103 protein-coding genes and 6 pseudogenes (1 of these 109 cut by a window edge) are annotated in these 113,782 nt (G+C 69.5%); 38 read left to right on the forward strand and 71 right to left on the reverse strand.

Annotation, left to right across the window (positions count from 1 at the left end):
• Positions 1-262: 262 nt before the first annotated feature.
• Together AC5P09_RS22920 and AC5P09_RS22925 are read right to left on the reverse strand one after the other, a co-directional pair.
• Complete coding sequence (locus AC5P09_RS22920) at positions 263-973, reverse strand: TylF/MycF/NovP-related O-methyltransferase (protein WP_386310441.1); 711 nt, start codon at positions 971-973, stop codon at positions 263-265.
• 256 nt (positions 974-1,229) lie between these two features.
• A complete protein-coding gene (locus tag AC5P09_RS22925) occupies positions 1,230-2,111 on the reverse strand; it encodes a class I SAM-dependent methyltransferase (RefSeq protein WP_249954483.1) in 882 nt (293 codons plus the stop codon).
• A 250-nt stretch (positions 2,112-2,361) separates the two neighbouring features.
• Between AC5P09_RS22925 and AC5P09_RS22930 the strand changes: the two genes are divergently transcribed.
• The 10 genes and pseudogenes from AC5P09_RS22930 (at position 2,362) to AC5P09_RS22975 (ending at position 14,389) form a co-directional block, all read left to right on the forward strand.
• Complete coding sequence (locus AC5P09_RS22930) at positions 2,362-2,514, forward strand: hypothetical protein (protein WP_332425640.1); 153 nt, start codon at positions 2,362-2,364, stop codon at positions 2,512-2,514.
• Between the two features lie 57 nt (positions 2,515-2,571).
• Positions 2,572-3,786 (forward strand): cytochrome P450, encoded by a 1,215-nt coding sequence (locus AC5P09_RS22935; RefSeq protein ID WP_332425642.1) that lies wholly within the window; start codon positions 2,572-2,574, stop codon positions 3,784-3,786.
• A 47-nt stretch (positions 3,787-3,833) separates the two neighbouring features.
• The gene (locus AC5P09_RS22940) at positions 3,834-5,243 is read left to right on the forward strand and encodes a serine hydrolase domain-containing protein (protein ID WP_099970843.1); all 1,410 of its coding nucleotides are present in this window, start codon (positions 3,834-3,836) and stop codon (positions 5,241-5,243) included.
• 7 nt (positions 5,244-5,250) lie between these two features.
• Positions 5,251-8,484, forward strand: coding sequence for a non-ribosomal peptide synthetase (locus AC5P09_RS22945; protein ID WP_249954486.1), 3,234 nt, complete (start codon positions 5,251-5,253; stop codon positions 8,482-8,484).
• A gap of 41 nt (positions 8,485-8,525) precedes the next feature.
• Positions 8,526-9,347, forward strand: coding sequence for a tryptophan 2,3-dioxygenase (locus AC5P09_RS22950; RefSeq protein WP_249954487.1), 822 nt, complete (start codon positions 8,526-8,528; stop codon positions 9,345-9,347).
• A gap of 403 nt (positions 9,348-9,750) precedes the next feature.
• Entirely contained in the window at positions 9,751-10,092 is a 342-nt protein-coding gene (locus AC5P09_RS22955) for a transposase (RefSeq protein WP_493875775.1), read from the forward strand.
• Between the two features lie 305 nt (positions 10,093-10,397).
• Positions 10,398-11,816, forward strand: a complete 1,419-nt coding sequence (gene istA, locus AC5P09_RS22960) for an IS21 family transposase (RefSeq protein ID WP_493875683.1) — start codon at positions 10,398-10,400, stop codon at positions 11,814-11,816.
• On the forward strand, positions 11,813-12,583 hold the full coding sequence (istB, locus tag AC5P09_RS22965; protein WP_493875684.1) for an IS21-like element helper ATPase IstB: 771 nt from the start codon (positions 11,813-11,815) through the stop codon (positions 12,581-12,583). Before istA ends, istB begins: the two co-directional genes overlap by 4 nt.
• 81 nt (positions 12,584-12,664) lie before the next feature.
• Entirely contained in the window at positions 12,665-13,159 is a 495-nt protein-coding gene (locus AC5P09_RS22970; RefSeq protein WP_493875685.1) for a hypothetical protein, read from the forward strand.
• 175 nt (positions 13,160-13,334) lie between these two features.
• Positions 13,335-14,389, forward strand: a pseudogene (locus AC5P09_RS22975) (IS701 family transposase).
• Between the two features lie 267 nt (positions 14,390-14,656).
• Here the strand turns inward: AC5P09_RS22975 and AC5P09_RS22980 are convergent.
• On the reverse strand, positions 14,657-15,598 hold the full coding sequence (locus tag AC5P09_RS22980) for a beta-ketoacyl-[acyl-carrier-protein] synthase family protein (protein WP_493875686.1): 942 nt from the start codon (positions 15,596-15,598) through the stop codon (positions 14,657-14,659).
• Positions 15,595-17,310 carry a non-ribosomal peptide synthetase gene (locus AC5P09_RS22985; protein WP_099965363.1) on the reverse strand — a complete coding sequence of 572 codons (1,716 nt, stop codon included), beginning with the start codon at positions 17,308-17,310 and terminating at the stop codon, positions 15,595-15,597. Before AC5P09_RS22985 ends, AC5P09_RS22980 begins: the two co-directional genes overlap by 4 nt.
• A gap of 1,127 nt (positions 17,311-18,437) precedes the next feature.
• Here AC5P09_RS22985 and AC5P09_RS22990 point away from each other — a divergent pair.
• The 4 genes from AC5P09_RS22990 to AC5P09_RS23005 all read left to right on the forward strand — a co-directional run bounded on the left by AC5P09_RS22990 (position 18,438) and on the right by AC5P09_RS23005 (position 22,113).
• Positions 18,438-18,707, forward strand: coding sequence for an acyl carrier protein (locus AC5P09_RS22990; RefSeq protein ID WP_249954491.1), 270 nt, complete (start codon positions 18,438-18,440; stop codon positions 18,705-18,707).
• On the forward strand, positions 18,704-19,858 hold the full coding sequence (locus tag AC5P09_RS22995) for an acyl-CoA dehydrogenase family protein (RefSeq protein WP_099965361.1): 1,155 nt from the start codon (positions 18,704-18,706) through the stop codon (positions 19,856-19,858). The genes AC5P09_RS22990 and AC5P09_RS22995 overlap by 4 nt, the downstream gene beginning before the upstream one ends.
• Positions 19,858-21,330, forward strand: coding sequence for an AMP-binding protein (locus AC5P09_RS23000; RefSeq protein ID WP_493875687.1), 1,473 nt, complete (start codon positions 19,858-19,860; stop codon positions 21,328-21,330). Before AC5P09_RS22995 ends, AC5P09_RS23000 begins: the two co-directional genes overlap by 1 nt.
• A gap of 81 nt (positions 21,331-21,411) precedes the next feature.
• On the forward strand, positions 21,412-22,113 hold the full coding sequence (locus tag AC5P09_RS23005; RefSeq protein WP_099965359.1) for a methyltransferase: 702 nt from the start codon (positions 21,412-21,414) through the stop codon (positions 22,111-22,113).
• 62 nt (positions 22,114-22,175) lie between these two features.
• On the opposite strand, the gene AC5P09_RS23010 is transcribed toward AC5P09_RS23005, so the two are convergent.
• Positions 22,176-22,319, reverse strand: coding sequence for a hypothetical protein (locus tag AC5P09_RS23010; protein WP_493875688.1), 144 nt, complete (start codon positions 22,317-22,319; stop codon positions 22,176-22,178).
• 799 nt (positions 22,320-23,118) lie between these two features.
• Between AC5P09_RS23010 and AC5P09_RS23015 the strand changes: the two genes are divergently transcribed.
• The gene (locus AC5P09_RS23015; RefSeq protein WP_468405266.1) at positions 23,119-23,607 is read left to right on the forward strand and encodes a hypothetical protein; all 489 of its coding nucleotides are present in this window, start codon (positions 23,119-23,121) and stop codon (positions 23,605-23,607) included.
• A gap of 4 nt (positions 23,608-23,611) precedes the next feature.
• Here AC5P09_RS23015 and AC5P09_RS23020 read toward each other — a convergent pair whose 3' ends face one another.
• Complete coding sequence (locus AC5P09_RS23020; protein WP_386310428.1) at positions 23,612-23,875, reverse strand: hypothetical protein; 264 nt, start codon at positions 23,873-23,875, stop codon at positions 23,612-23,614.
• A gap of 218 nt (positions 23,876-24,093) precedes the next feature.
• On the opposite strand from AC5P09_RS23020, the gene AC5P09_RS23025 reads away from it, so the two are divergent.
• The 7 genes from AC5P09_RS23025 (at position 24,094) to AC5P09_RS23055 (ending at position 26,280) form a co-directional block, all read left to right on the forward strand.
• A complete protein-coding gene (locus tag AC5P09_RS23025) occupies positions 24,094-24,306 on the forward strand; it encodes a hypothetical protein (RefSeq protein WP_493875689.1) in 213 nt (70 codons plus the stop codon).
• A 27-nt stretch (positions 24,307-24,333) separates the two neighbouring features.
• Positions 24,334-24,441 (forward strand): DUF317 domain-containing protein, encoded by a 108-nt coding sequence (locus tag AC5P09_RS23030; protein WP_493875690.1) that lies wholly within the window; start codon positions 24,334-24,336, stop codon positions 24,439-24,441.
• A gap of 125 nt (positions 24,442-24,566) precedes the next feature.
• A complete protein-coding gene (locus AC5P09_RS23035; RefSeq protein WP_386310427.1) occupies positions 24,567-24,908 on the forward strand; it encodes a MarR family transcriptional regulator in 342 nt (113 codons plus the stop codon).
• A 137-nt stretch (positions 24,909-25,045) separates the two neighbouring features.
• On the forward strand, positions 25,046-25,258 hold the full coding sequence (locus AC5P09_RS23040; protein ID WP_093761009.1) for a hypothetical protein: 213 nt from the start codon (positions 25,046-25,048) through the stop codon (positions 25,256-25,258).
• An 88-nt stretch (positions 25,259-25,346) separates the two neighbouring features.
• Entirely contained in the window at positions 25,347-25,676 is a 330-nt protein-coding gene (locus AC5P09_RS23045; protein WP_376482673.1) for an esterase, read from the forward strand.
• Between the two features lie 102 nt (positions 25,677-25,778).
• A complete protein-coding gene (locus tag AC5P09_RS23050) occupies positions 25,779-26,015 on the forward strand; it encodes a MarR family transcriptional regulator (RefSeq protein WP_493875691.1) in 237 nt (78 codons plus the stop codon).
• 31 nt (positions 26,016-26,046) lie between these two features.
• Positions 26,047-26,280: a hypothetical protein gene (locus AC5P09_RS23055; RefSeq protein WP_056704973.1), complete on the forward strand. Its 234-nt coding sequence runs from the start codon at positions 26,047-26,049 to the stop codon at positions 26,278-26,280.
• A gap of 71 nt (positions 26,281-26,351) precedes the next feature.
• On the opposite strand, the gene AC5P09_RS23060 is transcribed toward AC5P09_RS23055, so the two are convergent.
• From AC5P09_RS23060 to AC5P09_RS23100, 9 genes are all read right to left on the reverse strand, one after another.
• Entirely contained in the window at positions 26,352-26,756 is a 405-nt protein-coding gene (locus tag AC5P09_RS23060) for a hypothetical protein (protein ID WP_493875692.1), read from the reverse strand.
• Between the two features lie 106 nt (positions 26,757-26,862).
• Positions 26,863-28,635, reverse strand: coding sequence for a relaxase/mobilization nuclease domain-containing protein (locus AC5P09_RS23065; protein ID WP_493875693.1), 1,773 nt, complete (start codon positions 28,633-28,635; stop codon positions 26,863-26,865).
• Positions 28,635-29,300, reverse strand: a complete 666-nt coding sequence (locus tag AC5P09_RS23070) for a MobC family plasmid mobilization relaxosome protein (RefSeq protein WP_493875694.1) — start codon at positions 29,298-29,300, stop codon at positions 28,635-28,637. Before AC5P09_RS23070 ends, AC5P09_RS23065 begins: the two co-directional genes overlap by 1 nt.
• Positions 29,297-29,521, reverse strand: a complete 225-nt coding sequence (locus AC5P09_RS23075) for a hypothetical protein (protein WP_003972986.1) — start codon at positions 29,519-29,521, stop codon at positions 29,297-29,299. The genes AC5P09_RS23070 and AC5P09_RS23075 overlap by 4 nt, the downstream gene beginning before the upstream one ends.
• Positions 29,522-29,623: 102 nt before the next feature.
• Positions 29,624-30,691, reverse strand: coding sequence for a DUF2637 domain-containing protein (locus AC5P09_RS23080; protein ID WP_468405258.1), 1,068 nt, complete (start codon positions 30,689-30,691; stop codon positions 29,624-29,626).
• Positions 30,688-31,254 (reverse strand): WhiB family transcriptional regulator, encoded by a 567-nt coding sequence (locus AC5P09_RS23085; protein ID WP_468405256.1) that lies wholly within the window; start codon positions 31,252-31,254, stop codon positions 30,688-30,690. Before AC5P09_RS23085 ends, AC5P09_RS23080 begins: the two co-directional genes overlap by 4 nt.
• 117 nt (positions 31,255-31,371) lie before the next feature.
• Positions 31,372-32,076, reverse strand: a complete 705-nt coding sequence (locus tag AC5P09_RS23090; protein WP_468405254.1) for an ATP-binding protein — start codon at positions 32,074-32,076, stop codon at positions 31,372-31,374.
• Positions 32,076-33,095, reverse strand: a complete 1,020-nt coding sequence (locus AC5P09_RS23095; RefSeq protein ID WP_493875695.1) for a hypothetical protein — start codon at positions 33,093-33,095, stop codon at positions 32,076-32,078. The genes AC5P09_RS23090 and AC5P09_RS23095 overlap by 1 nt, the downstream gene beginning before the upstream one ends.
• Position 33,096: 1 nt before the next feature.
• Positions 33,097-33,423 carry a transcriptional regulator gene (locus AC5P09_RS23100; protein ID WP_386413453.1) on the reverse strand — a complete coding sequence of 109 codons (327 nt, stop codon included), beginning with the start codon at positions 33,421-33,423 and terminating at the stop codon, positions 33,097-33,099.
• Between the two features lie 585 nt (positions 33,424-34,008).
• On the opposite strand from AC5P09_RS23100, the gene AC5P09_RS23105 reads away from it, so the two are divergent.
• A complete protein-coding gene (locus AC5P09_RS23105) occupies positions 34,009-34,860 on the forward strand; it encodes a helix-turn-helix domain-containing protein (RefSeq protein WP_493875776.1) in 852 nt (283 codons plus the stop codon).
• Between the two features lie 190 nt (positions 34,861-35,050).
• On the opposite strand, the gene AC5P09_RS23110 is transcribed toward AC5P09_RS23105, so the two are convergent.
• The 5 genes from AC5P09_RS23110 to AC5P09_RS23130 all read right to left on the reverse strand — a co-directional run bounded on the left by AC5P09_RS23110 (position 35,051) and on the right by AC5P09_RS23130 (position 39,222).
• Complete coding sequence (locus AC5P09_RS23110; RefSeq protein ID WP_096624707.1) at positions 35,051-35,680, reverse strand: HAD-IA family hydrolase; 630 nt, start codon at positions 35,678-35,680, stop codon at positions 35,051-35,053.
• 282 nt (positions 35,681-35,962) lie between these two features.
• Positions 35,963-37,198 (reverse strand): MAB_1171c family putative transporter, encoded by a 1,236-nt coding sequence (locus tag AC5P09_RS23115; RefSeq protein ID WP_493875696.1) that lies wholly within the window; start codon positions 37,196-37,198, stop codon positions 35,963-35,965.
• A gap of 94 nt (positions 37,199-37,292) precedes the next feature.
• Positions 37,293-37,652: a hypothetical protein gene (locus AC5P09_RS23120; protein ID WP_493875697.1), complete on the reverse strand. Its 360-nt coding sequence runs from the start codon at positions 37,650-37,652 to the stop codon at positions 37,293-37,295.
• A gap of 550 nt (positions 37,653-38,202) precedes the next feature.
• The gene (locus AC5P09_RS23125) at positions 38,203-38,967 is read right to left on the reverse strand and encodes a 3-deoxy-manno-octulosonate cytidylyltransferase (RefSeq protein WP_493875698.1); all 765 of its coding nucleotides are present in this window, start codon (positions 38,965-38,967) and stop codon (positions 38,203-38,205) included.
• A gap of 33 nt (positions 38,968-39,000) precedes the next feature.
• Positions 39,001-39,222 carry an NUDIX hydrolase gene (locus AC5P09_RS23130; RefSeq protein WP_493875699.1) on the reverse strand — a complete coding sequence of 74 codons (222 nt, stop codon included), beginning with the start codon at positions 39,220-39,222 and terminating at the stop codon, positions 39,001-39,003.
• Positions 39,223-39,453: 231 nt separating this feature from the next.
• Here AC5P09_RS23130 and AC5P09_RS23135 point away from each other — a divergent pair, with 231 nt between their 5' ends.
• From AC5P09_RS23135 to AC5P09_RS23145, 3 genes are all read left to right on the forward strand, one after another.
• Positions 39,454-40,482, forward strand: coding sequence for a tyrosine-type recombinase/integrase (locus AC5P09_RS23135; RefSeq protein ID WP_493875777.1), 1,029 nt, complete (start codon positions 39,454-39,456; stop codon positions 40,480-40,482).
• Positions 40,479-40,805: a helix-turn-helix domain-containing protein gene (locus AC5P09_RS23140; protein ID WP_302000680.1), complete on the forward strand. Its 327-nt coding sequence runs from the start codon at positions 40,479-40,481 to the stop codon at positions 40,803-40,805. Before AC5P09_RS23135 ends, AC5P09_RS23140 begins: the two co-directional genes overlap by 4 nt.
• Before the next feature lie 1,235 nt (positions 40,806-42,040).
• Entirely contained in the window at positions 42,041-43,105 is a 1,065-nt protein-coding gene (locus AC5P09_RS23145; protein WP_493875700.1) for a hypothetical protein, read from the forward strand.
• A 102-nt stretch (positions 43,106-43,207) separates the two neighbouring features.
• On the opposite strand, the gene AC5P09_RS23150 is transcribed toward AC5P09_RS23145, so the two are convergent.
• The 18 genes from AC5P09_RS23150 to AC5P09_RS23235 form a co-directional block, all read right to left on the reverse strand.
• A complete protein-coding gene (locus AC5P09_RS23150; protein WP_493875701.1) occupies positions 43,208-45,709 on the reverse strand; it encodes an AAA family ATPase in 2,502 nt (833 codons plus the stop codon).
• Between the two features lie 148 nt (positions 45,710-45,857).
• Positions 45,858-46,355, reverse strand: coding sequence for an NUDIX domain-containing protein (locus AC5P09_RS23155; RefSeq protein ID WP_493875702.1), 498 nt, complete (start codon positions 46,353-46,355; stop codon positions 45,858-45,860).
• Positions 46,352-47,473, reverse strand: a complete 1,122-nt coding sequence (locus AC5P09_RS23160) for an adenosylhomocysteinase (protein ID WP_493875703.1) — start codon at positions 47,471-47,473, stop codon at positions 46,352-46,354. Before AC5P09_RS23160 ends, AC5P09_RS23155 begins: the two co-directional genes overlap by 4 nt.
• 31 nt (positions 47,474-47,504) lie before the next feature.
• Positions 47,505-48,503: an NAD-dependent epimerase/dehydratase family protein gene (locus AC5P09_RS23165; RefSeq protein WP_493875704.1), complete on the reverse strand. Its 999-nt coding sequence runs from the start codon at positions 48,501-48,503 to the stop codon at positions 47,505-47,507.
• A 35-nt stretch (positions 48,504-48,538) separates the two neighbouring features.
• On the reverse strand, positions 48,539-49,375 hold the full coding sequence (locus AC5P09_RS23170; protein ID WP_493875705.1) for an aminoglycoside phosphotransferase/kinase family protein: 837 nt from the start codon (positions 49,373-49,375) through the stop codon (positions 48,539-48,541).
• Positions 49,372-50,028: a histidine phosphatase family protein gene (locus tag AC5P09_RS23175; RefSeq protein ID WP_493875706.1), complete on the reverse strand. Its 657-nt coding sequence runs from the start codon at positions 50,026-50,028 to the stop codon at positions 49,372-49,374. The genes AC5P09_RS23170 and AC5P09_RS23175 overlap by 4 nt, the downstream gene beginning before the upstream one ends.
• Positions 50,025-50,783 carry a phosphotransferase gene (locus tag AC5P09_RS23180; RefSeq protein WP_493875707.1) on the reverse strand — a complete coding sequence of 253 codons (759 nt, stop codon included), beginning with the start codon at positions 50,781-50,783 and terminating at the stop codon, positions 50,025-50,027. The genes AC5P09_RS23175 and AC5P09_RS23180 overlap by 4 nt, the downstream gene beginning before the upstream one ends.
• Complete coding sequence (locus AC5P09_RS23185; protein ID WP_493875708.1) at positions 50,780-51,631, reverse strand: class I SAM-dependent methyltransferase; 852 nt, start codon at positions 51,629-51,631, stop codon at positions 50,780-50,782. Before AC5P09_RS23185 ends, AC5P09_RS23180 begins: the two co-directional genes overlap by 4 nt.
• A gap of 31 nt (positions 51,632-51,662) precedes the next feature.
• Positions 51,663-52,172 (reverse strand): P-loop NTPase family protein, encoded by a 510-nt coding sequence (locus tag AC5P09_RS23190; RefSeq protein WP_493875709.1) that lies wholly within the window; start codon positions 52,170-52,172, stop codon positions 51,663-51,665.
• A 96-nt stretch (positions 52,173-52,268) separates the two neighbouring features.
• Complete coding sequence (locus AC5P09_RS23195; RefSeq protein WP_493875710.1) at positions 52,269-53,321, reverse strand: glycosyltransferase family protein; 1,053 nt, start codon at positions 53,319-53,321, stop codon at positions 52,269-52,271.
• Positions 53,318-55,036, reverse strand: coding sequence for a carbamoyltransferase family protein (locus AC5P09_RS23200; protein WP_493875711.1), 1,719 nt, complete (start codon positions 55,034-55,036; stop codon positions 53,318-53,320). Before AC5P09_RS23200 ends, AC5P09_RS23195 begins: the two co-directional genes overlap by 4 nt.
• An 8-nt stretch (positions 55,037-55,044) precedes the next feature.
• Complete coding sequence (locus AC5P09_RS23205; RefSeq protein WP_493875712.1) at positions 55,045-55,995, reverse strand: thymidylate synthase; 951 nt, start codon at positions 55,993-55,995, stop codon at positions 55,045-55,047.
• Positions 55,992-57,839 carry a hypothetical protein gene (locus tag AC5P09_RS23210; protein ID WP_493875713.1) on the reverse strand — a complete coding sequence of 616 codons (1,848 nt, stop codon included), beginning with the start codon at positions 57,837-57,839 and terminating at the stop codon, positions 55,992-55,994. Before AC5P09_RS23210 ends, AC5P09_RS23205 begins: the two co-directional genes overlap by 4 nt.
• The gene (locus AC5P09_RS23215) at positions 57,836-58,528 is read right to left on the reverse strand and encodes an HAD family hydrolase (protein WP_493875714.1); all 693 of its coding nucleotides are present in this window, start codon (positions 58,526-58,528) and stop codon (positions 57,836-57,838) included. Before AC5P09_RS23215 ends, AC5P09_RS23210 begins: the two co-directional genes overlap by 4 nt.
• Positions 58,529-58,559: 31 nt before the next feature.
• On the reverse strand, positions 58,560-59,042 hold the full coding sequence (locus AC5P09_RS23220) for a DUF6082 family protein (protein ID WP_156207608.1): 483 nt from the start codon (positions 59,040-59,042) through the stop codon (positions 58,560-58,562).
• A gap of 94 nt (positions 59,043-59,136) precedes the next feature.
• Positions 59,137-59,391, reverse strand: a complete 255-nt coding sequence (locus tag AC5P09_RS23225; protein WP_493875715.1) for a hypothetical protein — start codon at positions 59,389-59,391, stop codon at positions 59,137-59,139.
• Between the two features lie 130 nt (positions 59,392-59,521).
• Complete coding sequence (locus AC5P09_RS23230; RefSeq protein WP_493875716.1) at positions 59,522-59,896, reverse strand: hypothetical protein; 375 nt, start codon at positions 59,894-59,896, stop codon at positions 59,522-59,524.
• Positions 59,897-60,087: 191 nt separating this feature from the next.
• Complete coding sequence (locus AC5P09_RS23235; protein WP_478533269.1) at positions 60,088-60,606, reverse strand: ATP-binding protein; 519 nt, start codon at positions 60,604-60,606, stop codon at positions 60,088-60,090.
• 131 nt (positions 60,607-60,737) lie between these two features.
• On the opposite strand from AC5P09_RS23235, the gene AC5P09_RS23240 reads away from it, so the two are divergent.
• The gene (locus tag AC5P09_RS23240) at positions 60,738-61,985 is read left to right on the forward strand and encodes a helix-turn-helix domain-containing protein (protein WP_493875717.1); all 1,248 of its coding nucleotides are present in this window, start codon (positions 60,738-60,740) and stop codon (positions 61,983-61,985) included.
• A 51-nt stretch (positions 61,986-62,036) separates the two neighbouring features.
• Here the strand turns inward: AC5P09_RS23240 and cutA are convergent, their stop codons facing one another.
• From cutA to AC5P09_RS23280, 8 genes are all read right to left on the reverse strand, one after another.
• Positions 62,037-62,363, reverse strand: coding sequence for a divalent-cation tolerance protein CutA (gene cutA, locus AC5P09_RS23245; RefSeq protein WP_386310422.1), 327 nt, complete (start codon positions 62,361-62,363; stop codon positions 62,037-62,039).
• A gap of 222 nt (positions 62,364-62,585) precedes the next feature.
• Complete coding sequence (locus AC5P09_RS23250) at positions 62,586-63,110, reverse strand: hypothetical protein (RefSeq protein WP_386310421.1); 525 nt, start codon at positions 63,108-63,110, stop codon at positions 62,586-62,588.
• Positions 63,107-63,652: a hypothetical protein gene (locus tag AC5P09_RS23255; protein ID WP_382681695.1), complete on the reverse strand. Its 546-nt coding sequence runs from the start codon at positions 63,650-63,652 to the stop codon at positions 63,107-63,109. The genes AC5P09_RS23250 and AC5P09_RS23255 overlap by 4 nt, the downstream gene beginning before the upstream one ends.
• Positions 63,637-64,641 carry an SMODS domain-containing nucleotidyltransferase gene (locus AC5P09_RS23260; protein WP_386310419.1) on the reverse strand — a complete coding sequence of 335 codons (1,005 nt, stop codon included), beginning with the start codon at positions 64,639-64,641 and terminating at the stop codon, positions 63,637-63,639. The genes AC5P09_RS23255 and AC5P09_RS23260 overlap by 16 nt, the downstream gene beginning before the upstream one ends.
• A 151-nt stretch (positions 64,642-64,792) precedes the next feature.
• Positions 64,793-65,818, reverse strand: a complete 1,026-nt coding sequence (locus AC5P09_RS23265; RefSeq protein ID WP_493875718.1) for an ImmA/IrrE family metallo-endopeptidase — start codon at positions 65,816-65,818, stop codon at positions 64,793-64,795.
• Positions 65,818-66,732: a hypothetical protein gene (locus tag AC5P09_RS23270; protein WP_493875719.1), complete on the reverse strand. Its 915-nt coding sequence runs from the start codon at positions 66,730-66,732 to the stop codon at positions 65,818-65,820. Before AC5P09_RS23270 ends, AC5P09_RS23265 begins: the two co-directional genes overlap by 1 nt.
• A 66-nt stretch (positions 66,733-66,798) precedes the next feature.
• Positions 66,799-67,740: a hypothetical protein gene (locus AC5P09_RS23275; RefSeq protein WP_493875720.1), complete on the reverse strand. Its 942-nt coding sequence runs from the start codon at positions 67,738-67,740 to the stop codon at positions 66,799-66,801.
• A 391-nt stretch (positions 67,741-68,131) separates the two neighbouring features.
• Positions 68,132-68,668: a helix-turn-helix transcriptional regulator gene (locus AC5P09_RS23280; protein ID WP_493875778.1), complete on the reverse strand. Its 537-nt coding sequence runs from the start codon at positions 68,666-68,668 to the stop codon at positions 68,132-68,134.
• 114 nt (positions 68,669-68,782) lie between these two features.
• Between AC5P09_RS23280 and AC5P09_RS23285 the strand changes: the two genes are divergently transcribed.
• Positions 68,783-70,057 carry a tyrosine-type recombinase/integrase gene (locus AC5P09_RS23285; RefSeq protein ID WP_493875721.1) on the forward strand — a complete coding sequence of 425 codons (1,275 nt, stop codon included), beginning with the start codon at positions 68,783-68,785 and terminating at the stop codon, positions 70,055-70,057.
• A gap of 80 nt (positions 70,058-70,137) precedes the next feature.
• Here AC5P09_RS23285 and AC5P09_RS23290 read toward each other — a convergent pair whose 3' ends face one another.
• Positions 70,138-70,602 (reverse strand): AfsR/SARP family transcriptional regulator, encoded by a 465-nt coding sequence (locus AC5P09_RS23290; protein ID WP_493875722.1) that lies wholly within the window; start codon positions 70,600-70,602, stop codon positions 70,138-70,140.
• A 101-nt stretch (positions 70,603-70,703) separates the two neighbouring features.
• Between AC5P09_RS23290 and AC5P09_RS23295 the strand changes: the two are divergent.
• Together AC5P09_RS23295 and AC5P09_RS23300 are read left to right on the forward strand one after the other, a co-directional pair.
• Positions 70,704-70,994 (forward strand): annotated as a pseudogene (locus AC5P09_RS23295) (MFS transporter); the annotation flags it as partial.
• Between the two features lie 183 nt (positions 70,995-71,177).
• Positions 71,178-71,630 carry a flavodoxin family protein gene (locus AC5P09_RS23300; protein ID WP_493875723.1) on the forward strand — a complete coding sequence of 151 codons (453 nt, stop codon included), beginning with the start codon at positions 71,178-71,180 and terminating at the stop codon, positions 71,628-71,630.
• A gap of 14 nt (positions 71,631-71,644) precedes the next feature.
• Here the strand turns inward: AC5P09_RS23300 and AC5P09_RS23305 are convergent.
• The 4 genes and pseudogenes from AC5P09_RS23305 to AC5P09_RS23320 all read right to left on the reverse strand — a co-directional run.
• Positions 71,645-72,009: pseudogene (locus AC5P09_RS23305) on the reverse strand (DUF6299 family protein); the annotation flags it as partial.
• A 26-nt stretch (positions 72,010-72,035) separates the two neighbouring features.
• Positions 72,036-72,537, reverse strand: a pseudogene (locus AC5P09_RS23310) (zinc ribbon domain-containing protein); the annotation flags it as partial.
• 86 nt (positions 72,538-72,623) lie between these two features.
• Complete coding sequence (ltrA, locus tag AC5P09_RS23315; protein ID WP_493875724.1) at positions 72,624-74,393, reverse strand: group II intron reverse transcriptase/maturase; 1,770 nt, start codon at positions 74,391-74,393, stop codon at positions 72,624-72,626.
• 644 nt (positions 74,394-75,037) lie between these two features.
• Positions 75,038-75,826 (reverse strand): annotated as a pseudogene (locus tag AC5P09_RS23320) (transposase); the annotation flags it as partial.
• A 472-nt stretch (positions 75,827-76,298) separates the two neighbouring features.
• On the opposite strand from AC5P09_RS23320, the gene AC5P09_RS23325 reads away from it, so the two are divergent.
• Positions 76,299-76,493 (forward strand): DUF5999 family protein, encoded by a 195-nt coding sequence (locus AC5P09_RS23325; protein WP_493875725.1) that lies wholly within the window; start codon positions 76,299-76,301, stop codon positions 76,491-76,493.
• A 114-nt stretch (positions 76,494-76,607) separates the two neighbouring features.
• On the opposite strand, the gene AC5P09_RS23330 is transcribed toward AC5P09_RS23325, so the two are convergent.
• Together AC5P09_RS23330 and AC5P09_RS23335 are read right to left on the reverse strand one after the other, a co-directional pair.
• Complete coding sequence (locus tag AC5P09_RS23330; protein WP_493875726.1) at positions 76,608-77,006, reverse strand: RidA family protein; 399 nt, start codon at positions 77,004-77,006, stop codon at positions 76,608-76,610.
• Positions 77,003-78,181, reverse strand: coding sequence for an acyl-CoA dehydrogenase family protein (locus AC5P09_RS23335; RefSeq protein ID WP_493875727.1), 1,179 nt, complete (start codon positions 78,179-78,181; stop codon positions 77,003-77,005). Before AC5P09_RS23335 ends, AC5P09_RS23330 begins: the two co-directional genes overlap by 4 nt.
• A 183-nt stretch (positions 78,182-78,364) precedes the next feature.
• On the opposite strand from AC5P09_RS23335, the gene AC5P09_RS23340 reads away from it, so the two are divergent.
• From AC5P09_RS23340 to AC5P09_RS23350, 3 genes and pseudogenes are all read left to right on the forward strand, one after another.
• Positions 78,365-79,981 carry an AMP-binding protein gene (locus AC5P09_RS23340; RefSeq protein WP_493875728.1) on the forward strand — a complete coding sequence of 539 codons (1,617 nt, stop codon included), beginning with the start codon at positions 78,365-78,367 and terminating at the stop codon, positions 79,979-79,981.
• A gap of 15 nt (positions 79,982-79,996) precedes the next feature.
• The gene (locus tag AC5P09_RS23345; RefSeq protein ID WP_493875729.1) at positions 79,997-80,815 is read left to right on the forward strand and encodes a PaaX family transcriptional regulator; all 819 of its coding nucleotides are present in this window, start codon (positions 79,997-79,999) and stop codon (positions 80,813-80,815) included.
• A gap of 114 nt (positions 80,816-80,929) precedes the next feature.
• Positions 80,930-81,229: pseudogene (locus tag AC5P09_RS23350) on the forward strand (adenylyl-sulfate kinase); the annotation flags it as partial.
• A gap of 102 nt (positions 81,230-81,331) precedes the next feature.
• Here AC5P09_RS23350 and AC5P09_RS23355 read toward each other — a convergent pair.
• Both AC5P09_RS23355 and AC5P09_RS23360 read right to left on the reverse strand, forming a co-directional pair.
• On the reverse strand, positions 81,332-83,749 hold the full coding sequence (locus AC5P09_RS23355; RefSeq protein ID WP_493875730.1) for a bifunctional salicylyl-CoA 5-hydroxylase/oxidoreductase: 2,418 nt from the start codon (positions 83,747-83,749) through the stop codon (positions 81,332-81,334).
• Positions 83,734-84,561, reverse strand: a complete 828-nt coding sequence (locus AC5P09_RS23360) for an enoyl-CoA hydratase family protein (RefSeq protein WP_493875731.1) — start codon at positions 84,559-84,561, stop codon at positions 83,734-83,736. The genes AC5P09_RS23355 and AC5P09_RS23360 overlap by 16 nt, the downstream gene beginning before the upstream one ends.
• Positions 84,562-84,911: 350 nt before the next feature.
• On the opposite strand from AC5P09_RS23360, the gene AC5P09_RS23365 reads away from it, so the two are divergent.
• Positions 84,912-85,364, forward strand: a complete 453-nt coding sequence (locus tag AC5P09_RS23365; protein WP_307677846.1) for an ATP-binding protein — start codon at positions 84,912-84,914, stop codon at positions 85,362-85,364.
• A 44-nt stretch (positions 85,365-85,408) separates the two neighbouring features.
• On the opposite strand, the gene argF is transcribed toward AC5P09_RS23365, so the two are convergent.
• A complete protein-coding gene (gene argF / locus AC5P09_RS23370) occupies positions 85,409-86,422 on the reverse strand; it encodes an ornithine carbamoyltransferase (RefSeq protein WP_493875732.1) in 1,014 nt (337 codons plus the stop codon).
• A gap of 113 nt (positions 86,423-86,535) precedes the next feature.
• The gene (locus tag AC5P09_RS23375) at positions 86,536-87,759 is read right to left on the reverse strand and encodes an arginine deiminase (protein WP_493875733.1); all 1,224 of its coding nucleotides are present in this window, start codon (positions 87,757-87,759) and stop codon (positions 86,536-86,538) included.
• A 132-nt stretch (positions 87,760-87,891) separates the two neighbouring features.
• Here AC5P09_RS23375 and AC5P09_RS23380 point away from each other — a divergent pair, with 132 nt between their 5' ends.
• Complete coding sequence (locus AC5P09_RS23380; RefSeq protein ID WP_493875734.1) at positions 87,892-88,929, forward strand: SPFH domain-containing protein; 1,038 nt, start codon at positions 87,892-87,894, stop codon at positions 88,927-88,929.
• Positions 88,926-89,825 carry a hypothetical protein gene (locus AC5P09_RS23385; RefSeq protein WP_493875735.1) on the forward strand — a complete coding sequence of 300 codons (900 nt, stop codon included), beginning with the start codon at positions 88,926-88,928 and terminating at the stop codon, positions 89,823-89,825. Before AC5P09_RS23380 ends, AC5P09_RS23385 begins: the two co-directional genes overlap by 4 nt.
• 19 nt (positions 89,826-89,844) lie before the next feature.
• On the opposite strand, the gene AC5P09_RS23390 is transcribed toward AC5P09_RS23385, so the two are convergent.
• From AC5P09_RS23390 to AC5P09_RS23440, 11 genes are all read right to left on the reverse strand, one after another.
• Positions 89,845-91,632 carry an HEXXH motif domain-containing protein gene (locus AC5P09_RS23390; protein WP_493875736.1) on the reverse strand — a complete coding sequence of 596 codons (1,788 nt, stop codon included), beginning with the start codon at positions 91,630-91,632 and terminating at the stop codon, positions 89,845-89,847.
• A gap of 91 nt (positions 91,633-91,723) precedes the next feature.
• On the reverse strand, positions 91,724-91,957 hold the full coding sequence (locus AC5P09_RS23395; RefSeq protein ID WP_493875737.1) for a hypothetical protein: 234 nt from the start codon (positions 91,955-91,957) through the stop codon (positions 91,724-91,726).
• A gap of 74 nt (positions 91,958-92,031) precedes the next feature.
• Positions 92,032-93,186, reverse strand: a complete 1,155-nt coding sequence (locus tag AC5P09_RS23400) for an effector-associated domain 2-containing protein (protein WP_493875738.1) — start codon at positions 93,184-93,186, stop codon at positions 92,032-92,034.
• Positions 93,183-94,370, reverse strand: coding sequence for an alpha/beta fold hydrolase (locus AC5P09_RS23405; RefSeq protein WP_493875739.1), 1,188 nt, complete (start codon positions 94,368-94,370; stop codon positions 93,183-93,185). Before AC5P09_RS23405 ends, AC5P09_RS23400 begins: the two co-directional genes overlap by 4 nt.
• 105 nt (positions 94,371-94,475) lie before the next feature.
• Complete coding sequence (fxsT, locus tag AC5P09_RS23410; protein WP_493875740.1) at positions 94,476-98,768, reverse strand: FxSxx-COOH system tetratricopeptide repeat protein; 4,293 nt, start codon at positions 98,766-98,768, stop codon at positions 94,476-94,478.
• Positions 98,769-99,830, reverse strand: a complete 1,062-nt coding sequence (locus AC5P09_RS23415; protein ID WP_493875741.1) for an AAA family ATPase — start codon at positions 99,828-99,830, stop codon at positions 98,769-98,771.
• Positions 99,827-101,413, reverse strand: coding sequence for a VMAP-C domain-containing protein (locus AC5P09_RS23420; RefSeq protein ID WP_493875742.1), 1,587 nt, complete (start codon positions 101,411-101,413; stop codon positions 99,827-99,829). Before AC5P09_RS23420 ends, AC5P09_RS23415 begins: the two co-directional genes overlap by 4 nt.
• Positions 101,414-101,611: 198 nt before the next feature.
• Positions 101,612-104,179: a polynucleotide kinase-phosphatase gene (locus tag AC5P09_RS23425; RefSeq protein WP_493875743.1), complete on the reverse strand. Its 2,568-nt coding sequence runs from the start codon at positions 104,177-104,179 to the stop codon at positions 101,612-101,614.
• Positions 104,176-105,705, reverse strand: a complete 1,530-nt coding sequence (locus AC5P09_RS23430) for a 3' terminal RNA ribose 2'-O-methyltransferase Hen1 (RefSeq protein ID WP_493875744.1) — start codon at positions 105,703-105,705, stop codon at positions 104,176-104,178. Before AC5P09_RS23430 ends, AC5P09_RS23425 begins: the two co-directional genes overlap by 4 nt.
• A 128-nt stretch (positions 105,706-105,833) precedes the next feature.
• Positions 105,834-107,054 carry an MFS transporter gene (locus AC5P09_RS23435; RefSeq protein ID WP_493875745.1) on the reverse strand — a complete coding sequence of 407 codons (1,221 nt, stop codon included), beginning with the start codon at positions 107,052-107,054 and terminating at the stop codon, positions 105,834-105,836.
• A gap of 7 nt (positions 107,055-107,061) precedes the next feature.
• Positions 107,062-108,420, reverse strand: coding sequence for an NAD(P)-binding domain-containing protein (locus AC5P09_RS23440; RefSeq protein WP_493875746.1), 1,359 nt, complete (start codon positions 108,418-108,420; stop codon positions 107,062-107,064).
• Between the two features lie 92 nt (positions 108,421-108,512).
• Here AC5P09_RS23440 and AC5P09_RS23445 point away from each other — a divergent pair, with 92 nt between their 5' ends.
• Complete coding sequence (locus AC5P09_RS23445) at positions 108,513-108,887, forward strand: ArsR/SmtB family transcription factor (protein ID WP_493875747.1); 375 nt, start codon at positions 108,513-108,515, stop codon at positions 108,885-108,887.
• A 15-nt stretch (positions 108,888-108,902) separates the two neighbouring features.
• Here AC5P09_RS23445 and AC5P09_RS23450 read toward each other — a convergent pair whose 3' ends face one another.
• The 3 genes in view from AC5P09_RS23450 to AC5P09_RS23460 are tightly spaced (at most 34 nt apart) and all read right to left on the reverse strand, a layout consistent with a single transcriptional unit that may run on beyond the window.
• Positions 108,903-110,423: an FAD-dependent monooxygenase gene (locus tag AC5P09_RS23450; protein WP_493875748.1), complete on the reverse strand. Its 1,521-nt coding sequence runs from the start codon at positions 110,421-110,423 to the stop codon at positions 108,903-108,905.
• Positions 110,424-110,457: 34 nt separating this feature from the next.
• Positions 110,458-112,116, reverse strand: coding sequence for a hypothetical protein (locus tag AC5P09_RS23455; protein ID WP_493875749.1), 1,659 nt, complete (start codon positions 112,114-112,116; stop codon positions 110,458-110,460).
• A protein-coding gene (locus AC5P09_RS23460; RefSeq protein WP_493875750.1) for a flavin-containing monooxygenase crosses the window boundary here: on the reverse strand, positions 112,113-113,782 show its 3' portion. It continues 163 nt past the right edge of the window; the window shows 1,670 of its 1,833 coding nt (coding positions 164-1,833); its start codon lies off the right edge, out of view; the stop codon is at positions 112,113-112,115. The genes AC5P09_RS23455 and AC5P09_RS23460 overlap by 4 nt, the downstream gene beginning before the upstream one ends.

Here is a 113,782-nt window from a genome sequence, read left to right on the forward strand (position 1 = left end):
TGACCATGTGCGGTCGGCCCAGAGCGCGGTGAACGGCATTGCTGCCGTTCCGTTTCTCTGGGCCGCCGACCCGAACCGGACGTGCGTGTTGGCCACGCATCCGGCTCTCCACGTGGCTTGGCCAGTGGTCAGCCGTTGTTGGCTGCCGGTTCGATGGTCCACGGAGTCGGGATCCGAGCTCCGCGGTAGCGGTAGCGTTCGATCATGACGCTGGATGCGCCGAGGTGGCAGCCCGCTCAGCGCGGTGATCGCCTGCTACGGATTACGGATCGATCTTGTGGAGGAAGGCTATGGAACTGTCCCCCGTACGTCGGATCCGGGCGGTCGAACCGGTTTCCGCCAGGAAGTCGTGAACAGCCCTGCTGCACCCGTCCCAGAAGTCGTAGTCGTCGAGGATGACCACACCGTCGACCTCGACGTGCTGGAACATGACGTCGAGGCACAGCTTGGTGGATCGGTACCAGTCCCCGTCGATGCGCAGGACCGCGATCGGATCACCGCAGTAGTTCGGGACGGTGTCGTCGAACCACCCCTTCTCGACAGAGACGTGGTCAGCGTGATCGCCCGAGGAACGGATGAGGGAGAGGAACTCGTCGTAATCCGCGTGGAGGTTGTCGAGGTAGAACGGATCGTCGGAGTCGGACTGCCAGGCGACAGCGTCGGGTCCATCGATGGTGGCCGCCGGAGGAAGGCCTTCGAACGAGTCGTAGAAGTGGTACTTGCGCCCGGGACCGCCGATCTGCATCATCGCCGCGGCCATCCCGCCCTTCCAGGTACCGCATTCGACGAACGCGCCTCGGAGTGCGCGCGATCGCTCATGGATCAGGGCGAGGTTGTCGCAGAAGGAGTCTTCGGGTATAAGCGTGTAGTTCGCAAAACGGTCGTAGATCTCTTCGTAATGGGTCTGGTGCTCTTCTTGGGACGACCGGGTGACAAATTGCCGGAACCACTTCCTCTTGATTCGTTCGGACATATCATCCGCGTCTCGCCACGACCCCATCTTCACAACGTATCAGCAAGGACAGATGGGGGAAGGTGGCGTGAGCCGACGATATGTTGGACGCGGGTTGCCGGGGCGCGGGATGTCCGCTGCTCCACGGCTCCGAGCGGACGGGCCGTGGTCGTGGTTCTTGCGGCCTTCCCGCCGGTCAGGCCCTCGCCGGCGCGATCTGCACGGCGACCCCACCGCCCGTGCCCGTGTTCTCCCCCGAGCCGTGGCGGGCGCGCGTTCAGCTCTTGGCTGCCCGCACCAGGACGTAGTCGAGGCCGTCGATCTGCGCGTGCAGCGCCGCCTGGTCGCTGAGGTTCTCCCGGACGAGGTCGGCGAGCTCGGTACCGACGCGCTCGACGTACTCCGGGTCGTCGACGGTCCGGAGCGCAGCGCGCAGGTAGGGTGCGAACACGTCGCCGTGGATCGACCTGATCTCGACGTCGTCGAACCCGGCCGTGGCCAACCGGTCACGGTAGGTGTCGACGCCGTACCAGTTCGCCTCCGGTGCCATACCCGCGAACATCGACGTGCGCAGCGGGTCGTCGGTGCCGGTCGCCTGCGGATGCCGGGGCACGATGTCGGTCACGGCGAGCACCCCACCCGGGCGCAGCAGGGTGTGGGCCTGGCGGAAGAACTCCGCGCGCGTGTCGAAGTGGAAAGCCGCCTCCAGCGCCAGCACCCGGTCGAAGGATCCGGCGATGAAGGCCTGTTCGATCGCGGTCGCCGAGCACCGGTGGAAGGTGATCCGCTCGGTGAGGCCCTCGCGTTCCGCGCGCGATCTGGCGTGCGCGAGGTGGCTCGCGGTGATCGTCACGGCGTCGATGGTGCTGTGCGGGTACGTCGTGAGCCATCGGAAGTCCTGCGCGCCGAAACCGAAGCCCACGTCGAGGACACGGTCCCCGGGTGCGAGCCCTGCCGTGCGGGCGAGCGCGTCGGTGAGCGCTTCGCTGGCCCCGGTGAACGTGGTGGCCTCCGCCCAGTACCCGAAGTTGATGTAGGTGCTGTCGTGGGCGAACAGCTTCCCCGGGTCATAGAGCTCGTAGCGCCCGAGGGCCAGCTCCTCGGGCGCGGGCTCGGTCGTGTCGTCGACCAGTGGCGCGGCGCCGTCGGCGGTCGTCATGGTGCTGTCTCCTTCGCCTGGTGGGTGTCGCCTCGGCGGCCCGGTGGGCGGCCCGTGGCGGTACCGGGTCGGGGTCGATCACGATCTGCGCGACCGACCCTACCGACCCTACGTGCTCGGGCGTCGGCGTCCCGGGAATCTGCCAAAACAACGTGCCGCGGCAGGTGTTGCTCGCCGTGCACATCGGCGTCACCAGCACGTTCGGAGTTGGTCCGGCAGTTGTTCCGCAGCAGGTCAGACAACGGCCCGAATGGAATCCGCAGCAGCAACGGTGACCCTCGACGCGGGCGATCCGCCCGCCATCGGACCGAGCTGTCCGTCCTCGATCGACCGTCGGAGCACGAGCCTGCTCGTGGGCCCGGGGCAGATGCGCACGTTGACGATCCCGATGTTCATCAAGTAGACCATTGCGTGTGAACAGCCACGCACTCGAACGCCGGCACGGTACGAGGAGATACTGATGGTGTCAGCGGACGGCGTGTGGCCCATCGAGCAGGATCTGGCGGACCCCTCTTTCATGGGCGGCACCGGAGCTGGCGACGATTTCTGGGCGGAGTCCCGCCGTCGGGGCGTCACCTGGCACGAGCCGAGGAGCGATCGTCCCGGATTCTGGGTCGTATCGCGCTACCGGGACGTTCGTGATGCGTACGTGAATGTCGACGGTCTGTCCTCGTCCCGGGGGACCGTGTTGGACGTGCTCCTCCGGGGCCCTGATTCTGCGGGCGGGAAGATGCTCGCGGTGACCGATCCGCCGCGGCACCGCGAGCTGCGCATCCTCATGGCCCGTGCCTTGTCGCCGGAGTACGTCCGCCGCATGGAGCCGACGTTGCTCAGACGCAGTCGTCAACTGGTGCGGCGATGGACCGGGAGCGGTGAGTTCGACTTCGTCGAGTCGATAGCGGACCGTATGCCGATCGAGACCATCTGTGATGTGCTGCAGGTGCCGGGCAGTGATCGTACGATGCTGATGGAGTGGAACAAGCAGACGCTGTCGTCCACGAGCCTGGATGATACCCTGCTCGACGCCCTGAACGCCCGGAACGAGATCATCCTCTACTTCATCGATCTGGTGGAGGAGAGACGGGCGGCACCCGGAGATGACCCGATCAGCGCTCTGGCGCACGGGCGCGTACAGGGTGAACAGCTCAGCACAGAAGACGTCGCACTCAACTGCTACAGCCTCATACTGGGTGGTGACGAATCGTCTCGCATGTCCGCGACCTCGGCCGTGAGAGCGCTGCACGGCCACCCTGACCAGTGGCGGTCGTTGAAGAGCGGGTCGGTCGACTACGACACCGCCGTCGAAGAGCTCATCCGTTGGGCCACGCCGGCGATGCACTTCGCCCGCACCGCGGAGAAGGATGTCACCGTCGGTGGGACCCGGATCGCTCGCGGCGACGTCGTGAGCCTGTGGAACGTCTCGGCGAACCGCGACGAGGAGGCGTTCGACGATCCCGGCTCGTTGAACCTGTCCCGGCGTCCCAACAAGCACCTCGGCTTCGGCTGGGGTCCCCACTTCTGCCTGGGTGCCGCCCTGGGCCGGGCAAGTCTCACGTACCTGCTGCAGGCGCTCGCCGAGTCCGTTACGTCGATCGAGACCGAGGAACATCCGCAGCGCGTGTACTCGAACTTCCTGTACGGCTACAGGTCCCTCAGGACGACGCTCGTCCCCTAGGCGCCCCCACTCCACCTCCACCGTCACTGCGAAAGGAGCCGGCGGCGATGACCAGCAACACGTCGAACGAGGTTGCCGTGGAAACCGAAGAGAGGTTGCGCCGCGTCCGGGCTGCGCTCGACGATGTCGTCGACGCGGAGGGCCTGCCGGGTGGGGCTGTTGCACTCCTCGACGGCGACAGCACGTACTACACGTTCTCGGGCCACGGCGACCTCGACACCGCGCGGGACTGGTCCGACGAGTCCCGGCAGCCCATCGGTTGCCTCTCCAAGGTCCTCATCGCGTACGTGGCCATGATGCTCGTCGACCGGGGCGTCGTCTCGCTGGACGAACCGTTGTGCGACCGCGTTCCCGGGGCGTGCTTACGACGGGACGGCGTGAGCGCACCGATCACGCTGCGATCCGCGCTCAGTCATTCAACGGGGGTGGACCAGGCGTTCGAGGTCTGGAACCAGGTGAATCCCCGAACTCCTGCAGAGTACGTGGAGGGTCTCCAGGGTTATCGGCAGATCGCTGAACCCGGCCAGGTCTTCGCCTACAACAACATCGGTACGGCCGTGGCTGCCGTGCTGATCGAGAACATCCTGCAGGAGAGTTGGCAGCGCGCCGTCAACACGATGCTGCTCACGCCGCTCGGGATATCGGCGATCGCGGAGCCGGAGGACGGAGGCGGGCTCTCCGGACTCGACGAGACCGTGGTTACGGGGTACTCGGCGCGTGCGGGAGGCCAGGGATACCAACCCGTGGCGCCGGCTGATCTCGAACGGGTGGCCGACTGCTTCGGATCGACCACCATCTACATGACGCCGCACGAGATCAGCCTCTTGGCGCGGTGCGCGATGTCCGACGGTGTCGGCGGGAACGGCGTCCGGGTGCTGTCGGAGACCCTCGCTCGCGAGATGCGCTCGCCGCAGATCGGTATCCCCGGCCATCCGATGTACGACTCATGGGGACTCGGGTGGCTACTCTTCGACGACGAGTCCTTCGGCTTCGAAGCTGCGACCGAGGGGCAGCACATCTTCCTGAGGATGTTCAAGGAAGAGGACCGTGGATTCCTGGTCATGACCAATTCGTTCCCGTCTTTCCCCCTGTACTCCGAGATCCTGCTGGCCGCGACCGATCGGCAGTGGCCGGCCGACGGAGCTGCCGCCAACACGTTGCAGGAATCCCACTGCGTGGGAACGTACGAGGCGGACGGCCACAAGCTGGAGATCCGGGCGGCGAGCGACGGCATGGAGTTCAAGCTGTTCCTGGGCGGCGGTTCCGAGAACTGGTACCTGCTGCACCAGGGTCAGTCGGCGTTCGCAGGAGGTGGGGCGCTCGTGCTGTCGTCGGTGAACAGGGGGTTCCAGAGCGCGGCGGTTCCGATCTGGGTGGACGATCGGGCGGAGCCATCCTTCCTCAGATTCGGGATGATCGTCCTCGAGAAGGTCTCCTCGACCGATCCTGGGAAATGAGGGCACGATGAACGCGCACGCGAACCCGCCGTCGACCACGATCAACGATCTCCTCAGGGACCAGGCCGAACGAACCCCGGATGCTGTCGCGATCGTCTACGGCGACGACACGAGGCTCACCTACGCCGAACTCGACGCCGTCATCGTCCGACGGTCACGTGCGCTCGTCGACCGTGGGGTCGGGCGGGAGTCCGTCGTCGCTCTGGCGGTGCGGAACCCCCTGAGCTTCTGGACCACCGTGCTGTCCGTGCTCCGCGCGGGAGGTGCGTACCTGCCGATCGATCCCGACAGCCCGGGGAAGCGGATCGAGTTCATGATCGGCGATGCCTCGCCGTTCCTGATCGTCGCCGACGAGAGCGTCCGGTCGGCTCTGCCGCAGCGGAGCGGCATCGTGACGGTCGAGGCCCTCGACGCCGAGCGTCGTCCTCCCGACCCGGAGCGCGAGGCGGAGCAGCGTCATGCGCCCGCGACGCGCGACGATCTGGCGTACGTCATGTACACCTCGGGGTCGACCGGCAACCCGAAGGGTGTTTTGGTCTCGCACGCGGGGATTCCCGGCCTCGTTTCCACGCTGGCGACATCGATGGACATCACGTCGCGGAGCAGGGTCCTCCAGTTCGCCTTCCCGACCTTCGACGCGTCGCTGTCCGAGGTGTGCGTCGCTCTCGCCTCCGGGAGCACCCTGGTGCTCGCCGACCGAGCTGACCTGTCTCCTGGGAAGTCGCTCTCCGACACCATCGCCCGTCACGGGGTCACCGCGGTGATGCTGACACCGCAGGTGCTCGCGGCGGCCGGCGACGGAACCCTGTCGACCGTCGAGTCGCTCCTCACCACCGGGGACAAGGTCTCGCTCGGCCTCATCCGGACGTGGTCCGCGCGGCGCCGGATGGTGAACGGGTACGGGCCGACCGAGACGACGGTCTGCGCCACCGTGAGCCGTGCACTGTCGGCGGACGAGGTCGAGATCCCGATCGGGCCGGCGATGGCGGGCACCGACGCGTACGTCCTCGACGGCCGGCTGGAGCCGCTCCCAACGGGCGAGCCGGGCGAGCTCTACCTGCACGGCCCGCACCTCGCGCGGGGGTACCTGGGGCAGCCGGGCCTGACCGCGTCCCGGTTCGTGGCATGCCCCTTCGCCGAGCCCGGGGACCGCATGTACCGGACCGGCGACCTGGTCTCCTGGAACGAGGCTGGCGAACTGGTGTTCCGCGGCCGGGTGGACGGGCAGGTGAAGATCAACGGCGTCCGCATCGAGCCCGGCGAGATCGAGGAGGTCCTCGTCCAACACCCTGATGTCGACCAGGCGGTCGTCCGCGCCGCGGGTGGTCGGTTCGAGGACGACGGGCGCCGGTTGATCGCGTATGCGGTGCCGGCGGGCAGCGCCGGGACGTGGTCGGGGACCAGCGGGAGCGACCCGGGTGCGTGGCGGGACGAGCTGGCAGCGCGGTGCCGGACGTGGCTCGTCGACAGGCTGCCCGCGAGCATGATTCCCGCCGTCCTCGTGGTCCTCGAGCGCTTGCCCCTGATGCCCAACGGCAAGCTCGACGCGGCCGCGTTGCCGGTGCCGGAGTTCACGTCCGAGGCCTCCGCGTCGCCGTCCAGTCCGGCGGAACGCAGCGTGGCCGACATCTTCTGCGAGGTCCTCGGACGCGAGACCATCGGTGTCGACGATGATTTCTACACGGTGGGCGGGGACAGCGTCCGCGCGATGCGCGTCGTCTCGTTGGCTCGCGCCCGTGGCCTGCGGTTCAGTGTTCGACAGATGATCGAGCTCCGGACCGTGGCCAAACTGGCCGCTGTCGCCCGGACGACCGCCGTGAAGGTGCCGTCGTCCGACCGGGCGACCGGGCCGGCGCAGGAGAAGCGCATTCCGCTCCTCCCGGTCACGCAGTGGAACCGGGACGCCGGACCCGGGTTCGAGCGGTCCGCGCAGGCGGCCCTCTTCGAGGCTCCGGACGGCTTCCTCCGGACCGACCTGGTCCCTTTGCTGGAGAAGGTGGTTGAGCGGCACGAGCTGCTCCGATGCCGTCTGGATCGCGACGGCTGCCTGGTCGTCGGCCCACGCGCGAACGTCCCCGTGGCGACATCGATCACAGTGGTCGACGTGCCTGACGGTGTCGAGGGCGCGGCATGGCAGTCGCTCGTGGTCGCGGAACGCGACTCGGCAGTGCAGAGGTTGGATCCCGCAGGGGGCGTGATCGGCCAGTTCGTCTGGTTCGAGTCTGCGACGACGCAGGCACGTCGGCTCCTGGCGGTGGTCCACCACGCGGTGGTGGACGGGGTGTCGTGGCGTGTCCTGCTGGATGATCTGGCCGCTCTCTCGGCGCCCGCAGCGGTGGCCGGCAGCCGAGAGGTCCCGCCGTTGCCGGCGACCGGGATGGGGGAGTGGGTCGACATCCTCACCAGGGAAGCTGCTGCGCGCACGCGCGTCCAGGAACTCGAGTACTGGCGGTCGGTCGTCGACGGGCCCGACGAGCCCGTGGGGCGCAACCGCCTGGACCCCACGGTCGACCTGACGGACACGCTCGTCCACGCACGTCTCGTACTCCCTCCCGACCACACCGCATCGTTGCTGGCGGCCGCGGAACGGGGTGCGGGCGGCATGGACGGTCTGCTGGTGGCGAGCGTCGCGGTGGCGGTGGCCGAGTTCCGTCGGACCGATGCGACCGTGGGCTCGTCCGTGCTCCTGTGGCTGGAGGGGCACGGGAGGGAGGAGTCCGTCTTCCCGGGCGTGGACCTGACGAGGACGTTTGGGTGCTTCACCACCGCCTATCCCGTGCGTGTCGCCGTGCCGGGGTCCCCCTCCGTCTCGGCCCGCGCAGCTCACGCCAGTGCGGTCGACGCGCTGTCGGGTCTTCCCGACAAGGGCATCGGTTACGGGCTCCTGCGACACCTCAACCCCGAGACGAGGGCCGTTCTCGAGAAGCATCCCATCGGGCAGATCGGCGTGAACTACCTCGGGAGGTTCGGATCGAGATCGGGTTCGAGCTCGGGCTGGGACTTCTGCTCGGAGGTCCCGGAGCTGGGGGCACTCGATGTGCCGGAGCCGCCCGGCCGTTCGGCGTTGACGGAGCTGAACATCGACGCATGGGTGTTCGACACCCCGGGGCAGTCGACGTTCGGTGTCTCTCTCACGGCTCCGCGACGTGTGCTGTCGTCGGGCGACCTGGAGGTATTGGGGGGCCTCTTGGAGCACGCCCTCGCCGACGTGGCCCGAGCAGCACTCGACGACGAGGCGTGAAGCCCGACCAGGACGAGCCCCTCTCACGTCAGGTGGACGGCATGACTTCTCCGCACGGAACTGGTGCCCCTGCTCGGGATCACGGTTCGTACGCGCAGTACCTCCAGTTGGACAAGCTCCTGTCCTTGCAGGCGTGCATCACGAACGGCGCCGGCGAACCCCTGTTCCTCATCATGCACCAGGTCGCCGAGCTGACGTTGAAGCTCCTGGTGGGGGAGATCGACCGCCTGCAGCGCCACGTCGAGCAGGGAGACCTGCTCGACGCCATCACCCAGGTGGGGCGCGCGCAACGCGTCCACGGAGTGCTGAGGGAGACGTGGGAAGTCCTCGGCACCCTGAGCCCGGCGGAGTTCGGGGCGTTCCGCGGTGCGCTCGGTTCGGCCTCGGGTGCCCAGTCCGTCACCTATCGGGAGCTGATGACGCGCCTCGGGGAACGGGATCACACGTTCCTCCTCCGCGGCGGCGTGCCGGCCGCGGAGGCCCGACGTCTGCGTGAGCTGCTGTCCCGGCCCAGCCTCTACGACGCCGTCCTCGAGCAGCTGCACAAGGGAGGCGTTCCCCTGCCGGACCGGTGCCTCGACCGCGACTGGAGTGAGCCCTACGAGGAGCACCCGGACGTGGTCGACGCCTGGCGGGAGGTCTACCAGAACCGCCGCGAGCACCAGTCCCTCTTCGACCTGGCGGAAGCGCTCATCGAGCTGTCCTACGGATTCTGCCGGTGGCGGGCGGTTCATGCGCTCGTCGCGGAGCGGCTGATCGGCGCCAAGGTCGGCACCGGAGGCACGTCAGGCGTGAGTTGGCTGCAGCGGCGGGTCCAGCGCCGGGAGTTCCCGGAGTTGTGGACGGTCCGGACGCTGCTCTAGTACTGCAGTCGTAGTTCGTGATCTTCTCGGCGTGGCGGTCCCGGACACAGCGCGGCCACCGCGTGATCCTCATCCGTTGTGTCGACATCCGATGATCAAGCAGTGGCCGCAGGTCTCAGCGTAGAACCCGATCGATGGCGGGCTGAGGCCGACAGGCTGCTCGATCGGATGGCAGGCCGGTTCGCCCGTGTGGAGGCCCGCCGCCGTGCCGGGAAGTTCGTGTTCGCGCTGCTCGCGGACCTGCCGCGGAAGAGCTGCTGGAGCATCGCTGAACACGCGGGTGACGCCGATCCGCACGGCATGCAGCACCTGCTCAACCGGGCGGTGTGGGACACAGACGGCGTCCCCCGACGACCTGCGCGAGCACGTCATCGGCGCGCTCGGCGACACCGACGCGGTGCTGGTGGTCGACGAGACCGGCGATCTGAAAAAAGGGCACCGCGACCGTCGGGGGGCAGCGCCAGTACACCGGCACCGCAGATCGGATCAAGAACGCCCAGGTCGCGGTCTACCTCACCTACGCCGGCGCCCGCGGGCACGCGGGCACGCGGGCACGCGGGCACGCGGGCACGCGATGATCGACCGCGAGCTCTACCTGCCCCGCTCCTGGATCCAGGACCCCGAACGTCTCCAGCGAGCCGGGGTGCCCGCCGAGATCGAGTTCGCGACCAAGCCCGCGCTGGCGACCGGGATGCTGATCCGCGCTGGCCGCGGGTGTCCCGGCCCGCTGGGTGGCCGCCGATGAGGTCTACGGCGCCGACCCCAGCCTGCGCGTCGAGTTGGAACGCCACCAGCTCGGCTACGTCCTGGCCATCGGCTGCGATCGCCGCGTCCCAGCCGGAACTGGGCCGGTCCGTGCAGATGCCCTGACCGCCGACCTGCCGCGATGGGCATGGCAACGGCTGTCCGCCGGCGCCGGATCACACGGTGTCGGCGTACACGTGAACGTGCATAGCTGCGTACGGATGAACGTGCAGAGTTCTTGATGTGTTGAGGGACGATGCCCGGCACTCTGCTGCCTGTTGTTGGGGTTGCAGAGAGGGGTGGGCCGTGGTCCTGGATCCGCAACGCTGGCTGGAGTTGCGGCGCTTTCGCGGTCTGGTCGAGTCCGGTGCCATGAGCCTGTCGGAGGTCGCCAAGGAGACCGGGCTCAACTGGAGGACGGTCAGCAAGTACCTGTCTGCCGACGGGCCCGTGTCGCCGCCGCGCCGGTCACCGAGCGGACGGTCCCGGGCGAGAGTGCTCGACGAGTTCGCGCCGCTGGTCGACTCGATGCTGCGGGCGGAAATCCTGATGAAGGCCGCCGTCATCCACGAGCGTCTGGCCACGGAGTACGGGTTCACCGGCAACTACCAGCGGACCAAGCTCTACGTCCAGGAAGCCCGCCCCAGGATCGCCGAGGAGCTTGGCATCACACCAAAGGAGCTGGCGGGCATGCACCGCCGCTTTGAGGTGATCCCCGGGGCCCAGGCCCAGGTGGACTGGGGCGACGAGGGCAAGGTCCTCGCCCACGTGGGCATCGCGAAGGTCTACTCGTTCCACATGACGCTGTCGTACTCGCGCGACCCGTTCTGCTGCTTCACCACCAGTCAGGATCTGCAGACCTTCTTCGACTGCCACCGCCGGGCGTTTGCCCACTTCAGCGGGGTGCCAATGACGATCGTCTACGACCGCACCAAGACCGTCGTCCGCCGCCACGTCGCCCCCGGCGAGGCCGTCCCGCTGCACCCGGAAGCGGTCGGTTTCGCCGGACACTACGACTTCGACATCGACGTGCTGGCCGCCTACCGGCCCACCGGCAAGGGCCGCGTCGAACGGCAAGTGTTGATCGTCCGCGACCATGTGCTGGCAGGACGGGCCTTCTCCTCCCTCGAGGAGATGGACGCCGCCTTCCTGTCCTGGGTGCCGCAGCGGCGAGCCCAGATCCACAAGACCCACCGGGAGGTCATCGGCGAGCGGGCGGCCCGTGACCACGCGGCTCTCAAGCCGCTGCCGCCGACGCCTTATCTGGTGGCCGAGCGACACCTGCGGCCGGTCGGCAAGGACTGCCTGGTCGCCTTCGGCGGCAACCTCTACTCGGTGCCCGCCCGCCGTGTCCGCCCCCGTCAGCTGGTCGAGGTCCGGGCCACGAAGTCGCAGGTCATGCTCCACTCGACCGCTCCCGACGGCAGCGGCGAGACGCTGCTGGCGATGCACCCGCGGGCCATCGGCCGCGGGACGCGCGTCGTCGACGAGAGCCACTGGGACGGCCTGCCCACCGGAAAGGGCCGCCGGACCACCACGGGTGACGTCCCGCCGCGGCCCCGGCACGAAGCGGACCTTGGCGAGGCGGCCGGGCCGCTGCAGGCACTGCTGAACCGAGCCGCCGCCACCCAGATCGAGGTCGGCCGCCGACCGCTGTCGGTCTATGACGAGCTGACCGGGACCCGGCCCTTCACCACCAACCGACCGACGAAGGAATCCTCTTGAGCGAGCTGACCGGCAACCGCATCCGCACCACGGCCGGCAAGCTCGGCCTGCCTCACCTGGCGGAGACCATCAACGAGTACACCCGCCGGGCGGACGAAGCCAAGCTGGGCTACCTCGACTTCCTCGACCTGGTGCTGTCCGAGGAACTCGCCGTCCGTGACGACCGCCGCTTCCGCCAGGGCCTGCGACTATCCCGCCTGCCCCACCACAAGACGCTGGATGAGTACGACTTCTCCTTCCAGCCCGAACTCGACTCGCGCAAGGTCAAGGACCTCGCCACCCTCTCCTTCGTCGAGGCCAAGGCCAACGCGGCCCTGCTGGGTCCGCCCGGAGTCGGCAAGACGCACATCGCCGTCGCCCTCGCCGTCGCGGCCTGCCGGGCCGGCTACTCGATCTACTTCACCAGCCTCGACGACATGGTCCGCAACCTCAAAGCCGCCGAGGAGACCGGCCGGCTGGCCAGGAAACTCGGCACCTACCTGCGGCCCAGCGTCCTGGTGGTGGACGAGGTCGGCTATCAGCCACTGGAACGAGCCGAGGCGAATCTGGTCTTCCAGGTGATCTCCAAGCGCTACGAGAAGGGCTCGATCATCCTCACCTCGAACAAGACCTTCAGCGAATGGGGCCAGGTCTTCGGCGACGAGGTCCTCGCCACCGCCATCCTCGACCGCCTCCTGCACCACTGCGAAGTGATCTCGATCAACGGTCCCAGCTACCGCCTGAAGAATCGCCTCAAGGCCATCGAGCGAGAGACCGAAGTCGCCTGACACCTCTGCACGTTCATCCGTACGCGGCTCTGCACTTCAGCTCGTACGCCGACACACGGCCACTGCTTCTACGACTGGGCCATGATCACCCTGACCACATCGGCCCACGCATCGCAATCGGAGTGCTGGTGGCTGTTGGTGCGCCGCCACTGCGACACCGGCGAGCACGCCTACTACCGCTGCTACGCCCCACAGCCGGTGCCGTTACGCGAGCTGGTCCGGGTCGCCGGGCGGCGTTGGACCATCGAGGAATCCTTCCAAACCGCGAAAGGCCTGGCCAGGCTCGACGAGCACCAAGTCCGCCGCTGGACCTCCTGGCAACGCTGGACCCTACTAGCCATGCTCGCTCACGCCCTGCTCGCCGTCATCGCCGCGACCGAGCCCCCCACCGCCACTGCAACGGCCGGTCTGATCGCGTTGAACTGCAACGAGGTCCGCCGACTACTCCTCAGCTTCGCCCGACCCGCTCCCACCTTCGCCTGCCCACTGGCCTGGTCACGATGGCGACGCCACCACCAACACCACGCCCGCACCAGCCACTACCACCGCCGCGGCCACACCTACGAACCCGCATAACGATCTACGGCTGCAGTACTAGTACTCCAGCAGGATTTCGCTGTCTGACCTGGTCTTTCGCCGGGTGGCGGGAGTGTAGCGGGACTTCGGTCGTGCGGGGGCGGTCTCACGGAGACCGCCCCTCGATCGTGCGACAACGCCGCAGGTAGTGACAGCGGCGGGGCAGCCTCCGAGGGTGATCACCAAGTATGCCGCCGCGCAGTGGGACCTCGAACTGGACGATCTCTTCCTGACCATCGGGCACCGCTTCGGCCGAGTCGAGCTCCGCCGCCGCATGCGTGACTACGTACGCGGGCTGCTCGCCCCGGTAGCACGAAAGAACAGCTGGCAGCTGGCCGAACAGGCCGGCCACCGCACGCCCGACGGCCTGCAGCACCTCCTCGCCGGATCGAAGTGGGAGCCCGACGACATCCGCGACGACCTGCAGCAATACGTCGCCGACAAGCTCGGCGAGAACGACGGCGTACTGATCATCGACGACACCGGGTTCATCAAGAAGGGCACCACCTCCGCCGGGGTCCAGCGCCAGTACTCCGGAACCGCCGGCCGGACCGAGAACTGCCAGATCGGTGTCTTCGCCGCCTACGCCTCCGCCCGCGGCCGGGCTCTGGTCGACCGCGAGCTCTACCTCCCGAAGTCCTGGACCGAGGACCGGGAACGCTGCCGCACCGCAAGGGTCCCCGACGAGCGGGAGTTCGCCACCAAGGGCGAACTGGCCCGGCACATGGTGCTGCGGGCCCTCGCCTCGCCGCTGCCCATTACCTGTGCGGCGACGGCGCGAAGGGGCCCCGCGTCTACCACTGGGCGGCAGTGCGGCTGCCGGCCGTCGCCGAGTTCGACTACCAGGGCGAGGTCCCCCACCGGATGCGGTGGGCACTGGCCCGGCGCAGCATCAGCAAGCCCGACGAGATCGCCTACTACCTCGCCTACGCACCCCTTCAGACCACGGTCCAGGAGCTGGTGCGGGTCGCCGGGTCGCGCTGGGCGATCGAGGAGTGCTTCCAGGCCGCGAAGAACGAGTGCGGCCTGGACCAGTACGAAGTCCGCCGCTACGTGGGCTGGTATCGGCACATCACTTTGGCCATGCTCGCGCACGCCTTCCTGGCCGCCACGGCACACCAGCCCTGGGAAAAGGGGGCGCAACCGGTGGGACAGCCGGGGCCGTCGAGTTCACAGTGGCGGAGGTTCGGCGACTCCTGGCAGCTTGTCGTGCCCGGCCCCCGCACCTGAGCGGACACCGCGGACGACACCACGCGCTGAGCTGGTCGAACTGGCGCCGCCGACGCCAAGCAGTCGCCCGCCGCTGTCACTACCTGCGGCGTTGTCGCACGATCGAGGGGCGGTCTCCGTGAGACCGCCCCCGCACGACCGAAGTCCCGCTACACTCCCGCCACCCGGCGAAAGACCAGGTCAGACAGCGAAATCCTGCTGGAGTACTAGGCGGCATCGTCCGCTGTGCGCCGGGTCCCAGGACGATCAGGCGGCTGCACCCCCGCCTCAGACGACCGAGAAAGCCATGCATCCCCACGAGTTGTAGCCCGAAACGATGGCCAGGATCCGATCGCCCGGCTCGATGATGCTCTCCGACGCCATCGCGGACACGTTGATGAGAGCGTCTGCCGCGAAGCAGTGGGAGTAGCCCGCCACGGTGCCCCGGTAGGTCCGGTCGAACGGCACCTCCGCCGCGTTCGCGAAGGTCCTCAGCGTGGGCTCGAGGTAGTTGTTGGTGACGAGGTAGGAGAAGTCTGCCGGACCGAGCCCGGTCCTCTCGTAGAGCGCCGCGGCTGCCCGGCGCACTCCGCGGGCCGTCGCCATGGCCATCGCCATCGGCTCGGACTCCGACGTCAGAGCATGCAGTCCTGCCTCGACGGTCATGGTCGTGCCGAGCAGCTGCAGACCGTGCTCGGGGCGACGGGTACTGACGACGCAGGTGGCAGCGCCATCGCTGAGCACCCCGATGCCGCCACCGAGCAGGCGTTGCCCCGGTCGGCAGACATCGGTGGTGGCGACCAGCGCGGTGGTGGCGTCGCCGCCGCGCAAGCAGGCCACCGCGGTGCGCACGGCGACGGCCAGGTTCGCGCAGTTGGCCAGGCCGACGCCGATCAGCGGGGTGCGGTTCAGTCCCATGGCCTGAAGGAACCGCGCCGCGTCCAGCTCGGGGTCGGCGCTGTCCCAGAACGTGTTGGTCGCGTAGACGACCAGATCGACGGCTGCGGTCGAGGAGGACGGATCGAGCGTCGACGTCGCGCTGTCTGCTGCCAGCTGCCAGGCCTGCCGGTCGGACTGCCGGAAGTGCGCCAGCCCGCCTCGCGTCAGCTGCTCCAGCGCCTCCGACGACAAGATTTCGGGCAGCACCGCGATGTCGTTCGACTCTCCGACCGCGACGCCGATCCGGGTCAGGAAGATGTCGGGCCAGGCTTCACCCGCCCCCGTGGTCATCGTCGAGCGAGGTGGCGGCGGCAGGCGGAGGCGAGTTCTTCGATCGTCTCCGCTCCCTGGAACACCTCGAACGGCAGCTCGGTCGCCAGCAGGCTGTCCAACCTGCTGGCGACGTCGACCGCCTGCAACGAGTCACCACCGAGGTCCTTGGTGAAGGAGTCCTGGACGCTGATGTCGTCGAGGTCGAGCACCTGCTGCCAGATCCGGAGTATCTCCGCCTCCATGTCGTCACGCGGCGCGACGATCGGGCGGGTCCGCTCCACCGGTGATTCGCGGGGCTCGGGAAGTGCTCCCCGGTCGACCTTGCCGTTCGTCGAGAGCGGAATCTCGGGAAGGTTGATGAACCGGGCGGGAACCATGTACTCGGGGAGTCGGCTCGCGAGGTGCTCGCGCAGTTCTCGGCGCCCGGCCCGGCCCACGACGTAGGCCACCAGCTGGCTCTGGCCCTCGGATTCGCGCACCACCGCGACGGCTTGACGGACGTCCGGGTGCGTCCCGAGGCTGGCCTCCACCTCGCCGAGTTCGATGCGGAACCCCCTGACCTTGGCGAGGTGATCGGCTCGTCCTGCTGAGGTCAGGAGACCATCCGCGTCCTGACGGACCAGATCCCCCGTGCGGAAACCCACCTCGGAGAACTGGCCGGCATTGAGCTCGGCCTGGCCGAAGTAGCCCAGGGTGACACCGGGTCCGCTGACGTGCAGTTCGCCGATCTCGCCCGGAGCTGTCGGAGTGTGGTCGGGGTTCAGCACGCGCACGTCGACGATGTCCGTGACCGGGTAGCCCATCGGTGCGGGGCGCTCCTCGCCCGGCTTGCACCGCCAGTGCGAGACCACCGGCACCTCGCTGCTGCTGAACACGTTGTGCAGCGCAGTCTCCGGGAAGATCGCGAAGAACCGCTGCTGCAGGGCCGGGGGCAGGGGTTCGCCCGCACACAGGACATGGCGCACCGCGGTGCAGCTCGCGGCCTCGGGCTGTTCGAGGAACAAGCGCATGACCGACGGGATGAAGGTGGAGATGGTGATCTGCTTCCTGGCCGTCAACCTCGCCAGGTAGCCGAGGTCGGTCTGTCGGCCCGGAGGGACGACCACCGTGCTGCCGCCGGTCAGCAGCGGCCAGAGCAGGCCGTGCACGAGGGCCACGAAGTTCACCGACATCTTGAGCAGGTGGCGATCGCCGGGGCCGACGCCGAACGCGTCGACGATCCACGGGATCTGGACCGCGCAGTTCTCGTGGGACAGAGTCACCTGCTTCGGCCGGCCGGTCGAGCCCGAGGTGCTGAAAATGAAGGCTGCGTCGCCCGGCACCGTGACGACGGCCGGCGCGGTCGTCGACACGCGATCGGACACCTCGAAGTGCGGGTGCGCGAAGTCGAGCCGCTCGGCCGCGGCGCGGGGCGCGATGAGCGCTGCAGCGGCCCCGTTCCGCAGGATCTCCTGGTTGCGCTCGGACGGCTCGTCCGGGCTCAGCGGGAGGCAGACGGCTCCCGCCTTGAGGATACCGACCACGGCCGCGGCGTACTCGACCGAGCGGTCGAGGCAGACGGCCACCGAGTCACCGTGCTCGACACCGCGGTCGAGCAGTGCTTCCGCCACCGCGTTGGCACGGGCGTCGAACTCCGCGTAGGTGACGGAAGCATCGTTGACATGAATTGCATCGAGGTCCGCGTACTTCCTCGCTGCGACCGCGAACAGGTCTATCAGCGTTGCTGTCACAGGCGTACCTCTTAGAGTGTGGGACGAACGACGAGCACGGCGGCGACCGGACTGGGAGCTCGCACGAACCACGTGGGTCCGGGTGTGCCGAACAATCGAGTGCGGGATGTTGGGGAACGCGACGCGCCGCATATCTGGGTCAGTTCACGAAATCAAAAGCATTGTCATGACGTCAAGGTCTCGGGCGTCGCGCAATGTCGTTCGTGGTGCGTTCGTGACAGGCCGTCCCAGTTCGTCGCCCACCCGTTCTCGGGCTGCGCGAAGAGCCGTCGATCACCGCGTCGATGCTCGACAGTGGGCCGGGGAACGATGCGTGGAGAGCGGTTTCCCGGTAGGGGCGAGGATGCACGGGCCGGACGAGAGCGGGGTGTCGCCAGGCGCCGCCGACCGGACGTCCGTCGAGCCGTGTTCCGGGGACCGGGACGCGGTGCGGCGCGGCGGGAGCGGAGATCGACGGCGGATCCCGGTGCGTGTTCGCCGGTGCGCCGAGGAGGCCGAAGGCTCCGCCGGATCGCGGTCGCGACCACCGGTGAGCTGGTGCTGGGCGCCGGATCGGGCGGCACGGACGGCCGGGGTGACGGAGCCCTCCACGTCGTCGCCCTCGCCGGTCAGGAGCTCGGTCCGGGCCGCCGGCGCGACCGGCAGGACTTGACCGGGCGCCGCGGACGCGCCGATGCTGCGTCCCACCGCGGGTCGACGTGTCCTGGTGGGCCCACCGACGGCACGTCACCGCCTGCGTCGACCAGGACCGCGCCGAGCTGGTCGGTTCCGAACACCCACAATCAGCGGAACGGCCGCGAAGGCCAATAGATGCACGGCAGGATCACAGCGGACTCGGTGCGACAGATCGAGGGTGGACCCGTCGACGAGGCTTCCCGCCGGCGTCGATCGCGGCGTGCGAACCTGCATCATCGGTCACTGGTGGCGCGCCTCATCACGCCGACCCGGTTCCCTCGCGCCGGGCTGGCCCGGGCCTGCGTGCACCCCATTTCCCGAAGACCCGTAATGCTGTAGCCTGCAGCCCGGAAGGCAGGGAATCTGCGCGATTAGCCGCTGGTGGCTCTTCGGCCAGCCACCTCGACGAGTATCGGTGACGGCGTCCTGCGGCCATGGGAGGGATGTAGTCCTTGTCCAACGAATCTATCGCATCAATCCTGGATCGACTGCTCCGCGCGCACCTGCCGAATATCGGGGACGACATGGTCATCGGTCAGCACGAACCTCTTTCGAGGTTGGGTCTGGACTCCTTGGGCATGGTCCGGCTGGCGATGCGGATGGAGCGAGAGTTCCAGGTGGACCTCCCGGACGGGTTCCTGGTTCCCGAGACCTTCGAGACCCCCGCCTCCATCGCCGCTGCCGTCGCGGCCCTGCGCCCGGATCTGGACATCGCGTCATGAACACCGTCGCGGCGCAGGCGACCTCCGAGGCCGTCACCGCGGTCGCGGACGTCGCCGCGGCGCACGCGGAGCAGGTCGACCGTGAGTCGCGGTTCCCGGTCGAGGCGGTGGAGGCGCTGCGGAGCGGTCGCCTGCTGTCCATGGGTGTCCCGGCCGGGTTCGGCGGCGGCGACCAGGGCATCGGCACGGTGGCGCGGACGACCACTGCGCTCGCCCGGAAGTGCGGATCCACCGGCCTGATCTTCGCGATGCACCAGAGCCAGATCGCGTCCTTGGTCCGGCACTCTGAGGACGAGGCGGTCCAGCGTGCTCTGCGGCGCATCGCCGCCGAGGAACTGCTGGTCGCGTCGGCCACGACGGAGGCGAGCGTCGGGGGTGACGTGCGCACGAGTTCCTGCTTCGTCGAGCGGGTCGGCACCCGCTTCCGGCTGGCGAAGCAGGCGTCCGTGATCTCGTACGGTGGACACGCCGACATCATCCTGGTGACCGCCCGGCGGGACGCGGCCAGCGATCCGCAGGACCAGGTCCTGGTCCTCTGCGACCGGGACGGCGTCACCCTGGAGCAGAACGTCGTCTGGGACGTGCTCGGCATGCGCGGCACGTGCAGCCACGGCTACGCGCTGCTGGCCGAAGGCGACGGGGACGCCGTCATGACCACCCCGTACGCCGTCATCAGCGCCCAGACGATGTTGCCGGTGTCCCACGTCCTCTGGGCGGCGGCGTGGCTGGGGCTGGCCGAGGAAGCCGTCGAGAGGGCCCGGCTGTTCGTCCAGGCGTCCGCCCGGAAGAAGCCGGAGGTGGTGCCGCTCGGCACGGTGCGGCTCGCCGAGGCGACAGCTCGGCTGCACCAGATGCGGGCACTCGTGGGCGCCGGGGTCGGCCGCTTCAAGGAACTCGCCGCCGTCCCCCACGAGCTCTCGCGCATGTCGACGGTGGTCGAGTTCAACAGCCTCAAGGTCTCCGCCTCGACGCTGGTGGTGGAGATCGCGGCAGCGGCCATGTCGATCTGCGGCATCGCCGGCTACCGCTGCGACGGCCCCTACAGCGTGGCCCGGATCCTGCGCGATGCGTACGGCGCTGCTCTCATGGTCAACAACGATCGGATCAACGGCAACAACGGGCAGCTCATGCTCGTGGGGAAGTCGTTCTGATGCGGTTGGAGGACCGGTTCCTGGCTGTGCTGGCCGACCACCGGGACGAACCCGCCATCGTGGAACCGCATCGTTCGTGGACGTTCGCCGAGGTCGACGCGCTCGCCCGGCACTGGGCCGCAGGGCTGCGCTCCCGAGACGGCAGCCGTCCCGCTGCGGTCGCCGTGCTCGCAGGACGCAGCGCGACCGGCTGCATCGGCGTGCTCGCGGCGTTGTACGCCGATGCCGCGTTCGTGCCGGTCAATCCGGCGTTCCCGGCCGTGCGCAGTGCGGGCGCGATGGCCGTGACCGGGGTGGGCGTGCTCATCGCCGATGTGACCGCCGACCAGGAGCTGGTCGCTGCGATCCTCGCCGCCCATCCGGTTCCGGTGCTGTGGGCGGATCCCAACGCCCCGGTGCCGGTCAGCGACGCCGGACTCGGCCGGCGATTTTCCGAGATCGCGTACGTGCTCTTCACGTCCGGTTCGTCGGGGAGCCCGAAGGGCGTGCCGATCTCCCACGCCAACGTCGACGCGTTCCTCGACGCCGCTGTCGCCCGCTATCCGATGGGTCCCCCGGACCGGTCGGCTCTGACCTGCGACCTGACCTTCGACCTCGCTCTGGCGTCGCTGTTCCTGGCCTGGTCGCAGGGATGCGCGATCGTGCCGGCCTCCGTGTTCGCCATGGGGGATCCGGCGCGGTTCGCGGCCCGCTACGGGATCACCGTGTGGACGTCGGTGCCGTCGGCCATCGGCCTGGCGAGGGATGCCGGGTCGCTGGTCCCGGGTTGCCTGCCCGGCCTGCGGATCAGCATGTTCTGCGGTGAGGCCCTGACGGTCGACGCGGCCACCGCCTGGTCGCGGGCCGCACCCGGCTCCGCCGTCGTCAACAACTACGGTCCGACCGAGGTGACGATGTTCTGCACCGCGTTCGAGTTCCGCTCCGACCCACCGCTGGACGGCCCCACCGTTCCCATCGGACACCCCTTCGAGGGCGTCAAGATCGCTGTCGTCGACGCCGACGGCCGTCCGGCTGAGGCCGGTGAGCTCCTGCTGCGAGGACCTCAGATGTTCGGCGGCTACGTGGACCCCGGCCAGGACGACGGAGCGTTCACGGAGACGGACGCGCCGGGCGGTCGCTGGTACCGGACCGGCGACGTGGTCCGGTCGGGCGTCGACGGTCTCACCTACATCGGCCGACGCGACGATCAGCTGCAGGTCGGCGGCTTCAGGGTGGAGCCGGCCGAGCTGGAACAGGCGATCCGTGCCCTGCTCGGAGTGGCCACCGCGGTCGCGGTCCAGCGGAGGAACACGATCGTCGCGTTCGTGTCGCCGGCGCCGGCGGCCAGGGATCCGCTCCTCCTGATCGAGGAGGTGCTGCCGCCCTACATGTGTCCGAAGCACCTGGTCGTCGTCGACGAGCCGCGGCTCAACGCCAACGGCAAGATCGACCGCCGCTACTACCGGGACCGTGCCACCGAGCTCGCGGTCTGAACCGGATCCCCAGGCATCGCGGCCGCTCCCAGGTCCCCGGCTCGCTGCAACCCGTAGCTCCGACCTCGCTAGGAGATTCCAATGAACACATCGGCCGAGTCGGTACCCGACGATGCGCTCGGCGTCAGCTCGTGGGAGGTGACCCAGGAGACCGAGGTCGAGTTCGGTGGCCTCGGCTGGACCGTGCTCCCCAGCGTGTATCCCATGCACCTGGTCCGATCGAGCGAGTTCTTCCGGCGGCAGCTGAGCGCTCTTCCGCCGGTCCACTCCTTCCTGGAGGTCGGCTGCGGCGCCGGCGCGCTGTCGGTGCTCGCCGTCAAGAACGGTCTCTGCCAGGAGGCCACGGGCGTCGACATCAATCCCAACGCACTGGCCGCGTCGCAGATGAACGCTCGTCGGCACGGCGTCGAGGACGCGACGACGTTCGTCTACAGCGATGTGTTCGACGGGGTCTCGGACTCGCAGTTCGATCTCATCTTCTGGAACTCGAACGGCGCCCTTCCGGATTCCGGGGAGATCCTCGACGAGGATGCGGCCATCTCGCACCACGAGAGAGCCATCTTCGATCCCGGCTACGCCAGTCACCTGCGGTACCTCGAACTGGGCCGGAACCATCTCCGACCCGGAGGTCGGCTCCTGATCGGGTTCTGCGGTAACGGGGATCTCGAGTTCATCAAGGAGAAGGCAGCGGGCCTCGGCCTGAGCCTGGAACTCCTGGCCACCGACGATGAAGGAAGTCACCCGCACTACCTCCTGGAGATCCGGGAGACCTCTCCCGCCTAGGGTGCTCGGTGCTCGACCTGCGCCGGCGGGGCGGCGACCATCGTGCTGGTCGCGGCGCGCGATCACGCGGAGAGGAGCTGCGCGGCGGGGACGTCGCGGTCGGCCGCCGTCGGGTCCGCGGTCGGCCTGACGACGACGGTCGGTGAGCGCTGGCCGACACGGAGTTCGCCGCGATGATCTCCCCTTCGCGCCTGGTCCGTCGCCATGCCGCGGAGGTCCTCGGGCCCACGAGCTCAACGCTGCCGCGGCCACCGGTGCCGATCCGCGGATCGCGGACGTCGCCCGACGGTGCCTCGACGGGTCCTGGGCCGGCGGCGCCGGGCGACCCGAGCCCACCGGCTCGCCTCGGCCGCCGGCAGCGGAACTCGACGGATCCCCCATCCGGACGACCGTGCCTGCCTCCGCCATTCGCCGTGATCTTGAAGGTGGCGTGCCGGAACAAGGAAAAGTGCCCCTGAGCTGGGGTAATGCGGTCTGCTGAGACTGCAGGACACCCAGGACGAGGAGCACTTTTCAGGTGCACGACAGCGCGTGGTCGAAAGATCTGACGGTCGACGTCGATGGGCACGGGGTCGCACACCGGGTCGGCGGTGCTGCGCCTGATCGCGGACAACACCGGGCTGACCGCCGGGTTGTCCCGGGCGGTGACCCGCCGCGGGTTCACCCCGGTCCACGACCGCGGCCGGGTCGATGACCCCTGTCGCTTCGGCCACGCCGATCGCCGAGGCTCAGGTTTCGCGCGCTCCGACTCCGCTGGACGTACGCCGCACCGCGGTGACCCAGGCCGTACACCGTGCCGCGCGGGCACCACGCACAGCAGCCGACCTCCGGGTGATGGCCGCGCAGAGCCGCTCCACGGGGGCGGCGCAGAAACGGACGGGACACCCCGCGCCCGCGACCTCTGCCCGGCTGCCGGCCAGCTCGCCGACGCCCCGGCGCGGACGCTGACTCCCACCCCAGGCCGCACTCCACTCGCGACCGTCCCCGCCCAACAGGAGTTCCACCATGCCCACCACCACCATGCTCGACCAGGCCACGGCCATGATCGAGAACACCTGGGGCCAGCCCATCGAAGCTCTTGAGGTCCTAGGGGTCCGCCGCCCCAGCGAGGACCCGCTCCTGCGCTGCGCCATGCACACCCGCGCGGCCCTGGCCATCACGGACAGCGCGGTAACCGTTCACCAGGACCGCCTTCACGCCCTGTCGCGGCATGGGTACGTGCCTGACTTCTACGAACTCGACCGGATCACCGAAACGGCGGTCAAGCTCCGCGTCGCCCACGCGGAGAGCCGTGCGTACCTCCAGGCGATCCGGCGCGTGGTGGAGGCTCGGGAGGCCGCCGGACCCGAGGTTGCGGCATCGGCGGTTCGGCTGGCTCAGGCCGCTGTCGCCCGCTCCGGGCAGACGCGGCACGCCCCGGGGGCCGTGCCCGAACCGTCCTCTCCGGCGGCGGTCGTAGGTCCGTCAGCGCCCACAACGGGGCCCCGACGTTGAAGGCTTAGCTCCGATTCTCGTCGCGGGGGCCCTCTTCGGCCCGGGGGCCCACCGCGCGGGCTAGCTCCTCCACCGTCAGCTCCACGCGCCGGCCTTCGGCGACCCGGCGCTCCACCGTCTCCTCGTCCGGCCACCGGTCGGGCTGTGCGCCGACTCCCCACTGGCCGTCGGCGACCATCGCGATGTCGCCCACGGTCCAGGCCCGTCCGGCGGCGCGGATCTTGCGTTCCAGTCCGGCGCCGTCCCAGTGTCTGCTCGCCTCGGCCATCCCCTGCTCCCCTTCACCGACGTGCGGTCCCTCACCGCAACCCAGGTACGACAACCGCGGTCGCAGATCCATTCCCGGCCAGCCGACCGCTCGGCTGTGGTCTCCAGTTCGCCCACGGCAGACGGCATCCCCGGGGAAACGACTACGCACTTCGGCATGCTGCATGCCAACGTACGGGTGTCGGGAAACCCGCAGGTCAACGAATGGATCGTCCAACCGTGAACGCCTCTGCCACCCTCCTGCCCGCCGTCGTCCGCCCCGCCGTGGAAGACCGCCACTGGCTCTCCTCCGACCACTGCGCCGCTCCGGTGCTCGACCTCCTGAACGCTCTCGGCTGGACGATCGCCGAGACCCCGGAGGCCAACGTCCACGCGACCAGCCCGGACGGCGGCGTCTACGTCGGCTGGCTCCCCGAAGACCCCTCCGCCTAGGCGCGCGAGATCGTCTGGCGCGTCCAGGTGCTGCCCGCCGACGGCGAGGTGTGGGTGCAGGAGTTCGGCATCCACACCCCCTCCGAGGCCGTCGCCGGATTCCTCGCCGCCCTCGTCACTCACTCCTCGCGCTGACCGCCGAACTACGGGGGCGGGCCGACGACGGCCCGTCCCGTTCACCGCGCCCGTCCCGGCGGACCGACCGCTCCTGTTCTTCCTGACCGAGAGGCATTGAAATGACCATCTACTCCGATGACCTCGTGAGAATCGCGAACCACGTCGTCGGCTCCGGCACCGCCGTGTTCGCGGCCTACGACGCCATCACGGGTTCCGGCATGGCCTCGCGCGGCATCCCCCAGGTCTGCTGCGGGGTGCTGCTGCTGTACACCGCCGGGATCTTCCAGGACCACCTCCGCCGCCGCGACACCCGTGTCGTCGCCTACCTGTCCGGCAACCCCGACGCGCCCCTCTCCAAGATCAGCGCCGCCACGGTGCTGAACCAGGAACGGGTAGCCAGCTCACTGCAGCGTCTGCACGCCGACGGCCTGGTCGTCTCGGAGGAAGGCGCGGTTCCCCTCCCACCTCGCTACCGGCTGACCTAGTGGCTCCACTGTCGGCAGCATCTCGCAGACCACACCAAGGGCCCGAAGGCCCTACGCGACCTGCTCCGCCTCGACGCCCCCTGACGATGTCCCCGCCAGTCCTGCCCCGTCCGCCCATACCGCTCTCGGAGGTTTCCGTGCCCCAGTATCTGACCGTCGGCCACCTGCTTCGCCAGCTCCTGGAACTCGACCCCAACCTGCCGGTCCGTCTCGCCGTCAACCCGGACTTTCCCTTCGCCCACTTCGTGGGGGCCGAGGTCGTCGTCCGCGACGGCAAGGCGTACATCGCCGATGACGGTCAGGAGGACTACCTCCCGGTAGGGGCGCGCGATGCCCTCACCTGGGCTTGATCGCTTCCCTACCACCACGGAGGCTTCCATCTCGTCCCTCTCGCGACCCGCGCCTCGTCTCGCGCTGCACGATGTCGCCGTGCTCCCCATGCCGTTCGGCGTGCACAGCGCGCTTCTCCAGCGCATCTCCGCCCGCCCCGACGGCCCCCTCGACATCACCTGGCTCGCTGCCGAAACCCCCCAACTTCCCCTCGGGCGCATCCGGCTGCGCTGGGAGCCCGCCTCGCGCAGCGGCTGGGACGTCACGGCGTACCTGGGGCTGACCACGGCCGAGGTGTTCCTCGGTTCCTGGCCCGCCGCCCCGGACGACTGGCCGCGCCTGGTCCGTCCGACCCTGTACGAGGTGACCGGCCTGTGCGCCGCCCTCTCATTCGCGACCGACGCACTCGACCTCTCCAACCGGCTCTCCGGAGTCTGACCGAGGACCGCCGAAGGCCGCCCCATGCCGCTCAGGCAGGGGCGGCCTCGTCGTGCGTCCACCCGTTCGTTGCGTACGCTCGACCTGACGAAGGAGAACACTATGGCCGACGACCAGTGGCTCTGGGGATACCCGGAGGTCGCCGCTCACCTGGGTATCAGCGTCGGCGCGACCCGCAGCCGCAAGAGCCGGGGCAGCCTGCCCTCGCCCGACGACGACAGCGTTCCGGACCGTCCCCGCTGGAAGCCGTCCACGTTCCAGAACTGGAGGCCGGTCGGCCGGGGATTTCGCAGCGACCTGCACAGCTCCCCCCGACAGGAGACCACCTCGACCGACTGACCGAGCGGGTGCTCGCCCGTAGGCTGCGGGAATGACACCCGACTCGCAGATGCCCTCGCCCCCGTTCCCCTCGACCGACAACGCCGTACTCGGGTTGATCGTCGGCGGAGCCATCGAGTCAGTCCGTAGCGGCGAGGCCACCGTGGAGGAGGCCATCCTGCATGCGGCGGTCCACGGCTGGTACGAGGGACACGTCCAGGGTGAAGACGAGTGCCCGGGGTGCGACTTCCGGGGTGGGCTGGCGAAGGACAGCGCACGCGGCTGAACCTCACCTGCACGCCAAGGGGCGCCACCGACATGCCGGTGGCGCCCTTCGGCGTTCCGTCTGGTGCTCGCCTACTCCAGGTAGATGCCGGCGAATACGCCGTCGAACCCGAGCGCGGTCAAGCCCGCCTCGACACTCGGGTAGGTCGTCCCGTGCGGGCCGCCGACCAGGGCATCGAAGTCGGCGCGACTGATCTCGGGCTCGAGCCACTGGTTGCCGCACCGGCAGCGGACCCAGACGTTGCGCCCGTGGTTGATGAGCAGCCAGTCGCGTCGGGCACAGCAGGCGGAGCACATCACGGGGATGCCCCCGGAAGCGAGTTCGCGTGAGTGGCCGACGCAGCGAATTGTCCCGGGGCCGTCGGCCGACCGAGTCTCGGCCTGGAGCTGCAGCAGGGGGTCGGTACCAGTGGGGACGACGGGCAGGACGGGTGCCGGCTCCGTGATGCGGGTGGTGGTTCTGAGCACGAGCGTCATCTCCCGGTTGTCGGTCCTGTCTTCATTCGTAACAGCCGGTGGAACCGGCTGTCCATACATTTCGCGGCGTCCGCTCGGACGGTGGTCTACGTCCGGTTCGACGTGGTCAGCGACGTGGCGAGCGGCGATTGGGGTCTTGAGCAGTCCCGAGCGGTACGGCTGCCGTCGCGTTTCGTTCACTGGTGCGGCCGCTCGGCGTGGTGGCCTGGCGGGTGGCGGCCTGCGGACGACGGGCACCGTCACCCGGGTGTGCCGGGAGCTGGGCGATGCGCCGCAGGCGCCAGACCAGGACGTCGTTCACGTCGTCGGCGCTGTCGAGTTCGCGCATGTCGATGGCCTGGCGCAGGAGGGCTTCGGAGTCATGGCCTGCCCGCTCTGCCTGGGCGAGGGTGGCGACCAAGGCGTCGGTCCTCGCTTCCGTGCCTCCTGCCCGTACGACCTTCTCGGGCAGGACGGCGCGAAGGGTGGCCTCGTGCATGAGGCGCTGGGCGTCAGGAAGGGCGCGGCCTTGGTCGTGCAGCATGCGCATCGGGGTGGCGGCGGCCTGGCGGTAGGCGGTGCGCAGGTGCGCGGCGGCTTGTCGGGAGGCGTGGGCCTGCTGGGCGTGTCCGCGGGCGGAGTGCCAGCGGGCGGCGGCGAGGGTGACGAGGACGAGGGTGGAGACGAGCATGGCGGTGGTGCCGCCGTCCTCGCCTCGGCCGAGCGCCCCGCCGGCCTGGACAATGCCTCGGGCGGCCGAGCGGAGGGCCCGGGTGTCGGCGCGTTCGGCGCGGACATGACTGCGGGTCGCCCGCTCGAAGGCGCGAGCTGCGGCGGCCAGCTCGGTGCGGGTGGTGGCCGGTGAGGTCTGGGCCACTGCGTCGAGGAGTTCTCCGACGCCGACGAGCTGGGGGGCGGCCTCGCCGTCCTCGTCGCGTTCCAGGAGCGTGGCCGAGCGCTCTGCGATGAGGGTGGCGTTGCGTCGTTGACGAGCGGGCGGTGACCAGTTCGTCCGGTCAGCGCCGACCGCGGGCGCGCTCGGCTCGGCGGCCCCGTCGGTGAGGCGTAGTCGGATCTTCGGAAGGGAGAGGTCGGGGGCCAGTTTGGAGCCGGGGTACCAGACCGGGTCTCCGTCGCGGTTGCGGTCGCCGGGCAGGGCCACGTTGTATCCGAGCGCGTCACCGGACGGTGCGTGCCGCAGCTTCACCCGTACCCCCGCTTCTCGGAGCCGCGTGAAGAACTCCTCTTCCGAATCCGCTCCCGCCACGGCTCGACGAACGGCCTCGCGGAGCGTCTCCCGCGAGGTCTCCGGGCGGCCGGTGCGCTCGGCCTTGAACTTCTCGGCGCTGCTGGGGTTCTTCGCTGCGGTTCCGTCGCCCGCGTTCAGGCGCCGCAGGCCCATCTCCTTCTCTATGCGACGGCACTCGGCCTGGGCCTTGTTGAAGTCGTAGTTCAGGCGCGGGTTGCGCAGGTCGCCGCGTACGAGGGTGGCGACGATGTGGATGTGGTCTTCCGCGTGGCGGACGGCGATCCACCGGCAGCCGTCGGGGTCTCCATCCGGGGCGATGCCGGTGGCGTGGACGATGCGCTGGGCGACGGCGTTCCACTCCTCGTCGTCCAGCCGCCGGTCCCCGGGGGCGGTGCGGACCGAGCAGTGCCAGACGTGCTTGGCGGGTGCGCGGTCGCCGGCCTGCTTGACCCGCAAATCCAGGGCGGCGGTCAGCCGGGCGAGGGTGACCTTCGGGTCGGGGTCGAGGCCGGTGTCACGGCCGGGGTCGGGAGCGAAGCCGTCCCAGGAGCCGACGAGGTGTGCGTCGGTGTGCTCCTCGCGCCGTCCGGGGCCGTACAGGTAGACGAGGAGGCCGTGGGTACGGGAGCCGCGTCCGATGTCGGGAACCATCACAGCCGCCGGGTCACCAGGTCGTTCGCCGCGTCATCGACGCGGGCGAGAAGTCCGGTCAGCGCGCCCAGCGCGTGTTCGAGTTCACCGGCGCGCGGCTGGCCACCGCTGTTGAGGACGAAGGCGATCTGGTTGATGTTGTTGCCGATGCGGGCCAGCGCGGTGCGCAGAGCGGCGAGTTCGTCGATGGCGGTGTCGAGCTGGTCGTTGCTGTGCACGGCGGCGCATCCGCGGGCGGCGCTCAGGCCGGAGACGGCGAGGAAGCGGGCGACGGTGACGCCGCGCTTGGTGGCGGCCTCGGCGATCTCGGTCTTCTCGGTGTCGGAGAGGCGGGTGGTCGTCTTGCGGGTGCGCTCGCTGGGGTTGCGGGTGCGGCGGCGCGGTTTGCGGTCGGCGTAGGCGGGCGTGCTCGGGCGCGGCTGCTCGCGGTGGTCGTCGCGGTCGGCTTCTCCCCCGGTGACCGGCGCCCCCTGGTGCCGGTTGCCCGGCTGGTCCCCGTGCGCCCTCGCTCGGGGACCAGCCGGGCTTCCCCCGCCCTCCTGGGCGGGGGCAAGTGCGTACGTCGGGCCGTAGGACCGTCGTACGCGATAGCTTGCTCCGCCAGGAGTCGTGGTGGGGTCACGCTGCTGTCCAGCGGAGGTGGCCACCGGGTCGTTGGTGTTCACCGGCTCGTCTCCGGGTCCTGCTGCTGGATTTCGCGGACGAGTTCCTCGATCCAGTCCATGGCCAGGACGGGGTGGTGCAGGGTCCAGGGCCGGTCATGCTGCTCGCGTTGCACGATCCAGGTGGTGTCGGGGCCGGACTGGGCGCGGTGGAGGTGTCCGTGCTGGTGCAGGACGGTCAGCCAGGAGTCGACTTCGGCGGGCGTGGCCGGGTGAGTGCGCATCGGGTGCTCTCCGCTTCTGCTGTGGCGGGGTGTGTCGGTGACATGCGGAGTGGGTGACCGGCCGGGTTGACCGGTTCGGTCACCCACCCCGTGGAGGTTCGGTCAGGGCCGGGAGGAAGTGACCGGCTGGCGGTGCTGCTCGCGCAGCTGAGCCATCAGCGCGGTCAGGGTGTCGCTGGACAGCGGGATCTGCTGACCTCGGATCGCCTGGGCGACCACCTTGCGGGTCAGTTTGTCCTCGGCCCTGACCGCCGACCGGGCGATCGCCAGCAGCTCCTCGGTGTCCGGGTCAGGACGCCGGTCACCAGTCGACCGAGCGGCCCGGTCAGTGACCGGCGGCGAGGTGACCGGCCGGGCACTGACCGCCGCCGGGCTGTCCTGGTCATCACCGACCGGGGCCGTACTGCTGGGGCGGTCAGTGACCCTCCGGCCCTTGTCCGCCTGTCCCGGCAGGTCAGGGGCACCGTGGCTGCGGTTGTGGTGGTCGGTGACCGACTGGCCGCTGGTCGCCGGGGTCGAGTCTCCGGTCACTGACCGGGCGGCGGTGTCCTCGTCGGCCGGGGACAGCGGCAGCCGGTCGGTCAGAGCGGTGACCGCCTGACCGGACTTGACCTGACCGGCCGCTGACCGCTGCTGACCGGCTCGGTCGGTCCGGGTGACCTCGATAGCGTCGCTGCGGTCGGTCTCACCGAGGTGACCGGGCTGACCGAGGTTCTGCCGACCAGAGTCCTCGACCGGGCCCCGGGCAATGAGGATGTAGAGGTGGACCGCTCCGGCCAGTGCGAGCGGGGCGATGGTGGAGAGCACCGCGACCACCGCGTCCCCGAGCCGGAGACCGGTGCCGGCGACCGCGTCCTGGTTGATCCGCACCGCGTGGAGTGCGTTGGCCCAGATGCTGGCGGCGGTGGCCGTGCCGAAGAGCGTCCAGACGTAGAGCCGGGCGCGCAGTGGTGCGTTGCGCAGGACCAGGAGGGCTCGGATGCCGTAGGCGATGAACCCGTCGATCACCAGGGGGAACAGGTAGGTAAGGAAGCCTCGGATGTGGATGGCCACGGCCATCTGCTGCAGGGCGTCGTACGACAGCGCGCACCCCGCGCCCCCGAGCGCCACGACAGCCGCGCGGTCCCACCCGGATATGTGCGCCGTCTTCGACGCGCTTGCGATGTTCATGCCGCCGTCCCGAAGTCGTCGCGGATCAGGCGCTCGCCGCTGGCTTCGGGGGGCGTGGTGTTCGTGGTGGGCTGGTTCAGGGTTCGGTTGCGCTCGGCCCGGCGGATCTCGCGGTACCGCTTCTTGGCGTGCTCCTCGGTGACCTTCAGAAGCCAGGCCAGGCGCTGCTCGCTCACCCCGTGGCGGTAGGCCGCGTACTCGACCGCGCGGCGCTCCGTATGGGTGAGGTGCACGTCGCGTCCGGCGATGGTGGCATTGACGCGGCTGTAGTCGAGGCGGCTGGCGAGCTTGTCGTGCAGCGGCCCGCGCTCCTCTTCCGTCAGGCCGCCACGGATCCCGTCGGTGTCACCCCCTTCGAGAGCGGCGTCCAGGCAGGTGCGGCGGACCGGGCACTGGCCGCACAGGGCCTTGGCCGTGGCGATCTTGGCGGTCTCGTCGGGTTCGGGGAAGAAGACTTCGGGGTCCACCGGGTTGTACTCGGTGCTCTGGCAGACGGCGTCGGCCTGCCAGGTCTGGTCGCCGAGCTGACGGTGCTGGGCGGGGCCGTTCATCGTGCTGGTCATGCGGGGTGCTCCGATCGCTCTCCGCGCGCAGGGGCGTCGGCGGAGAGGTGCGCTGGCGGTAGGTGCCCGGGGGACGGCGCTGCGAGGGCGCGGTCCGGCGGGGTGGCCCGTGGAGGGTCAGGCGGCGGCGCTGTGGCGTCTGCGGTCGACGGCCTCGAACTCGACTCGGGTGGTCATCTGCGCGAGCCTGCTGGCGACTCGGTCCCCGAGGTAGGAACGCAGGTCCTTGATCGCCAGGTTGGTCGTGATCAGCGTGGGGAGTTCGTAGTTGTACCGCCGGTTGATCAGCCGGTACGTGATCTCCTCGACCCACTCGCTCGCCTTGGCTGCGCCGAGGTCGTCGATGATCAGCAGCGGGCACCGGCTGACGGCCGCCAGCTCCCGCTCACTGTCCGCCCCGGGCCGGGGGCGGAGATCGGCGTAGAGGTCGGCGGCGGTGGTCGCCCGCCAGCGCGCGCCGACCCCGCTCTGCACCAGCGCTCGGACCGCGCCGTACGCCTGGTGTGTCTTGCCCGCGCCGACGACCCCGGCCATCAGCAAGCTAGGGCCGGTGGTGACCTGTCGTCGGGCTCCTCGGCTGGGGGCGACGGCCGCGTCGGTGACCTTCCGGACCCACTCCAGGACCGTGGGGTGGTCGGCGACAGCCGCTTGATAGCGCGGGGGCATCCCGGCGAGGAGAGCGTCCAGCGGTGAGAAGGGCTCGGCGTCGTCCGGCAGCGCGGCGTCGGCCGGGTCGATGTTGCGGGCGGCCAGGATCCGGGCCATGCGCTCCAGTGTGGCTTCGTTGCCGAGGAGCTGGGGTTCGCGGTGAGGGGTGTGCATCACAGCTCCTCGGCGTAGGCGGCGGAAGCGTTGGCCGGGTTGGTCCACGCCTGGTGGGCGGGCACGTTAGGCCGGATTCCCGGCCGCGCCAAACCGCTGGGGCGAGCGTTCATCGCCTCGTTGACCATGCTGGTCAGCACGCTCGGGTGCTTGGGGTTGGCCGTGAAGTTCGCCAGCCCGGCTCGGATGTGCGCCGGTGTGATGCCCTCGTCCAGGAGCTTCTTGATGATCCGGCCGAGGTGCCCGATCACGTCGCTCGGGGGACGCTGGTCGCACCCGGCGACGTACTCCCCGACGAGGTCCTTGGCGGAGATGCCGGCTGCGGGCGCTGTGCGCCCCGTAGGGACAAGAGATCCAGGATCCAAGATCCTAGATCCAGGCGCCGAGCCTTCGGGGAGGCTTCGGGGAAGGTTCGGGGAGCCGCCAGAGGCAACCCTCTGACATGCACTTTTAACTCCGGTCCGCCCGGGTGCGCTGCTGGCTCCATCGGCGGCGTCCTGCCGGTCGGCGCTTGGCCCGTCTGCCTGTTCCGACACGGTCGAGGAGGGTGCGGCGGGCAGATCGAGGGCTCGGGGTGCCCTCGCCGAGGTCTCAGCGAGTCCTCGGGAAGTGGTGGGCGAGCCGTTCCCCCTCCGGGAGCAGGAGCCCTTGCAGGGGGCGCACCGGTCGGCAGCCTGGTGCTGCGGGCACGAGGGCAGGCGCGACTGGCTCGGCTTGTCGATCTTCTGATGCTCGGACCAGGTCACGATGTGGAGGTAGAGGCGGCCGTCGCATCCGGTGTATCGGCAGATCAGTCCGGCGTTCGCGAGCTGGTGGAGGTCGTCTTCGACGTGGACCGAGGTGTGCTCGGCGCGCAGGGGCCAGAGAAGCCCCGCGATGATCGCGGCGTTGTCCCGGTGGCGGCCATGGTCGTCGGCCTGGGTGAGCAGGCCGAAGAAGGTCCGCTCGGCCGCCACGGTCACTTCGGCGAGCGACTCGGACGTGAACGCCTCCGGCTTGACGGTTCGGATCCGGGCCATCTCAGCGGCCCCGCTCAGCGGCGACCAGGTCGCTGCGGGTCAGGGTGGCGTCGGCGAGGCAGAAGGTGTGGGGGCGCATCCAGTCCACCTCCGGCCAGACCCGCAGGATCCAGCGTGCCGCGCCCCTGGCGGTCGGGCGGCCCAGCTCCAGGGTCCTTCCGGCCTCGTCCTTGACGACGGCGTGCAGATGAGGCCACGTCTGTGTCGGGTCTGTGAGGCTGACCCGGATCGTGGCCGCCCCCGGGATCATGTCGGCGAGCTGTGCGGCGAGGCGGCGCGGACGGCCGTCGTCCGCGCAGGCCGGGCTTCCGCTCGGCGTGGCGAGCATGCGATACTCCGTTGTTCGAAGGAGCGCGGTGCGGCGGTCTCGTGCAAGAAGCCCTGCCGCCCGCGTGATGTGTAATTGGCGCCCTCGGGGTGCCAGCCCGGCGCTTGGGAGTTGGTAGCTCCTCGGCGCCGGTTTCAGTTTCGGGGTCAGATCACGGGTCGTTTGCCGGCATCCGCCCCGCCTCCTTTTCGCTGGTCATCGACCCCTTTCCGGGGCGCTGCCCGGCGTGGGACGACGAACATACGTAGACCCCGCGGGCAAGTCCATCCCGTTGTCCGGAAGATCGTTTGCGGTCGCCTTACTCCGTGTCGGCCGCTCTCAGGAGGGTGATGCCGACGTGGATCCGTGCCGCCCGACAAGCGCTGCAAGCGCTTGTCGCGCGAGCGGTTATGGCATACGAATATGCACAGAGGTCCCCCAGGGCTCGGCACCGTAGAATCGGGCCTGATCAACAGGTGCGATACGGAAACGTACGTCAGTTTCGAAAATGCATCAACCCTGGCTTACAGTTGACCCCGACACCGAGCCCATCGCCACCTCGCACCAGGAGTCCCAGTGCCCCCTCGTCAGTTCGACGGCAGCCGCGTGCGTGCTGTCCGCCGACGCAGGGACATGCACCAGAAGCAGCTGGGCGAACTGGTGGGCGTCAGCGGTGCCACCGTCGCACGATGGGAATCCGGGAAGGATTTTCCCAAGGGCGAGAAGCTGCCGGCGATCGCCAGGGCGCTCAACGAACCACTCGACGAACTGTTCCCCCACGACGGGCCGCCGGACCTACAGCTCCTACGCTGTGACGCTGGCCTCAGCGTGGCGGAGGCTACTGAAATCATCGGGGCAAGCCGGGGACCGGTGAGCAACGCCGAGTCCGGGCGGCGCAGGCTCAACGCCAGCTATGTGAAGCCGCTGGCCGCGGCGTACAAGGTGACCGAGGAGGAGCTGCTCGCGGCGCAGGATCGCTCGTTCGGCATTCGCACCACCGCCCCACATGGCGATCAAGAGGCCGCACCTCGCACGATCGGAGAAAAGATCAACTTTCTCCTGCAGTACGGTTCCACCGGCGAGGAGGCGCTCTCCGACGCGGAGATCGCGCGACTCGTCAACGAGCATGCGTCGACCGCAGCCGTCACCGCCGAGGGCATCGGCGAGCTTCGCGACGGAACCGAGACCGCGGCATCGGATGAAGTGCGCGCCGGCTTGGCGCACGCCTTCCAGGTCCCCGCCTGGCTGTTCGGCGACGACGCCGAACTAAGCCCCATGGTCCAGGAGTTCCTGGAGGCTGTTCGCTTCATCGACTCGATTCACCAGGGACACATCCTCGGCCTGGCCGCACGCGGCAGCGAGATCCTCTCCCGGAGATCGATGGCCGACATCAACAGGCTCGTAGGAGAGCTGCGGCACGCTCTGTCCGAGGCTCAGGACAAGGAGCAGCCCCGCTAGTAGCGGGCGGGTGGAGATCAGTTGCGGTACCGCCGCCTTGCGGGCGCGACCGAGGACCCCTGACCGCCTATCGCCCCTCGGCTCTGACCGGGCCAGCCCACTTCTCGGACCGGATGCACGAAGGGACTACGGCTCGGCCTCCCTGGAGGCCGAGCCGTAGTCCCTTCATACGGACGGAATCGACGCCGATCTACGAAGCGGTCAGGTCGACGTCGAACAGCTCGGACAGGGCTGCGACCGTCTGCTTCGGGTCCTGGTTGTGCACTCCCGCGAGGCCGAGCTGCTCCGCTGCCTGGACGTACGCCTCGGTGTCATCGACGAAGACGCACTCTTCGGCAGGCAGGCCCATCAGCTTCAGCGTGGTCTCGAAGAGCTGGGCGTCGGGCTTGCGCATCATGTGGTGCTCGCTGATGACGACGACGTCGTACAGCTTCTCCAGCTCGTAGCCGGCATACAGGTCCCACGGCTCCAGGCCCACGGAATTCGACAGGATGCCGACCTTGATCCCGGCCCGGCGGGCTGCGGCGGCAGCGTCGATCAGCAGCGGCTCAGGACGGAGGTCGCCGAAGATCCTCCCCATCAGCCCGTCCGCCGGTACATTCAGCATCCTGCCGGCGAACTCGTTCCACTCGCGCTGGGACACCACTCCGCGCTCCAGATCGCTGGTGATCCGGACGCCCTCCGGGTCCTTGTACAGGGCAGTGAGGCAGGCCCCCTGGGGAAGCCCTTCACGCTGCTCGAACGCCAACACAGCGGGCAGCAGGGGGGTGGTGAGAACGCCTCCGAAATCAAGAATGAGGCCGGTACGGCGGTTGGACATGCGGGGAACTCCATTGCTGAGATTTCGGACGCCTATCCAGACCGGACAGCGTCGCGGACCCGGCGTACATGGCGGTCGCAGAAGCTGCGCATCGCAGGCCAGGAAGTGCACTTACAGGGCGGAGCAGAACCTCTTTTTCCGCCTTGCCCACGGTACCAGTCGCGACCGCACGCCCGGTGGTGCCGAATCTCACGCAAGCCTTACAAGATCGCATCTCCGAGTGACAGGGTGCACACGCCGAAAACACGGATACGGCAACCCGACGCACCCCGTGCTCCAGAACTACCGCCGAGATTCCGATTCCACCTTCTCGGAGTCAAGAAGAACTTCTCGCGCTTGGTCACCGGTGATCTGCGTGTAGACCGTGCTGACTCGCACGTACCATGCAGCTTCACTTTCGGTGTCCACGAACGGCTTTTCTCTCATCAGGGTGGCCGAAGACGGCCTGACGGATTCCGCGTTAGCGGCAAGAAGGCCAGCCTTTATCCAGTATGCCTCCGCAGCAGGCTCGGGATCGGAGTGTGGCGACGCCTTATCCTCCGCAGCAAACATCAAGTCGCATGGCACGTAGTAGCGCAGTTTCTCGCAGGCGTCGGAGATATCCTGCGTCCATCGGTCCAAGCGAACATCAATGGGGACGCGGAACTGCAAGAGTTCCGTGATCCGCCGGCTGGGCGGGTACAGGCTTGTTCCGGGAAAAGCCTCGACTAGATCGAACCAGAGCGGATAGATCAAGTTCAGGGTTCGGAACGTCTTCCATCGCGCAGCAGCCGCGCGGGTCGTCGGAATGCTCGCCCCTGCTGCGACGATAACGAAAAGGAGATTCATCCAGATCGCAGTGGCATCGACCAGGAATCGCACCGTCGATTGACTGAGCGGGAATACTACGGCACTCCACAAGATGGCAATTCTGGCTATCGTGTGAACGAGCCCCATCCACATCGCGAAACCCATCAAACCGAGCCCGATGCGCATGCTCGTGCTCTCAGCTCGGCGGGCCGCCCTCGTCCACTGATAGCCGCATACGGCGGTGGTGACTAGCGGAAAGAAGTAGAACACGGTCATGTAGACCGCGACGCCCCATTCTCCCGCATGGTCAACGAGGAAGTCCTCGCTCGGCCGATCTCGTTGGACAACGGTAAAGAAGAGGATCGCGAGCAGCACCACGCCGACGGCTCCGGCCTTGTACGACGCTCGGGCGATCCACCGCGAGAACTCCACGTGCCTGGGCACGACCGCCTCAGCGGTCTTGCCGTAGCTGGTGGCGACATAGGTCAGGGCCGCCATGATCGCCGCCGTGCTGGCAAAGTGCCGGAGCAGGGCGCTGAGATCGACCACCGGAATGCGATCGACCGCGTCCATTGCTGCTGGGGTGTATAGACACAGTGCCACTGCAAATCCGGCGTATCCGCCCCAGAGCGCCCTACGATGCGCATCGCCATACCTGACAGCCGGGAAACGCCAGATGGAGATCAGCGTCATGACTGCAGCAGTGAAGTATTTGAAGGAGTCGAACACGGAATCAGTCGATCTATAGGTGCCACACCTGTCGCCGCTCACGGGCCCTGCAGAGTGCAGACTTGGTCAGTGCGAGATTGCGGATCGTGTGGAGCTACCGCCGACGCCGCGGCGGGGCAACCGGATGCGCCAACGAATACTCCAACAGGCTGATCACATCGTCTCCGGTAGCAGACTGGCGACGTGCCAGGCGCTTGATCAATGACGCTGAAAGCTCGGCTTGCTTCTCCTCGTGGCTGTCGAAATCGACGCGCGCTTGGATGAGGGCTGATGGGTAGCGCCGAAGCACTTCTTGACGGATGCGCTCAGGGACGTAGCGCTCGATTTCAACGGCCGTCAGAGTGGTGCCGTGATCCATCCACTCATGCGCGATCTCATGGAGGATTATGTGTTCTGTTTGATTTCTGCTTGAGCGGCGACGATAGAGAATGATGGTTGCCTCGGGAGTTTTCACCCGAAGGCCGCACGCAGTCCCTAGGCCCCCGTCGGGGTCGTCCAGTGGGACCAACTGGATCTGACGCCTCAGCGCGCTTTCCATATTGCTCACCAGCGTCTCGACACTGAAGGGGGTTGGTATAGGGAGATCAGCGAGCTTCCTCTCGCATTCCCTCACAAGGGCGCGACGTGAAGGATCCCTACGCCAACGCATAGTCGCTCCATTCTCACTGCAGACCCCATACCTCAACGCGCGTACGCGAGGCGCTGGCAGGCTGGAGCCGTCTTCGATGCGCACGGTGCTGGACCGGCACGCACTGTCCGCGCCTAAGCGTACAAGGGGGATTAAGCGATCATGAGAGAAGAACGTGTTGCAAAGGTCACCCGGGTGTGACGGATCACTAGGGCAAGGCAAGATCAAAAGCGGCAGGAGGCACTCTATTTCTCGCCAAACACCGTTGCCCAGAAAGCCCGAGGGCCTTCGCTAACCCGTCGCCTAAATAACCTAGTTGACGGCCGATAAATGCAACGAGTCGTCCAATAGGAAGGGTTGCGTTCGCTCGGGTGTCTCAGTGGTGCTGGTGGAGGAGACGTTCGGCTCGCGCCAGATCCTCGGGAGTGTCTACTGCCACTCCGTCGTCCAGGACGGGCACCATCCGCACGGCGTGGCCGTGTTCGACGAAGCGCAGCATCTCCACTCCCTCGGCACGCTCCAAGGGCCCCTGCTGGAGCCGCCGGAAGTGCTGGAGAGCCTCGCCGGTGAAGCCGTAGAGGCCCAGTTGGCGCAGGTACTTCGGCCGGTCGCCCCTGGGGTACGGGATGGGCTGGCGCGAGAACATGAGGGCCTCGCTGCGGGCCGTGACGACGACCTTGACGACGTTGTGGTCCAGGACGGCGCCGACGTCGACCAGCTCGGTGTAGGCGTTCACGGCGAAGGTGCCGGGCGGAGTGAATTCCAGGGCCTCGGAGACGTCGTTGATGGCGGTCGGCGAGATGAACGGCTCGTCGCCCTGGACGTTGATGTATCCGTCGGCCGGGAGGCGTTCGGCGACCTCTGCGACGCGGTCGGTGCCGGTGAGGTGCTCCCCGGTGCGGATGCAGTCGATGCCGAGTTTGCGGCACGCCGCTTCGATGCGCTCGTCGTCCGTGGCGACGATGGCCCCGTCAAGGCGTTTGGCTTCCAGGCAGCGCTGGTGGACGTGCCAGAGCAGCGGCTTGTCGCCGAGGAGGGCCAGTGGTTTGCCGGGGAAGCGGGAGGCACCCCAGCGGCACGGTATGACGGCGATGTGCCGGCGCCGTTGGGCGTCGGTCTGGCGGGCTGTGGTGGCGGCCACGGCGTCCTCCTGGTGGTCGGGTTCGGGCAGGCTTCAGGTGAGCTGGGCGAGCTTGGCGCGGACGGTGGGTGAGGAAGTGGTCGCGAACGGCCGCCACTGGTAGCCGTCGACCTCCTCCTCCTGCAGCGTCACCGCCTGATCGGTCACGAGTTGGAAGGCCCAGCGGAAGTCCACGTGATGGTGGGCCGGCTCGTTCTTCGACGGCTTCGCGTCGATCGCGTGCACGTCGATGTCGAGAAACGGGATGAGTTGCATTGGATACAACATTCCGTCCAGTGGTGAGGGCGCCATTTTGGCTGCTCCAGCGCGTCGATGGAACGGGGGCGGTTGAGTCGGCATGACCTTGACCTGGGGCGCTACGTATTGATTCAACAATGTTGCATCTGATACAACAGTCGCGTGAGTGCGACAGCGCCGGGTTCGGCCTCCCTTGTCCTCGCCCGGAACGTGGTCCATCTGGACCCGGCAGCCGCGGTGTTCAAGGCCATGCTCGACGGGTGGGCGAGGCAGCAGTCGGCTCGCTTCCTGAAGAGTTCGACGATCGACCCGCGGCGGCGGCTGATCGAGCGGTTCGAGGAGTTCACCGGGCTCTACCCGTGGCAGTGGACGCCAGCGGAGGGCGAGGCATTCATCGCAGACTTGCGAAGTGGCCAGACGCCGATCCAGATGTCGACCGCCCGCGGCTACGAAGTCATCATCAGCCTCTTCGTCGAGTACCTGAGGGACAGTCGCTACGACTGGCTCAAGGTCTGCGAAGAGCGGTTCGGCGAGGTGCCTCAAGAGGTCTTCCACGAAGGCAACTCGGTGATGCACACGGTCGAGTACGAGGGAGACCCTCGGCGCCGACCGCTGACCTACGACGAGGTCCAGGCCCTGTTCGATGCCGCTGACGCACTCCCTTCCAAGATCCGCGGACAGGGACGCAAGGGCGCTCTGACAGCGATGAGAGACGCGGCCGTTATCAAGACCGTCTACGCCTTCGGCATCCGACGAACCGAGGCATCGCGTCTGGACCTCGTTGACCTGCGGCGTAACAGGCAAGCGCCGGACTTCGGGAACTTCGGTTCGATGATGGTGCGCTTCGGCAAGTCTTCGAAGGGTGCTCCTCCGAAGCGGCGGATGGTCCTGACCGTCCCGGAGATGGACTGGGTGGTCGAGGTCCTGAAGCACTGGCAGGCCGAGATACGCCCGCTCCTGGTCCCTGGACGCCACCCGGCGCTGTGGGTCACCGAGCGCGCGGGGCGCCTGTCGCCTCGCTCGATCAACTCCGCCTTCACCGCCGCACGCGAGGCGGCCGGGCTGGATCCCGATCTGGACCTGCACTGCCTTCGCCACAGTTACATCACCCATCTCACCGAGTTCGGATATCCAGCACGATTCGTCCAAGAGCAGGTCGGGCACTCTCACGCATCCACGACGGCGATCTATATGGGAGTGTCGAACGAGTACCGCAACAACCTGCTGGAGGCGGCGTTGAAGAACCGACTGGGCGACGTCTGGGACGTGACCGCGTGATCAAGAAGATGGGATACCACTGGCAGCTGCGTCAGCTGATGGCCGAACGCGGCATGTTCCAGACCACCGACCTGGTTCCCCTGCTCGCCGAACGCGGCATCCAGCTCTCGCGCGAGCAGGTCTACCGCCTGGTCACCCAGGCCCCGCAGCGCATGAGTATGGACACCCTGGTGGCTCTCTGCGACATCCTCGACTGCACACCCAACGACCTCATCAAGCCCGAAGTCGTCAACGTTCAGGTCCGCAAGACCGCTGGCGGTGACTCCGACGTCGCCCCGCCCACGCAACCGCGCCGGACGGTCGTTCGCCGCCCCGGCACGTGAGCGCCCCAGTGAGCCGGCCCAGCCGGGCCAACACTCGCGTGCGCCGCAACCGAGCCGAATTGGACGGCTACAGAGCCGACTTGGTACGCCACGTTCAGGCCGTTGCCGGATCAGAACTCACCTCCAGCGAGGCTCAGCGCATCCTGGAGACAGCCAGCGCCTGGGAGCCCCGGCCCGCCCGGGCTCTGGCCGCCCACTTGGCCGAACACCCCGACGGGCTTACCGTACCGATATCCCACAGCCCGACAGCTCTTCCCAGGCTCCTGCTGGAACTGGCCGCGGCAGGCTACGCCGTCACCAGGCTCGCCTGCGCACGCTGCGGACGAACCGACGACCCGTTGCCTCGTAACTCGCCCGTCGGTCGCCTCTGCAACTGGTGCGTCGAACGTGACCGCCTTCAGCAGTGCACCCGATGCGAACGTCAAACTCGCATCCACAGCCGTACGGCAGACGGCCCGGTCTGCCGCTCCTGCTTCCAGAAGGACCCTGCCAACCACCGTCAGTGCGACCGCTGCCAGCGACTTCGCCCCACCAGCCGGCGCCCGGACGACACGAACCTCTGTTCCTCCTGCAGCCCTCGACCCAAACGCGCCTGCGTCCACTGCGGCACCGTCGCCCGCGCCAGCACCATCACAGACGCCGGCCCGATCTGCCCCCGCTGCTACGAACGGCCGACGCGCCCATGCGGCCTCTGCGGACAGAACACCATCATCAAGATCCGCGCCACGGACTCGAGCCCTGACATCTGCGAGCCGTGCTCGCGCTGCTGCACCGCGGTCTGTGAGGCATGCGGCCATCGAAGCCGAGGGGCTGTTCGCAGAGGCGGCACCTTCCTCTGTCACAGCTGCCAGCCACGGACTCCTCGAACTTGCGCTGACTGCGGCAAATCCAAGCCTGTGACCGCGACCTACCCGGTCGGCGTGCTCTGCAGCACCTGCTACCACCACCGCCGACGCAACCCCCGAACCTGCGTCGAATGCGGCAAGACCCGCATAGCCGCAGGACGCAACTCGGAGGGCGGGGACCTCTGTGGCCCCTGCAGCGGACGCCCTGACCTGCACAGGACCTGCGGACAATGTGACTACCCCGGCGACATCTACGCCGACGGCCGATGCACTCGTTGTGCCATCACCGACCGAGTCACCCAACTTCTCGCAGGACCCGATGGCACGATCGCCCCACCGTTCCAGCCCCTTGCCGACGCGCTCACCCAAGCGGAGAAGCCCTGGTCGGTCATGAACTGGCTGCGGACCAGCGCCGCGGCTGGACTCCTCGACGAACTCACCACGGAGCACACCGAGATCAGTCATGGGCTCCTCGACCGGTTGTCTCAGAGCACGGTCACACGCAACGTCCGGCACCACCTCGTCACGACTGGAGCCCTCCCCGAACGCCACGAGACCTTCGCCCGGCTCGAGCTCTGGGCGAGAGCCACCCTCGAAGCCCTGCCCCCACACCAGTCCCGGATCATCAGCCCCTTCGCGGAATGGCACGTCATCAGGGACGCACGTCCCCGAGCGGAGCGCGGGCGCTACACCCCCGGCGCCGCGACCGCCGACCGTGGCAACATCCGAGCCGCCATCCTCTTGCTGAACTGGCTCGACCAGCAGCAGCTCACCCTCTCGGACGTGCGCCAGGAAGACCTGGATCTGTGGCTTACGCAGAACCCCACCCGACGGAATGCCGTCAACTCCTTCGTCCGATGGCTCACGAAGCGAAAACTGACCCGGCCGCTCGAGACACAGCTCGCGCGTAAGGGATTCCCTGCGAACTTCCAGACGGACGACGAGCACGAGAAACAGCTGCGGAGATGCCTCACTGACGAGGCTCTGCCCCGAGAACTCCGTATCGTGGGAGCCCTGATCCGCCTTTACGCACTCCCCATCGTGCGCATCAAGGAGCTCACTGCCTCCCAGTTCCACCAGAACGACGCGGGCGCCTTCCTCACCATCGATCGCCACCCCGTGCTGCTGCCTCCGACGCTGGCCCTGCTCATGAAGGCCCACATAGCCAGCCCGCAGGCCAGCTCGATGCTCAAGCCCCGCGCGTCTTCCGGGTCCGACTACCTTCTCCCTGGTCGACACGCAGGTCGACCCCTGAGCGCCAGCCACATCATCAAACGGCTGCGGAACCACGATCTCCCTACCCGCGCGGCACGCAACACGGCAATGATCAACGCCATCACCGATCTGCCGCCGATCGTGGTCAGCGACCTCTTCGGGCTCTCGGCCGCCACGACCTTCCAGTGGGCCAAATTCGCCCAACAGAACTGGACCGAGTACCTCGCACTCCGGGAATAGCCCAGGCATCAGACACCTGGGCGAAGCCCCGGAGAAGTACGTCTACCGGCATCGCGACTGCCTGCGTCTCACAGCAGATGGTCTCTCACTGTTGTGCTCCGGTCACCCTGCGGTCGATCCGTTCGTTGCAGATGACGTCGTAGGTGCTTCCGTTGAGGTCAACTGCGGCTCTGTCGTTGGTGTGCTTGCCGCCATGGCCGGTTCGGTGGCTGGCAGTTCGGTGGGTGGCGTCGGTTCCCGTGGCCGGTCCTGATGTGCCAGCCGTTCCTGATATCGCAAGGCGTCGAGCTCTTCTTTGAAGTTGTCGTAGTTCGGCACGGGCTGCAACGGCTCACTGCCGAGGTCGTACCGGCGCCGCATGTCAGCGAGCCGCGTCCGGCGAGCGTCACCTTCGTCTGTGTCTTCAAGTGCCTTCTCGATCTCACGGAAGAGAATGCGGGCACGATCTCGGATGACACCATCTGCGTGATCGCGCAGGAAACCCCGAACGAGCCGGGTGACGCGGTCTCGCTGCTGAGCGTCGTCCTCAACGGTCCTGGCGTCGTGCAGCAGGTCGGCAAGATGTCCCAGCAGTTGCCTGAAGTTCTCTCTAGTGGCCTCGGCAGCCTCCACGAGCACGCTGTCTCCGTCATCCGTGGTCGCGGCATCCAGCACCGACACGACTTCACGTGCGAAGCCAACCTTCTCGATGTGCTCTCCGGGAAAGACTAGGGAAAACGCCTTGACTGTTGCGTCCCAGACGTGCGGCTTCTCATCCATGGCCGTCTTGATGGTGCCCGGGGTGAGCTTAGCTGTGTTCTCGCATTCGAGGCCGATCACGTGCTCGGCGTATTGGCGGGCAGCTGCCGCGGCGACCGCGGGCGCAATGAGGTCTTCCGGCTCCTCGACGACCACACTAGGTTCGAGAGCCAGGCTGGCGTCTTTCGCCCATGAGCCGACGGAAAGGATGAAATTGGCGTTGATGAAGGACCGCCGGCCGACTGGGCTCTTGCGAAGTCGCGACGCCGCGTCGTTGCCGGACTTGTCGCTGTCCAGCAAGACCACACACGGTGGTTTGATTTCGTCCCGTCCCCGGGCCAGGAAGACCAAATAGGGAATGGCGCCTGCTGATCCAGCAGGCACGATCGTGACCTCATTGAGGTTGAGCGTCTGGCTGGGAGCCGCGCCACAGCCGCGCAGATGCGAGGAGACCCCGGCAAGCAGGACCTGGTCGGCGAGCCCTTCCACGAACAGATTGGCGCCACCGATGAACGCTGTTTCGGCAACAAAGGGGCCCAGCGAGGAGCGCAGCGGCTCGTAGTGGTTCCGACTTGCGTCGGTGACAACGCGTGTGCCTTCGTCGTGGCTGCCCTTGTCCAGTACACGGATTCGGTGCGCGGCATTGCGGTTGATGAGATAGGGCGAGTGCGTCACATAGATGACCTGTCCACCGGGTGAGGAGTCTTCCGGCTTCGCGAACTCTTCCAAGATGCGCAGGAGGTCCTGCTGGCCGACGCCGGACAGGTATGCGTCTGGTTCGTCGAGTAGCAGGATTTGCTCGCGTCCGCTCGGGCGCTGGTTGGCGCGAAGCTGAACATAGTAGGAGAGGAAGTATCGCAGGCCCCGGCTGCGTTCGGCGAAGGAGTACTCGGTCTCGGTGCGGTCCCGAATCGTGAAGGCGACTTCCCGCTCTCGCGGCGACAGAAGAAGTCGAAAGTCGCGGTCCTGTGCCCACCACTTCGGGAAGTTAAGATGTTTGGCGATGGCGTCGTTCATCCGCTGAATGATTGCGTTGACTTCTCCTTCGCGCTCGGCAGTTAGTGCGGCGTCGAGATCACGGAACGCAGCGGGATCGATTCGTGCGACATCGATCAGGAGGCTGCGTCCGAGCTCAAACTCCTTCTCGCGAGCCTGGGCGACGATGGGATCGACTGCTGGCGGCGTGAGGAAGCCGGAGATCCTGGACCATAGGGCGGGCACTTCGTTGTCAGCGACGTCGGACTTGGGAAGGGAGTCCAGAAGCCGACGGCGACCCGCGCGGTCCGGGTGACCATCGATGGTCTGTCCGGCCAGCCGACTGATCGGCATGCTCGCCGGCAAAGCGACCTCCGTCTCCAGCAGAAATACGTCCGGAAACGTAGCGCGAAGATCCTTCTCTTCTTCTGTCGTAAGATCACGGCGGGCGGTATTACGCGCCGTGAAGACGAAGGAGGCTCCGCTGCCCGAACGGACGTAGTGCAACTCGCGCGCATCGTCTCCGGAGTATCCCAGAGACTCCATCAACTCGACGTCTTCGTCCGTCTCTACCGAGAAACGTCCGGCAAAATCTGAGACGCGGCGTTCCCCGTGCTCCACCGAGTACAAATCCGAGTAGCGGCAGAAATCACGACGATCAACGGGGTCTTCGGTCAACAGCATGCTCACTGCATCAAGCAGGTGGCTCTTACCCGACTCATTGGCACCGACTACTGCAGTGACATAAGGATCGACGTCCAATCGTACGAACGGGTACCAGCCGAGGCTGGTTCGTTCCCACTCCAACGCGCTCGCCTCCCGGTGGGCCTTGCGCTCGTAGTCGAAGTTGAACGAACGGAAGAACCGGACGTAGACACGGTCCAGTTTCATCGGCCCCCCTAGGGTGACGTGTTGATCTGCGCATTCTGACACCGAAGCCCGTGAGTCGTACCCAAACAGCAGGACTGTTGAGTGCCCGCTGACCTTGTGGCTGACGACCTGCGGGAGGCGGTGGTTCCGCTGGTGCCTCCTTGTCGGCTCAGACGACGTCGGTTTCCGGGCGGTTGCCGACGGATGACCGGGCTGCGTTGCGGGGCATCGTCCACGTACCTGTGCATGAGCTGGCGGAGCACCTCGCCCCCGAATACTGCAAGGTTGGAACACTGACTCTTCGCCAGTCGGGGATGTCCTCGTGGCCGACGAGGGGGACCACGGCGCTCGGCGGGATGCCGGCCTCCTCGTGCAGTTCGCGCAGGGCGGCGTCGCGCAGGCGCTGGTCGGACGGTTCGTTGTGCCCGCCGGGCGCCAGAAGTTTCCCGGACGCCTTGTGCAGGATGTGGAGCACGTGCCGTTCACCGTTGATGACGATGGCGCTGCAGGTCACGTGGGCGGGGAAGGTCTTGCGGCTGGTGGGATCGTCCGTGCCCGCGAGTACGTCGAAGAGCATCGTCAGGGAGGCGCGCTCGTCCGGGTGGCGGGCGAGGTACGCCTCGGTGACGGTGCGGACGTGTCCGGTGGAGGGTGGCAACGAGGTCACCTTTCGAAGTGGCGGAGCCAGGTCCTGGCGATGGTGTCGCGGTCGGCCGCCGGCATCTCGTGCAGTCCGGGCTGGAGCCGCGCGTGGCTGAGTGCGGCGGTGGCGGCGAGTATCTCGGCCTGGACGAGGTGGATGTAGGTGCCGACGGCGGCGCCGTGCACGAAGTTGACGGCACCGCCGTCGGCGAGAACGTAGAAGTAGTGGCCGGTGACCTCGTACCGGGTCAACTGGGGTCCGACGGGCTGACGTTCGTAGAGGTCGTCGAGGCTGCCCAGTTCGAGTTCGTCCTCGGAGGAAGTCACCGATCCGAGGTACGCGCCGTTGCGCAGGGCGGCGAAATCCTCGTGCCGGAGGGCGAGATTGCCGGTGGCACACAGGACGAGATCCGCGTCGTGAACGGCCTCGGTGGTGGAGGCGCTGGTGTGGAAGCCGAGGGCGTGCGCCTGTACCCGCTTGACCGCGTCGTTGTCGTACACGGTGACGCGCAGGTCCTGGGCACGCAGGGTCTGCGCAATCGAGCGACCGATCTTGCCGAAGCCGATGACGCAGGCGCTGCGGCTCGTGAGGATGTCCCCGCGGGCGCGGACGAGGGCGTCGGTAGAGAACACGATGGACCGGCCGACGAGGTGGTCCTCGCAGTCCTTGAGCGGTGAGCGGGCCACGGACACGACCGGGCACGGGAGCGAGCCGAGGCCCGCGTACCGCTGGTGTCCGTTCTCGGTGTCTTCGACGACGCCGAGGATGCGGCCGGAGAACTTGTCCACGAGGGTGTCGAGGCTGGCTGCGAAATAGCCGCCGATGTCGACCAGGACGACGTCCTGGCCGCCGGCCGTGTCCTCCAGGTAGTGCAGGGCCTGGGTCTCGTCGGTGAACCGCTCGCGGCTCAGGTCGTGGACCGGCAGGGTGCGGCGGACGGTGTCGAGGGTCGGCTGGTGGATTGACCGGGGCTTGGGGAGAACAGCGCCGATCGTGGACACCGCGGTCATGGCGCGCAAGAACGCAGGTCGTTCCTGGAGCAGGTGCGTGATGACCAACGTCGTGATCGCCTGGCCAGCGGGGAACTGCGCGGTGATCCTTCGGAAGAAGGCGTCCAGCCGCGCTCGCTCGGGGGTCTCCATGAGCACTCCTCTCGTGATCCGATTGGTGCGCCTAGGCGGCACGGCTGTAGTCCGGCACCGGGGAGGCCAGCGCCTGCATGTGGGCGCGCAATCCGCTGTGGAGGTCGACGCGCGGCTGCCAGCCGAGGACCTCTCCCGCACGGCCGGGGTCGGCACGCGTGAGGAGGACGTCCCCGTTGCGCACGTGGTCCTGGTGGAGCTGGATCTCGCGGCCGGTGAGGCTGTTGGCGATGTTGATCACGTCCAGCAGGGACGCGTTCGAGCCACCGCCGACGTTGATGGTGCCGTGCGCGTTCGGGACGGTGCCGGCGGCGATCGTGGCGGCGACCACGTCGTCGATGTAGGTGAAGTCGCGGCGCTGGTGGCCGTCTCCGTAAAGGCGCAGGGGTTGTCCGGTCAGGGCGGCGTACAGGGCGCGGTGGGTGAACATGTCGGCACGCTGCCGGGGGCCGTAGACGGTGAAGTACCGCAGGGCGACCACGCTGGGGCCGACGGGGCGCTCGGCGTAGGCGAGACAGAGCTGCTCCTCGGCCAGCTTGGTCACGGCGTACGGGGAGGCGGGGTTGGGGCGGTCGGTCTCGCGACTCGCGTCGCCGTCGGTCGGGCCGTAGACGCTGGAGGAGGAGGCTACGACTAGCCGGGATACGCCGATCCGGGTGGAGGCTTCGAGGACGCGGTGGGTGGCCAGCACGTTGGACGCGAGGTAGTCGCCGAACTGCGGTCCCCACGAGGGCCGTACGCCGGGGATGCCGGCGAGGTGGAAGACGGTGTCGGCGTCGATCAGGATCGGGTCGATCGCGCAGTGGAGGAGGTCGGCCGTGACGTGGTGGTATCCCGGGCGACCCCGCAGCGCGGCGAGGTTGGCGGCGGCCGTCGGGTCGGTGGACGGGTCTCGGCGGTCCACGCCGATCACGGTGGTGCCGGCCTGGACGAGGGCGTGGGCGAGGTGGGAGCCGATGAATCCGGCGGAGCCGGTCACCACGGCCCGTCGGGGGGAAGCGTTGGTCGGGGGCTGCTCGTGCTGTGGCACGGAGATCTCCAGAGTGGTGTCGTCTAAGGAGCTGGTCAGGGGAGCCGCGACAGGACGGTTCTGCCGTGCGCGCTGAGCGCGGCGTCGTTCTCCTGGTGGCCCTTGACCAGGGCTGTGGCCGCCTCGATGGCGCCGAAGGACTCCAGGAGGCGTCGTTCGAGGTCGTTGGGTGAGCGTCCGTAGCCGTCGAAGAAGGCGGTGCGGAGGTGGGGGGCGGCCTGCCAGCGTCGGAATTCGAGCCGGGCGAAGTCGCGGACCCTGGCGTCGCGTCGCATGTGCTCGAAGTCGTAGATGCCGAAGGTGTCGCCGAGCAGCCAGTTGCGCGGCTGGTAGTCGAGGTGGCAGATCGCGCTGTCCATGTGGCTGGTGCCCAGGATGACCGCGTGGTGCTTCAGCAGGTTCTCCTCGGCCGCGTCGAGCAGATCGGCGTGGACGGCCCGGTCGATCCACCCCTGGAACCGCTCGGCGAGTGAGGCGCCGACGGCACCGCCCTGGGGCATAGCCGTGGCTCGGTGCAGCTTGCCCAGCACGTGCCCGGCCTCGTGGTGGGCCAGCTCCTCCTCCGGCGAGCCCGGAGCGAAGGCGTCCGCCCGGTCACCTGCGAGTGCGGTGAGCAGCAGGGTGCGGGTGGCATCATCCCGGCCGACCAACACCGGTGCATGGCCGGTCAGATGGGTGACCCACGCCCCGTAGGCGTGGAGTTCTCCGGCGTACCGGTCTCGCTCCGCGTGCTGCTTCGCGATGTACTGACGCCCGTCACCGGCCACCAGGCGTACGACGCGGGGCGGGAGCGCGGGGTCCGCAGCGATGTCGACTGTGCCGAGGAGGAGGTGCGCCAGTTGTATCCGGGGGTCGCGCGAGGTCGCGATCACGGGGTCGGCTCCGGCGTGAGGAGGCTGAGGTGCTCGGTGTCGTTGTGCCGGTCGAGCATCCAGCGGGTCTGGCCCAGGCGGTTGCGGTGGTGCTGCCAGCGGGTGATCGAGGCGTGGTTGTGGGTGAATCCGGCGGGCGAGCCGATCGGGATGCCGAGCAGCAGGGTGTGTGCGGTGATCACCGTCTCCCCGTGGGCGGCGAAGACGACGCGCTTGCCGTGGTTCTCCTCGATGAGCTGGCTCAGGTTCCTGCTGGCGCGCTTCAGGAACCCGTTCCAGGTGTCGGAGCCGTTGGCCCAGGGCGTGTCGGGGTGGGCGTGCGGCCCGCCGTCGGCGGCCGTCTTCACCGCGTCCCAGGGCTGGCCGTCGGCGTCGCCGTGGACCGGGCCGTCGAGTCGCTCGTCGTGGAGCACGGGGATCTGGAGCGTCTGGGCGATGATCTCGCCGGTCTGGACGAGGCGGATCCGCGGGCCGGTGTAGATGACGTCGAAGGGCTTCTTCAGGTGCTCGGTGGCCAGGCGGCGTGCGGCCTGTTCGGCTTGGGCGCACCCGAGGTCGGTCAGGCCGGTGCAGGTGCGCGGGCCCCCGACCAGGCCGTCGGCGTTGCACTGGGCCTGGCCGTGCCGGACGAAGACGAGTTCGGTGGTGATCATGAGGCTCCTCGGTGCGTGAAACGGAGGGGCAGGCTGTAGTGGTAGCCGTTGCGGCCGACGTACGGGGCGGTGAGCACGGCGTGCAGGCCCAGGAAGCTGTCGAGCTGAGCCCGGTCCGTCGTGCCCAGCCGGGCGTCGTAGCGTCGGGCTGCCGAGTTGTACGCGAGCAGGGCGGTAGTGACGGCTTGGTCCGTGAGCGGCCCGTAGGTCAGGTGGAGCGTCGCGACGAGCTTGGCGAGGTCGTAGCCCAGCGGGGCGAGGGACAGGTCGTCGGTGTCGACGGCGACGATGTCTTGTGCGGTGATGATGAAGTTCCGCGGGTTGCTGTCCTTGTAGAAGGCGCACGGGCCCTCGGCGGTCGCCTGCAGCAGGCCGAGCATCGCGTGCAGGGCCGTCTTGTTGGGCAGGTAGCCCTGCTCGTGGCGTCGCCGTAGAGCGACCTCCCGGGGACCGAGGTAGTCGTCGAACTGCGTGCCGTCCTCGAAGTGGTGCGGGGTGTCCAGCGACGCGGAGTGCAGGTCGCTGGCCCAGGCGGCACCGTGGGCGTGGCCGAGCAGTTCCGCCACGCGCGGGAGGTCCTCGGGACGTACGGGGCGGCCCTCGATCCGTTCGAACGTCAGGAACCGCGGTCCGGCAGTGTGGAGGGCCGGCTGCCGCAGCGGCTTGGCGTGCGCGGTGAGCCACCGGTAGTGGCACACCGCCCCCGCCGCGCGCTCCGGTTCCGCGTAGTGCTTGGTGAACGAGGCGGGGCTCATGCCGGCTCTCCTCCCTCCTTCGGCTGGGCGACGACGAAGGTGATCCGGGACCGGGTGGTCAGCGGCTGGTCGGGAAGGAACTCGTGCAGGGTCGCCGCCAGGGCACCGGGGTTGCCGTACAGGCCGGGCGCCAGGTCGTACTTGGGGTTGGTGGCCAGGTACTGCGCCGTGTGGTCGTGGCCGTCGAAGGTGAAGACGTGCTCCTCGTCCAGGACGGCGATCACGTCGAGCGAGGAGGCGGCCACGTCGGCGAGGTTGCCGCTGTGGGCTGCGGTGTAGAGGCTCTCGTGCTGGGCGGCACGCAGATCGAGGCCGGCGGCGGCGACCAGCTGGTCCATCTCCCGGTAGCTGTCGAGGCCCTTGGTGACGAGCACGGCCACACCACCGGGGGCGAGGACCCTGGCGATCTGTCCGACGACGTCCTGGGGGCGCGGCGAGTGGTAAAGGCAGAACGCCGCGACGACGATGTCGCTCGACCCGTCGGGCAGAGGGAGGTCGTGGAAGTCGCCTTCGACGAAGTCCACCGTGCTGTCGGGCAGGTCCTTGGCGCGCTCACGGGCCTGGGCGAGCAGGGAGGGGGCGGCGTCCAGCCCCACGAGGCGCTCGGGCCGGAGCTGCTCGGCGATGACGCGGCTGCTCGTGCCACGACCGCAGCCGATGTCGAGCACCACGCCGAGCCGGTCGGGCCGGGCGTGATGGGTCTGCACCAGGCTGACGATCGTCTCGGGCACCGGGTGGCCGGCGGTCTTGGCGCGCATCAGAGCGCTGGTGCGCCCGGCCAGCCGAGAGGCGTGTCCGTACAGCTCCGACTGTCGGGCGGGGTCCAGGAACGGATTGGGCTCGTTCATGCCGCACCCCCTGGCCGGGGGCGCGGGCCGGTCAGGACTGCTCGGCGGCGACCTTCCGCAGCCAGCGGCGCGTCTGACGCCGGTTGGCCAGCAGCACCACGTCGGTGCCGGAGCCGAACTCCTCGATCTTCGCCATCACGCGGGGCCGCATCTTGCGCCGGTACCTGGCGACGTACTTGATCACGCCCCAGTGGATGCGGTTGTGTACTCCGTTGCCCTTGTGCCCGGCCCCGTGCCTGATCTGCCGGGAGAAGATCCCGTACAGCGCCGCCACGGTCGACACGTCCATCAGGACCACCGTGTCGCAGGCTTCGAGCCGTACCTGCAGCGTCGAGTTGTAGTTGCCGTCGATCACCCACCGCGGCTGCGCGACCAGCTCGCGCTGGACGTCGGTGAACTTGTCCATCGGCAACGCGTTCCACTCGTCGTCGTAGAACGCGGCGTCCAGGTGTGTCACCGGGGCGTCGAGGATCCTGCCCAGTTCGCGGGCCACGTGGGATTTGCCGCTGCCTCCGCAGCCGACGATGGCGACCTTCTTCATGGTGCTCCAGCGTAGAGAGGTTCGGGTGTCCGGCGAGCCCATCCTCCGGGACGCGCCCGGAGGATCCGCGCGCCGTGGTCGATCGAGCGGTCTGCATCAGGCAACCCCCCGCTCCGTCGCGGTGGCCTGGACGAGGCTGTGCAGGACGGACTCCAGGGTGTTGACCTGCTTGCACAGGCCGAAGAGACGCAGCCGGTCCACGCACGCGGCGATCAGGGCGGCGTGCTGCTCGGTGCCGGCGATCTCGCGCAGGTAGGAGAGGCGTTCGAGCACGTCGCTGCCGGAGCGCACGACCAGCTCCTTCGGGACGAACCGGTCGGCGAAGCGGATGTCCCCCGGGGCCAGCGGCAGGCAGCCGGCGAGCACGGCCTCGAAGATGCGCTGGGTCATCTGCCCGACGGCGGCGTACCGCTCGGGCAGCATGAGCACCGTGGCCAGGGACCGGCCGTAGACGCCAGCGGCGTCCTCGAACGGGATCCGGCCCGCGAACCGGACGTGCGGCCAGCGGCCGGTCTCGGTCCACTTCCCTGCGACCAGGTGCTCGACGCGGGCGGCTGCCGGGGCGAAGAAGCGGTCGAAGGACTCGTCGCGGTCGTACTGGTTGCCCACGTAGCCGAGCGCGAGGTCCCGGGGCCGCGCCTCCAGGGCGAGGGCATCGGCCTGGGCGAGGAGGTCCTCTGCGACGGGGAAGAGCAGCGAGTGCGCTCCGGGGGTTGGCGCGAGCGCGGCCTCGCAGACGCGGGTGTGGGCTGTACGGCGCCACACGCTCTCGGCGCGCAGGGTGCGGTCCTTGTCCCAGATGACGGTGGGCGTCCGGTGCCGGGCCGTGTAGTGGTTGATGAGCTGGGCCTGCCGGTGGAGGTCGCAGGTGTGCCCCTCGCTGCCGCACACGGTGGTGTTACGGCCGGGGATCGCCCAGCGCCACTCCAGAAACAGAGCGTCGATGCCGGGCAGGCCGTCGTCGAAGGTGTACGCGCCGCCGAGGTCGTCATCGGCTTCGAGGCGGTCACGGTCGGGCTGGAGGAAGACGATCTCGTGACCGCGGGCAAGGAGGGCGTCGATGAAGGGGCGGCGGTGGCTGCGGCCTCCGTCGGGGGTGTCGGTGACGCCGTTGCCGAGGAAGCCCCAGAAGCTGTATCCGATCTTCATTTGGTGATCCACCGCCCTTCGAGGAGCAGGGCGTCGAGGCCGGAGTTGGCCAGGCAGTCCAGGGCCATCTCGGGTGTCCCGCAGATCGGCTTGCCCTTCACGTTGAGGGAGGTGTTGATCAGCACGGGGATGCCGGTTCGGCGGCCGAAGGCGGTCAGCACCGCGTGCATGAACGGGTTCTGCGACCGGGTGACGGTCTGCAGGCGGGAGGTGCCGTTGGCGTGCACGATGGCCGGCACCCGCTCGTGCGTCAGGTCCGTCACCCCGGAGGCCATGGACATGTACGGGGCCGGCTGGCCGAGGGTGAAGAACTCGGCTGCGCGCTCGGCCGGGACCATGGGGGCGAAGGGCCGGAACGGTTCGCGGAACTTCACGGTGGCGTTGAGCCGCTCGACGACGCCGGGCTCCAGCGGGGAGGCGAGGATCGAGCGGTTACCCAGGGCACGCGGCCCGGCTTCGACCCCTCCCTGGAAGAGTCCGGCGATCACGCCGTGGGCGAGCTGGTCGGCGAGGAACTCGGCGGTCTCGATGCCGAGGGTCTTCTGGTGGAGGCCGGGCCAGGGGGTCAGGTCGAGGGGCTGGTCCTCGTAGGAGGGGCCCAGGTAACAGTGGCGGGCGATGCCGGCGACCGGGCGAGGCGTGCGCGCGTCGACGTGGACGGCGAGCGCGGCCCCGATCGCGGTTCCGGCGTCGCCCGGTGCCGGCGGGACGAACACCTCGTCGAAGATGCTGGCTTCGATGATCTTCCCGATGCTCACGCAGTTCGTTGCGACGCCGCCGCCCACGCACAGGCGCCGGGAGCCGGTGAGCACACGGGCGCGGCGGGCAAGGTGAACCATCACCTGCTCGGTCCGCTCCTGAAGGGCAGCCGCCAGGTCTCGGTGGACGTCGGTGAGCGGCTCGCTCGGGTGCCGCTCGGGGCAGGTCTCGGCGACGAACCGCCGGGATGTTCTCGGGTATCCCGAGGTGAGGGTGCGCGTCGGGAAGTAGCCGGGGTGGATGCGAAACCCCGTGGCCGTCGTGCGGACGGCCGTGGTGAACAGGTGCCGGAAGCGGGCTGGGTCGCCGAGGGCGGCCAGCGCCATGACGGTGCCTTCCTCGTCGCCCCGCCGCCAGCCCAAGTGCTCGGTGACGGCGCCGTACACGTAGCCGAGGGAGGCCGGGTCGTTAATCGCTTCCAGGGTGTGGACGCGGGGGTGCTGAACGCCGTGGCCGTGAGCGATCGTGGTGGTCTGCCGCTCGCCGAGGCTGTCGACGACGAGTACGGCCGCTTCGTCCCAGCCGGAGGCGGCGTAGGCCGTGAGCTGGTGGGCTCGGTGGTGCAGGACCGATGTGACGCGGGCCGAGGGGAACTGGCTGCCGAGGACGCGCAGCCGCCGCCGGGTGCGCAGGGCGACCTTGGCGAACCCGTGGGCGCGAGCCAGGCTGCGGCCGCGCGTGGCCGACGAGAGCGCCATGCGCAGGGCGACGGGCGACTCGGCGAGGTAGCGGACGGGCTGGAAGTTGTAAGCGACGGCGTCCACGTCGCTGGCGCTCAGCTTGGCCTGGTCGAGGAGCCAGCCCACGGCGCGAGCCGGGTAGAGCTTGGTGTGCTTCTGCTCGGAGAGGCGTTCCTCCTCGACGAAGCCGACGAGTTCACCGTCGACGAGAAGAGCGGCCGAGGAGTCGTGGGTGTACGAGCACAGGCCGAGGACGACGGAGGGGGTGCGCTTCATGGCGGCGGTCACCTTGCCCCTGCCGTCGCGGCGCGATTGGTCGAGCGCCGCTCCAGCTCTCCGTACCAGGCGGTGAGGGCTTGGCCGAGGGGCCCGTCGATCGTGTCGGCCGCCCGCCACGCCTGCCCGCGCTTGCCGTCCTTCCACAGCCGGTAGCTGCGCAGCGTCTCGGCCATCGCGTCCCAGCCGGGGTGGCCGGTCACGTCACGGGCCTCGACCTGGTCGAGCAGGCCGCCGAAGCCGTTCCAGGGTGTTCGCAGGTCGGGCATGATCTCGCTCGCCGGGAGCGAGGTGAGCATGTCGGCCTGCTCGATGTGCTCGTCGTAGATGTGCAGCGAGCCGATGTGCAGGTGAAACTCCCCGAGTTCGGCGTCGAGCCATCCGGCGACCAGCTCGTGCAGCACGGTGTAGAAGAACACGTCGTACGGCATGCCGATCCATACGTCCTGGCCGCGCATCATGGTCGCCATGTGCAGGCGGCCGGCGCGCAGGTGAAACCGGAACCCAAGGGTGCACGGCACGTCCTTGTGCCCTGCGGCGTCCTGGGCCGGGTCGTAGAGCTGGATCAGGGCTCGCCGGGAGTCGGGGTCGGCTTGGAGGATCTCGACGACGCGGGCGAGCTGGTCGACCTTGCCGGCCCAGTTCCGCATCCTGGGGCCGTACGCCCCCAGGAGGACGCCTTCGTCGGCGAACTGCCGCAGCCGGTTGTTGTAGTCGAAGATCCACGGGGCGTCGGAGCCGGACAGGTGCCAGACCGTCTCGGCGACGGCGAACGCCGGATTCACGATGCGGGCGGGCGGGGCGTAGAGCAGGCGGGCACGCGGCTGGGTGAGCAGCAGGTGCACATCGCGGACTTCGTGGGTGGCCATGCCCCGGGGGCTGATCTTCTCGCCGGACTTCGCCAGCGTGACGGCGCCGGAGAACAGCTCGGCGATGCTGTCGGCCGTGAGGGATGTCATCGGACGGATGCTCCTTCGTCCTTGGGCGACGCAGTGGCGCCCGGATGGTGGTGGGTGGAGTCGTCGGCCCTCGGGCCGGAGGTGGCGCGGTCGGTGATGAGCCGGGCGATCCGAGTGGCGCTGTCGCCGCGCCACCGGCAGACCGCGTCCAAGGCCGCCCGCGGGATCGGCGCAGGGCCCGCGCGCAAGCCGGAGAGTGCTTCGGCGACCTCACCGGCGGCCTCGCACCGGGTCGCCAGTCCGTGACTGGTCAGGCCCAGGGTGCGTTCGCCCGGCGGGCCGATTTCGAGGACCGGGATGCCGAGCAGCGCGGCTTCGATCCCGCACGTCGAGTACGCGCTCGCCAGGATGTCCGCGCCAGCGACGCAGCCTCGGGCTCCGACTCGGGGATCGACCACCGCGATGGGCGGCCCGGCGTCCCGCTTCACCAGAGCGGTGAAGGCGTCGGCTCCCTGCGCCGGGTGTGGAGCGATGACGAGCCCCCAGTCGCCGTCCGCCTCGGCGAGCCCGTCCAGGAGGAGGTCCGCGTGGGACTTGAGGTGATCGGGGTTGAAGGGCTGGCAGGCCCACACCGCGATCCGGGTCGGCGCGCGTCGGCCCCCCGGAGCGAGCAGGTTCTCCAGGTACCGCCGTTGTGTCTGGCGGCTCAGGCTGGTGAGGACGTCGAAGCGGGGCTGCCCGAGGACGTGCACCTCGGCCTCGGGGTGGCGCGCCCACTCTCGGCCCAGGGCAAGGTCCCGCTCGCCCATGACGATGATGTCGCGGCTGTGCAGGGCCGGCCAGGCGACCGATTCCGGCGTCCACGCCCCGTGCTGGACGTGCACCGAGTTCGCTCCGTGCCGCTCGGCGGCGTGCGCGGCCAGCACGCCCAGTGGGCTGGTGTCGTTGCTCAGCAGGACGGTGTGCGGCCGGGTGGTCGACAGGATGTCGTCGAGCCAGCTCTCCGCCCGCACCACCGTCCGCCACGACGGTTGGGTGCAGCCCCCGCTGGTCTCCAAGAGAACGGACAAGAGCTCTACGAGCCGGGCAAGTTGGATGCCGTGGCCTTCCACTTGGACGACGTGCTCGTCGTCGGGGCGGTGGAGGCCCTCGGCGGTGCCGGAGACGGTGAAGAGGTCGCTCGGAGCCGCTCGCAGCTCGAAACCCATTGCCGGTCCCGAGCTGCATCGCTCGGCGGCATCAGTGGCGAGGTCGAGCAGGAGGCTCCTCTGCCCGCCCCGCGCCAGCTCGGCGAGAACGGGGGGCAGCGTGGCGGCATGGCGGGAGGTCCACGACAGCGCCAGAACGTCCTGCCGTCCGAGATCCGAGGGGAGCGGACTCGGCTCCGTGTTCGCCGTACTCGTCCGGGCGCGGTTTCGGAGCTGGGCGGAGCGGGTCGGGTTGTGCGGTGCCGCAGCACCGAGCACGTACGCGACGCCGGACCATGTCACGGTGTAGGCCAGGTACTCCCGCGAGCTGCTCGAACGCAGTCCCACGAGACCTTCGTAGGGGGCCAGGATCAGGGGCCCTGGGGCGGAGGCGAACGGTACCCAGCAGTTCAGGGCCAGGAGCTTGCGCACGATCTCGGCGACGAAGCGTCGCACGGGGACGTGCTGAACGTGGAGCCAGTCGGCTCCGCCCGGGGTGGCAGCCCACTTGGCGCTGTAGCGGTCGACGGCCTCCACGACGTCTTCGACGCCGGAGCGCAGTAACTGCTTGTCGACGGCCGTCGCATCAAGCTCCGTCGTGTGGATGTGGTCGGTTCGCGCGTGCGCCAGGGCGCCGGTTCCGACGAGAGTCCACGTCGGCTTCCCGACGTTGGAGGAGCGGACCAGGCCGAGGCCACCAGTGGTGCGGGGGCTCACACCGTGCTCCCCTCGACGAGCTGCTTGGCGGGGAGGAGGCTCAGTAGTTCCCTGGGGGACGAGACCGTCTCCGGGGCGGGAGCCGTCGGCTGCCCGTAGCCCCACCCAGCGTGCACATAAGGGACGCCGGCGCGTGCGGCCGACTCCTGGTCGACCGCCATGTCACCCACGTAGACGGCAGAGGCGGGGTCGACTCCCAGGTCGACCAGTGCCAGGAGGAGCGGGTCCGGGGCCGGCTTCGTTCGGCCCGCGCCGGCGGGCGTGCGGATGGTCGCGAAGGGACACCCGAGGCGCGCGAGGAGCGGGGCCGCCCGGTCGACGTGCTTGGACGTCACGACGCCCAGCCGCCAGTCGGCGGCCACGAAGGCGTGGAGCGTCTCGACGATGCCGACGAACTCCTCCGCGAGGTGCGCGGTGGCCACGGACTCCGCCTCGTACGTCCTACGGACCGCCTCGGCATCGGTCACGCCCAGGCGCTCCATGATGTCCCCGAACTCGCGACCCAGGTGGCGCTCGTAGTCACGGAACGGGAGCGCGACGCCATGGACCTCCTGGACCCTCTGCCACGCCCTCCGCATCACGGGACGCGTGTCGAGGAGGACCCCGTCGAGGTCGAGGAGAAGAGCGCGCGACCCGTGGTCGCTCGGCGCGGCCGGGGCGGGTGGCGATCCGCAAGCGGGAACGGTCATGATCATCCTCTCGTCAGGGTGTCGTCGTGCCTCAGAGGGCCGAAGCCGGGGCAAGTTCCAACTCGGGGTACTGGGCCGGACCGCCGGCCTCCTCGAACGCCGCGTCGAGCAGCGCCACGTGCAAGCGGTCCCATCGCCCTCGGGACTGCAGAGCACGCCCGTGGCGGGTCAAGGCCCACGCCTTGAGGGCCGTCGGGTCCTGCATGAAGTTCCGCGCGTTCTGCCGCAGGACGGCGGGGGTGAACACCCTGAGATTGAGGCCGGTGCGCCAGAACTCAAGCCACCACTGGCACATCAGGAGCGGACCCGATTCGTCGTCCTTGACGTGATCGGGGTGGTTGCGCACCCAGATCGGGTCCAAGTCCGGGTGTGTGGTGGCGACTTCGAGCATGCGGCCGTGGGCCTGGTGCACTGCCAACTCCAGGGACTGGCGGTGCTGCTGGCGACGTTGGGCGATGTGCACCGCGGACGCGAGGGCGATGGTGGTGGCCAGAGCGAGAACGGGACGGTTCATCTGCGACCTTTACTCGGGGATGGATGGGGCGGTGCGGCAACCGGCGGCGGCATCCGGGGCAGTGGTGGTCGCCGTCGTGCTCGCTTGAGGAGAGTCAGGCCGCGTCCGGCGGGCCGTCAGCCGAAGGCGAGGTCAATCCGTCCGGCACGGCCGGCAGGCGCGCGAGCCGGTGAAAGCGCGAGAGGTCGAAGCCACGCCCCTGAACCTCACCAGCGGGCACGGCGAAGAGGTCGATCCCCTCTTCGCTGGGTGCCGAAGGGGCGGCCTCCCTGATGGCGAGGAGCGCTTCGCCCTGCTCGCGGTACGGCAGGAGGCGCGGCGCACGATCGATGTGTCCCTCGAAAGTCATGGTCAGCCCTCGGTCAGGTGTATTTGAAGGTGAAGACGAGCACGACGCTCACGGTGACGATCAGGGCGATCTGGGCGCTGATCTGCCGCCAGCCCCAGCCCTTCCTGTCCATCCAGCGCAGCGGACGCCTTCAAGTCGGCGCGACGGGCTCCTCGGAGATCACGAGGTGGAGAAACGCCCGGCAGTGCTCGCCCAGGTGTTTGATCACGGCGTGGTACTCGTCGTCATCGGAGCTGATGTTGTGCCGGTCGAGGACGAGCACGCCGTCGGCCAAGCCCTCTCGGAGCTGTCGCTCGGCTTCCCGCCAACCAGGTCGATCCCAAGGCGGCGTGTAGACGCCCTGGCTCGCACTGGATGCCGGGAGGTACGTCGTGGTCACCGGGACCGCCACATCGTGGAGCCGGGCGGTGATCGCGTAACCGAGCTGGTCGGCCTCAGCCTGTAGCGTCCCCCAGTCCTCGTCAGGTCGGGCCCTCGGACTCGGTACCAGGCTGTACGCCAGCACGCGCAGCGGCTGATCGGCCTGCGCGCCGACGGTCTGACGGTAGAAGTGCTGGCGCAAGCCTCGGAGTTGGCCAGCTCGGGACCGGCGCTTCACCTGGGCAGAGGTGCGAGGCCAGCTGGGGTGGTCACGGCCAGCGGTCGGCGCCCCACCGCCCGTGTGCTTCTCTCGCCCCCGATCAAAGGCGACGAGGCTCAACACGTCGGCTCCGTGCTTGACTGCGTTGTGCGGCGACATGGGGGTGCCTCCGTGAGAGTGGGGATGACCGCGTACGTCGTCCGGCCGCCGTCCGCGACGCCCCACCGAAGCGACAAGCAGGCGACGAGGTGCAGCCCTCGACCGCCGAGGCCGGCGGCACTCGCACGTCGCCGCCTCGCCGGTGCCGTGCTGTCGTCGGTGACTCGGATTCGAAGCTCGTGCTCGTCGTGTCGCAGTCGCAGTCGGACGTCCCCGGAACCGTGAATGATCGCGTTGGACACCAACTCCGAGACGACGAGCCGGGCGTCCTCTGCCGGCGTCTCCGGCAACGACCAGTGCTTCAACACGGTGGCCGTCGTTCGTCGCGCTTGAGCGACGTGCACATCTACCGGCTCCATGGCCATCTCGAAGACGTGAGAGGCCAACGGACACCGAGCGGTCGAGGCGCCGACGGCGTGGGCGCCACCGTCGTCGCCCCGAGGTCGGGGCGGCGTTGCTGTCCGGTGCGTGGTCATGAGCACATCGCACCGTGGCTGCGCGATCCGGGACAGGGGAAACCGGAGGGGGGAAATCTTTGTCAAGGGGGGAAAACCAGGGGGGAGTTGAGGGGAGTATTGGCTTTCTCCCACGGATAGGGGTCAGACTCATGGCGGTGGACCCATTTGCCGAGTTGCTCCGTCACCTGCGGCGTAACGCGAATCGGACGCAGGACGAGCAGGCCGGTGCGATCAACGCCGCCTCCGGCCGGGCAACGGTGACCCGCCGGGAGGTGAACCGGTACGAGAACGGTGCGAACGTTCCGACGGACCACACCCTGGGGAACATCGCTTTGGCCTGTGGCGTCCCGCTGGAGCCGCTGCTGCGCGAGGCGAAAGCCGCCCGCGCCAGGCGGCGAGAGAAGAACAAGGCCGAGGCGGAGGACCTGGACGACGTGAAACGCCGAACGCTGCTGGGAGGCGCAGTCGTCGGTGCGGCTGCGGCTGCCGAGCCGTGGGGCCGGCTGGCCTACGCACTCAGCAAAGGTTCCAAGATCGACCCTGAGTCCGCGGGGGTGCTTATTGATCATGCGGCCACGTTGCACGTGGACGAGCTGAACGAGAGTGCGCTCAGCCTGCAGTCCCGCGTCGAGGCGCACTTGGACGCGATCACCGCAGCCCTTCCCCGCGCCGGAGCCCATGAGCGAGCCCTGATCATCGCGGCCGGGGAGACTGCCGCTCTTGCTGGGTGGGTCGCCTGGGACCTCGGCGAGCAGGACAAGGCCACTTCCTATTACGGAGTGACCTCGGAGTGCGCGAAAAGGGCTGGACACCCTCCGCTGCGCGCTCTCGCTCTGGGCTACGCGAGCTACGGTGCCCCCAGTCCAGCGAAGGCGCTGGAGATGCTTTCGCAGGCAGCTCAGGACGTACGCGGACGTGGCAACGCAACCGCCGCAGCGTGGGCTCTGGGCCGGTACGCGGAGGAAGCCGCCCAGTCAGGCGATGACGCTGGCGCCCTTCGTGCTCTCGACCAGGCCAAGTTTGCTTATGACTTCGCCGACCATATGAGCGAGCAGGCGTGGGTCCGCTTCGTGACGCCATACCGCATGGACTCGTTAACCCTCTCGGTCTACGGCGAACTCAAGCGTCAGGAGCTGACCGCCACGGCCGACTCCGCAGTCGAGCGCCTCGGCGGCGAACTACCCGAGTCCGGCGTGGTCGTCCTGGGTGACCTGGCGTCCGCCCTTCTACGCGGCGGCGACATAGACCGTGGGGCCTACGTAGCGCACCAGTTCGCCGCAGCGGCGGAGTCGAAGCCCAACACCATGGGCCGGCAGCGGGCTCAGGCCATCGCCGCCGGGCTCCCCGACACTGAGCATGACCTGGCCAGCCACCTGCTGACGTTCGCGACGCTGTGAAGCGTCGAAGCGCACGGGCTCGGCGAGAGCAAGGCGTTGTAGTGGAGACCTTTACCCCGGGCGCGTCTCGTCGACGACCCAGGACAGGTACGCCTCCGACCCTCCGGTCACAGGCAGCGTGACCCACTGGGGGACGTCGTACGGGTGCCTCTCGTGCAGCCATGCCTCCAGCGCGGGGAGACGATCCGACGACGTCATGTAGGAGATCCGCCACTCCTGAGCCGCCTCGACCTTCCCCTGCCACCAGTAGAAGGCGGTGATGGGCGCATCGATGTGGACGCCCGCCGCCAGTTTGCTCTCAACAGCGCCTCTGGCGAGGGACTTCGCCTGCTCCTCGTCGTCACTGGTCGTCTGCGCGATCACGATCTCGGGGTCCATGCGGCTACCTCTCCAGCTCGGGTACCGCGACCCTATCCACTAGTCCGATGAAGGCGGGCGGGAGGTAGTTACCGGCAGGGCTTGGCGATTCGTTGCCCGGCAGACCGCTCGGACGATCAGTTGTTCAATGTGTCGGGATCGATCGCTTACGGGAACGCAAGCCAGTCATCCTTCATCAGCGCTCGTGCGAAACCAGCGAGCCGTAGGGAACCGGATCGCGCATCAGGCCCGGAGTAGCTGAAGTCGCCTGAAAAGGCGCCGAAGTACGAACGCAGGGATCAGGCGTCGGAGCCCGAAGCGGTAGCCAAGGGCGCGCTCCATCGTGGTCACGATGTGCTGCTGGTTCCCCACCCCGAAGCCACCCAGGTTCATCTCGGCGGCGGCGGTGACAGGTGTGGCGTTCCAGGCATCGCTACAGGCCTGCTTGAAGGCAGCGTCGAGGTTGGTGAGGCAGTTGTCGAATACCTCACTGAGTACCGTGCTCTCCGTCGCGATCCAGGCGCGGCTCTCTGCGAGGGTCTCCTGGAGGTCGTGTCCGGTGATTGCGAGCGAGCTCAGGACCTCGGGATCGTCGCTGGTGCGGCGGCGTATCCGGTAGGGGTACTCGATACGTGCGACCAGAACCTTCACCGCGGCGGCGTAGCGGTCTCGGCGGACGGTCGCTCCAGCGCGCAGGCCGGTGAGGATGTGTCCGAGGGCTCCCGCGACGACGGAGGAGCCTAGGACGAGCGCGAGGATCGTGATCACAGATGTGGATGCCGTTTCTGGTGCGGTGAAGGGTGCCGGGCCCATCGGCGAGCCTCCTGTTGTGTCTCGGCGGTACGCAGCGGGTGGGTGCCGTGGGCGGGTTGGCCATGTGGTGCGTCTTCTGCCGGCCAGGTGCCGGAGCGGCGCCAAGCCTCTTCGTAAAGCAGATGTCGGTGAACGAGAGTGATCAGCGCTTCCAGGCCGTCCTCGGGGATCCAGCGCAGGGCCGCGTCATCGCTGGGGTACTGCAGGCACAAGTCCCTCAGCGGCGGCGGGTTGCGATGCTTGAAGGCACGGTCGGCCGAGTCGAGCGGGAAGGCGTGCACGGTGTAGTCGGGTCGGATGACGAGGCGGACACGTTCGGTGGGGTAGTTCTCGCGTTCCAGGGCGGGCAGCGGGCGCAAGGTGAGTTCGAGGAGCGCGGCTCCGCCCGGACCGACGCGGCCAGCCGCCTGCTCCACGCCGTAGACGGTATCGGCGTGGAGCAGGTGGTCGGCGGCTGCGCCTGGGTCGGCGAGCACCGCCTTCAGCGGGTACGCCATGACCGGGCCGGTCGCGCGGGCTGCTGCCCGTGCGGGGAGACGACGGCGCGTCCGGTGGAGGTGATGCTGCCGGCAGCCAGTGCGCGCAGCGCGTCGGTAGCGTTCTGGGACTTGGCCTGTGGGAACGGGTCTCCGATCAAGGTGTGCCAGATCTCGATGGCCGCAGCGTGCTGTCCGTCCTCTTCCAGACGTCGCGCCTCGGCCGCCCGTCGGGCGGTGGCGGCCAGCGTGGTGGCGTACGTATCGCGCTCGTCGATCGTCCACCCGGCGGTGAGATCGTCAACACCGGTCGGGTCGAGCACCGGGTGGGTGACCGCCTGGGCGGCGTGAGCCAGGGTGGTGGCGAGGGCCTGGGAGTGCTCAAGCGGGCCGGTGACGGCCGCGTAGGCGAAGGCCTCCCACAGCAGCCCGCAGGTGTCGTCGAGGACGGGGTTGCCCTTCTTGAACGACTTCAGCATGCGGACCTGGTGGACGAACCGTCCGCCGGTGGCCTGGTTGCGGGTGCTGATGATCCGGTTGAGCGTCCGGGTGTTGGACCACTCCCAGGTGTCGTTCTCCCTGTCAGCGATGTAGACGATCTCGCTGTCTTCAACGTCGAGCGCGGGGACCAGGTCGAAGGTGAAGTCCAGCTCGGCGAAGGTGACCTGGAGGGCGTGGGCAGGGGCGTCATCCACGTCGAAGAGGGCGTCGGGGTACTTCTCGGCGATGACCTCGCGGATGAGGCTCATCGCCTGGGCGGGGCCGCCGGGCTGACGCAGGGTCTTCTCCAGGCGCGGGTGCATCCGGATGACCATGTCGACGTCCTTGAGCGGCTTGAGCATCGTCTTGCGGGCGAAGCTGCCCTGCAGGAAGGTGGCGATGGCCAGGCCGGCGTTCACCAGGTGTTCGGTGATCTCGTTGTGCCGCTTCTGGGCGCTTTTGCGCTCGCGGCCATCGAGGTTGAGCTCCTCGTCGAAGGCATCGAAGGCGCCCTTGGTGCTGTCGTTCATCGTGCTGTCGCGCTCGTTTCTGCCGGCCGGGTAGATCGTGGTGCCCGGTGCCGGCTCCGGGGTCCCGTACGTGGTGGGGCGCCCGGGGTGGGTGCCTTCACTGGGGACAGACGACGTAACTCGGCGGTAGCGCGACGGGTGTGACAAGAGTTCAGTCGCAGTCGCGGCAGCGGCTGCTGGCGCCGTCGAACATGGCCGCCGGATGGACGACGAAGCAGGCCGTGCACTGGCGCTCGAACACCTTGCGGTCGCAGCCGCAGCGGTCGCAGTCGGGGCACGGGGCGGACTCGCAGCGGGCGCAGGCGCGGGCGAAGGAGGTGAAGTCCTCCCCGCAGTGTGCGCAGGTATAGCTGGCGGCCTCGGGGCCGTTGTATCGAACGGAGGGCGCGAAGGTCCTCCAGGGCGCGAGGTCGGTGACGGCGACGGCGAGGACGTAGCCGTCCATGGCCGCGGTCTGCAGGTACAGCTCCTCACCGGCGACGGCGCCGTCACGGTAGGCAAGCCGGCCACGTCCCTCGGCGTGTCCCTGGCCCGACAGGGCCGTGCGCAGGACCGGGACCTGGCTCTGGTCGCTGCCGCGCCGCAGTGGGGGCAGGCCGTGGGAGGCACCGAAGGCGAGGATGCCGTCGCGATCGAGGAGCAGGATGTGACCGGGAGCTGGGAGGCGTTCGCTGGCTTTCACGCACGCCGCCATACGGGAGGCATTGCTCACCCGCCACAGTGCGACTGCGGCGTCCGCCGTGGGGCCGGCGGCAGTGATATGGCGATCGGTGAGTGTGTCGGGCAGGAGGATGTCGGCGGCGAAGGCATCGCAGGCAGCATCCTCCAGGACGGCGCCACCGTCGGGCTCGGCAAGCAGGACGTCCATCAGCTCCACCACGGTCTGCTGCAGGTGGTGGCCCAGCTCATGGAGACCGGTGAACTCGCGGCGGGCCAGGCTGGCAGAGGTGGCGACGGCGAGGACGGCGGGAGTACCGGCGAAATAGGCACCGGAGACACTGCAGCCGCCGCCAGAGCGATCGTCGGGTACGTCCCTGACCTGAAGGCCGGGCCACTGCCGCAACTCGTCAAGGGCGCCGTCGCCCAGCCGCTGGGCAGCGCCGGGGTGGTCGCGCTGCAGGACGGTGAGCATGGCCTTGGCCTGGGTACGGGCCGCGGCGCGGCGCAGGTAGTCCATCACTCGCTCTCCGGGCCCAGGTGCACGTGGAAATAGCGGTCTACCCGAGCAGGCCAGTCCACTTCCGCAGGGCGCTCCTGACGCGCTGCCAGTGTGAGCGTGGCAAAGAGTGCCTGTCGGCGGGCTTCCTGTTCAGCGGTTCCGGTGAGGTGGGCGAGCCGACGGATCTGTTGGCGGCGGGCGGGGCGACTCAGCTCGTGCACCAAACGGTCGGGCAACGGCGGATTGGCAGCCAGGATCGCGTCCGCAGACATGCCCAGAGTCGGTGCGAGGAGGTGAGCTTCGGGCGGGGTGAGAGGTGTCTGCGCGCGCAGCAGCGCGAGGGCGCGCGGTGGCCTGATGCTCAAGCGATGGATCAGTTCGGTGGGGCCCAGGCCGCACTGCTTCAGCAGGGCAGGCAGACCGCCGCTGCCCGAAGGCGCCCAGCGCGCCGTCGCCAGCACGTCCATGGTGTCGGCGAGGGTGGAGCGGAACTCGGCCGCCTGTGATGCGGGGCTGGGAAGGGGGCTGCCATAGCGGTACCCAGAGGCATCCGGGGCGGGTGAGCCGTCGGCTTCCAAGGGAACGGACAGCTCACTGACCTGCCGGTCCAGGACATACCACGGAAGACGCCTGCCCAGACCGCACCACAGGGCAAGCGGCTGCTCCAAGGTGGAAGCCTCGGCGGGCAGCAGCACCGTGTCGGGGTCGTTGAAGCGCGTCTCCAGGGAGACGGGCAAGGCGTGCACCGTGGTGTCATCGACCGCCGCGATACCCACAACCTCGACAACGCCGTCCCACACAGCGCGCCAGATCTGGCCCGGTCGGGGATCACCCGGCGCTGCCGCCGCCGCGGTTCGGACCGCATCGGGAACATGCAGCTGGGCGGCTGCAGCGCGAAGCCGCTCATATGCGCTGCTCGATGCCTGGATCATCGGGCGGCCCCCATTCCTCTCGGCGGTCTGTTCCCACTATGGACAAACGACGTCACTCGCCGAACGTCAGGGGGGTTCACTGCTGCGGCGCAGCAACGCTGCGGCTACCTCTCGGGGATCACTACCCGCAGCGGTCAGAGCCAGCATGAGCTTCTCACTCAGCGCATCCATGATCGCGGACGTCTGTCGGCGCCCGAGTCCAAGCAGGGCGGAGACTTCCGCCGGATCGTCCTCCAGGAACGACAGCAGTTTCCGCTCCTGCGGGGACATGTCCGCCCAGATTTCCCCGGCTATGGTCTCGGCCTCCACGGGAACGGTCCCGTGCTTCTGACCGGTGGCAGAGTCGATGAGCGCGCCATCATCCGCGTACAGCGTCGTGTACTCGGCAGGAGCGAGCAGCTCGAAGCGGGCTTCAAGAACCTTGGCCAGTTCTTCCTCCCGGACCGCTCCACCTGCTGCCTCCAGCACTCCGGTGAGTACGGCCATCAGGGCGCGCACGGTTTCCCTGGGCGTCGGCCCGGAGTGGTTCCAGGCAGTGATCCATACTCCACGCACTTCCCAGGCGGCTTTGACCAGTTCATCAAGATCGCCTTGCCAGACGGCGCCGGGTGGGTGAGAGGCCAGGGCCCATCGGGGCGACGTACCAGCCACCGCGCGAAACCGGCTGTCCGCGCCAAGGCGCGCGGCGAAGCGCCGCCGCAGCTTCCCTCGCTCGGTACGTTTGGCTTCGTCGATCAGGAAATTCCTGATCGACGTGAAGAACATCTTCTCCAGGGAAGCGTCGTCGACCGTCTTCAGGAAGCAGGCTAGGAGGAAGTTCTCGCCCTTCCTGCTGATCATCTCGAACAGGAGCTCGTCGACGGCCTCGTCCGTCCACGCAGCATGACCTTCGGGCGGTGGGAATCCCTGGGATCTTGCCACCTGACGACCGACACGTCGGAGCAACTCAAGACCCAGATCACCAAGCTGGCCGTACTGCGCCAGCTCCTCATGCGCCCCGCCCGCCATCGACCACCTCGGCCTCACCCTGCGGACTGCGCTGTCCGCACTGGCCTCTTCCTATACACCTCCCGAGGCGCGGACGGAGGTCCGCCACGCCGTTGGCTCAGCACGAGAATGCTCGCCCGGCTGCGAACGGCGATGCGTGGCAGTTCCCCGCGGGTCATCCACCTGTCTCTCCATCCCAGGGACTTTTCAGGGACTTTCAGCGCTGTCCGAGGGACTTCCGAGGGACTTTTCGCGGCCTAACGCGGCAAGCCCCTGAAAGACCGGACAGGGCCTCCGACGCAGGTCAGAGGCCCTTTCCGCGGCAAAGCCGCAGGTAGCGGCAGACGAGCCGAGCTATACGCCGGGTTCTGTCGCCCGACCAAGGACAAGAGCACCAGCCAATCTTGGCCGGTCAGGTCGCGCGATTCACCGCTTGAGCTTCCAGCCATGCCTCTACCTCCGACCAGCGGTAGCGCAAATAACGGCCGACCTTGTGGGCTCGCGGACCCTGGTGTCGGTGATTCCATATGTAGACCGTATTCAGAGGTACGCCCAGGAAATCGGCCAGCTCCTCCGCGCTCGCCAAGGGGCAACGGTCCCCCGCGCCACTGGCGGCTTCTGCCGCACGGGCAGTGGTTCGACACATGGGCACTCCAGAACGGTTCGAAGCGGGCAGTAAAGGACCACGTGAGCGGTATTCCGCCGTGGTGGCACATGGAACGTTTGCACTAAATTCCGGCCGGACCAAACAGAGGGCCTCTCGACGAAACGCCTGCGACTCTTGCGAACTCTCGAAGGACACTGGCGAATCCTCGCTGAGGGTTCGGCGAGGGCTCGCCGAACCCTCAGCGAGAATTCGCCTAGGTGAAATCTTCTCTGCCACTCTGCACCCTTTGTCGCGAAGACCCCAAGAATGCATTTGACATCTTCGGCTCGCCTGCATCAACATCCAATTCACTTAGGGCACGATGAACGGGCACACGATCTCGCCGTCGACGATGGCCCTGATTCAAGAGAGTCCACAAATAGACTCAAAGGTCCATTGAAAACTAGGAGTTAGTTGATGCCGTACGACCGCTGGCACAAGTCGCGCCCGAAAGACGGGGAGTCGACCTGCAAGGAACACGGCAAAGTTCCGACGCGGGATCACGGGACGGGGAAGCGGTGGCAGGCTCGATGGCGTAACCGGGAAGATGTCCAGCAGACGGAGCTGTTCCGCACCGAGGTCGAAGCCCGCAGGCATGAGACCAAGATGCGGTCCGGAGTGGACGACGGTTCATATATCAACCCTCGCGCCGGAGAGGTCAGGGTCGGTGAGCTCGCCCTTACGTGGCTCAAGGGGCACGAACACAAGAATCCACGAACTTACCGACGCCACAAGGAGCGAATTTTCCTGCACGTCGTTCCTACCGTAGTCGGGAAGATGCGCGTAAAGGACGTGAACGCCTCGTCTTTGCTGGACTGGCTGCACGACCGTCGCAGGCTGCTCGAAAGTTCCACGCTGCGCCTGGTCTTCGACAATCTTCGGGCTGTCTTTGACCTGGCCGTGGACGACAGCCTGATACACAAAAATCCGTGCCTCGCCAAATCGGTGCAGGACGCCAAGCCGAAGCGAGGAGGGGGCGGCCGGGCAGAGCTGACCCTAACGTGGGAGGACACCGAGAAGATCCGTGCCGAACTTCCCGACCGCTACAAAGCACTTGTTGACTGTGGTCGCGGCCTGGGTCTTCGGCAAGGAGAGATATTCGGCCTGTCACCAGAAGATATCGACTGGGCACATCCAGACGGCGCCATGGTGCACGTGCAACGGCAAGTAGTCCACGACGGCTCGTTCCTCGTATACGCCCTCCCCAAGGGCGGAGACGACGAGGACCCGAAGGACCGGTGGGTCGAGCTGACCGACGACGTGGCCATCCCCCTGCGCGAGCACATGCAGAAGTACCCGCCGGTCGAGGTGACCCGACCGTGGGGCAGCAAAGGCGGCGACCCGGTCACGGTGCGGCTGATCTTCTACACCCGGGAGAAGACCGCCATTCAGTCGAATTGGTTCAACTCCTACCGCTGGAAGCCCGCCCTGGCGTCGGCCGGCCTCATCAAGCCCCTTGAGCCCGACGCGAAGGGACGACGTTGGGAGAAGTCCCGCGACGTGATGATGCACGCGCTCCGACACCTGTACGCGTCGATGATGATCAGCGGCGGTGTAGACGTGTACACGCTCGCGGACCGACTCGGACACGCCGATCCCGCGTTCACCCTGCGTAAGTACGTGCACCGGGTCGTGGGAGCCGGTTCCAAGGTCCGCATCGCGGTCCGGAGCGCCTACTCCCGGGCCGCGTGACTCCTGCACCGTTCGGCTTGTGCAACAACCGTGCAAGACGATCTTCGCGAAGGGTTGTTTGCGCAGGTCAGAAGCCTTGTCTATGAGTTCCGGGACATCTGAGCGGGCCACCGCCGGAGCTGCGCGAGCAGCCTGCGCATGCTGGGTGACGGCGAGGCGTCAATCCGGGCCAGTGCCGCCTCGCAGCCCTGGAACGCTGTGAGGACACCGTCGTCGTCGCCCAGGGTGTTCGCCGCGCGCATCCGGACGCGCCAGGCCACCTCGTGGAGCGGGTCGAGCGCGGTCGCCCGGTCGCACCGGCGGGCGGCGTCGCCGTACTGATGCAGTTGCAGGGCGAGTCCGGCTGCCGAGGAGAGTGTGTCCGAGGCTCGCTGGGACAGGGCCCTTCGCCGTTCCTCCACCCACTGACAGGTGCGGTCCGGGGGGTAGTCTCCCTCGTTGCGGGCGAGTACCTCCTCGATCGCCGACAGTCTTGCCCGTCCGGCCAGCCGGTGCGCCTGGGCGAGGTCGGCCTCTAACAGCAGCGACTGGCATCTCCTGGCCACTTCGTCGGCGAGGGACAGCCTGTTCTGCTGGACGGTGAGGCGCAGTTGCGCAGGCAGCGCCAGGTTCAGCTGATGGACGGCCTGGCGCAGGTAGCCTCTCCTCGGCCCTGGCGGGACGGACGACGGCGCTCACCGGGCCCCAGGTGCCCATGACGCTGAGCCTGCTCGTCGGTGCCGCGGGCTTCTTCGCCCTGCTCCTCGCGGGACGTTCGACCCCGTACTGGGCACTGGTGCTGCCGCTGACCGCCATCGGGTTCGGTACGGCATTCACCATGTCGGCGGCCGTCGCGGCGGTCGTGGAGTCGGCCCCGCCGAGCCGGTCGGGCGTCGCCTCCGGGGTGCTCAACGCCAGTCGTCAGGTGGGGAGCGCGATGGGGCCCTCGGCGCGCTGATCACCGGGACGGCGCACTTCGTCACGGGCATGCGCGTGGGTTCCGTGATCAGCGGGGCCTGCTTCCTCGTAGCTGTGCTCATCGCCCAGGTGGTGGGTCGGGCGCCGGGAGAACACGCGTCGACTTGAGGTGGTGCGGTTCCTCCGTTTGCGGCTCGACGCCCCCGCACGGCAGGGTGCGGAGGTGGCTACTTTGCTGATCGTGCATCACACGCCCTCGCCGAACTGCCAGGCGCTGTTCGAGGCCGTCGTCGCCGGTGCGACGGACCCGGAGATCGAGGGCGTCCGCGTCGTGCGGCGGGCCGCGCTGGCCGCGACGGCGTCCGACGTACTGGAAGCCGACGGGGTCCTGCTCGGCACGCCGGCGAACCTCGGCTACATGTCCGGCGCGCTGAAGCACTTCTTCGACCAGGTCTACTACCCGTGCCTCGACGCCACGCAGGGCCGCCCGTTCGGCTACTACGTACACGGCGGCAACGACGTCACCGGAGCGGTCCGCGGCATCGAGGCGATCACGACCGGCCTCGGCTGGCGACGGGCCGCCGAGGCCGTGACCGTGACGGGCGAGCCCGGCAAGGCGGACGTCGAGGCGTGCTGGGAGCTGGGCGCCACGGTCGCCGCGGGACTGATGGGCTGACGCCGCGCTCAGCCCTCGATCAGGGTGGCCTCGACGTGCGCCGCGCCGGGCTGGAGGGAACTCGGCGACGGCTTGCCGGTGTTCGTCCAGGCGTGCTCCAGCCCGTCGCACACCGCGCGGGTGCCGCCGATGCCGTGGCGGACGGACAGGGAGCCCTGGCCGACGGACGAGCTGACGAACACCGGGCCCGTGCCGCCGGTGCAGCGGTAGGTGCCGGAGAGGGGGACGGTGCCGTCGGACGCGATACGGCCGGTCGGGTCGACCGTCACGGTCTCGTACGGGCGGCGCTCGCGGGCGCGGCGAGGGCGGCGGGGGCGGCCAGCAGGAGCAGCGCGGCACCGGCGGCGGCGACGAGGGCAGGGCGGGTACGCAGGGACATGGGAAGACCTCGTCAACTACCCGTCGCTAAAGCGACGGGCTTGCACAACGGGCATCACTGGCGGTGATGCTGCGTTTGCGTCCGGCCCCACCCCGGCGCACATGCTCCGGTGGTGGGGCAGGGGCCGTTGACTGGGCCCCGCGTCGCCACAACTCCCACGCTCTGGCGCGGATGTTGCGGGAGCCTCCCCCGCTCTCGGCTTCGCTCGAGCGGGAGGTGCCCCCATCGGTCTGCGTGATCAACGAATCCGCAGTTCCGGCACGCGAACCAGGCCTGCGAGACCCGGTTCGCTTTGTCGATGTGCCCGCACTCGGCGCAGGTGCGGGAGGTGTACGCCGGATCGACGTGCACCACCGGCACCCCGGCCTTGCGGGCCTTGTACGCGATGAAACTGCCGAGCTGGGCGAAGGACCAGCTGGAGTGGGTGGCCCGTTGGGGCTTGCGAAGCCGTACCCGCTCGCGGATGCCCGTCAGGTCTTCCAGGGCGATTCCGCGACCGGTGCGTTCTGCCTCGGCCACCACATGTTTGTCGGGTAGGCCCGACACATTGCTGCGTCGGGCCCCCCTCAGAACCGGACGTGCGAGTTGTCCCCGCATCCGGCTCAAGCAGACCCCTATGGGCTACAGGTGATTTGGTTCCTGCGGTCTCCGGCGTGGTGCTGCCGGTGGCATTCTGCGTGCAGCAACTCGTAGTTCTTCAAGGTGTCGGGACCGCCTACGCTTCGGTACACAACGTGGTGCACATTCAGCGTGCGGGAGCTGGCGTCGAACCATTTCGCCCACTCGTGGACGTTGTCGGGTTCGTATCCTGCCCCCGCGATCAGATCCAGGCCGCACCGGGGGCACAGGCCCTTCTGACGCGCCGCCAGCGTGACATTGACCTTCTTGTCCGCTTGCGGAAATACGCGCTTCCGGGTCCTGCCCTCCCAGTATTCCTTCAGCGCGGGATCGTCTTTGGACGCAGTGTCCTTGACGATCGTATGCCGAGTGATCCTGGTCCATCCGAACTTGTGGAGATAGAGGCCGCTGGCGCGGTCCCCAAAGATCCACTTGTCCTGGCTTCCCTTCTTGAACAAGCCCCAGTACCGGTTGGCAATCCAGCGCCACCCTTTGTTCCTGTGGCCGGCGATGCCCCACCGCCGTAAGGCGCTGTAGACATACGTGTCCAGTCTCCTGAAGATCTCGGTGGAAACGACACCCCGGTAGTAGGTGGACCATCCTTTGATGAAGGGGTTCAGGCGCCTGATCAACGTATGCGCCGAGTCCCCCCGGTGTTCTCGGATGATCTCCCTGATCTTCCGGCGTGCGCGTTTCACGGCCTCCTGGCTCGGTTTGATGATCAGCTTTCCCTGGAACCTGCGAATGTTGAAGCCCAAGAAGTCGAATCCGTCATCGAGGTGGACCACGCGGGTCTTTTCCTCGTTGAAGGCCAGACCTCTGGGCTCCAGCCAGGGTTCCAGTGTCCTTTTGACCGTCTCCGCCTGCTCCTTCGTGGCGCACAAGACCGCGAAGTCGTCGGCGTACCTCACCAATCCTGGAGGCGGATTCCTGGTCCCGGCCTTGCTTCTCGGGTCCACGTCCGCTCCAATGGCCGCCGCCATTCCGTGCAGGGCGATATTCAGCAACAGCGGGCTGATCACACCGCCTTGAGGAGTCCCCTCCTCCGTCGGCGCGAATCTCCCTCTGTCCATCACCCCGGCCTTCAGCCACCCCGCGAGCTGCTTCCTTGCGGGAAACATCCCTACGGATTGCATCAGGTGCTCATGGTCGATGCGGTCGAAGGCCGCCGCCAGGTCCGCGTCCAAAACCCAGAGTCTTCTGGATCTCTTCTTCGCAGCCATACTGAAGATGACCCCGATCGCGTCGTGACAGCCGCGTCCGGGCCGGAAGCCGTAGCTCCTGGCCTCGAACCGTGCTTCCCACTCAGGTTCCAGCGCGTTCTTCACGCGTGCCTGGTGGACCCGGTCCCGGATGACCGGGATACCGAGTGGCCGTTTCTTTCCATTCGCCTTCGGAATGTACACACGCTTGACGGGCTTGACCTTGACGCCCTGTTCGGCAGTGATCTGCCGGACCAGTTTGCCTCTGTCTCTGGGGTTGAGAGCACGTTCGCCGTCAATCCCTGCCGTCTTCTTGCCTGTGCTCGTCTGCGTCACTCGCTTCACACTCACCAGAGTGTTCGCCTGTGAACGCAGCATGAGCTTTTGCAGGTTCCGGACCTTCTTGAGGTCCCCGTCCTGCGCAGCCTTGAAGATTCTCTGACGCAGTCTCCTTACGCTCTGCTCCGCTTCGGCCCAGTCAATACCGTGCCAGAACTTTGCATCAGCGTCAGCGCCTCCGTTCACCAAGGACGGGAGATCGCCAGAGGTTTCCCTTTGCCGCACACCCCTCCTCCGTGTCCAACTTGCAGCGCTGTACGGGTTTTGTTCAGCATCACTTCAAAGGTCCACCCGGTTCGCGTCTGCTCCCTTTCGGGCCCGGGAAATCCTCCCAGTATCCGCCGAGTTATAGCCGGTGAGGGAAAGTCTCATGTCTCCGGCATTTCCTCTGGGCTTTCGCCCCAGCGGCATTTGCTTCTCGAACCGTCCTGCTCCCGCAGCGGAGTTCGGCCGTCGTTACCTCGGGCTTACCGGGAGATTCCCGGACCGGTACGGGGTTACCACGTTCCACTCATCCAAGTTGCGCCTGGGGAGGACGCCCTCTATGACCCGGGGCTGACGGTGATCTCACTGAGGCCAACGCAATGACCGCAGCCGTCTGACGCCTTCCAGCATCGAGCCCTTCCGCCGCCGACAACAGACCACTGACGCGGCGTCCACTTAACGAGCCGTACATACGAGGGTTCACTCTCGTTCGTCCTTCCAGACTTCCCCTGCCTGTAAGTCCGCAATGGCCCTGCGGTCTCCTTGGGCTTTCGTTTCCGGCTCAGCACCCCGCCGTTGCCAGCGACGCACTCGGAAATGGGGACCGGTCATCGATCACCGACCGGGAAAGGCATTCCTTTTCCTCATTCCTTTCACTTGGGATGAGCGACTTCGTGTCGCACCGCGATCTTGTGGTTGATGTCCCGCGCCCGCCGCGCCTCCTTGCGCCGCCGCTTCTTCAGCCGGCGCCTGGCGGACGGGGTGTTCTTCTTCTGCAGCTTGGTGCGCAGCGTGCGTTCCCGGGCGCGGATGCGGTTGAGTTCCCGTCCGGCCATGATCTCGCCGTCGCTGGTGGTGGCGATGCTGACGATGCCCAGGTCGATGCCGAGGAAGTCCACCGGATCGGTGTTCTGCGGCGCTTCGGGTACCTCGCAGGTGGCGTTCAGGAACCACATGCCGTCCCGCCGCAGCAGGTCGGACTCCCCCTTCCGATACAGGGCCAGCGTGGCCAGCTGCTGCGGCGATGCGGTGAACGCTACGTCCTTCAGCCGCCCGGCAGTCGTCCAGATCGAGATCCGGCGCCGGCCGATCTGCCAGGACAGCATGCGGTCGTCATAGGGCTGCGCGCCCTCCGGGCGGAAGGCGATCGGTTTCTCCACGGCCCTGCGGTAGCGTTTCGAGCCCGCCCTGCCCAGGTTCCCGGCCTTCAGGTTGGCTTTCAGCGTGGCGTAGGCGTCGCAGGTCTTCTTGATGACGTGCTGGGCGGCCTGCGCCCCCAGTCCCCAGCGGTCCTTGACCTGGCGGTAGGTGTGCTCGCGCAGCGCGAAGTTGCTCTTCACGTCCTTCTCGAAGGCCACGCCGCTGGCCCAGGTCGCCGCTTCGTTGCACGCGCGCAGGGTCGCCTCCAGCGCCGTCCCCTGTACGGGCGTCGGCAGCAGTCTGACCTGCACCATCAGCTTCACGATCATCAAACTTACACAGGCGTACGACTACCCACCGTACGTTCGTCGCAGATCACCCGACCGAGTGAACACGCCACCGCATCGACGCAGCACCGGCTCCGCCGGACACGAACCCCGGCCGCTTCGCGGCCGAGCACGCACAAGTGATATCGCGGCGCTCCGCGCCGTGACCACGAGGATGCGATTCCTCCCAGGGCTGAAGCCCTGGGGTTCCTCGCAAGAATCCGCTGAAGTGGGGGCTCCACTGGTACCGGGCACGAGCGTCCGCAGCCGTGATCGTCACCCCTTCGGTTGCGAGTCCGCACCGGGGACCTGGCGCGGTCGTGGAAGGGTCCGCGTGTTGTCCGCGTGATGTCCGCGTGTTGTCACGCTTCGCGGCGGGCTGTTCCGATGAGTTCGCGGCGGGAGGATCGTCTGTCCTTACGGACCCGATCCGATGGTCCTGCCGACGTGGAGGTGCGCCATGTGTTCCCACCAGCCTTCGTGCCCCGCAGCCGACGACCACGCCCAACACGTCGTCGCCGCCCACCCCGAGCAGGGCTGGAACCTGCTGTGCGACGGCGCGATCGTCTTCGACGACACCGGCGAGCTGCTGCCCGACGGCCGGATCGTCGCCCCGCACCGGGCACCCGTCGAGCGGCTCACGATCGCCGCCTGACGACAGCCCACCCAGGGCCCTTCTGATGGATGGCCGCGGAGTCGCGACGCCCGGCACGCCGAGAGCACGCACCGAACGCCGCTCCTTCTTCCACGGAGATCCATCAGAAGGGCCCTAGGGCAGCACCGCGAAGCCGTCGAGCTCGACCAACGCCTGGTCGTCCCACAGGCGTACGACCTCCACGACCGCCATCGCGGGGTAGTCGCGGCCGGCCGACTCGCGCCAGATGCGGCCGAGTTCGGGGGCGTGGGTGCGGTACGCGGCGATGTCCGTGGCGTAGACGGTGAGGCGGGCGAGGTCGGCGGGGGTACCGCCGGTGGCCGCCAGGGCGGTCAGGAGGTTGGTGAGGGCCTTCTCGAACTGTTCGGGGAGCGTGTCGCCGGCGACCTTGCCGTCGGTGTCGAGTGCGGTCTGGCCGGCGAGGAAGACGAGCCGGGTGCCGGTGGCGACCACGGCGTGGGAGAAGCCGGTGGGCGGGGAGAGTTCGGGCGGGTTGACGCGCTCGGCGCTCACGTGGCCTCCTGGTTCGCGTACAACTCCTTGGCGATGATGCCGCGTTGGACCTCGCTGGCGCCCTCGTAGATGCGCGGGGCGCGTACCTCGCGGTAGAGGTGTTCGAGGAGGTGGCCGCGGCGCAGGGCGCAGGCGCCGTGGAGTTGGACGGCCGCGTCGACGACGTACTGCGCGGTCTCGGTGGCGAGCAGCTTCGCCATCGCCGCGCGCTTCGGGACGTCCGGTGCGCCTGCGTCGTACGCCGTCGCCGCCGCGTACACCATGAGGCGGGCCGCCTCGGTGCGCAGGGCCAGCTCGGCGACCTGGTGGGCGACCGTCTGCAGGTCCCTCAACGTGCCGCCGAACGCCTCGCGTCGAGAGGTGTGCGCGAGGGTGGCGTCCAGGGCGGCCTGGGCCATGCCGACGGCGAAGGCGCCGACGCTGGGGCGGAAGAGGTTGAGGGTGCCCATGGCGACCCGGAAGCCGCGGTCGACCTCGCCGAGCACGTCGTCGGCGGTCACCGGGACGGCGTCGAAGGTGAGGCTGCCGATGGGGTGCGGCGAGAGCATGTCGAGGGCCGTGCCGGTGAGGCCGGGGCGGTCGGCGGGGACGAGGAAGGCGGTGACGCCCCGGGCGCCGGCGCCCGGGGTGGTGCGGGCGAACACGGTGTAGAAGTCGGCCTCCGGTGCGTTGGAGATCCAGCACTTCTCCCCGGTCAGCCGCCAGCGGGCGGGGCCGTCGGAGTCGGCGGCGAGGGGAGCGGCGGGCGACCGGGCGCCGGACGGGCCGTCCGGCCGGGCGGTCAGCGTCAGCGCTGCCGCGTCCGAGCCCGCACCCGGCTCGCTCAGGGCGAAGGCGGCCACCGCCGTGCCGTCGGCCACCCGGGGCAGCCAGCGCTCCCGCTGTGCCGGGGTGCCGTGGGCGTGGACGGGGTGTGCGCCCAGGCCCTGGAGGGCGAGGGCGGTCTCCGCCTCGGTGCAGGCGTGGGCGAGGGACTCCCGCATCAGGCAGAGGTCGAGGGCGCCGGAGGTGAACAGGCGGGACAGCAGGCCCTGTTGGCCGAGTTCCGCGACCAGGGGACGATTGACGTGGCCCGGTTCGCCCTTCTCCGCGAGGGGGCGCAGCCGGTCCGCGGCCAGGGTGCGCAGCTCCGCACACCAGGCGATCTGTGATGGTTCGAGTGAGAATGCGGGCATTGCCGGTCCTCTCTCCCCGCAGCCCTGCGGCCACTCTCCCGACGGTATCGCGCACCGTTGACTGCCGTCACCAACACGATACGCTCGATGCGCGGACCCACCAGCGATGCCCACCAGCGATGCCCATCAGGGATGCACCCGACGCCCACCACCGACGCCCACAAGGCAAGGGGGCGAACCGCCATGAACCCCTCGGCGCACGTCGACACCTTCGCCCGCGACCATCTCCCGCCCCCGGACCAGTGGCCCGAGCTCCGCTTCGACCTGCCGGAGCTGGACTACCCCGATCGGCTGAACTGCGCCGCCGAACTTCTTTCCGGGCCGGCCGCGGACCGACCGGTGTTCCACACCCCGGCGGGCGGCACCTGGATGTACGGCGACCTCCGCACCCGCGTCGACCGCATCGCGCACCTCCTCACCCGTGACCTCGGTGTCGTCCCCGGCAACCGCGTCCTGCTGCGCGGCCCCACCACCCCCTGGCTGGCCGCCTGCTGGCTGGCGGTGCTGAAGGCCGGCGCGGTCGCCGTCACCGTGCTGGCCCAGCAGCGCCCGCACGAACTGGCCACGATGTGCGAGATCGCCCGAATAGACCACGCCCTGTGCGACATCCGGGCCGTCGACGACCTCGCCAAGGCAGAGATACCGGGGCTGAGGATCACCACGTACGGCGGTGACGCCCCCGACGACCTGCTGAACCGGGCGGCGCCCGAGGAGCCGTACACCGCCGTGGACACCGCGGCCGACGACGTCGCGCTGATCGCGTTCACCTCCGGGACCACCGGCCGCCCCAAGGGCTGTATGCACTTCCACCGGGACGTGCTGGCGATCGCCGACACCTTCGCCCGCCATGTGCTCAGGCCACACCCCGAGGACGTCTTCACCGGCAGCCCGCCGCTCGGCTTCACCTTCGGTCTCGGCGGGCTGGTGGTCTTCCCGATGCGCGCCGGCGCCAGCGCCCTGCTCCTCGAACAGGCCGGTCCCCGGCAGCTGTTGCCCGCGATCGCCGAGCACCGGGTGTCGGTCCTGTTCACCGCGCCGACCGCCTACCGCGCGATGCTCGACGAGCTCGACGCGTACGACCTCTCCTCCCTGCGCCGCTGCGTCTCGGCCGGCGAGAACCTCCCGGCCGCCACCTGGCGGGCCTGGCACGAGCGGACCGGGCTGCGCGTCATCAACGGCATCGGCGCCACCGAGCTGCTGCACATCTTCATCTCGGCGGCCGACGAGCGCATCAGGCCGGGGACGACAGGCGTGCCCGTACCGGGGTGGCAGGCGCGCGTGCAGGACGAGAGCGGCGCGCCGGTGCCCGACGGCGAGCCCGGGCTGCTGGCCGTGCGCGGGCCGGTCGGCTGCCGGTATCTCGCCGACCCGCGGCAGCGGGAGTACGTGCGCGGCGGCTGGAACGTCACCGGCGACACGTATGTCCGCGAGCCCGACGGCTACTTCCGGTACGTCGCCCGCGCGGACGACATGATCATCTCGGCCGGGTACAACATCGCCGGACCGGAGGTCGAGGAGGCGCTGCTGCGCCACCCGGACGTGCTGGAGGCGGCGGTCGTGGGGCGGCCCGACGAGGCGCGCGGACAGGTCGTGGTGGCGTACGCCGTCCTCAAGGAGGGCGCCTCGCGCGACACCGAGGCGCTGCGCGCCTTCGTCCGGTCCGAACTGGCGCCCTACAAATGTCCGCGCGAGATCGTCCTCCTGGACGCGCTGCCGCGCACGGCGACCGGCAAGCTGCAGCGGTTCCGGCTGCGCGCCGCATCCGGCGACGCAGGTGACACCGATGGTGACCAGCAGTGATGCCGACGACCTAAGATGATCAACGTGTCCGACCAGCATGCACCACGGTCTCTCATCGTCACGCTCTACGGCGCGTACGGCCGCTTCATGCCCGGCCCCGTACCCGTCGCCGAGCTGATCCGACTGCTGGCCGCGGTCGGCGTCGACGCCCCCTCCGTACGCTCCTCCGTGTCCCGGCTCAAACGCCGCGGGCTGCTCCTGCCGGCCCGTACGGCACAGGGCGCGGCGGGGTACGAACTGTCGCCGGACGCCCGCCAGTTGCTCGACGACGGCGACCGCCGCATCTACGCCGTCACACCGCCGGAGGACGAGGGCTGGGTGCTCGCCGTGTTCTCCGTTCCGGAGTCCGAGCGGCAGAAGCGGCACGTGCTGCGCTCACGCCTGGCCGGGCTCGGCTTCGGCACCGCCGCGCCCGGCGTGTGGATCGCCCCGGCGCGGCTGTACGAGGAGAGCCGGCACACCCTCCAGCGGCTGCGGCTCGACCCGTACGTCGACTTCTTCCGCGGCGAACACCTCGGCTTCGCGCCGACCGCGGAGGCGGTCGCCCGCTGGTGGGACCTGGCGGCGATCGCCAAGGAGCACGAGGCGTTCCTCGACCGGCACGCGCGCGTGCTGCAGGACTGGCAGGGGCGCGCGGCGACGGACACCCCGGCCGAGGAGGCGTACCACGACTACCTCCTCGCCCTGGACACCTGGCGCCACCTCCCCTACGCCGATCCCGGACTGCCCGCGGGCCTGCTCCCCCCGGACTGGCCGGGCGCCCGCTCGGCCGCGGTGTTCCGGGGGCTGCACGAGCGGCTGCGGGACGCGGGGGCCGCCTTCGCGGGCGTGTGACCTCACCCACATCACGGGCCCCTAAGGGAACCCTCAGGTTCCTCTGTCCCTCTTCTCAAGTTTCTTACCTACCGTCCCTGGGGTCGTAAGTGAGAGGGAAGAGGACCGTTGCGCATGACCACCACGGCAAGGGCTGCTCAGGGGGCCACCATCTGGCTCACGGGGCTGCCGAGCGCGGGCAAGACGACCATCGCCCGTCACCTCGGCGACCGGCTGAAGGCCGAGGGACATCGCGTGGAGGTCCTCGACGGCGACGAGATCCGCCGCTTCCTCTCCGCGGGCCTCGGCTTCTCCCGCGCGGACCGCAACACGAACGTGCAGCGCATCGGGCTGGTGTCCGAGGCGCTCGCGCGCAACGGCGTGCTGTCCGTCGTCCCGGTGATCGCCCCGTACGCCGACAGCCGCGAGGCCGTCGCGGGGGCGGCACGGACGTCTACGCGGTCTCCCGGCGCACCGGCGCGTTCCTCCTGATCGACCCGGCGGACGGCGCGACGCTGACCGCGGGCATGGTCGAGCTCAACTCCCCAGGCTGAGGCGGGGTTTGGGCGCGTCCGTCCGTCCGGTCTGCGGGCGGCGGCTGCCCGCCCGGTACGGCGCCGGCCAGGCGACGCCCGGTCCGTCGTAGCCCTGCTCGGCCGCCGCGTGCAGGGTCCAGTGCGGGTCGTAGAGGTGTGGGCGGGCGAGGGCGCACAGGTCCGTGCGCCCGGCCAGGATCAGGGAGTTGACGTCGTCCCAGGAGGAGATCGCGCCGACCGCGATCACCGGGATGCCGGTGGCGTGGCGGATGCGGTCCGCGTACGGCGTCTGGTACGACCGCCCGTACTCCGGTTGTTCGTCGGCCACGACCTGCCCGGTCGACACGTCGATCGCGTCGGCGCCGTGCGCGGCGAAGGCGCGGGCGATCTCGACGGCGTCCTCGGCCGTGTTCCCGCCCTCCGCCCAGTCAGTGGCGGAGATGCGGACGGTCAGGGGCTTCTCCTGCGGCCACACGCCCCGTACGGCGTCGAAGACCTCCAGCGGGAAGCGGAGCCGTTTCGCGAGCGAGCCGCCGTAGGCGTCGGTGCGGCGGTTGGTCAGCGGGGAGAGGAAGCCGGAGAGCAGGTAGCCGTGCGCGCAGTGCAGTTCGAGCAGGTCGAACCCGGCCCGGGCGGCCCGCCAGGCGGCGGACGTGAACTGTTCGCGCAGGTCGGTGAGTTGGGCACGGGACAGCTCGCGCGGGGTCTGGCTGTGCGGCTTGTAGGGGATCGGGGACGCGGCCACGAGCGGCCAGTTGCCGTCGTCCAGCGGTTCGTCGATGCCCTCCCACATGAGCTTGGTCGAGCCCTTGCGTCCGCTGTGGCCGAGCTGCACGCCGATCGCGGTGCCGGGCGCCTGCGCGTGCACGAACTCGGTGACCCGTTTCCAGGCCTCGGCCTGCTTGCCGGTGTAGAGGCCGGTGCAGCCGGGCGTGATCCGGCCCTCGGGGGACACGCACACCATCTCGGTCATCACCAGGCCGGCGCCGCCGAGGGCCCGTGCGCCCAGGTGGACGAGGTGGAAGTCGCCGGGGAGGCCGTCGGTGGCCGAGTACATGTCCATGGGGGAGACGACGACCCGGTTACGCAGGGTCAGGCCGCGCAGCCGGAGCGGGGTGAACATCGGGGGCGTGCCGGGCAGGCAGCCGAACTCGCGCTCGACGGCCTCCGTGAAGCGGGGGTCGCGCAGGCGGAGGTTGTCGTGGGTGACGCGGCGGCTGCGGGTAAGCAGGTTGAAGGCGAACTGGCGGGGCGGCTGGTCGAGGTGGAGAGCGAGGTTCTCGAACCACTCCAGGCTGGCGCGGGCCGCGCGCTGGGTCGAGGCGACGACGGGGCGCCGCTCCTCCTCGTATGCCGCCAACGCCCTTTCCAGGGAGTCCTGTTCCTCCAGACAGGCCGCCAGCGCGAGGGCGTCCTCGACGGCCAGCTTGGTGCCCGAGCCGATGGAGAAGTGCGCGGTGTGGGCGGCGTCGCCGAGCAGGACCACGTTGCCGTGCGACCAGCGCTCGTTGACCACCGTACGGAAGGTGCTCCAGGCGGAGTTGTTGGACCTGAGCGGCCGGCCGTCCAGCGCGTCCGCGAAGATCTTGGCGCAGCGCTCGATCGACTCCTGCGCGTCGAGTTCCTCGAAGCCCGCCGCCCGCCAGACTTCCTCCCGCATCTCGACGATCACGGTGGAGGCGCCGAATTGATTCTGTGGCCCGCAGGGCCTCGTTGAGGGGTGGTGGTCGGGAGACGGGCGGGCGTACGGGTAGCCGTGCAGTTGCATCACGCCGTGCTCGGTCTCGGCGATCTCGAAGCGGAAGGCGTCGAGGGCGAAGTCGGCGGCGAGCCAGATGTAACGGCAGTGGTGGGCGGTCACCTGGGGCCGGAACACCTGGGCGTACGCCTCGCGGGTGGTGCTGTGGACTCCGTCGGCGGCGATGACGAGGTCGTACGCCTCGGCCAGCCGGGCCGGTTGGGGCGCCTCGGAGTGGAAGCGGAGCTCTACGCCGAGTTCGCGGCAGCGGTTGTGCAGGATTTCGAGGAGGCGTTTGCGGCCGAGGGCGGCGAAACCGTGTCCTCCGGAGGTGTGGCGGGTGCCCCGGTGGACGATGTCGATGTCGTCCCAGCGGGTGAAGTGCTGTTGCAGGGCCGCGTAGACGTTCGGGTCGGCGTGTTCTATGCCGCCGAGGGTTTCGTCGGAGAGGACCACTCCGAAGCCGAAGGTGTCGTCGGGGGCGTTGCGTTCCCAGACCGTGACTTCGCGGTGGGGGCGGAGACGTTTCAGCAGGGCTGCGGCGTAGAGGCCGCCGGGGCCGCCGCCGATGATTGCGATGCGGTGGGGGTGGCTGGTCGTCTGGGGCGGCTGGGGGCCGGTGGGGGCTGAGCGCGCAGTTCCCCGCGCCCCTTTGGTCGGCATGGTTACCGCCCCTGCCATTTCGGGGGGCGCTTTTCCTTGAATGCTGCGTGGAACTCGGCGTAGTCCTCGCCGTTCATCAGGAGGGCCTGGGTCGAGGCGTCCAGTTCCACCGCTGCCGCCAACGGCATGTCCAGCTCGGATGTCAGGAGCGCCTTCGTCTGGGCGTACGCCAGTGCCGGGCCCTCGGCCAGGCGGTGGGCCAGGGACTGGGCGGCCTCGTCGGCGCGGCCCTCCTCGGTCATTTCGCTGATCAGGCCGATGCGCTCGGCCTCGGGGGCGCGGACCGGCTCGCCGAGCATGAGGAGGCGGGTGGCGTGGCCGAGGCCCACGACGCGGGGCAGCAGGTAGGCGGCGCCCATGTCGCCGCCGGAGAGGCCGACGCGGGTGAAGAGGAAGGCGAAGCGGGCCGAGGGGTCGGCGACCCGGAAGTCCGCGGCCAGGGCGAGCACCGCGCCGGCGCCCGCCGCCACTCCGTGCACCGCCGCGATCACGGGGAACGGGCACTCCCGTACGGCCCGCACCACCTGGCCGGTCATCCGGTTGAAGTCGAGGAGCTGGGCGGTGTCCATGGCCAGGGTGGCGCCGATGATCTCGTCGACGTCTCCGCCGGAGCAGAAGCCGCGCCCCTCCCCCGCCAGCACCAGGGCGCGCACGGACCGCTCCCGGGACAGTTCGGCGAGCAGGTCGCGCAGGTCGGCGTAGGCGCCGAAGGTGAGCGCGTTGAGCTTGTCGGGGCGGGCGAGGGTGACGGTGGCGACGCCGTCGGTGAGGTCGACGCGGAGGTGTTGCCAGTGGGGGGTGCGGGCGGCGGAGCCGGTGAAGGGACTCACGAGGTGCGGCCTCCTCGTTCGGTGGCGGGCACTGCCTCACGGAGCTCTGTCCTTCGCTCTGTCCTACGAAGCTATCACTCATCCGTGACTGTCGTCACGAGTGCGCGATACGTCGGGCGGGCGGTCGGGCGGTCGGGCGGTCGGGACATGACTCCGGATCTGACCCGGGCCCGTCACATCCGTCACGACTCGTCGACACACCCGTAACGGCGGGAGCAACCGCGCGAGGCCCGCCGTTCATCCGGGTAAGCCGCCCGCAACGGGGCCGAAGGTCCCGCACGGTGCCCGTCGGACGCCTCTGTCGGGCGGCGCCGTACCATTCATAAGGCTGAAAGCAGGACAGCCTGCTCATGAACGGACCCGCCTTGTACGAACGCCCCGCAGCCTCCGCCTCCTGGCGCATCGCGCTGCCGCACTCCGCCGCGGCCGTGCCGGTGGCCCGCGCCCTGGTGCGCACCGCGCTGGCCGAGCTGGAGCACGGGGCCGACAGCGACACCGCGGAACTGCTGACGGCGGAGCTGGTGGCGAACGCCGTGGAGCACACCGCAGGGGACGCGCCGATAGAGCTGGTGGTGGAGCTGCTGCCGAGCGGCTGCCAGGTCGAGGTGCACGACCCGGATCCGGCGCCGCCCGGCAACCTCACGCGCCCGGCGGCCGCCGAGCCCGACCCCTGGCAGGAGCACGGGCGTGGTCTGCTGCTGATCCGCGCCCTCAGCTCGTCCTGCGGTCACCGCCCCACCGAGTCCGGCAAGGCGGTGTGGTTCAGGCTGCCTACGGTGCCGCCTCAGCGGCGTCCGGTGTGACCGGCTGACGTCTGCCCGGGCCTGTTCAGGCCTGTTGAACCCATTCAGGCCAGGGTGGCCACCAGGACCGCCTTGATGGTGTGCATCCGGTTCTCGGCCTCGTCGAAGACGACCGAGTGCGGCGACTCGAAGACCTCGTCGGTCACCTCGAGGGACGTGCGGCCGTGGGTCTCGTAGATCTCCTGGCCGACCTTGGTGCCCAGGTCGTGGAAGGCCGGCAGGCAGTGCAGGAACTTCACGTCCGGGTTGCCGGTGGCGCGCAGGACGTCCATGGTCACGGCGTACGGGGCGAGGGCGGTGATCCGCTCGTCCCAGACCTCCTTGGGCTCGCCCATGGAGACCCAGACGTCGGTGGCGACGAAGTCGGCGCCCGCGACGCCCTCCTCGACGGACTCGGTGAGCAGGATGGCCGCCCCGCTGTCCTCGGCCAGCTTGCGGGCCCGGTCGACGACCTCGTCGGCGGGCCAGTACTCCTTGGGCGCGACGATACGGACGTCCAGGCCGAGCAGCGCGCCGGTGACCAGGTAGGAGTTGCCCATGTTGAACCGGGCGTCGCCGAGGTAGGCGAGGACGAAACCGTCGTCGACGAGGTCCTTGCTGCAGTGCTCGGTCATGGTCAGCACGTCGGCGAGCATCTGGGTGGGGTGCCACTCGTCGGTGAGGCCGTTGTAGACGGGCACGCCGGCATACGCGGCGAGCTCCTCGACCTTGGCCTGGCTGTCCCCGCGGTACTCGATCGCGTCGTACATCCGGCCCAGCACCCGCGCGGTGTCCTTCACGGACTCCTTGTGGCCGATCTGGGAGCCCGAGGGGTCGAGGTACGTCGTCGAGGCGCCCTGGTCGGCGGCGGCGACCTCGAACGCGCAGCGCGTGCGCGTCGAGGTCTTCTCGAAGATCAGGGCGATGTTCCGGCCCCGCAGGTACCGCGTCTCGGTCCCGGCCTTCTTGGCGGCCTTCAGCTCGGCGGCCAGCTCGATCAGGCCGCGGAACTCCTGCTCGGTGAAGTCGAGCTCCTTGAGGAAGTGGCGGCCGGCGAGGGCGGTCGGGACTGTCGCCATGGGGGGCGCTCCAGGGATATGAGAACAAGTACGCTGGAAGTCTATACGACGAGTGACATTTCTATACAGCCCCCGTACGGCCTCTACAGGCCTCTACAGGCCTCCATAGGCATCTATACGGCCTCGCGCTCGACCGGGCAGCTCATGCACCGGGGCCCGCCCCTGCCCCGCCCCAGCTCGCTCCCCGGGATCTCGATCACCTCGATGCCCTGTTTGCGCAGGTGGGTGTTGGTCGTGGCGTTGCGCTCGTAGGCGACGACGACGCCCGGTTCGACGGCCAGGACATTGCAGCCGTCGTCCCACTGCTCGCGCTCGGCCGCGTGCACGTCCTGGGTGGCGGTCAGGACGCGGATCTCGTTGAGGCCGAGCGCGGCGGCGATCGCGCGGTGCATGTGCTCCGGCGGGTGGTCGGTGACCTTGAGCTCCTTGTCGCCGACGCCCGGTTCGATGGTGTACGAGCGGAGCATGCCGAGCCCGGCGTACTGGGTGAAGGTGTCGCCGTCGACCATCGTCATCACGGTGTCGAGGTGCATGAAGGCGCGTCGCTTGGGCATGTCGAGGGCCACGATCGTCTGCGCGGAGCCCGCGTCGAACAGCTTGTGCGCGAGCATCTCGACGGCCTGGGGGGTGGTCCGCTCGCTCATGCCGATGAGCACCGCCCCGTTGCCGATGACGAGGACGTCCCCGCCCTCGATGGTCGACGGGTAGTCGGCCTGCCCCTGCGACCACACGTTGAACGTTTCGTCACGGAACAGCGGATGGTGCCGGTAGATCGCCTCGAAGTGCACGGTCTCGCGCTGCCGGGCCGGCCAGCGCATGGCGTTGATGGAGACGCCGTCGTAGATCCAGGCGGAGGTGTCGCGGGTGAAGAGGTGGTTGGGCAGCGGGCCGAGCAGGAAGTCGTCGAGCTCCATGACGTGGAAGCGCACGGAGGTCGGCTCCGCGTGCGCGTCCAGGAACTCCCGCTTGGTCATGCCGCCGACCAGCACCTCGGCCAGGTCGCGGGCGGGCAGGGTCTCGAAGGCGGCCCGGAGGTGGTCGGTGGCGAGCACCCCGTACTCCTTCTCGTCGAAGACCCGGTCCAGGACGAGGGCCCTGGCCGCCGGGATCTCCAGCGCCTCGCCGAGCAGGTCGCCGAAGAGGTGGACGGCGACGCCGCGGTCGCGCAGCACGTCGGCGAATCCGTCGTGCTCGGCGCGCGCCCGGCGCACCCACAGCACGTCGTCGAAGAGCAGGGCGGTCTTGTTGCTGGGGGTGAGCCTTTTGAGCTCGAGATCCGGCCGGTGCAGGATGACGCGGCGCAGCCGCCCGGCCTCGGAGTCGACATGCATTCCCATGCCTCCATCCTGACCATCGCAGGGCGTCTTGACCCGTCGCTCACGTGTTTCCGCGTCCACTTGTTTTCGTCCCCTTGACGATAATCACACCCGCCATTTATCGTCGTTTAGACGAAAAGCGAGGGGATCTTCATGGCTGACATCACCCGGCGCCTCGGCCTGCGCCACCTGCGCGGCGCACCGACGGCGCACATCCGGCACCACCGCGCGGGCCGGCTGCTGCACGACGGGCCGGGCCTGAGCTTCTGGTTCCGGTCGCTGACCGCCGCGCTGTCGGAGGTGCCGGTCGACGACCGGGAACTGGCGATGACGTTCCACGCCCGCACCTCCGACTTCCAGGACGTGGCGGTGCAGGCCACGGTCACCTACCGGATCGGCGACCCGGGTCTCGCCGCCGCCCGCCTCGACTTCTCCATCGACCCGGACACCGGCGGGTGGCGGGGCACGCCGCTGGAGCAGCTCGGCACGCTGCTCACCGAGACGGCCCAGCAGCACGCCCTGGACATCCTGGCGCGTACGCCGCTGGCTGCCGCGCTGGTCGACGGCGTGACCTCGGTGCGCGAGCGGATCGCGGCCGGCCTGGACGCCGAACCGCGGCTGCCCGCGACCGGCATCGAGGTGGTCGCCGTACGCGTGGTGGCGCTGCGGCCGGAGCCGGAGGTGGAGCGCGCGCTGCGCACCCCGGCCCGCGAGCAGATCCAGCAGGAGGCGGACCGGGCGACGTACGAACGAAGGGCCGTCGCGGTGGAACGGGAACGGGCCATCGCGGAGAACGAGCTGGCCAGCAAGATCGAACTGGCCCGGCGCGAGGAGCAGTTGGTCGACCAGCACGGCACGAACGCCCGGCGGGAGGCCGAGGAGCACGCGGCGGCGGACGCCGTACGGGCGCAGGCGGAGGCGGCACGGACGGTGCGGCTCGCGGAGGCCGAGGCGGCCCGTGCCGTACGGCTGTCCCGTGCGGAGGCGGAAGGGGCGCGCGAGGTCGGCGAGGCGCGGGCCCAGGCGCAGGCCGCGTGGCTGCGGGTGCACGCGGAGGTGGACGTGGCGACGCTGCACGCGCTCACGGGGACCCGGATCGCGGAGAACCTGCCGCGCGTCGAGAGCCTGACGGTGTCGCCGGACGTGCTGACCGGGCTGCTGGCCAAGCTGGGTGCGCGGGAGCGGGCGTGAGCCTGGCGCCGCGGGTGGTCGTCGTCCATCGCACCACGGAGTACGAGGAGTTGGTGGCCCGGCACGGCACCCACGGGCAGGCCGCCTTCTTCCTGTCCTCCCGGGGCCGGGACCTCGCCGAGCTCGCCGAACGGCACCGCCGGACGCGGCAGGCGCTGGCCGAGGTCGGCTCCGCGGTGCCGCTGACCTGGCGTCAGGCGCGGGTGGAGCGGGCGGACTTGGACCGGTTCCTGTTCGCGCCCGAGGACGTGGTGGTCGTGGTGGGGCAGGACGGTCTGGTGGCGAACGTCGCCAAGTACCTCGCGGGACAGCCGGTGGTGGGCATCGACACCGACCCCGGACGCAACCCGGGCGTGCTGGTCCGGCACCGCCCCAGGGACGCGGCGGCACTGCTGCCGGCCGTTCTCGCCCGCTCCGTCGGCGTCGAGGAGCGCACCATGGTCGAGGCCGTCGCCGACGACACCCAGCGGGTCGTCGCGCTCAACGAGATCTGTCTGGGAGCCGTCGGGCACCAGACAGTCAGATACCGCCTGGGCCTGGAGGGCGACGGGGGTGTCGTCGAGGCCCAGGCCTCGTCCGGGGTGCTGGTGGGCACGGGCACTGGGGCGACCGGGTGGATCCGGTCGGTGTGGCAGGAGCGCGGCGGCCACTGGCCGCTGCCCTCGCCCACCCAGGCGCGCCTGCTGTGGTTCGTGCGCGAGGCCTGGCCGTCCCCGGCCACCGGCACGTCGCTGGTGGCCGGGGAACTCACCGCGTCGGCCCGCCTGTCCCTCACCGTCGAGTCGGAGCGGCTCATCGCTTTCGGCGACGGCATGGAGACGGATGCGGTGGAGCTGACCTGGGGCCAGTCGGTGCGGGTGGGGGTGTGCGGGGAGCGGTTGCGGTTGGTGGGGTGAGGGAACGTGGCGGGCCGGGTCAGCCGCTGGGCTGGGGCTGGAGCAACTCGGGCCGGGCCAGCATACGGCGGGCCGCGCGGCCGGGGTCGAGGGTGGCGCGGGCGACGATCCAGCCCGCGAGGGAGTGCGGTTCGGCGGGGTCGGCGGCCAGTTCCTCGGCGTACCGGGCGAGCGCGGCGGCCGGGTCGCCGGCCGCGAGGTGCTCGTCGGCGGTGTGCGGGACTGCGGGGCGGACCGCGAAGGCGTGGGTGCGCACGTCCGGCCACGAGGTGCGGTCGGGTCGGAAGCGGGGGCTGTCCGCCGGGTGCGCCGCACCGTCCGTCGGAGCCACGTTGCGCAGCCGCCACTCGGTGCGGTGCAGGGCGGCGGCCGTACGGGCACGGGCGAGGGCGGACGCGGGGACCGGCTCCCGCAGCCAGCCGTCCAGCGTGCGCGCCAGGCCCGAGACCAGGGCACGCCCCTGAGCGGTGAGACGCCCCTCGGCCAGCAGGGTGCGCACGACGAGCCGGCTCTGCAGGCGACGCAACGCGAAGTGGTAACCGGCCTCCTCCTCAAGGCTCTCCTTCTCAACCCTCTCCTCCTCGACGCTCGCCTCCCCTACGGCCGCCCGGTCGTCCCGCGCGGTGGCCATGCGGTCGCGCCAGAAGCCCGCGACGCCCGTGAAGGCGTACGCGCCGTGCAGCAGGCCGGTGAGATGGCGGGGGTCGGGGCGCCACGGGGCGTAGTAGCGCTCGGCCCGGTCGTCGTCGAGGAGGGGGAAGAGGTGGAGGAGGGCGGCCAGCTTGCTGTGCTGGAACTCGTGGACCAGCGTTTCGGCGAGGGCGAGCGCGGAGGAAGGGCGGGCGATCACCATCGCGCCGAAGGAGTCGCCGCTGGAGGCGGAGGCCTGGACGGTAGGCGGGGCGGGAGGGAGCGTGCTCGTGCGGCCCCAGGGCACGACCGCCCGGATCCATGCCGGGTCGAGCCGCCCGGGCCCGACACCGCCGGGCGCGGCGAGTACGGCGACGGCCTCCTCGAACACCCGCTGCCACTCCTCCGCCTCGGCGGCGTCGAGCCGGGCCGGCGGCAGGGGGTCGTCCAGGTCGCGGTAGGGGTCGAGGTCGTCGAGCGGGATGGCGACAGGGCCGGAGGAGGTGACGTGGACCAGAGTGCGCAGCGGGAGCCAGCAGGCGTACGGCTGCTCACGGGCCGGGAGGGCGTCCCCGGCCGGTGCTTGTCCGGTGCGCAGCGGTTCCGTGGCCGGGCGGACGACCGAGGCGGGCGAACCGCCCTTCGAGCCCGGTCCGGAAAGGGACAGTTCACCGTTGTGCGTACGGGCCCGGCCGACCGTCAGCCCCGGTTCCGCGTCCGGGAGTCGGGCCAGTCCCAGTCCGGGAAGGGCGAGGCCGCCGTCAACGAGGGGAACCCGGAGGTCGGCCGCCGTGCCGGCCCGCAGGGAGGCCGAGAGTGCCAGGGCACACAGGTGGCCTGCCTCCGCCCACAAGGGCGGCCCCGGCGCGGTGCCGTGGAGCCGGCGCAGGACATGAGCGATCCAGGTACCCGTCGCCGGTGCCAGCAGCAGCCGGTCGACCGGCTCGGGCGTCCTCAAGGCCGCCTCCTTGAGGACGCTCCAGGCGTCGGCGGGCGCGGTGAGGGGCGTGGGGAGCGGGCCGAGACCGTCCAGCAGCGTACGCAGGAGCAGCAAGCGGCGCGCCCGCTCTCCCCGTTCGAGGAAGGCGACGGCCTCCGCGTCGCCGCCGCCGACGGCCAGTTCCGCGAAGAGCCGCTCGGGCATGCGGAAGGGGGCGTGGCGCAGCTCGCCGGGCATGGCACGGAACCTCTCCGGTCGTGGGTGGGGACATGCGGGCCACAGGGCCGCGCAGAAACGCTCGTCAGGTGCCTGTGCCGACCGGAGGCAGCTATTCGGCGCGGGCCCCGCCGCCGCCCTCTCCGCCGCCCCTCATACTGCTGCGTGCGCGAAGGACCTCCTCGAGAACGCGTGCGGTCGGCTGGAGCGGGGGCAGACCGTCCACGGAGGTCAAGGGCCACTCCGCGACGTCCGCGAGATCCGACTCCCAGGCACGGGTACCCACAACGGGGGCCGCCTCGGGGACGGCGGCTTCGGCGTTGTGCAGCGCGCTCGACTGCTCCAAGGTGTCTCCCCCCTTCGTGGTTCATGGTGGCACACGAGGCACCCGGGCTCGTCCGGAGCCCGCCGACCGCCAGATCATCGCACATGGCCGTCGGTGCTCCTGCCGGACTTGCGCGAGTGAGTCAATTCGCCCAAGGCAGCGGCCAGTTCGGCCTTCCGCTCCGGGTCGTTGTCGACCGACAGCACCGCGTCGTACAGCTCCCACAGCGACTCGGGCCGACGCCGGGCAAGCGCCGTGAGAATGCCGACCGCGTCGGTACGAGCTTTGTTGTGCCGCGGCAGCATGCCCACGGCTGCCGGGTCCAACGCGGCCACGACTGCCTGCCGTTCGGCAGGATCGGACATCAGCGGATAGGCGAGCAGCGCATCCACCGCCCGGCCCAGCGGGGATACCGCACGCTCGTGCGACGCCGGGCCGTCCGGCACTGCTGCCAGCGCCTCGGTGCGCTCCGGGCTGCGAAGGTGGATTTCGGGATGCTGGAGGGTGTGCCCGGTCTCCCGCAAGGTGCTGATCCTTTCCCTTACCGCGGTGAACAACTCCTCCGAGTCGGGGAGCGCGGGCAGGACGGACGAACGGTCCGTCAGAAGGTCGAGCAGCACGTCCGAGAAGAGGCCGGTGGCGCGCAAGGGATCATTGACCGCTCGACGGCCGCGGCCCGCGGCCCGCAGCAGTGTCTGCCGGTGCGCGAGAGTGCGCCGTCCCCCAGGGAGGGCGTCGGACGGCAGCGGGTCGCGGAAGGCAAGGGCCTCCTCGAACGTCTCGCACACGTCCACGATCCACAACTGCTCGGTGAATCCGGGAACGGCGTCGCTGGTGTAACGGGTGAGCGCGGACTCGAGGTCGATGGAGACCTTGTCGCTCGTGGTTGCGTCCGCGCAGAACAGCCGGAGATGACCGGCTCTGTCGAGGACGCCGTGCCCGCCCCACCAGACCCACAGGATGTCCCCCTGCGCCTCGGGGAGTTCGCGTACCAGGGCGCGGCGCAGCGTGGCCTGGTCGGCGGGTCGATGCCGGACGCCGGGCGCGAAGGGAGGCAACGGGGCCAGGTGGAGGTGCAGTTGGTCGTCCGGCACACCGGCGGCACGGAGCAGCCGGTGGAAGGCGACGGCATCGCGGGCGGGCCCGGGCAGATCCCAGGCGGTGCCCGCCTCATACGCCTCGATGCCGACGATCAGCGCGTGCACCCGGGTGGAACGGGCCCGGGACGCGGGGCCGTCGGGGCCGGTCACGGCAGACGCTCCGCGATGAGTCGGTACACGTCCGGGTTCGTCCAGTAGGCGCTGTGTGCGGCGGGAAACGGCTGTCCGCTGTGGACGGCCGCGTCGGTGACCCGCCCGGGAAAGAGACCGGCACCGAGGTAGCTCAGCAGATCGTGCGGGTCGTAGAGGTTCAGCCAGTCCGGTACATGAGGTGGCAGTGGTGCGGGGTGGGCGAGGGAGGGCAGGGAGCCTGACTCGTAGAGAAAGGGGCCTTGGGAGCCCACCGTGACCAGGAGTCGGACCTGTGGCAGCTCCGTGGCGACGAGGGTGTCGAGGGCGATGACTCCGCCGAGACTGTGCCCGACCAAGGTCACCGGCGGTTCGAGGTCCGCCAGCAGGCCACGCAGGTCGACCCGGACGGGCTCGCCCCGGCACAGGTAGCGCAGTACGTCGCCCGCTGCCGGGTGGGCGGCCTGGGTGAGGGCGTGACGGCGACGTACCACGGCACGGGACACCATGGCTCCCGCCACCCCCGACAGGCGTGACCGCACACCTCGTTCGGCGCCCTTCGGCGCGGCACCGAGGAACTGTGCGAGGTGCTCGACAAGCTCATCACGACAGTGGCCGTGCGGGACGAGCGGGTCGCCGGAGTCGAGAGCCTCCGCGATGCAGCGGGCGACCAGGGCCCGGGCGACGAGCACCGCGAGGTCGTCCTGGCCGAGGGCTTCGGCGGCGGGACCCAGCAGTGGGTGGGCGCGCAGGCGGCTCGCGGCGTCCGCCACATCGGCACCCCACTCGGTCGACAGGTCGCCGCCCTGGGCGGTCAGAGCGGTCAGACGTTCCTGGATCGGCTGTTCGGGCAGGACCGAGCCCGGGGGCCGCTCGACGGGATTGCGTGCGGCCGCGGCAGCGAGGGCGAGTTCGGCATCGGGGTCCGCGTAGAGGGTGGCCCAGGCGACCAGGTCACCGTCCGGCGCCGGTGCGAGCGACGCGACCCCGTCGAAGGATCCGCTGATCCCGCGACCGGTGCCCGCTTCCGGGGGCAGGCTCGCGCCGCCCGCCGCGAGCGTGGCGCCGTGGGTCCCGCCCCAGTAGTACGGCACGATGCGCAACCCGTCCCGCAGCGCGGTGAGCCCGGTGGTCACGCGTCCCGTCAGCGCAGAGAAGCCGGGGCGGCGCACGCCGGTCCCGTGGATGAGGACAACCGTCGACATCAGGCCTCGCCTTCGGGTGGGGGGAAGCCGGCGCTTCCCGGTGCTGGTCACCGCGGTCTGCGTCTGGAGCGGTCTACGTCTGGAGCGGGCGTCTAGAGCGGGCGTCTAGAGCGGGACGGGCGACAGGTCGCACTCGATGCGGCGTCGTTGACGGGCCGCGACGAGCCAGGGGTGGTCGGCGCGGACCACGCGGGTGAAGCCCTCCACAGCCTTTCGCTGCACCTCGTCGGCCTCCTCCCCGCGGCCCAGGCCGCGCAGGTCGAGGGCGAGGTTGGCCGTGCACGACAGGGTCAGCGGGTGCGCCTCGCCCGCGGTCTCGGCGAGCAGCGGCAGATTGGCGGCGTCGATCCCGTGCGCCCGCTCGAAGTCGAGGCCCGCGTAAGCCGTGTTGGCCTGGCCGAGGGAGACGGTCAGTGTGGTGATGTGACGCGGTCCCACCGTCTCACCGAGTCTGCGGGCCGCGTCGTCCTCCAGATCCCGGGCGTGATCCAGGGCACCGAGCGCACGCTGGGTGGCGGCCAGATTGGCCTTGGTCAGCAGGGTGTACGCGTGGTCCTCGCCAAGGCGCTGCTGGTATCGCCGCAGTGTGTCCTCGGCCAGTCGGCGGGAACTGTCGAGGTCACCGGCCAGACGGCGGTCGACGGACACGTTGTTCGCCGTCTGCAGCGAGTCGAAGTGGTCCGGTCCGTAACGGGCGACGAAGCTCCGCAGCGTTGACTCGGAGAGCCCGGAGGCCTCGGCGAGCGCCCCGTCACGACGCCGGCAGACGGCGAGGGTACGGGCGATGCGCAGGGCGAGCGGGTTCTCCTCGCCGAGTGCGGTGCGTGCCCGGCGGTGGATGTCCTCCTGGAAGTCGCGGGCGGCCGGGTGGTCGCCGGCCTCCAGCATGTCGAGAGCGATGGCGTTGAGGCTGTTGAGGGTGAAGAAGTTCGCGGGGCCGAACAGCAGGTCGCGCAGCCTGGCGTTCTCCTGGTCCAGCCGCAGCGCCTCCGTGAACTGACCGCACAGCCGCAGGGCCACACCCCAGGTGTGAGTGGCGCGCAGCGTGGCGGGGTCGTCCGGACCGAACAAGGACCGGGCCAGTTCCGTGGCCTCCTCGCTGAGGTCGCGCGCCTCCCGGAACCGGCCCTGGTAGCCGCGGGCGTCGGCCAGGTCGCACAGGGAGTCGATCAGTTCCTCGGGGTCGACCTGCGTGCGGCGGGACACCTCCAGTGCCTGCTCGCTGAGCGTTATGGACTCGGGCACCTCACCGATCTGACGGAGCAGGAACGACAGGCTCTTCGTCATACGGATGACGTGGATGTTCTCCTCGCCCGAGGCCGCGAGCCAGGCGTGCCATGCCTGGCGCGCGAAGTCGGCGGCGCCCGCGTGGTCGCCCCAGTAGTAGAGGAACCACACGGTGTCCTGGACCAGTTCCCGCACCCAGGTGTCGGTGCTGGTCACCGCCCGCGACGTGAGCACGTGGGGCAGCAGCGCCTGGTAGGCGCGCCACTCCAATGACGAGCCGAACGGTCCTCGTTTGGCCGCCGACAGCAACTGATGCGCGGCACCCCGCATCCGCTCCCGCTCCTCGGGGCTCAGCTTGGCCAGAAGCACCGTCTGCAGCAGACGGTGCATCTGAAGCGTGTCGGAGCGCGGGTCGACCTTCACCAAGGAGAACTGGCTGAGGTCACGCACTGCGCGGTTGAATTTGATCGACTCGCGTAGCAGCGGGTCGATCTCGGGGGTGATGTTGACGCCGCGGCTGCCGCGCAGCATCGAACGCGGGATGGGCTCGGGAGCCATGCTGGCGCATATGTCGAGGAGTTGGCGGGCGCCCGGGTTGCTCTCCCTGAGCCGCTCCAGCGAGATGTCCCAGGCCGCGGCGACGGAGACCGGGTAGTCGGGGGCCGGGTCGAGTTCGAGGATCTCCGGGCTGCGCTGGTCGAGCAGCTGGAGGTACTCGTCGACCTGCATGCCGGTGACGGCGTGCCAGGTACCCGCCTGTTCCACGGCGAGGGGAAGGTCACCGAGGGCCTCGGCGAGCCGGTCGGCGTCCCCGGTGGACAGGTCGTGCGAGCGCTTCTGCAGCAGCTCGACGGACTCCTCACGCTCGAAGACATTCACCGGCAGCGGGGTGGCAACGCGTTCCCAGGCACGGTTGCGAGAGGTGACGACGATCTTCCCCGGCCCGTTGGACGGGAAGAAGTTCCGTACCATCTCGACGTCCTCGGCATTGTCGAAGACGAGCAGCCAGTTGTCGTAGGGCACTCCGGTGCGCAGCGCCTCCAGGGCCGCGGGCACGGCCGTGCCCGCGGCCGGGGCGCCCACGCTGTCCCGCTCAGTGGGGGCGACACCCAGCTGGACCGCCAGGGTGGCCAGCCCGGCGAGGACGAGGCTTTCCCGTTCGGCGGGGATCCAGCAGATCACCTTGTAGTCGTGCTGGTGGGTGTAGACGTATTCGAGCGCAAGCTGGGACTTGCCGACCCCGCCCATGCCGTGCAGCGCGTGTGGCAGTACGGCCGCGGTGTCCTGGGCACCCAGCTGTTCCTCCACGGACCTCAGCAGCGCCTGGCGGCCGACGAACGTCGTGTTCCGCAGGGGGACGTTCACCAGAAGGGCAGGCGTTCCCGCCGAGTTCGTGTTCATGCCCGGCCGTGCCTCCGTCGGGTGCTGGGTCAGGTAGGAGCGTGCCGACGCCGCGTCCACGAGGGGTGCCTCGCGGACCGGCGCGTTCTTATGCGGGGGCGGTCCTGGCGTCCCTCGGTTCACGTTCGGTTCGATGCGGCGGGCGCGCTCGGAGTACGGTCCCGCCAGTGCGCGCATGACGGCCAGCTCACTGCGCACCCATCCGTGCTCGGCCGGGTCGGGGAGCGTCGTCCCCGTCGGATTGCGCAGGGCGGCACGTAATGCGACGCCCCGCTCGCCCGCGGCGGGCAGCTCGCCCACCAGGGCGACGGTGCGGGCGAGTTGACTGCGGGTGGTCGTGGCGAGCAGTGCCTCGCGGATCCCGTCCGCGAATTCGGGGTGTCCCCCGCCGCCGTCCCATTCGATCAGTCCGCCCATGAGGATTTCGGCGAGGTGGTCGTGGCTGGTCTCCGGTTTGGTGCGCCGCCGCAGCTGCTCGACAAGGTCGAAGTCGAGTGGGATGACGGCGAGTTGGGTGGCCAGTCGGCGCGCGGCCGGTGTGGCGAGGGTGAAGAAGTGGCGTACGGCTGCGGTGGCGGCGCCGGGGAGACGCGGGGCACGCAGTCCGGGGGCGGGCGCGCCTTTGGTGAGCGTGCCCACCAAGACAGCCGGCAGGTCGCGGCGCACTCCTCGTTCCCCGGTCACGATGTCGGCCCAGGCGGCCAGGGAACCGGGCTTGAGGGACAGTACGGGCACCGGCATGGAGCCCTCGCCGCCGGGCAGCGGTCGCATCGGGTCGGGACCGCCCGGCGGAGCCCGGTGGGTGAGGGCGTCGTTGGGTGCGCCGAATCCACCCGCCTCCAGGACGGCCGGGTACGGGTAGAGCGAGGAGCGGTGGCGCAGATGGGGCGGAAGCAGATGCACGAGGGCCGTGGGCCCGGCCCGGCCGAGGCGGTCGAGCAGATGGTCGGCGGCGGGCCGGGTCCAGCCATGGCGCAGGCCGTCCGTGACGACGAGGAAGATCCGGTCTCCCTTGCCGTTGAGGATCTCTCCGGGATCCATCGTGGCCCGGGCCGCACCCCACCGCAGCCTCGGCTCCCCGGCGAGCGGCATGTCGACCTTGACGGTACGTACGGCCCGGAAGGCGCCGCTGTGTTCGGCGGCGGCCAAGAGGCCTGTCGTCTCCTCGTCCCGTATGGCCATGGTGGGAGCGTCGTCGACGAGGACGACCAGTTCGAACGCCGTGGCGTCGGCGGGGCGGAACCAAGGTATCCACAGCTCGTCGAAGACGCCCCGCTCCGCCGTGACCTCTTCGTCCAGTTGTACGGCGTCACGGGACGGCACCTGACGGGCGAGCCGGTGCAGGGCGCGGGCCAGCGCCGCGGATCGGCCGCCGTGCATCGCCTTGCCGGGCTTTGGCCGAGGCAGGGTGGGCAGGCCCAGACGTACCTGGTCGGGACCTTCCGGGTCCGGGGAGAACAACGGGTGCGTGGCGACGCCGTCGTCGCTCGGCGGCGTCGGCTGCTCGTCCGGGGACCGCCCGGTCACGGCGGGCTCCTGCGGGTGGCCGCCCTGCTCGCCGATGTCCGCCGGTGGACTCTCCGCCGTCGTGGGCCGGCCTGCGCGAATCCAGTGAGCGCTCAGCCAGACGGCGTCCGCCAGCTCCTGCCAGTGCGGAAGGAACTCAGAACGGTCCGTGGCGGGGCGCGCCGGATCCGAGCGCGCCGTGGTTCCCTGACCGACGCCGCCACGGCCCGTACCTGGCGCGCGCTCGCGGGGGAAACCGTCCATTCAGCGGCCTTTCGCAAGGTCACGCAGCAGCATTTCCAGGAGTTTGCGCCCACCCGCGTGGGCACGGAACGTACCCGCGGTGGTCACCTGCACGGCGTTGAGGAGCTGGTCCAGCGAATGCGTTCCGCCCGCCTCGACCCGTTTGACGAACAGGTCGACCAGGGCCTCTGCATCCGGCGGCCGTACCCTGAGGTGGCTGTCCACGATGGCGAGCAGTTGTTCCCGGGTCGGGGTGCGCATTTCCAGTGGAAGGCAGCGCCTGCGGAAAGCGGCCGGGAACTCCCGCTCACCGTTGCTGGTGATGACCACGACCGGGAACTCCCGGCATTCCACCCGCCCTTGCCGTAACTCGGCGAAGCACCCCGGGTCGCTGGTCTGCACGCGCGCGGTGTCGGACGTGTCGCGCACCAGCTCGGGAATCTCGTAACTGCCGTTCTCCAGGACGTGCAACAGGTCGTTGGGCAGGTCGATGTCGCTCTTGTCGAGTTCGTCGACGAGCAGGACGCGAGGGCGGTCGTAGGGCAGCAGCGCGGTGCCCAGGGCACCCAGGGTGATGAAGCCACCCAGGGTCGGCGCCGGTTGACCGTCCGCGCCCCGGATGTCGTCGGGAGTGGTTTCGGCAGGGCGTAGACCGGCTCGCCATGCGGCGATGGCCTGGGCGCGGCCCAGAGCGTCGTGGGAGTAGAGGCCGTCACGCAGAGTGGTGCGGCTGACGATGTTCCATTCCAGCACGCGTCCCAGACCGAGCTCGCGGGAAATCAGGTAGGCGAGCGTGGACTTGCCGACGCCGGGTGCACCGGTCACCAACAAAGGGCGGCGCAGCAGCAGGGCGGCATTGACGGTGTCGATGCTCTCCGAGTCGAGCTGTGGCATCGCGTCGACGTTTCCGAGGCGGCGCAGTGCGGCCTGCTCGTCGTCGGGCGGCGGGGGCTGCGGCGGGCCGCCGCGGAACCGGCGCCACGGCGGAGCGGGCCGCAGGGCGGGGGGCGACCCGATCGGGACGGCCCCAGTGGCACGGAAGACGCGCCAGTCCTCCCCGTCCGCGGTTTCCGGCGCGCTCATACCGGCGTCTCCTCGCTGTCGATGGTGTCGATGTCGTCGGAATACCCGATGCCGTGCTCGTACTCAAGGCCGTAGTCGGCGGCTGTCTGGATGTCGACCAGCCGGTTGGGGTCGTCCCAGAAGAAGGCGATGTGCCTGCCCAGCAGCAGGGGCCCCGCGACGTTGAGTTCGGCCCTGCGCCGGAGCTGGTGGATCACGACCGGAAGCCGGGCCGGCTGCTGCACGGCGGCGAACACGGCCGTCACCACCTCCCTCCGCTCCTCCGGGAACTCACCTCTGCGGTCCCAGACCGCGAGGCCGATCCCCTCGGCGATGGCGGCCTTGAGCGCCTCCGTCGCGGCGCCTCCGTCAGGGGCGTCGAGCACCGCGGCGGTGCGGCTCGGCTCGGCCGCGAGGGTGGCCTGCCACTCTTCGAGTCCGCCGGTGTCGGCCGTTCGCCAACCGTGGACGGTGATCCCGCGCTGCTGCAGTGTGTTCCACCGGTCCTGCCACTGTGCCCTGACCAGGACGTCGTCGGTGCGCATCCGCTCCAGGCTGCGCAGGTGCACCCCGTACTTCAGCCCGAGGGGCAGCGGCTTGCCGTCCCCCGAGCGAACGGTCAGGCCGGCCACATTGTGGTTGAGTAAGTCATAGGGGAGGACGAACTCGACGTAAGGCGGCGTGGGTTCACTGCCGTCGGACCTCGGCTCGTTCGGTGCGGAGTACAACCGGAGGACCTGTCGCAGAGCTCGCTCGACCGCGCTGCCGAGCCCGTCGAGGCTGGTTGTCTCGGGATCAGCCGGTTGCGGGCGCCAGTGGCCCGCGACCGTGTTGAGCCAGGGCCGGACGACGACGTCCCCCGAGCCGTCGCGGGCCGGCTCGACGGCCACGACCAGACATCTGGGGATCGTCGGATCCGGGTCGGCGGCGTCGGCCCGGGCGAGCCGGCGCCGTTCCAGCGCGGTGAGGAGTCCGCTTCGCTCCGCCCAGCTGTGGGCCCACAGGGACAGAGCGCGTTGCCAGCCCGGGACTCCGGTCAGCTCGGCGGCCTGGTCCATGAGAAGTACGGCGGGCGGCAGTCCGTCCGGCTGGACGTTCAACTCCGCTGTGTACGCGAAGAGCTGATGGAGCGAAAGGCCGGGGGGCAGGTCGTGGTGCAGCTCCGTGACGAGCCCGTCCCGCAGCCGGGCCCCGGACAGCCTCCCCTCGACGGCGTCCAGGAGGGCGAGCGCGGAATGCACGTCGTCGTGGGTCAGGGGGCCGGGCAGTGGCTCGGCGAGCGCGGTCCGGCCCGCGAAGACCAGTAACTGCTCCAGTTCGGCGGCCGCCTCGGCGCCTTCGAAGACGCGCACCACATCAGTCAGCACACGCTCGCCCTCGGGCACGTTCAGCGCCGCCTGCACCAGCGCGATCACGTCCTCGCGCTGCTTGGTGCCGCGCAGGTCGACATGCACGCTCAGCTGGTCCGAGAGCACCCTGGCGAAGAAACCGCGCCCGGCCTGGTCCTCCAGGCAACTCAGCTCACACAGGGCCTCTGTCAGGCGGAACAGCAGGTCCCTTCCCGGCGCACGCCCGAACTCGCCCGATCCCGCCGCTGTCTCCACCGACCTTCCCCCACGAGCCGGTACACCTGACTGGACCAGCGAACGTAGCACGTTGACTCCGGCCTATCCAGGCCGCCTCGACACCGGCGGCCACGACCCGGCGACGCCCGGAAGAGGGGCCCTGCGGAACGGCCCGGAGAGGTGGCGGGTGGGCGACCACTCGCATCGCCACCCGCCACCGTCGCCGGGAACGCCGGTTCACAACCGCGGGTCCACCGGCTCCGACTCCAGCGCCAGCACCCCGAACACGGCCTCGTGCACCCGCCACAGCGGCTCGCCCTCGGCCAGTCGGTCGAGCGCCTCAAGGCCGAGCGCGTACTCGCGGATCGCCAGCGACCGCTTGTGGTTGAGGAACCTGTGGCGGAGCCGGGCGAGGTGGTCCGGGCGGGTGTACTCCGGGCCGTAGATGATCCGCAGGTACTCGCGGCCGCGGCACTTGATGCCGGGCTGCACCAGGCGGCCCGCTTCGCTGCGTACTACAGCGCCGACCGGCTTGACGACCATGCCCTCGCCGCCGCGGCCGGTCATCTCCAGCCACCAGTCGACGCCCGCCCGCACCGACTCCGGGTCGGCGGTGTCGACGTACAGGCGTCGGGTGGTCTGGAGCAGGCCGGTGCTGTCGTGCTCCACCAGCCGGTCCAGCAGGCCGAGCTGCTCGTCGTGCGGCAGGGCGGCGAGGCTGCGGCCCTGCACGGCGAGGATCTGGAACGGTGCCAGGCGGACGCCGTCGAGGCCGTCCGTGGTCCAGCAGTAGCGCCGGTAGGCGTCCGTGAACTTCGAGGCGGCGTCGGCCCGTTCGCGCTGGCGGGACAGCAGGTCCGCCACGTCGACGCCGCGTGCCGCCGCGCCCTCCAGGGCGGTCAGCGCACCCGGGAAGACAGCCCCGGAGGCGGCGCCGACAGCCGCGTACTGACTGCGGAGCAGACCGGACGCCTTCAGCGACCACGGCATCAGTTCGGCGTCCAACAGGAGCCAGTCGCCCGCGCCGGAGGCGCTGTCGGATGCCGTGAGTTCGGTCCAGAGGCCCGCCTCGTCGATCGCCTTGCGCAGGCGGCCGAGGATCTCCTCGGTGACGGACTCGTCGTCGAAGAACGGACGGCCGGTGCGCGTGTACAGCGACCCGGTCGGACCGTCCACGCCGAAGCGCTTGCGGGCCGCCTCCGCGTCCCGGCACACCAGGGCCACCGCCCGCGAGCCCATGTGCTTCTCCTCGCACACGACCCGCTCGACGCCGTCCTCCTTGTACTGGGCGAACGCCTCGGCCGGGTGCTCCAGGTAGCCCTCGATGTGCGAGGTGGCGGTGGGCGCCATGGTCGGCGGAAGGTACGGCAGCAGCCGCGGGTCCACCGCGAAGCGGCTCATGACCTCCAGGGCCGCCGCCGCGTTCTCCTCCCGGACCGACACCCGACCGGCGTGCCGTGTCTCCACGACCCGGCGCCCGTGCACGTCGGCGAGGTCGAGCGGGCGTCCGTCGTGGCCGCCCGGGGCCTCGCTGCGCAGCGGCTTCGTCGGCTCGTACCACATCTGCTCCGCCGGTACGTCGACCAGCTCGCGCTCCGGCCAGCGCAGCGCGGTGAGCTTGCCGCCGAAGACGGCGCCGGTGTCCAGGCAGATGGTGTTGTTGAGCCACGTAGCCTCGGGGACCGGGGTGTGGCCGTAGACCACGGCCGCCCGGCCCCGGTAGTCCTCCGCCCACGGGTAGCGCACCGGCAGCCCGAACTCGTCGGTCTCTCCGGTGGTGTCGCCGTACAGGGCGTGCGAGCGGACCCGGCCGGAGGTGCGGCCGTGGTACTTCTCCGGCAGGCCGGCGTGGCAGACGACCAGCCGGCCGCCGTCGAGGACGTAGTGGCTGACGAGCCCGTCGATGAACTCCCGGACCTCGGCGGCGAACTCCTCGCTCTCGCCGTCCATCTGCTCGATGGTCTCGGCGAGTCCGTGGGTGTGCTGGACCTTGCGGCCCTTGAGGTAACGGCCGTACTTGTTCTCGTGGTTGCCGGGCACGCACAGGGCGTTGCCCGACTTCACCATCGACATCACGCGGCGCAGCACGCCCGGGCTGTCCGGGCCGCGGTCGACGAGGTCGCCGACGAAGACCGCGGTGCGGCCCTCGGGGTGGACGCCGTCGGTGTAGCCCAACTTGCCGAGCAGTGTCTCCAGTTCGGAGGCGCAGCCGTGGATGTCGCCGACGATGTCGAAGGGGCCGGTGAGGTGGGTCAGGTCGTTGAAGCGCTTCTCGGTGACGACGGTGGCGTTCTCGATGTCCTCGACGCCCCGGAGGATGTGCACCTTCCGGAAGCCCTCGCGCTCCAAGTGCCGGACCGAGCGGCGCAGTTCGCGGATGTGGCGTCCGATGACCCGGCGCGGCATGTCGGCGCGGTCGACGCGGGCTGTGTTGCGTTCGGCGCAGACCTCCTCCGGCACGTCGAGCACGATGGCGATGGGCAGCACGTCGTACTTCTTGGCGAGGTCGATCAACTGCCGGCGGGAGTCCTGCTGCACGCTGGTGGCGTCCACGACGGTACGGCGGCCGGCGGCGAGGCGCTTGCCCGCGATGTAGTGCAGGACGTCGAAGGCGTCCCTCGTCGCGCTCTGGTCGTTCTCGTCGTCGGAGACCAGGCCGCGGCAGAAGTCGGAGGAGATGATCTCGGTCGGCTTGAAGTGCCGGTGGGCGAAGGTGGACTTGCCGGAGCCGGAGGCGCCGACGAGAACGACGAGGGAGAGGTCGGTGACGGGAAGGACGCGTCCCTTGGTCCGGGTCTCGGTCATGCTGCCTTCGCCTCCTTCTCATTCGCGTTCTTCTCGGTCGCGTTCTTCTCGGTCGCGTTCTTCTCGGTCGCGTTCTTCTCGGTCGCGTTCCGCTGTACGAATATGGCCATCTGAGTCGGCGGCCCGACCTCCGGGTCGTCGGGTCCGACCGGTATGAACTCCACGCCGTAGCCGTGCCGTTCGCCCACTGCCTGTGCCCATGCCCGGAACTCCGCGCGCGTCCACTCGAAGCGGTGGTCGCCGTGCCGGACGTGTCCGGCCGGGAGGCTCTCCCAGCGCACGTTGTACTCGACGTTCGGTGTCGTGACCAGCACGGTGCGGGGACGGGCCGAGCCGAACACCGCGTACTCCAGGGCGGGCAGCCGCGGCAGGTCGAGGTGCTCGATCACCTCGCTCAGCACAGCGGCGTCGTATCCCTTGAGCCGGTTGTCGGTGTACGCCAGCGAGCTCTGGAAGAGCTGGACGCGCGAGGCCTGCCGCTCCCCCATGCGGTCCAGCTTCAGCCGCCGGGAGGCGACGGTCAGCGCCCGCATGGACACATCGGTGCCGACGATCTCGGTGAACTTCGGGTCCTTGAGCAGCGCCTGCACCAACTGGCCCTGCCCGCAGCCGAGGTCGAGCACCCGGGCGGCGCCGGACGCCTGGAGCGCGGCGACGATCGCGTCCCGGCGCTGTACGGCGAGCGGGGTCGGCTTCTCCTCGGTCTCGGCCTCCGCCTCGACCGCGTTGTCGATCTCCTCGACCTCGCTGTCGTCGGTCTCGGCCAGCCGCACGAGCTCCAGCCGTTCCATCGCCTGCCGGGTCAGCGACCAGCGGCGCGACAGATAGCGGCTGGTGATCAGCTTCTGCTCCGGGTGCTCGGGCAGCCAGCCCTCACCGGCCCGCAGCAGCTTGTCGACCTCGTCGGGGGCCACCCAGTAGTGCTTGGCGTCGTCGAGGACGGGCAGCAGGACGTACAGGTGACGCAGGGCCGCTGCGAGAGTGAGCTCCGAGGATTCCAGGACGAGCCGCACGTACCGCGAGTCGCCCCAGTCCGGGAACTCGGCGTCCAGCGCCACCGGATCGACGGTCACCGCCCAGCCGAGCGGCTCGAAGAGACGTCGTACGAGCTCGGGGCCGCCTCTGGCCGGAAGGGCGGGCACCTCGATGCGCAACGGCCTGGTCTGCTCGGCCGCTTCGGGCCTGGCGTTGCACACGCCCCGCATCGCGCTGGAGAAGACGCCGCTCAGCGCCACGGCGAGCAGCGAGGAGGCTGCGTACGGGCGGTCGTTGACGTACTGCGCGAGTGCCGCGTCGGGGGCGCCGCCGCGTCCCTTGCCCTTGCCGCGCCTGACCAGTGCCACCGCGTCGACCTCCAGCAGCAGCGCCGCCGTGCAGCGCTCGGCATCCGCCTCGGGGTAGAGGACGTGCGCCGTGCCGTAGGACGTGGAGAACGCCTGCGCCTTCTCGGGATGCTTGTGCAGCAGGAAGCCGAGGTCGGTGGCGGGGCGTTCGGCGGTGCCGGTGGTACTGATCGTCAGAAACACGGTGGTTACACCTCGAAATACCTTCTGAGCTGGGGGTTTTCGTCCTGTCGGACATCGCGGTCGCGTCCGCACAACGTACATCGGCCGCTCCCTGCGCACACTCGGGATTTTTCACGCAACCCTGTTCGTCAGGTGCCGCGCCGGATCCCCGATCCCGCGGCCAGGGCGGCGGCGGCCAGGGATACCCCGGCGAGCAGGACGAAGAGATGCGGGTAGCCGCCCAACGCGTGCGCCAGCGCCGCGCCGGCGAAGGGGGCCAGCGCCCCCGCGATGGCGGCGGGGGCGGCGAGGATCCCGGACAGGCGGCCGTAGTCGGCCGTTCCCCAGCGGTCGGCCACGGCGGTGGCCTGGAGGAGAGTGAGGTTGCCGCGCACCATGCCCGCGGCGACGGCCAGGAGGAGGAGCAGCGGGTACGGGCCCGGGACGACGGCGAGGGCCGCGGTGGTCGCACCGCCCAGGACGATCAAGGCGACGGTGCGGGTGGTGACGCCGGTACGGCGGGCGAGCCCTCGGTACAGCGTGCGGCCCAGGGTCTGGCCCACTCCGCCGAGGCCCAGGGCCCAGGCCGCCGCGGTGGGGCTCGCGCCGCGTTCGGCGAGGAGCGGGACGAGGGCGACGACGACGGCGTACATCGCGAAGCCGTTGAGGGTGAAGGCGGTGGCGAGGAGGAGGAAGGGGCGGCTGCGGGCGACCGACCGGCTGCCGTCGCCCGTCTGGTGCGTGGGGTGGGCCGGTGCGGCCGGCCAGGGCCCGCGCAGGGCGAGGGCATGGGCGGGGACGGTGACGGCCGCGAGGATCGCCGCCAGGACGGTGTACGTCAGGCGCCAGCTCAGGTGTTCGGCGAGGGCTGCCGTCAGGGGTGCGAAGGCGGTGGAGGCGAGGCCGCCGGCGAGAGTGACGATCGTGAGGGCACGGACGCGGTCCTCTCCCCACCACCGCGTGACGGCGGCGAACGCGGGCTGGTAGAAGGTGGCGGCCATCGCCGTCCCGGCGAGCAGCCAAGCCGCTGTGAAGACCGCCAGGTTGGGCGCCCACGCGAGGGTGAGCACCGCCACGACGGCCAGCAGTGAGCCGGTGGTCATCACGGCGCGTGGGCCCCGGCGGTCCAGGATGCGGCCGACCGGTATTCCGGCGAGCGCGGAGACGACCAGGGCGCCGGAGAAGGCGCCGGTCGTCGCGGTGGTGGACCAGCCGGTGTCGGCGGTGATGCGCGCGTTGAGGACGGGGAAGGCGTAGTAGACGATGCCCCAGCCGGTGATCTGGGTGGCGCACAGGGCGGGAAGGGCGGCACGCGGCCGCGACCGGTCCCCGATGCCGGTCGCGACCGCGCTGCCGTGCAGGTCCGTCACCGCAAGGTCAGCAACCGCCGGACGAGGCGGGGGCGCCGATACCGATCTGCACGAGAGCGGGCGCCGGGGCGCAGCACCCTCCGCCGCCCGCCTGCTCGGCGGCCGGGTCGTCGAAGAGCCCGGCTCCGCCGCACACCCCGGTCTCCGGCAGGGTCAGCTCCACGCGGTCGGCGGACTCGAGGTCACCGGCGATGGCCGCGGCGACGGAGCGGACCTGCTCGTACCCGGTCATGGCGAGGAAGGTGGGGGCGCGGCCGTAGGACTTCATGCCGACCAGGTAGATGTCCTGCTCGGGGTGGGACAGCTCCTTGTGGCCGTGCGGGTAGACGGTGCCGCAGGAGTGCTGGTTGGGGTCGATGAGGGGCGCCAGCGCGGTGGGTGCCTGGAGGCGCTCGTCCAGGCCGAGGCGGACCTCGGACAGGAAGGACAGGTCCGGGCGGAAGCCGGTCAGCACGATGACCTCGTCGACCGGGTCGAGTCGCCGTCCGTCCTCGCCGACCAGGATCAGCCGTCCGTCCTCGGCGCGTTCGATGGCCTCGGTACGGAAGCCGGTGACGGCGTCCGCGTGACCGTTGTCGACGGCGGCCTTCGCCGCCAGACCCAGGGCGCCGCGGGCGGGCAGCTCGTCGGCCTCGCCGCCGCCGAACGTGGAGCCGCTGATCCCGCGCCGCAGGATCCACACCGCGTGCGTCCCCGGCTCCTCCTGGGCGACGTCGGCGAGGGTGGCCAGCGCGGTGAAGGCGGAGGCACCGGAGCCGATGACCGCGGTGCGCTTGCCGGCGTAACGGGCGCGGACGGCCGGGTCCTTGAGGTCGGGCACCCGGTACGTGACGCGGTCGGCGACGGCCTTCTCGCCGAGGGCGGGCAGGCCGCTCGCCCCGGCCGGACCGGGCGTGGTCCACGTGCCGGAGGCGTCGATGACGGCCCGGGCGAAGAGGCGCTCCTCACGGCCGTCGGAGGTGGTGAGGTGCAGGACGAAGGGCTGGGACTCGCGGTCGGCGTCGACGATGCGGTCGCGGCCGGTGCGTGAGACGCCGGTGACCTCCGTGCCGTACCGGACGCGGTCGCCCAGGGCGTCGGCCAGCGGCTGCAGGTACTGCTCGGCCCAGTCGCCGCCGGAGGGATACGTGGCTGCGTCCGGCTTGGTCCAGCCGGTCGGCGCGAGCAGCTTCTCGGCGGCCGGATCGGTGACCTCGCCCCAGGTGGAGAACAGCCGCACATGGCTCCACTCGCGCACCGCGGAGGCGGCGGCCGGTCCGGCCTCCAGGACCAGGGGTTCGATGCCGCGCTCGACGAGGTGGGCGGCCGCGGCCAGGCCGACAGGGCCGGCTCCGATGACGACGACGGGGAGCTGCTGCTCACTCATGGTGGTCGATCTCCCTGCTTGCTTCGATGATTGTCGATGTCCTGTGATGTCTGGAGCTTGCCACCCGTATCGACGAGTGTCAACATAGACACATGTCGAAGTCAGAGATTGCGGAACTGGCGGAACTGCCGGTCCTGGACGCCGGGGCGACAGTGCCGTGCTGCCCGCCGATCACCGCCGGGGAGCTGTCCCGGGCCGACGCGGAGAAGATGGCCGCGATGTTCAAGGCGCTGTCCGATCCCGTGCGGCTGCGCCTGTTCTCCAAGGTCGCCTCCTACCCGGGCGGCGAGGCGTGCGTCTGCGACATCTCCGACGTCGGCGTCTCCCAGCCGACCGTCTCCCACCACCTGAAGAAGCTGCGCGAAGCCGGACTGCTCACCTCGGAGCGGCGCGGGACCTGGGTCTACTACCAGGTCGCCCCGTCCGTGGTCGCCGCCATGTCCGCCCTGCTCGACCTGCGCACCTGAGCGACTTCGGCCTGATCAGGCGGGAAGCCATCGGTCGAGGTACCCGCGCAGCCCCGTGAGCTGCGCTCCAGTGGCCACATACCCGAGGTAGCCGTCGGGGCGTAGGAGCCCGTGCGCGACGCCGGGCCAAGGGCCCCGGTTCTCGAGGCGGTGGACGCCGACGAGGCCGTCACGGCCGCGCAGGAGAGGGGCGATCCGTTCCTCGCTCCACAGGTGGGGCGGCCCGGTGAGCAGCAACTGATACCCCGGGCCGGCACACCGCGCCTGGAGCCCGCTCGGCAGGTCGGGCAGCCGGTCGCCGGCCCGCGGGCCGCGCCGCGGCGGACGCGAGCCGTCCACCGAGGCGGGGCTGCGCCGGTAGTGGATGCCCAGTTCGGAGACCGTACGGAAGATCCGCCCGCGCAGCGCCGCCGACCGCATCACCAACGGGGCCAGCCGCGGGGCGAGTTGGGTGCGGGCGAGCCGGATGGCCGGGTTGCCGCTGGTACCGACGGTGAAAGCGCGGTCGGTGAAGCGCCGGACGACGCGGCCCACGGGGGCGCGCTCTGTCTCGTACGTTTCCAGCGATCCCTCCGGCGCGTCGCCTCGGCAGACGAGGGCGAGTTTCCAGCCGAGGTTGAGCGCGTCCTGGATGCCGGTGTTCATCCCCTGCGCTCCGGCCGGGCTGTGGATGTGGGCCGCGTCCCCGGCGAGGAAGCAGCGCCCGGCGTGGTAGCGGGCGGCGCCGCGGTTGTGGAGCCGGAAGTCGGTCATCCACACCGGGTCCCGCAGCGCCAGGCGGTCGTCGGTGTAGCGGCCGACGGTCTCCTCCAGGAGCGACACGGTCACCTCGGCGTCCGGGGCATCGGGTGGCCGCATCGCGAGCATCCGCCAGGTGGCCGGCGAGCCGAGCGGGAAGAAGAACAGCATCCCGTTCCCGGCCAGGTACGTGTGCACGGCATCCGGCTCCAGCCCGTCGACCTCCAGATCGGCGAGCAGGAACGTCTGCGGATACGCGTACCCCTCGAACCCGATGCCCGCCTGAGCCCGCACGGTGCTGTGGGCGCCGTCGCAGCCGACGACGTACCGCGCCTGCACCGTCTCCTCGGAACCGTCCGGGCCGCGCAGCCGGCAGACGACGTACGAGTCCTTCTCCTCCAGCCGCACCAGCTCGGTGCCGCGCTCGACCGCGACGTCCCGTGCGGCCAGCTGTCCGGCCAGGACGCTCTCGGTCTCGGCCTGCGACAGGAACAGCAGAAAGGGGTACGCGGTGTCGCTCAGCCCGATGTCGAAGAGCCGCATCGACACCACCCGCCGGGGCAGGTGCATCCGCAGCCGCATCGCCGGGTTGCCCCGGGCGACCAGCTCGTCCGTCACACCGAAGCCGGCCAGCGCCTCCAGTGTCCGGGGCTGGATGGCCAGGGCCCGGGACTCGCGGACCCGGTCCAGGGACCGGTCGACGATCCGGAACCGGGTCCCGTACGCACGCAGCTGCGCGGCGAGCGCGAGCCCGGTAGGGCCCCCGCCGACCACCAGCACATCCAACGGTGCCGCCATGGCCCCACGGTAGTGCGCCCTGCCGTCGATCACGTCACCGTGGACGCCGTGGCGTCAGCCGGAGCACCGTGCCCTCCCCGTCTGCCGAGAGGAGCAGTGTGCCGTCCGGGGCGGCGGCGAGTCCGGCGAAGCGGCGGGCCAGGCCGGGCAGGCCGGCCGCGAACAGGGCGGGTTCGGCGCGGGGCACGACGCCCGGCGGTGGGCCGACCGGCAGCTCCTCGGCGTCGATCCGGCTCTCCCCCGTCGTCAGGGAGATCACCCGCAGCCTGCGCGGCCCGCTCTCCACGGTGAACAGCTCGTCGCCCAGGACCACCAGCCCCTGCGGTGCGCCGAGCCCCTCCGCGACGACCGTGGGTCTCCCGTCCTCCTCGATCCTCAGTACGGCACCCCGCCGCTCGTCGCTGACATAGCAGCGTCCCCCCGCGTCGAAGGCCACGTCCACGGGCTGGTCGAAGCCTTCGGCGAGCACGGTGACGGCGTCGCTCGCGTCGACGGCCACGACCCGCCCGGCGCCCGCCTCCGCGACGACGAGCGAGCCGTCCGGCCCGACCGTGATGCCCAGGGGCCGGTTCAGTCCGGTGACCCGGGTCCGCGTGGTCTTCTGTGCCGGGTCGTAGGTCTGCACCTGCCCGAACTGGGAGGTGAGGTGCAGGAGTTCACCGTCGGCGGTGATGCCGTGGGAGAAGTGCAGCAGGGCCTCGGTGGTCACTCCGCCGGGCTCGCCCCCGGCGGAGCCGGCGCTGTGCGGCTCGCCCTCGTGGGACAGCGCCGGGCTCGCCACCCGGTAGTGGTCGGCGGCGTACACCGTGCCGCCCAGGTCGATCGTCACGCCGTACGGCCCGTCGAGGCCGCGCGGCACGAGTTCACGCGTCCGCCCGTCGGGATGCAGCTCGGTGACCCCGCCGCTGGCGTAGCTGGAGACGAACATCCGGTTCTCGGCGTCGAACGCCGCGTTGTCGAGGCCGACCACCCCGCTGGTGACCAGCGTCCGCGCCCCGCTGCCGTGCAGGTCGACGCGGGTGACGATGCCCTCCGGCCCCCGGGACAGGACGTACAGGACCCCGCCCTGGTCGAAACGGACCGCGACCGGCTGGTGGACCTCCTCGGCGACCACCTCGGGCACCCCGCCGTCCGGCGGGATCCGCCAGACCTGGCCGGTCATCATGTGCGGGTAGTACAGGTGGCCGTCCGGGCCGCGCTGCATCGCGTTGCCGAGGGCCAGGCCCTCGGTGAGGACCACCGGATCGCCACCCTCGGGGAACAGTTCCATCAGACGGCCGCCCGGCCTCATCTCGTTGACGAAGAGCCGGTCGCCGACGCAGGTGATGCCGTTCGGGTTCGTCACGTCGTCGGAGACGAGCGTGTACTCCCCCTGCGGGCTGCGGCGCCACACCCGCCCCGGAACCAGGTCGGCGATGTACATCGAGCCGTCCGCCCCGAAGGCGAGGTCGTCCGGCGACTGGACAGGGCTGTCCATCGGTACGACCACCTCGACATCCCCGGTGGCGGGGTCGACGGCGCTGATCCGGCCGGCCAGGAACTGGGCGACGTACAGGCGCCCGTCGGGCCCGAACGCGACGCCGTTGGAACCCCACAGCAGGTTGGGCGGGTTGAGCCGCTCGGCCTGCCAACGACCGCTGGTGACCTGCCGGTTGCCGGTGTCGTCGAACCGGCTGGGAGACACGGTGCTCATGCCGACCGCTCCGTCTCCCCGAGGACCTCGTCCATGCCGCCCTCCGCGCGCCAGCGGCGGAGCAGCTCGTGGAAGGCGACCGGCCCGTCGCCGTACGACTCGCTGCGCTGCCTGGGCATGCCCTCGTTGTTGTAGTAGCCGGGGGTGCACTCGGCCTGGAACTTGTGCAGGTCGGCGGCCTTCTCGCGGATCGTGGCCACCCAGGCGTCCTGGGCCTCGGCGGTCGGCTCGACGTACCGGGCCTGCCGTTTGCGCGCCTCGGCGACGATCTCGGCGACGTGGCTCGCCTGCTCGTCGAGGATGTGCACGAAGTTCACGGCGGAGGCGTTCTGCAGCGGGCCGAGTAAGAAGAGGTTGGGGTAGCCGCCCATGGTGAACCCGTGCAGGGTCTTCGGGCCGCCGCCGGTCGCCCAGGACTGCAACAGGTCGACGCCTCCCCGGCCGTACACGGGCAGTTGCCCGGACAGGATCCCGGACACCCCGACCTGGAAGCCGGTCGCGAAGATGACGCAGTCGACCTCGTACGCGGTGTCGCCGACCACCACGGCGTCCTCGGTGATCCGCTCCACTCCGTGGGTGTCGGCCGTGTCCACCAGCGTCACGTCGGGCCGGTTGAACGTGTCGAGGTAGGTGTCGCTGAAGGTGGGCCGCTTGCACATGTAGCGGTACCACGGCTTGAGTTTCTCCGCCGTCTCCGGATCCTCGACGATGGAATCCACCCGGGCGCGCAGCTCGTTCATCTTCTGGAAGTCGGCGATCTCGTAGGCCTGTTCCCGCTCCTCGGCCGGCACGTCCGCGTACGCGTTGGTCGGGATGAGCTTCTCCTGCAGCCGGGCACTGGTGGTCCAGGCGTCGTCCACCAGGTCCTCGTCCACGCGGATGCCGGTGACGAGCTTCAGGAAGTTCTCCCTCCGCCGCTTCTGCCAGCCCGGCCGCAGCGACTCGGCCCACTCCGGGTCCGTGGGGCGCTGGCCGCGCACGTCCACCGTGGAGGGCGTGCGCTGGAACACGTACAGGTGCCCCGCGTCACGGCCCAGGTGCGGGACGACCTGGATCGCGGTCGCGCCGGTCCCGATGACGGCGACCCGCTTGTCGGCGAGCTTGTGCAGGCCGCCGCTCGCGTCACCGCCCGTGTAGTCGTAGTCCCAGCGGCTGGTGTGGAAGACGCGTCCCTTGAACGTCTCGATGCCGGGGACGGCGGGGAGTTTGGGCGTGCTGAGCGTTCCGCTGGAGATCACCACGAAGCTGGCCCGCATCCGGTCACCGCGGTCCGTGCCGACGGTCCACTCCATGTCGGTGTCGTCCCAGCGCAGTTCGCTCACCCGGGTCTGGAAGCAGGCATCCCGGTAGAGGTCGAAGTGCCGCCCGATCGCCATCGCGTGCTGCCGGATCTCCTCGCCCGGCGCGTACTTCCACTTCGGGAGGCGGCCGAGTTCCTCCAGCAGCGGCAGGTAGATGTACGCGTCGATGTCGCAGTGGATGCCCGGGTACCGGTTCCAGTACCAGGTGCCGCCGAAGTCGCCGGCCTGCTCGATCACCCGGATCGACTCCACGCCCGCCTGCCGCAGCCGTGCCGCGGCGAGCAGCCCGCCGAGCCCGCCGCCGATCACCACCGCGTCGACCCGGTCGTGCAACGGCTCCCGGGCGACGAACTCGGTGTACGGGT

The sequence above is a fragment of the Streptomyces sp. a15 genome, assembly GCF_059026085.1.

Bases quoted from the DNA above. Each gene is read 5' to 3' on its own strand.
- AC5P09_RS22920 (WP_386310441.1), bottom strand. From the start codon at position 973: ATGTCCGAACGAATCAAGAGGAAGTGGTTCCGGCAATTTGTCACCCGG.
- AC5P09_RS22925 (WP_249954483.1), bottom strand. From the start codon at position 2,111: ATGACGACCGCCGACGGCGCCGCGCCACTGGTCGACGACACGACCGAG.
- AC5P09_RS22930 (WP_332425640.1), top strand. From the start codon at position 2,362: ATGGAATCCGCAGCAGCAACGGTGACCCTCGACGCGGGCGATCCGCCC.
- AC5P09_RS22935 (WP_332425642.1), top strand. From the start codon at position 2,572: ATGGTGTCAGCGGACGGCGTGTGGCCCATCGAGCAGGATCTGGCGGAC.
- AC5P09_RS22940 (WP_099970843.1), top strand. From the start codon at position 3,834: ATGACCAGCAACACGTCGAACGAGGTTGCCGTGGAAACCGAAGAGAGG.
- AC5P09_RS22945 (WP_249954486.1), top strand. From the start codon at position 5,251: ATGAACGCGCACGCGAACCCGCCGTCGACCACGATCAACGATCTCCTC.
- AC5P09_RS22950 (WP_249954487.1), top strand. From the start codon at position 8,526: ATGACTTCTCCGCACGGAACTGGTGCCCCTGCTCGGGATCACGGTTCG.
- AC5P09_RS22970 (WP_493875685.1), top strand. From the start codon at position 12,665: ATGATCACCCTGACCACATCGGCCCACGCATCGCAATCGGAGTGCTGG.
- AC5P09_RS22980 (WP_493875686.1), bottom strand. From the start codon at position 15,598: ATGACCACGGGGGCGGGTGAAGCCTGGCCCGACATCTTCCTGACCCGG.
- AC5P09_RS22995 (WP_099965361.1), top strand. From the start codon at position 18,704: ATGAACACCGTCGCGGCGCAGGCGACCTCCGAGGCCGTCACCGCGGTC.
- AC5P09_RS23000 (WP_493875687.1), top strand. From the start codon at position 19,858: ATGCGGTTGGAGGACCGGTTCCTGGCTGTGCTGGCCGACCACCGGGAC.
- AC5P09_RS23005 (WP_099965359.1), top strand. From the start codon at position 21,412: ATGAACACATCGGCCGAGTCGGTACCCGACGATGCGCTCGGCGTCAGC.
- AC5P09_RS23010 (WP_493875688.1), bottom strand. From the start codon at position 22,319: ATGGCGACGGACCAGGCGCGAAGGGGAGATCATCGCGGCGAACTCCGT.
- AC5P09_RS23015 (WP_468405266.1), top strand. From the start codon at position 23,119: ATGCCCACCACCACCATGCTCGACCAGGCCACGGCCATGATCGAGAAC.
- AC5P09_RS23020 (WP_386310428.1), bottom strand. From the start codon at position 23,875: ATGGCCGAGGCGAGCAGACACTGGGACGGCGCCGGACTGGAACGCAAG.
- AC5P09_RS23045 (WP_376482673.1), top strand. From the start codon at position 25,347: ATGCCGTTCGGCGTGCACAGCGCGCTTCTCCAGCGCATCTCCGCCCGC.
- AC5P09_RS23050 (WP_493875691.1), top strand. From the start codon at position 25,779: ATGGCCGACGACCAGTGGCTCTGGGGATACCCGGAGGTCGCCGCTCAC.
- AC5P09_RS23055 (WP_056704973.1), top strand. From the start codon at position 26,047: ATGACACCCGACTCGCAGATGCCCTCGCCCCCGTTCCCCTCGACCGAC.
- AC5P09_RS23060 (WP_493875692.1), bottom strand. From the start codon at position 26,756: ATGACGCTCGTGCTCAGAACCACCACCCGCATCACGGAGCCGGCACCC.
- AC5P09_RS23065 (WP_493875693.1), bottom strand. From the start codon at position 28,635: ATGGTTCCCGACATCGGACGCGGCTCCCGTACCCACGGCCTCCTCGTC.
- AC5P09_RS23075 (WP_003972986.1), bottom strand. From the start codon at position 29,521: ATGCGCACTCACCCGGCCACGCCCGCCGAAGTCGACTCCTGGCTGACC.
- AC5P09_RS23080 (WP_468405258.1), bottom strand. From the start codon at position 30,691: ATGAACATCGCAAGCGCGTCGAAGACGGCGCACATATCCGGGTGGGAC.
- AC5P09_RS23085 (WP_468405256.1), bottom strand. From the start codon at position 31,254: ATGACCAGCACGATGAACGGCCCCGCCCAGCACCGTCAGCTCGGCGAC.
- AC5P09_RS23090 (WP_468405254.1), bottom strand. From the start codon at position 32,076: ATGCACACCCCTCACCGCGAACCCCAGCTCCTCGGCAACGAAGCCACA.
- AC5P09_RS23095 (WP_493875695.1), bottom strand. From the start codon at position 33,095: ATGGCCCGGATCCGAACCGTCAAGCCGGAGGCGTTCACGTCCGAGTCG.
- AC5P09_RS23100 (WP_386413453.1), bottom strand. From the start codon at position 33,423: ATGCTCGCCACGCCGAGCGGAAGCCCGGCCTGCGCGGACGACGGCCGT.
- AC5P09_RS23110 (WP_096624707.1), bottom strand. From the start codon at position 35,680: ATGTCCAACCGCCGTACCGGCCTCATTCTTGATTTCGGAGGCGTTCTC.
- AC5P09_RS23130 (WP_493875699.1), bottom strand. From the start codon at position 39,222: ATGCAACTCATCCCGTTTCTCGACATCGACGTGCACGCGATCGACGCG.
- AC5P09_RS23135 (WP_493875777.1), top strand. From the start codon at position 39,454: ATGCTCGACGGGTGGGCGAGGCAGCAGTCGGCTCGCTTCCTGAAGAGT.
- AC5P09_RS23145 (WP_493875700.1), top strand. From the start codon at position 42,041: ATGAACTGGCTGCGGACCAGCGCCGCGGCTGGACTCCTCGACGAACTC.
- AC5P09_RS23150 (WP_493875701.1), bottom strand. From the start codon at position 45,709: ATGAAACTGGACCGTGTCTACGTCCGGTTCTTCCGTTCGTTCAACTTC.
- AC5P09_RS23160 (WP_493875703.1), bottom strand. From the start codon at position 47,473: ATGGAGACCCCCGAGCGAGCGCGGCTGGACGCCTTCTTCCGAAGGATC.
- AC5P09_RS23175 (WP_493875706.1), bottom strand. From the start codon at position 50,028: ATGATCACCACCGAACTCGTCTTCGTCCGGCACGGCCAGGCCCAGTGC.
- AC5P09_RS23180 (WP_493875707.1), bottom strand. From the start codon at position 50,783: ATGAGCCCCGCCTCGTTCACCAAGCACTACGCGGAACCGGAGCGCGCG.
- AC5P09_RS23185 (WP_493875708.1), bottom strand. From the start codon at position 51,631: ATGAACGAGCCCAATCCGTTCCTGGACCCCGCCCGACAGTCGGAGCTG.
- AC5P09_RS23190 (WP_493875709.1), bottom strand. From the start codon at position 52,172: ATGAAGAAGGTCGCCATCGTCGGCTGCGGAGGCAGCGGCAAATCCCAC.
- AC5P09_RS23195 (WP_493875710.1), bottom strand. From the start codon at position 53,321: ATGAAGATCGGATACAGCTTCTGGGGCTTCCTCGGCAACGGCGTCACC.
- AC5P09_RS23200 (WP_493875711.1), bottom strand. From the start codon at position 55,036: ATGAAGCGCACCCCCTCCGTCGTCCTCGGCCTGTGCTCGTACACCCAC.
- AC5P09_RS23205 (WP_493875712.1), bottom strand. From the start codon at position 55,995: ATGACATCCCTCACGGCCGACAGCATCGCCGAGCTGTTCTCCGGCGCC.
- AC5P09_RS23215 (WP_493875714.1), bottom strand. From the start codon at position 58,528: ATGACCGTTCCCGCTTGCGGATCGCCACCCGCCCCGGCCGCGCCGAGC.
- AC5P09_RS23220 (WP_156207608.1), bottom strand. From the start codon at position 59,042: ATGAACCGTCCCGTTCTCGCTCTGGCCACCACCATCGCCCTCGCGTCC.
- AC5P09_RS23225 (WP_493875715.1), bottom strand. From the start codon at position 59,391: ATGACTTTCGAGGGACACATCGATCGTGCGCCGCGCCTCCTGCCGTAC.
- AC5P09_RS23235 (WP_478533269.1), bottom strand. From the start codon at position 60,606: ATGACCACGCACCGGACAGCAACGCCGCCCCGACCTCGGGGCGACGAC.
- AC5P09_RS23240 (WP_493875717.1), top strand. From the start codon at position 60,738: ATGGCGGTGGACCCATTTGCCGAGTTGCTCCGTCACCTGCGGCGTAAC.
- cutA (WP_386310422.1), bottom strand. From the start codon at position 62,363: ATGGACCCCGAGATCGTGATCGCGCAGACGACCAGTGACGACGAGGAG.
- AC5P09_RS23255 (WP_382681695.1), bottom strand. From the start codon at position 63,652: ATGGCGTACCCGCTGAAGGCGGTGCTCGCCGACCCAGGCGCAGCCGCC.
- AC5P09_RS23260 (WP_386310419.1), bottom strand. From the start codon at position 64,641: ATGAACGACAGCACCAAGGGCGCCTTCGATGCCTTCGACGAGGAGCTC.
- AC5P09_RS23265 (WP_493875718.1), bottom strand. From the start codon at position 65,818: ATGGACTACCTGCGCCGCGCCGCGGCCCGTACCCAGGCCAAGGCCATG.
- AC5P09_RS23270 (WP_493875719.1), bottom strand. From the start codon at position 66,732: ATGATCCAGGCATCGAGCAGCGCATATGAGCGGCTTCGCGCTGCAGCC.
- AC5P09_RS23275 (WP_493875720.1), bottom strand. From the start codon at position 67,740: ATGGCGGGCGGGGCGCATGAGGAGCTGGCGCAGTACGGCCAGCTTGGT.
- AC5P09_RS23280 (WP_493875778.1), bottom strand. From the start codon at position 68,668: ATGTTGATGCAGGCGAGCCGAAGATGTCAAATGCATTCTTGGGGTCTT.
- AC5P09_RS23285 (WP_493875721.1), top strand. From the start codon at position 68,783: ATGCCGTACGACCGCTGGCACAAGTCGCGCCCGAAAGACGGGGAGTCG.
- AC5P09_RS23325 (WP_493875725.1), top strand. From the start codon at position 76,299: ATGTGTTCCCACCAGCCTTCGTGCCCCGCAGCCGACGACCACGCCCAA.
- AC5P09_RS23335 (WP_493875727.1), bottom strand. From the start codon at position 78,181: ATGCCCGCATTCTCACTCGAACCATCACAGATCGCCTGGTGTGCGGAG.
- AC5P09_RS23340 (WP_493875728.1), top strand. From the start codon at position 78,365: ATGAACCCCTCGGCGCACGTCGACACCTTCGCCCGCGACCATCTCCCG.
- AC5P09_RS23345 (WP_493875729.1), top strand. From the start codon at position 79,997: ATGATCAACGTGTCCGACCAGCATGCACCACGGTCTCTCATCGTCACG.
- AC5P09_RS23355 (WP_493875730.1), bottom strand. From the start codon at position 83,749: ATGGCAGGGGCGGTAACCATGCCGACCAAAGGGGCGCGGGGAACTGCG.
- AC5P09_RS23365 (WP_307677846.1), top strand. From the start codon at position 84,912: ATGAACGGACCCGCCTTGTACGAACGCCCCGCAGCCTCCGCCTCCTGG.
- argF (WP_493875732.1), bottom strand. From the start codon at position 86,422: ATGGCGACAGTCCCGACCGCCCTCGCCGGCCGCCACTTCCTCAAGGAG.
- AC5P09_RS23375 (WP_493875733.1), bottom strand. From the start codon at position 87,759: ATGGGAATGCATGTCGACTCCGAGGCCGGGCGGCTGCGCCGCGTCATC.
- AC5P09_RS23380 (WP_493875734.1), top strand. From the start codon at position 87,892: ATGGCTGACATCACCCGGCGCCTCGGCCTGCGCCACCTGCGCGGCGCA.
- AC5P09_RS23390 (WP_493875736.1), bottom strand. From the start codon at position 91,632: ATGCCCGGCGAGCTGCGCCACGCCCCCTTCCGCATGCCCGAGCGGCTC.
- AC5P09_RS23405 (WP_493875739.1), bottom strand. From the start codon at position 94,370: ATGTCGACGGTTGTCCTCATCCACGGGACCGGCGTGCGCCGCCCCGGC.
- fxsT (WP_493875740.1), bottom strand. From the start codon at position 98,768: ATGGACGGTTTCCCCCGCGAGCGCGCGCCAGGTACGGGCCGTGGCGGC.
- AC5P09_RS23415 (WP_493875741.1), bottom strand. From the start codon at position 99,830: ATGAGCGCGCCGGAAACCGCGGACGGGGAGGACTGGCGCGTCTTCCGT.
- AC5P09_RS23425 (WP_493875743.1), bottom strand. From the start codon at position 104,179: ATGACCGAGACCCGGACCAAGGGACGCGTCCTTCCCGTCACCGACCTC.
- AC5P09_RS23440 (WP_493875746.1), bottom strand. From the start codon at position 108,420: ATGAGTGAGCAGCAGCTCCCCGTCGTCGTCATCGGAGCCGGCCCTGTC.
- AC5P09_RS23445 (WP_493875747.1), top strand. From the start codon at position 108,513: ATGTCGAAGTCAGAGATTGCGGAACTGGCGGAACTGCCGGTCCTGGAC.
- AC5P09_RS23450 (WP_493875748.1), bottom strand. From the start codon at position 110,423: ATGGCGGCACCGTTGGATGTGCTGGTGGTCGGCGGGGGCCCTACCGGG.
- AC5P09_RS23455 (WP_493875749.1), bottom strand. From the start codon at position 112,116: ATGAGCACCGTGTCTCCCAGCCGGTTCGACGACACCGGCAACCGGCAG.